Genomic DNA, 115,343 nt, shown 5'->3' with positions numbered 1-115,343 from the left:
GCTGTACAGCGCGCAATAAAACTATTAAGTGATGGTGCAAAAATAATAGATATTGGTGGTGAGTCAACGCGTCCGGGTGCTCAGGCTGTAAGTCTTGATGATGAGCTTGAACGAGTAATTCCCATTATAAAGGCGATACGTGCCCAGAGTGATTGTGTTATTTCTGTCGATACGAGTAAAGCTGAGGTGATGAGGCAAGCTATTTTAGCGGGGGCAGATATGGTAAATGATGTTCGCGCATTACAAGAACCTGACGCACTGAGTGTTGTTGCACAATTTGAAAATATCGCAATTTGCTTAATGCACATGCAGGGTCAGCCCCGAAGTATGCAAACGTCTCCTCAGTATAATGATTTAATGGGCGATATTAATGAGTTTTTTAAAAGTCGCATTAATGCCTGTGAGACAATGGGGATAAAAGCTCAACAGCTTATTCTTGACCCTGGCTTTGGATTTGGAAAAACATTAAGCCATAACTACGAAATTTTAACCAAGTTTAATGACTTCAATAAATTAGGTTTGCCATTATTAGCGGGGTTATCTCGTAAGTCGATGATTGGCAATCTGTTAAACAGAGACACGAGTGAACGAATGGCCGGTAGTTTAGCCGGCGCTCTTATTGCCGCACAAAATGGCGCAAAAATAATTCGTGTTCACGACGTAAAAGAAACTGCAGATGTACTCGGTGTTTACCAAGCGTGCATAAAAGGAATAATAGAATGAAACAAAGAAAATATTTTGGCACAGATGGCGTGCGTGGTTTAGTGGGGACAGCACCTATAAACCCTGAGTTTGCAATGAAGCTAGGTTGGGCTGCAGGACGTGTATTATCAAAAGGTGGAACCAAAAAAGTTATTATTGGTAAAGACACGCGTATTTCAGGTTACATGCTTGAGACGGCACTTGAAGCGGGTTTAATAGCTGCCGGTATTGATGTTGTTCTTCTAGGTCCAATGCCAACGCCAGCCGTTGCTTATTTAGCACAAACATTTAGGGCTGAAGCTGGCATTGTAATAAGCGCTTCACATAACCCCTATTACGACAACGGCATTAAATTTTTTAATGGTCAAGGCTTAAAACTGGATGACGCTGTTGAGCTTGAAATAGAGGCCATGCTTGATGAGCAAATGACCTGTGTGGCTTCAGATAAGTTAGGTAAAGCAACACGTTTGGCTAGTGCTGATGGCCGTTACATTGAGTTTTGTAAGAGTCAATTTCCACAAGGGCTGTCTTTAGAGGGGCTAAAAGTGGTTATAGATTGCGCTAACGGCGCAACATACCATATTGCACCATCAGTTATGCGAGAGCTTGGTGCAGACGTAATTACACATGCTTGTGAGCCAAATGGCGTTAATATAAATCACGAATGTGGTGCAACTCATGTAGACACCTTAAAACGTAAAGTACTTGAACATAAAGCTGATGTAGGCATAGCTTATGATGGTGACGGCGATCGCGTAATGATGGTTGATCATAATGGCCGCGTATTTGATGGCGACGATTTAGTTTATATTATTGCGTGCCAGGCAGCGAACGATCATATATTGGGTGGCGGTGTTGTTGGTACTGTGATGTCAAATATGGGGCTCGAAAATGCATTAAAAGCAAAAGGTATTGAGTTTGCTCGAAGTAAAGTTGGCGATCGTTACGTAATGGAATTACTTCAGCAAAAAGGGTGGAAAATTGGTGGAGAGAGCTCAGGGCATGTACTTAATCTAGACTTAATTTCAACGGGTGATGGTATCATATCAAGCTTGCAAGTGCTGGCTGCTATGGTTGCACAAAATAGAACGCTTCAAGATTTAGGCGCCGGTTTTACAAAATACCCAATGAAAATGATTAACGTGCGTTATACACCGGGTACCGATCCTACAACGGCGCCAAAAGTGCTTGCGGCAGTCGAAGAAGTGGAACAAAGCTTAGGCAATAAAGGCCGCGTTTTACTCCGTAAATCAGGCACTGAACCTGTCGTTCGTGTTATGGTTGAAGCAGAGCAAGAAAAAATAGTATTAGACAGTGCACGTAAGATTGCAGAGATTGTCGAATCTATGAGCAAACAACCTGATTGATAACAATAATCTCTTGTAACTTTGGGCGAGAAAAGTTAATATCTCGCCCGCTTTCTAATGTGGAGTGGAAAATGGCAATACGTAAGGCAATGGTCGCTGGCAATTGGAAAATGAATGGTTCAATAGAGCTAGTCAAAGATATGTCGGATGCTATAAATAGCATTAAATCACCAGAAATAGATGTTATTTTATTTCCTCCATTCCCACTTGTTTCAGCAATGATTGCAAGCGGTGTTAATACAGGTGCTCAAACTGTATCTGAAAACACACCAGGCGCTTTTACTGGTGAAGTTGATGCACAACTATTGAAAGACCTTGGCGTAAATTATGCGCTAGTTGGCCATTCAGAGCGTCGTAGCATTTATAACGAGAGCAGCGATGTTATTGCTGATAAATTTGCTAGAGCACAATCAGCAGGTTTAATACCCGTTCTTTGTGTTGGCGAGAGTGAAACAGAGCAAGAAAGTGGACAAACAGAACATGTAATTGCTGCTCAAATAGATGCGGTAATTAAAAAATTAGGTGTAGCAGCACTGAAAGATTCTGTGATAGCATACGAGCCCGTTTGGGCCATAGGCACAGGTAAGACTGCATCGCCAGAACAGGCACAAGCTGTTCACAAATTTATCCGTGACAAAATTGCGTCTTTAGACAGTGATTTAGCACAAGGGCTTACCATCTTATATGGTGGAAGCGTTAACGAAAAAAACAGCGAATTATTATTTGCACAACCAGATATTGACGGTGGCCTTATTGGAGGTGCCAGTCTAAAAGCAGCATCTTTTGTTGCTATCTGTAACAGTGCAAAAGGGACCGTATAAGATGTACGAAATTTTATTAGTAGTTTATTTAGTTGTAGCTTTAGCTTTAGTTGGTATGGTTTTAATCCAACAAGGTAAAGGTGCTGATATGGGGTCTTCGTTTGGTGCAGGCGCTTCTGGAACTGTATTTGGTTCTTCAGGTGCTGGTAACTTTATGACAAAGACGACAACAAGCTTAGCGACAGTCTTTTTTGTGCTGAGTATTGTTCTAGGTAACTTAACAGCCGGTCAGATAAAACAGACTGATGAATGGGAAAACTTAGAAGCAGCCCCTGCTGTAGAAACAGTGGTACCTGTTGAAGAAGATGTTCCTGTTACTTCTAACGAAGAAAGTAACTCAGACGTACCAAACTAATACAGTTTAATGTTCAGCTATTTGTTAACCTCAAACAAATAAAAAAAGCGAACAAAAATTTAAAATGCGGATGTGGTGGAATTGGTAGACACGCTACCTTGAGGGGGTAGTGCTTTCGGGCGTGGGGGTTCAAGTCCCCCCATCCGCACCAAATTTAAAGCCAGTAGCAGCAATGCTACTGGTTTTTTTATATCTAAAATTTGTTTTGATTGTTTTTTACACTTTAACCGTTTGTGTACCAACAATAATTTAGGTTAAGTTGTTGGTCTTTTCTACGAAAAACACATCGTGTACCCAATAATGTTTATTTTTTTTGTGTTAATTTTAGTTTTTAGCTTAATTAATGATTAAAATGAAAAAAAAACTAGAAATTTTACAAATTTAACTCACACTTATCAGTATTGAGCCGATAATATATTTAGATAACTCAAAAAGGTAAATAGTATGGCTTCAGGCTTCTCTTTTCAAAACCTAAGCATAACTAAAAAAATACATGCAATAACATGTATTGCAGTTGTTGCTTTTATAATTATGGTATTAATTAATTTTCTTGCCATAGATGATAATAGGGCTTCTTTAGATGAAATGGGGAATTCTTCATATAAAGTTGTAAAGTTAACATCAGCGAATGTAGGACTGTTAGAAAAACTAGATGAGCTTTACACACAAGCAGTGACATTTGGTGAACAAGACTTAATAACCAAAGCTGATGACACTTACAAAACAATTGAATCAAATATAAATCTAATTAAGCAGATAAGTAATGGCTACATTAGTAATGATGTAGTTAAAGAATTAGCCGACTACGAAAAAATCTCAGCAACCATTGCTAATGGAATGGTAAATGGCACTGCCGACTTTAGTAAAATCCAACAGCAAGCCCAGTTAAAAACAAGTCTTTATGGTTCTGTTTTAGAGAGCTTTAAAGCAGCGCAACAAAAAGCTGATAATCGTTTTTTTGAATTAGTTGAAAGCACTAACACGCGTTCTGATAATGCACTTACTTTAATGCTTGCTGTGTCTATCGTGTCTTTATTGCTGCTTTTATTTATGGCTATATGGATAGCAAAAAATATTGGCTCTTCAGCAAGTGATGCAGCAAATAATTTAAGTTTATTAGCGAATGGTAAAGGGTCTTTGAGTACTCAGTTAACCGTAAATTCTAAAGACGAAATTGGCCAAGTTTCTATCAACTTTAATTCTTTTATTGCGCTATTGAAAGAAACCGTACTTGAAGTAATTGCTGTATGTGAACCTCTAATGGAAAACTCTACCCGATTAGTACAAGGCATGGAGCAGGCAGAGCGTGCAACAACTAAACAAACAACAGATGCTGAAATTGTTAAGCAATCAATGGAAGAGATGAAGCAAAGTGTGGGTGATATCTCCCAATCTGCAGCAAATGCATCACACGCCGCTGAAACAGCAGAAAAAGAAGTAGAACAAAGCCGTACACAAGTACAAATGTCAGTAAATGCGTCTCGTACATTGAGTGATGAAATTAACCAGGCGGCAACAACAATTAATAAACTTGCGGAAGACACAAAAAACGTATCGCAAATATTGAATGTAATTACTTCAATTGCCGATCAAACCAACTTACTTGCTCTAAACGCAGCTATTGAGGCAGCACGCGCTGGTGAACATGGTCGTGGGTTTGCGGTAGTAGCTGATGAAGTACGTGAGCTTGCTTCACGAACCGCACATTCAACGAATGAAATACGCGAATTGTTAGGTGCGTTAACAACCGCTGCTAATGACTCGGTTACTGCGATGACCTCAGCGCGTGATATGGCAACAGATAATGCAACAGCGGCTGAAAAAACAGGTATATCAATAGAGAAAATAGCTGAGCAAATGTTAGAAATAAACGGTATGAACTCTCAGATTGCAGCCGCGACAGAAGAGCAAACATCGGTTGCAGCCATGGTTGTGGAAAATGTCTCTAATATGCATGTTTCTTTTGAAGACACTATGGACTCATTACTTGCTGTAAGGGATGTAGCTAAAAACCTACATTACTTATCAGATAACCTGCTAGATGCAACAGCCAAATTTAGAATTGAGTGATATATAGGTAAAATTAACACCAATAGAGCCTCCAAGTGTAGGCTTTTTTGTTTTGCAGGCTAGTAGGCATTACCGACCTGCAATAACAGAGCAATTTAAAGTGCAAGACTGGGCGATAACTGTACTATTTACATTGAGGGATTGGATAACAAACTTTTACCTTGCTTATTAACGCGTTTCCCATATTTTTAATAGCTTAGTTAATTAAGCCAATTGATATAACTTTTTACAGGCATAAAAAAACCACCATTTGGTGGTTTTTTAATTTACCGTTTTAAACGGTTAAAAGGTCGCAACTACTTTTACGTTGCCACTCACTTTTGCGCTATCTACGTAGCCGATAGCATCAGCATTAGCTGCTACAAAATCTATGACAGCTTGATCAGAACCTAACTTCTCGGGTGGTGTACCTTTACCTGTAAACACAAGTTTAGACCAGTAAGCATTAAGCTGGCTGCCAGATTTACCTACAACTTTATCGTTAAACTCATCTGCTGCAGCGGTACCATCTTGGTTTACTGGGTTTACCTTAGTACCATCACCAAATGATTTGGCTTTACCAAGGTATATTTTCTTAATAGTATCTGCGTCTAAAGCATTGGCGTTTCCAGCGTTAACTATTACCGCAACTTCTGCAAAAGCATTAATTGAGCACAATGAAAGTGCACTAGCTAAAATTAATTTTTTCATTATTTGCTCCAATTAAAATACAAGGTCAACGCCAACAGCAACAACATCAGTTTCTGTATCAGTTACATCGTCTTCAAAGCGGCTAAAATCGATTTTAAACGCTGCAGAAGGGTGAAAGTCGTAACGCGCGCCGATAGTGTATACATTGCTTTGCGCTTGAACACCTGTCAAGGCACCGTTTATAGCGGCATTAAGGCTTGGTACTGCTGCGATAGGGTCAAAGCGAGATGCATCATGCTTATCGTCATTATCTTCATACGTAAAATGGACTATAACGTCATCCAAGCGGTAACCTACAGATGCATAATATTGTGTTTGCTCAGTTAAAATGCTGTTTTCTACTTCAAATTGTGTATATTCAGCATCAAATAAGAAATTATCATAATCAATTGAGAAGCCAAAGCCGAAGAAGTAACTGTCATCTTCGTTTATTGCAATATCTTCAGCTAACGTGTTTAAGCTGTTTGCGCGAAGTGCAGCTTCTAAGCCATTTAATGCAGCGCCGCTGGGGTCTGTTCCGTCAAGTGCAAATGATGTTTCTGCAACCAAATATGCAGCACGAACGCTGAACCAGTCGTATGCAAGCGTCCAGTTAATGCCAGCAAAATCGTTAAGTTCACCTTGAGTTTTTTCAGTGATTACATCTAATTCGCCATCGTAGCTTCCGTACATTAGCTGAACTGTAGAATCCCAATCACCAAGTTGTGTATTGTGTAATAAGCTTAAACCTTCATAGGTAGAAAAAGGAATGCTATAAACAGACTGAGGCGGGCGTACCCAGCGGTAAGCGTAACCAACATCCAAAAAGTCTGAATAGCGGAAAAATGGAGCGCGCATTTTCCCCGCACTAATTTGTAACTCGTCGCTTAGTTCATAAGTTACGTAAGCCCATTCAAATTCTGCGTCAAAATCATTCTCACCACGAGCAACAATTTGAGCTGTTGCCGTTAGCTTTTCCATAAGGTCAGCTGATAGCTGTAATGCAAAGACACTTTCGTTTTTAAATGAAATGTCATCATCATATCCATATAAGGTACTGTCGCTATCAAGGCTCTTTCCACCGACAATTGATGCAAAGCCATTAATTCGAACTTCGGCGCTAGCATAGTTTGTTGCTAAAGCCGCACATAATGCTACTGCTACAGATAGCTTTTTCATATGTATTTCCTATTAGTTAATTAGATGTTGATTCGAGCATATTATAGAAGTGAAATAGAGCTATATCTAATCAATTTAGCAAGTTAGTGATAAAAACCAATTGATTTAATACTTTGTTATTATTTTTTAAGTGGGTGTGCCTGATATTTTTAATGCAGGTTGCTGATTTTAAGTAAAATATCAAAATAAGTTTCAGCCAATTAAATTTAAGAGCGTATATTTATTGCGAGAGATTTTATGCCGTAATTGCATAAAAAGTAAGTATCGCTGCAACGTGTTAATTTTTTCTCCTATAAGGAACATTTGCATTTTTACCAAAAAATAAATACATAAATTCACAATTGTGTAATATAATGCCCTTCCAGAGGAAAGATGCTACCACGCATCTTTTTTTATGCCCAAAATTTACTGGTTGCACCAGTAAATGCATAATAAATAATTTACGGTATCCTTTGGAGAATATTTTGAAACTACGCAAACTCTCACAGTTAAGCCTAGCAATAGTTGCTGCCTTGACTACCTCAGTAAGTGCTGAAGAAACCAAAACAACTGCAAAACAAGATGCGTTTGAAAAAATCGAAGTTACAGCTCGTAAACGTACAGAGAGCTTGTTTGAATCTCCAACCGCTATCACATCAATTGGTGCTAACTTAATTGATAAAGCCAATATGAGTAACCTTGAAGATATTGGCAAATACGTTCCAAATTTAAACATCACACGTTACGGTGTAGGTAACGCAGCACATGCTTCGGTATTTATTCGTGGTATTGGCTTGCAAGATCACATTATTACAACCGATCCAGGTGTGGGTGTATACCTTGATGGTGTTTATTTAGGCCGTCAAATGGGGTCTAACCTATCATTGCCAAATGTTGAGCGTGTAGAAGTACTGCGCGGTCCACAAGGTACTTTATATGGTCGAAACACGTTAGGTGGTGCGGTAAACGTTATTACCAAACAACCAGGTGATGAAGGTATTTTAACAACGTCTGCAAAATTAGGTAGTCGTGGACGTATTGCTGGCGATATTTACTTCAATAACTCATTAAATGACGAAGTAAGTATGTCTGCAAGCGCGTCATACAAAACACGAGACGGTGTTGGCGAAGCGGTAAACCTAGCGAACCCAGAAAAAGAAATCGGTGAAGAAGAAGAGTTTAGCGGTCGTGTTGCTCTTAAATGGCAAGCAAATTCAGATCTTGCATTTACGTTTTCTTTAGACGGTGTTGATAACGAGTCAGGTCAATCTCCTTACACAATTGAACTGACAGAACCACTTGATGCAAATGATGTATTTAATGGTGACTTCCCATTACTTACACAAGACATGATCCCATCAGACCCAGATGATTTAGGTACTACTGTTGCTGGTATTGAGTCAACGTCATACTCTGGTTGGGGTACGTCTTTAACTGCTGATTGGGCTATTAACGATACATACACAGCTAAATTTATTTCAAGCTATCGTACATCTGAGTATGAAGGTGGCCTCGATGATGATGCATCACCTCTAAACTTATCAGAATTTCCTGAAGAAGGTGGAGCCGATCAGTACTCATTTGAGCTTCAGTTAAATGCAACATTCGACAACATGGATTTTGTTTCTGGTCTTTACTTCTTTAACGAAGATGGCTTCACTCGTTCTGGTCCATTTGTATTTAGTCCGTTCAATACACCAAATGGCTTGTTGAATGATGGCGTTACTCCTTCATTTGGTGGCTACGGCGACTTTGAAATTAATCAAGAAACTAACTCATATGCAGCTTATATTAATGCTAGCTACGATTTAACTGATGATTTAACTGTTGGCGGTGGATTGCGTTATTCTAAAGACGAAAAAGACGCAAACGCGCAGTTCCCAACATTCCCTGTACCTAAGTTTGTAAGTGCTGATTTTGACGCGGTGACATGGGACATTAATGCATCATACCAAATCAGCAATAACATGAATGTGTATGGTCAAATTCAAAAAGGTTATCAAACTGGTGGCTTCCCACCGCGTCCATTTGGTGGACCAGATCAGTTTGTGTCGTTCGACGAAACTAAAGCGGTTAACTACGAAATGGGCTTGAAAGGCCAGGTACACGAAAACGTATCTATGATGTTAGCGGTATTTGTTACTGATTACACTGATTTAGCACTTCCGTTTTCAGATCCAACAGCGGGTGGTGGTTTTGTAACTATTGTTGAAAATGCGGGCCAATCAAAAGCACAAGGTATAGAGCTTGAAACCACCGTTGCTATCACTGACGACTTTACAATAAGAAGTGCGGTAGGTTACCTAGATTCAGAAATTACAGAGGTTGATGCCGGCGTTCAAGGCATTGGTAAAGGTGATTCACCGGCTTTAACACCTCGCTGGACTGTAATGGTTGCCCCATCATACTTTATGGATTTAGACAGCGGTGCGACTGTTGCACTTAATGCTAATTATTCATACCGCAGTGAAATGCAAGGTCAGTCAGTATATAGCCAAAGTGAAACAATTGATTCGCGTGAATTAGTTGGCTTTAACATTTCTTACACTAACGCATATGGCGATATGGAAGTAACACTTTATGGCGAAAACGTTCTGAACGAAGTATACGATGTAGGTCGTTTACAACAATCAGGTTTTGTTGGAGTTATGAGAAGCAACGACCGAAGTGAATTTGGTTTAAAATTCAAAAAAGATTTTGAGTTATAAACTTAAGTTTGCATAAAAATAGAATGTAATTTAAGCATTATATTTTATTTAGCTCAAAAGGCCGGATCAGTTTTTGATTCGGCCTTTTTAGTTTGTGCAAAGGTCTGGTTGTTCGATACAATGGCGCCTCTTAATTGCCAAATGGATTCTGTGATGAAAATTCTTGCCGATCAAAACATGCCTTTAGTTGAGCAGTACTTTTCAGATTTTGGTGAGGTTGAACGGTTTGATGGACGTAACTTAAAACCCGACCAACTTATAGGCGTAGATGTTTTACTCATACGATCAGTTACCAACGTTACCAGCGAATTATTGGCAAAAGCGAATAAGCTAAGTTTTGTTGGCACAGCCACTATTGGAATTGACCATATAGATACACAGCTGCTAAAAGAAAAAAATATCACATTTACTAGTGCGCCTGGTTGTAATGCCATTGCTGTTGCAGAGTATGTTATTAGCAGCTTATTTGCGCTAAGCCAAGAGAATGCCCGCCCACTAAACGGGCAAACTATAGGTATTGTTGGGGTAGGCAACATTGGTAGTTGTTTAGCGCAAAAGTTAAAAGTATTAAATGTAAAATTACTACTATGCGACCCACTTAGGCATGAGCAAGGCTTACTTGACGAACATGTAGAGTTAGATGAGTTACTCGCACAGTCAGATATTGTTACTTTTCATGTGCCACTTATTAAAAGTGGTGCGCATAGAACCTTGCACATGATGGATAAAGTAAGACTCAGTGCTTTAAAACCGGGTACTACGATAATTAATGCCAGCCGGGGCGATGTTATCGACAATTGTGCTTTACTTGATGTAATGCAAGCCGGTGCCAATTTAGATTTAGTGCTTGATGTATGGGAAAATGAGCCCAATATTTTGACCGATTTACTTGAACACGTCCGCTATGCCAGTGTACACATTGCAGGCCATACCCTAGAGGGTAAGGCAAGAGGTACACAAATGCTGTATCAAAAGCTATGCGAACTCAAAGGCGTTGAAGCTATGAAATCGTTAGGCGATTTTTTACCGGTACCAGCTATTACGCAGGCCACTGTTAGTTCAAGTTTCACAGAGCTAGACATAGCACGTTTAGTGCATACAATTTACGATGTACGAAGAGATGATGGGATTTTACTTCGTCATATAGAGTCTCATGGCTTTGATAGTTTACGTAAAAACTATCCTGTAAGAAGAGAATTTAGCACCTTAACCGTTAAAGGTGATGGCCCGCAACTAGCTGTCTTAGGCCAACTTGGTTTTACACTAACCAACTAATTATTAATATAACGGTGTTTTCATATCGTTTAAAGAGGAAAAAATATGTCGCAAAAATATAACGTTGCCGTACTTGGTGCTACTGGTTTAGTAGGGCGTCAAATTATCGAAACATTAGCAGATCGTAAATTTCCGGTTGATCAGCTATTTTTGCTTGCGAGCAGCCGCAGTGCAGGTGAAGATATTAAGTTTCGTGGTGAGACAATCGAAGTACAAGACGTTGAAGGCTTTGATTTTAGCCAAGCGCATATTGGATTGTTTTCTGCCGGTGGCAGTGTCTCAGAAAAATATGCCCCAATTGCAGCAGACGCAGGGTGTATAGTCATCGATAATACTTCACACTTCAGAAATGACTTTGAAATTCCACTTGTCGTACCGGAAGTAAACGCCTCAAGTTTAGCTGATTTTAGAAATCGCAACATTATTGCAAATCCTAATTGCTCAACTATTCAAATGATGTTGGCATTAAAACCAATTTACGATGCGTATGGTATCGACCGCATTAACGTATCGACCTACCAAGCGGTGTCAGGTGCAGGGAAAAAAGCTGTTGATGAGTTAGCAAAGCAAACTGCTAATTTGATGAATGCACGCCCAATGGATAATGAGATATTTCCAAAGCAAATAGCGTTCAATGTTATTCCTCAAATAGATAGTTTTGAAGATAATGGCTATACCCGCGAAGAGATGAAAATGGTAAACGAAACGCACAAAATATTGGGCGACACAACAATTGCCATAAACCCAACATGTGTGCGTGTTCCAGTATTTTTTGGCCATTCTGAATCTATTAATATTGAAACACGTATGCAATATGACTTTGAACACGTTAAACAGCTGCTAAATGATGCGCCTGGTGTTGAGCTAATTGATGACGAAGGTGATTACCCAACCGCAGTATCAGATGCCAGTGGTAACGATACTGTATATGTAGGGCGTTTACGTGCTGATATTTCACACCCTCATGGCTTAAATATGTGGGTTGTTAGTGATAATACTCGCAAAGGCGCGGCAACTAATAGCGTTCAAATAGCTGAAGAATTAATAGCAAACTACATGTAACATTTTTGAATGTTAAATACTCTTTAAAAGCGGTAAGCACAATGTGTTTGCCGTTTTTTGTTTAAGAGGAGCGTCACTTTTTTGCCGCTTTTTGTAATATTTAATAAAGTTACTGATAATACTCAATAAATCAATATTAATAATGTGTTGTTAAGGCATTTCTTTTCAATGTGTTGCAATGGATATTGTGCCTTAAGTGGTTTATAGTTTGTAATTGGAATAGAGCTTGCAACAAAAATAGATTGTAATAACAAATGTGAGTCAGTCATTAGACTGATAAGGCAAGAGTAATCAATGTTTACACACTTAGTTTAGAGTGCTTTGTAACATTTAGACATTAAAGGATCAGCATGCGCGGTTTGGCTATACTTTTAATATTAGCGTCTGCACTAGTAGTAACGCCTGTATATACACAAGATAGTACCCAATTAAAGGGGCCTAAAGGCGTTGACTATGGTGCTCAAGGGCGATCTATTGGTCCGATTAAACCTACCGATACACTTTGGCGTATAGCTGTAAAAGTGCGCCCAGATAATTCAGTAAGTATTTATCAAGTTATGCAGGCCTTGTATAACAAAAACCCCGACTCATTTTTAGATCAAAACCTCAATCATATGCGAAGTGGGGCTTACTTAAAAATACCTACTTTATCTGAAATTAGACGTGTGAATACTCAACTTGCTAGGCAGCGTTCTGAGCAAGATGACGAGTTGTGGGAAAAGAAAAAAAACGGAACACTTACACAGACTGAAATAACGACGGCTCAAACACAAGTTACACAAGCACGTAAAGTTGATGTAGACGACGCAAAAAAAGAATTACAACAAGAAATAAAAGAGATCAAAACAGACCAAACTAATAAGTTAGTTGAGTTACAGCAGCAATTTAAAAGTTCAGTAACAAATGTTGAAGAGATTTTAGTTGAAAATAATAACCTTAAAAAACAACTAACTGGAATTTCTAAAGAGCTCGAAAATGTTCGCCAACAATTAGGTCAAGACAGTGAAATACAGCTGCAGTTAAAAGAATTAATACTTAAACAAAACGAAATAATTGCTCAGCAAAAAGCAAAAGAGGTAGAGCCTGAAAGCGATTTTGACCTGCTTGCGCTTTTATCTAATCCCATAGTTCTTGGGCTATTAATGTTTATTCCTGGCTTATTGATTATTTTTGGTATTGTTATGTTTTTGCGTAAAAAAGCAAATAGCCAAGAAGAGCCTCAAGAAGATGATGAGTTTTTACCGCAAACGCCAACATATTCAAATGATGATGTAGCAGACCCACTTGATGATCCTATTATTCCAGACCCACTTGATGATTTGAGTGTGCAGTTAGACGATCATCTTGAAGACGATATGCTTTCTGATGATGATTTATTAGAGGATGATACAGACGAGCTTGATGAATCTGACAATCTTCTCGATCAAGATGAGTTAGAAAGTTTACTCAGTGACGATATTGTTTTTGACGATGAAAGTGACGAAGACGATGAAGTTGACATTTTTATGCAGCAAGGGTTTGACGACACTGCTGATGATAGCTTAGACGACATTGATTTAGATTTAGACCAAGAACCGTCTGGAACTGATGATATTTTAAGTAATGATGACTTAGACAGTTTATTTGACGAAGATGACAGCCTACCTGAGTTTGACTCACCAACAGAAAAAGAACCAGACAATGACAGTTTAGAATCTAACGATGAAATGGCGGCACTGAGCGAAGAGCTGGCGACCGATGATTTTGATATAGATGATTTACTTGATCAAACTAGCGCCGAAACAGAAGTCACAGCGGATAAAACTCCTGGAGAAGATGACGATTTTGACTTAGATGACATTGACAGCTTAATTGATGAAGCTGGTGATGATTCAACGCAAGAAATTACAGCCGATGCGTTAGTTGAAGAAAGCGATGACTTTGACTTAGACGACATTGATAGCTTAATTGATGACGCTGGCGATGATTCAACGCAAAAGGTCACAGCCGATGCGTTAGTTGAAGAAAGCGATGACTTTGACTTGGACGACATTGATAGCTTAATTGATGAAGCTGGTGATGATTCAACGCAAGAAATTACAGCCGATGCGTTAGTTGAAGAAAGCGATGACTTTGACTTAGACGACATTGATAGCTTAATTGATGACGCTGGCGATGATTCAACGCAAAAGGTCACAGCCGGTGCGTTAGTTGAAGAAAGCGATGACTTTGACTTGGACGACATTGATAGCTTAATTGATGACGCTGGCGGTGATTCTACGCAAGAAATTACAGCCGATGCGTTGGTTGAAGAAAGCGATGATTTTGACTTGGACGACATTGATAGCTTAATTGATGAAGCTGGTGATGATTCAGCGCAAGAAACTACAGCCGATGCGTTGGTTGAAGAAAGTGATGACTTTGATTTAGACGACATTGATAGCTTAATTGATGACGCTGGCGGTGATTCTACGCAAGAAATTACAGCAGATGCGTTAGTCGAAGAAAGCGATGACTTTGATTTAGATGATATTGATAGCTTAATTGATGACGCTGGCGATGATCTAACGGAAGAAATTACAGCAGATGCGTTAGTTGAAGAAAACGATGATTTTGATATTGATACTGCTTTAGCTGATTCCGTTGATGATTTAGCTGAGGCACAAGAAGAGTTAAATGTTGATGATGTTGAGTCTTTAGCAACATCATTAATTGACGAGTCAGAATTAGAGAGCAAGCAAGATCTTTCCGATGCGCCAGAGCTTGATGAAGAGCCAGAGCTTGCAGAAGAACCTGAACTTGAAAAAGAGCCAGAGCTTGCAGAAGAACCTGAACTTGAAAAAGAGCCAGACCTTGTAGAAGAGCCTGAGCTTGCAGAAGAGCCTGAACTTGAAGAAGAGCCTGAACTTGAAGAAGAGCCAGAGCTTGATGAAGAGCCAGAGCTTGCAGAAGAACCTGAACTTGAAAAAGAGCCAGAGCTTGCAGAAGAACCTGAACTTGAAAAAGAGCCTGAGCTTGAAGAAGAGCCAGAGCTTGCAGAAGAGCCTGAACTTGAAGAAGAGCCAGAGCTTGAAGAAGAGCCTGAGCTTGAGGAGGAGCCAGAGCTTGCAGAAGAGCCAGAGCTTGCAGAAGAGCCAGAGCTTGCAGAAGAGCCAGAGCTTGAAGAAGAGCCTGAGCTTGAAGTAGAGCCAGAGCTTGAAGAAGAGCCCGAGCTTGAAGAAGAGCCCGAGCTTGAAGAAGAGCCTGAGCTTGAAGTAGAGCCAGAGCTTAAAGAAGAGCCAGAAATTGCAGAAGAGCCTGAGGTTAAACCAGAGCCTAAACAAGTGCTTGAAGACTTTGGGTCAGATGATTTTACAGACACATCAGACACGCTTTTAGATCCAGAAGATTTACTGGATGAATATAACGATGATGCGTTGCAAAGTGTAGATGAGCTTTTAAATGAATTACAACAACCTGAAGATCCAGAATATATAGAAAGCCCTGATTGGACATTGGGCGATTTAGATAATGAAATCGAAGAAGTCGAGATTGATCTAGGTGATGATCCATTAGCAGAAGACACTGATTCTGATCTATCCCTTGAGGATGAATTACTAGAAACAGAATCAATAACGCCTAGTCAAGAATTAGACGATTACCCTGAGTTAGAAATAGCAGAAGATAAGAGCGCAGAAACAAACACAGAAGCTCTTTTAAATGAGGATGACTCAGAAACACGAGAGTCTACTAACAACAATGGCGAAAATGTTGTTAGTCAAACGGAAAAAGACTTAGCTGAGTCGATTTCTAAGGGCGCGGAGTTGGGTGACCTTAATGAGGAAATTGATGATGAGCCTCATATTAATCCTTATTTTGATGCAACCTCAGTAATTGATGATAATGAACCATTGCAATCAGGCGATGCTGCCGAAGTAGCCTCAACAGAAGAGCATAATGAATTAGATGGTAACGAAGAACTTGCTGACCTCACAGCTAAAGAGGAGGTTTCAGACTTTTCGGATGATGATACTCAAGTCTCGGATGATGAAGAGCTAGAACCAGAGCTATCACTAAGCCAAACAGAGCAAGAGTTATCACAAGCGCTCTCATCAAATATTGATTTAGATAGTTTAGAAGATGACTTTGATGATGAACCATTAATTGATAATGAGTTTGATGAATCACATGTAGAGCTTGAAACTAATGACGAAGATTCATCATTAGACACTGGTTCAGAATTTGATTCAGTTGGTGCTGAAAGTGTTGAAGAACTGATTTCAGACACGCCACAAAGCGACATTGAGAAAGCAGATAATAAAGAACTGGAACAAGACTTAGATGATGAAAGCGCGAGTGCGATTAATCAAGAACTCGATGCTGAGCTTGAACCAAATTTATCATCAAGCCAAACAGAGCAAGAATTATCAGAAGCGCTCTCATCAAATATTGATTTAGACAGTTTAGAAGATGACTTTGATGATGAACCATTAATTGATAATGAATTTGATGAATCCCATTTAGAACTTGAAACTAATGACGAAGCTAACGTTTTAGTACCAGATGGTGTTGAAGAACTGATTTCAGACACGCCACAAAGCGACATTGAGAAAGCAGATAATAAGGAACTGGAACAAGACTTAGATGATGAAAGCGCCAGCGCGATTGATCAGGAGCGCGACGCTGAGCTTGAGCCGAATTTATCACCAAGCCAAACAGAGCAAGAACTATCTCAAGCACTCTCATCAAATATCGATCTGGATAGCTTGGAAAGTGATTTTGATGATGAACCATTAATTGATAATGAGTTTGATGAATTAGATATAGAGCCTGAAACTAATGACGAGTCTAGCTCTTTAGTTACTGACTTGAATGAAGTGCCCGTTTCAGGTGATGCAGTTAATAGCACTGATTTACCTGATAGCGCAGAGTTTGAATCATCTGATTTAGGTATCGAGCCAACCGTTGATAATGAGCTAGATGAACTAGATACAGAGCTTGCAACCAATGACGAGGTTGAAAGTTCAATTGCAGACATTAATGATGAGGTTTCAGCAGAGGAAGAGTTCGCAGAGCCCCAAAACAATATACCTGAATCAAATAACGATTTAGCCCCTGACTCTGTTATGGCCGAATATGGTGAAGAGCTACTTCCTGATATATCGAATAACGACACTGATTTATCAGGTTTAGATGAAGTCGACAGTCAAATAACAAGTGACGAGGCGCTAGTTTCAGAGCTTGAAGCTGAACTATCATCAAATGACACTGATGAAGGGTTTTCTACTGACGTTAATTTAGATAGTTTAGAAAATGACTCTGATAATGAGTTTGATGATTTAGAGCTCGATGCTAATGAAGTTGATAATCAAAATTCTGCTGAAGATAATTTAGATAGCTCGGAAACGGACTTTAATGACGATTTGTTAATTGATGAGTTTAATGAACTGGATACTGAGCTCGACGATTTAAACGATGATACACTCGATGATTTACTCACAGAGTTGAATGACATTGATGAGGATTCTTTAGCGCTTGATAACAACGATGAGCTAAACAATCCAGCATTTACAACTGAATCGAACGATTTAATAAGTGAACAAACCAATGTTGACCGTGAAGCCGAACTAACTCAAGTTGAGTCACAAGACGATACTAATCTTGTATCAGATGAAGCACTTGATGATGAATTCATGGCAGACTTAAGTGAAACCGATTTCGATTCATTGCTTAATGAGTTAGCCGCTCCCGATGAGCTTGATATAGAAGATAGCAGCGAGTTTGATGTTGACTTTGATTCTTTATTAAAAGAAGACTTAGTTGATGAAGAAGTCTTCAATCATGAAGAGCCAGCGCCTGAAGCCGAAGACGCTAGACCGTTAGGTGAAGATGATTTTGTAGATATTGATTCATTACTCGAGCAAAGCGACGATGCTGAACTTGAGCATGAGCCTTACAATGATGTAAATATTGATTTGGGCTTAAGTGAGTTTGATGCGTTGCTTGCAGGTGATAACCCAACAGACGTTGATGCTGAAAGTGGAGGTTACTCTGCTAAGTTAGATTTAGCACGCGCATATATTGAAATTGACGATTTCGACTCAGCGCTTAAAGTAATTGAAGACGTAATAGCTAAAGGACCTCAAGAGGTTCAAGAAGAAGCGCTCAGTTTGCAAGCAAAATTGCAATAATCGCTTTTATGTAAATTTAAATACTATAAACCCATAGTTAGTGATGCTAATTATGGGTTTTTTATTGTTTTTATATGATTACATCACGGTTGCTTTTATTGCGCCGCGAGATAGCATAAAATGCGCCGTTAATTAGTACAGTAGGTAAAGCGATAAATATGCGAGTAGCACTTGGGGTTGAATATAATGGTGCACGTTATAGTGGTTGGCAGCGCCAATCACACGTAAATAGCGTACAGCAAGAAGTAGAAAAGGCATTGTCGAGTATCTGTAACCACCCAGTTGAAATTGTGTGTGCAGGGCGAACTGACGCAGGTGTTCATGGAACAGGTCAAGTTGTTCACTTTGAAACTAGTGCATCTCGTGAAATGGTTGCGTTTACTATGGGTATGAATACGTTACTGCCTAAAGATATTGCTATTCGATTTGCCCAGCCAGTTATAGAAGACTTTCACGCCCGTTTTAGTGCAACTGCAAGAAGGTACCGTTATGTTATTTATAACTATCCATTCCGTGGAGCGGTTATGAATGAGGGGGTCACTCACTTTCATCACAAATTGGACGAAGTTGCCATGCAACAGGCTTGTCAGTACTTAATTGGTGAACATGACTTTACATCGTTTAGAGCTTTACACTGCCAAGCTAATACCGCAACCCGAACTATTCATCATTTATCGGTACAGCGCCAAGGTGATTACGTTGTAATTGATATTAAAGCCAATGCATTTCTTCATCACATGGTACGAAACATAACCGGTTGTTTAATGGATATTGGCCTTCACAAGCATCAGCCTATATGGTTAAAAGAACTTTTAGATTTAAAAGAACGTGCAAAAGCAAGCGCAACCGCAAAAGCCGCGGGCCTTTATTTAGTTGATGTTGATTATCCAGAGCAATTTAATATCCCTAAAACACCCTTAGGGCCATTATTCTTGCCTGATGTTGAAATTTAGTTAGAATTATTAATTGCTTAATTTGAGCGCCTCTAACTACTAAGACCAGTTTTTTATACCGTGTTAGTCTGATTCATGTTTTAATTGAAAAAATCTGTCTGTTAATTGTAATTATCAGGCTCGCGACACAGAACAGCATTAAGAGAGTTGCAAATGAGTTGGTTAGAAAAAATCTTACCTAAAACGACGAAATCATCAGGTCGTAAAGAAATCCCAGAAGGTGTATGGGCTAAATGTACATCGTGTGATTCAATTTTATATAAAGCTGAATTAGAAAAATCTTTAAACGTGTGTCCTAAATGTGACCATCACATGCGTGTAAGTGGCCGTAAACGTCTTGAGCATTTTTTAGATGACGGCGAACGCCAAGAGTTAGGCACTGAACACGAACCTAAAGATGTTCTTAAATTTAAAGATTCTAAAAAATATTCAGATCGTATTAGTGCAGCTCAGAAAGCTAGCGGTGAAAAAGATGCATTAGTTGCAATGAAGGGCCGCTTAAAAGGTATTCCTGTGGCAGCAGTGGCGTTTGAGTTTTCATTTATGGGTGGCTCGATGGCATCGGTTGTAGGCGCACGGTTTGTTGATGCTGTTGACCAATGTTTAGAGCATAATATGCCGCTTATTTGTTTTTCAGCCTCTGGTGGTGCACGCATGCAAGAAGCGCTAATGTCGCTTATGCAAATGGCTAAAACCAGTGCGGCATTAGCAAAAATGACTGAAAAAGGCCTTCCGTTTATTTCAGTGATGACTGACCCAACAATGGGGGGTGTTTCTGCTTCGCTGGCAATGCTTGGTGATATTAATGTTGCTGAACCTAAAGCCTTAATCGGATTTGCGGGCCCTCGTGTTATTGAACAAACCGTTCGTGAAACATTACCAGAAGGTTTTCAGCGTAGTGAATTTTTACTTGAACACGGCGCAATAGACATGATTGTAGACCGCCGTGAAATGCGTGATACCTTGGCACGTATTTTAGCTAAGTTTATGAACTTGCCTTCTACTGAACAAGAGCATAGAGTAGCGTAAATTTAAGCTTTTCTGATTTAACGCTATGACAAAAACAATTCCTAGCCAATCATCAAGCCTTGATGATTGGCTTTTTTATTTAGAAAGTGTTCACCCAGCCAATATTGCAATGGGGCTAGAGCGAGTTGCCGATGTTGCCAATAATATCGGTTTATTAAATACCCCTAGTAAAATAATTCTAATTGGTGGCACAAATGGCAAAGGCACTACTGCCCGTTGTTTAGAGTCGCTACTTTTAGCACAAGGCTTTAGTGTAGGTACTTATGCGTCTCCTCATTTAATCCGTTATAACGAACGCGTGCGTATTAATGGCAGCGAACTTGACGATCAGTTTCATGTAGATGCATTTCATCAGTTAGAGCAAGGTCGTAAAGACACTCAGCTTACTTACTTTGAATATGGTACCTTGGGTGCGCTCGCTATTTTTAAACGCTTTAGTGTAGATTATGTGTTATTAGAAGTTGGTTTAGGCGGACGTTTCGATGCTACAAACATAGTAACTCCATACGCAAGCGTTATTACAACCATTGATTTAGATCACAAAGAATACCTTGGCGATACCCGAGAGCTGGTGGCGTACGATAAAGCAGGGATATTCCGTGAAGGTACCCCGGCCATTATTGGGGATTTAAATATTCCTCATACAATGACAGATTACGGTTATGAAATTAATGCTAAGATGACATTATCAGGCACTGACTTTAGCTTTAAAGAGCATGACACAACGTTTAATTGGCAGTTTGAAACACATAACCTTACGCTTAATAAACCTGCAATACCTGCTCAAAACGTAGCAACGGCATTAACAGCGTTAAGCGTATTAAATTTATTACCGCGTGTTGAGGTAATACGAAGTTGCTTAGCTAAATTAGTGGTTGAAGGGCGTTTTGAACAATTAAGCGCAGAGCCATTGGTATTTACAGACGTAGCTCATAACCCTGAATCAGCCCGTTATTTAGCCAATAAGTTATTAAGTTACAAAGATAAAGGCTTTAAAGTTCACGCATTAGCCGCTATGCTTGCTGATAAAGATAAAGCCGCAGTGCTCAAAGAGCTAAGCCATTTAGTTGATGATTGGTTCCTTGCAAGCTTAGGTGGCCCTCGTGGTGATAGTGCTAATAATTTAAAAGAAGCCCTACAAAGCGTATCTACTCACAACAAGGTACAAAGCTTTGACAGCGTTGCGCAAGCACTTAGTGTTATTTTACCTAAGCAGCAAGGCAATGTTATTTTGATTGTATTTGGTTCATTTTTTACAGTAGCAGATGCTATTCATTATTTTAAAAAATAGAGAGGATATCGGTGAACTCAAGTTTTATTAATCGCTTAGTTGGAACAAGCATAGTGGTGATCGCAGCGATTGTGTTTATCCCAAACATACTTGATGGCGAAAAAGTGCATTACAAGGAAGGCTTTAAAGCGATCCCAGAACGACCTGAGTTCAAAACCATTGACTTGCAAGACTCAATTAATGATCAAGTAGCTATAGCTGAGCCATTAAAGCAAGACAAAATTGAAGATATATCCCCTGATGATGACATTCTAGAACAAGACGATACGATTGCACAAAGCGACTATGCCAGCGAAGAGAAAATTGTTGAAGCGTCAGCCATACCATCAGCTATAGAAACTGAAGTTGTTGAACCGCAAGTTGCTAAAGTGAAAGAAGAGACTAAAGTTTCCGAACAAGTGGTTAAAGTGGCACCGAAGCCTATCGCAACGCGTAAAAGTGATGAAAACCTAACTGATATGGCTTACGTAGTGCAGTTAGGCAGTTTTTCTCATGCTGCAAATGTAAAAGCATTACAGGCAAAGTTGACTTCAAAAGGCTTTAATACGTTTACTAAACCTATAAAAACACCTAACGGAACGCTAACAAAAGTGTTTGTTGGCCCGTCACTTGATAAAACGGAGTTGGAAAAACAATTGCCAGAGCTTAAAAAGCTCACTAAGCTCAATGGTAAAATAACCCAATACGAAGTGACTAACTAAATAAAAAGGCCTTAAATAACAAGGCCTTTTTATTTGATATAACACGATTCCTTGAGCCACTTTATTACCAGCTGCAATGTTAATTAAATGTTTCATGCCCTCAGCGGTTATCTCCCGTTTAAACTTGCATATTTAGGATGTTTGGGTATAGAATGCGCCCCAAAATAGCGACTAATTGGTTATTATGATCTGGGTTGATTACGCCATTCTAGGCATCATTGCACTGTCTACCATCATCGGTTTAATACGCGGTTTTGTAAAAGAAGCCATGTCATTAGCGGTATGGGCAGGCGCCTTTATCATCTCAAGTTTATTTTACCAATATTTAGCTTCCTTCCTAACAAGTATTTCTGAACCCCTTTTAAGAAATGCGGCGGCCATTGCCATACTCTTCTTTGCGACGCTCCTGTTAGGCGGTTTACTAAACTATATTTTAGGTCAGCTTGTACTTCGTACTGGCTTATCGGGTACTGACCGTGTCTTTGGCATAGTGTTTGGTGCTCTACGAGGCGTGTTGGTCGTGAGCGCGTTACTCTTCTTTCTTGATGCTTTTACTGGTGCACCCAACACGCACTGGTGGGGTAATTCTATTTTGATTCCAGAATTTGGCTTTGTTGTTGAATGGTTTTTTTCATACCTTGAAAACAACTCCAGCTTTTTAAATTCAGTAAACCGTTAATCGGCGAGGATAAATTACATGTGTGGTATCGTTGGAATAGTCGGAACGTCTCCTGTGAATCAGGCGATATATGATGGCTTAACTGTTTTGCAGCATCGTGGGCAAGACGCCGCGGGTATAATTACCATTGAAAATAATACGTTTAGCTTACGTAAAGCAAACGGCTTAGTGAAAGATGTATTTCACACACGTCACATGAAGCGACTTCAAGGTACCATTGGTATTGGTCATGTACGTTATCCAACAGCAGGCTCTTCTAGCTCATCTGAGGCGCAGCCTTTTTATGTAAATTCACCATTTGGTATTGCCCTTGCGCACAACGGAAACCTTACAAATGCTGAAGAATTGAAAGAACAGTTATTTTCAGAAGCACGAAGACATGTTAATACCACGTCTGACTCTGAAATATTGTTGAATATTATGGCGCATGAGCTTAGTCGCTCTGATAAATTGCATTTAGACCCTGAAGATGTATTTACAGCTGTTACTGAGGTGAACAAAAAAGTAACGGGCGGTTATGCTGCCATTGCTATGATTATAGGCCATGGCGTTGTTGCGTTTCGTGATCCTAACGGTATTCGCCCACTTGTTTTTGGTAAGCGCGAAACTGAAAAAGGCACCGAATACATGTTTGCTTCAGAAAGTGTGGCACTAAAACCAGATGGTTTTGAGTTTATTCGTGATGTAGCCCCAGGCGAAGCCATTTTTGTAACTGAAGATGGACAATTTCACTCTTTAAACTGTGCTGATAAGGTGTCTTACTCGCCTTGTATTTTTGAATTTGTTTATTTTGCACGCCCTGACTCAACAATAGACAGAATGTCAGTGTATGCAACACGCGTAAACATGGGTACTAAGCTTGGTGAAAAAATAGCACGTGAGTGGGCAGATAAAGACATTGATGTGGTTATTCCTATTCCAGAAACTTCGTGTGATGTCGCGCTTGAAATTGCTCGCGTACTTGATTTACCGTATCGCCAAGGCTTTGTTAAAAACCGTTACATTGGCCGTACGTTTATAATGCCTGGTCAAGAAATGCGTAAAAAGTCAGTACGACAAAAACTAAACGCAATTGATCGTGAATTTAAAGGTAAAAATGTATTACTTGTAGATGATTCAATAGTGCGCGGTACTACATCAGCGCAAATTGTTGAAATGGCACGTGAGTCGGGTGCTAAAAATGTTTACTTTGCATCAGCAGCTCCTGAAATACGCTTTCCAAATGTTTATGGGATAGATATGCCATCTGCGGCTGAACTTATTGCTCATGGCCGTGAAGTTGAAGATATAAATGCAAGTATTGGTTCTGACGGATTGATTTTTCAATCGCTAAAAGATCTAATGGCTGCTGTAAGTCAGGAAAACCCTGAAATAACACAATTCGAAACTTCTGTATTTGATGGGCAATATATCACCGGTGACATAGATCAAAACTACCTAAACCGAATTGATAAACTGAGAAATGATACCGCTAAAAGTACACGCGAAAGCGCCATGTCATCGGGTTTAGAAATACATAACCAAGAAGAAAACGAGACTGATTAATACTTAGTGTAAACAGGCCGCGTATCTTAATTATATAAAAGGAGCTTGTTAGCTCCTTTTTTATTGGTTGAACATACCTTAATTGGCTTGCTTAAAGCATATTATGTAAACATAGGGCTCACAATGCCGTTAGTCCAAAGAATTGCAGTAGCGGCTAAAATAATAACTAACAATATAAGCCCACAAGTCACTACTGAGCTTGCATAAATAAATCCGCGTTCTTGGGGTATGTGCATGAGTATGGGCACGCCTGTATAAAGTAAATACACTGAATACGCGAGCGCAACAATACCAGCACACACAACGAACCAAAGTACCGGCCAAAAAGCGGCAAGCGCAGACATAAACACAGGTGTTGCCGTGTAAGCAGCTAGTTCAAGAGTTTGAGTAAAGGTTGGTTTTGAGCCAAAAGTAACCGCCATCCAATGTGCTAGGTATGCAAGTGCAAATACACCGATGATAAGTGCAACATACATGGCTATCGCAATTAGTAAGGCACTGTCGTGAGTTAAAAATACGAGATCTCCAGTACCAATGCTCCAGCCCAAGTAAACGGATGAGTAATAACCCATTACTGACGGGAATAATGCGATGAGTAAAATATGTGACAAGCTATAGGTTAAACTTTCATGTCGGTTATCAATTGTTTGCCACTCTTCGAGTGGATGAGCATATAAGCCCCATAGGTGGTTTAATATCATAGTGTGTACTCCGTGTAGGAAGATATTACTGTTTTTGTTGTAGTGTGTTTTTTATACAGCTCATCTACAGTTATGAGCTACATAGTTTACAAAGTCAAGTTAACTAATTTTTAACAAATAAATGAAAGAAGGTTTGATTTAATCAACCTATTAATTCGTGTTAAAATATTTGCTCTGTAAATTTATTAGCAATGAGTATTAACCGTGCCATATAGCCAGCTTTTAGAGCCTATTCATAACTTTTTATTGTGTAAAACACCAACTGAGTGGGTAGATAAGGCAGTTGAAAAAGAAAATTTGCCAGTTATTTTGATAGATCACTTAATTTGTGAATTAAAAGCCGCTCAGTCAGCGATGTTTTTAATTCGTAAGTATGCAGTAGATAAAGAAAGCGGTGATGCACTTTTGGCTTGGTTGAAGCCATTTGAAACACTTATTTATAAACGTGAAGGTAATTGGCGCGATTTAGCAGCAAAAAATAGGCTTACAAAATCAATCATTCCTAAGTCTAGCTCGCCTTATGGACAAGACTTAATAGATAAAATGGTGTTGTTAATAAAAGAAGAGCTACATCATTTTTATCAAGTGCTAGAGATAATGGACGAGTATGGGGTTGAGTATCAAAGTATAACGCCATGTCGTTACGCAAAAGGGATGTTACGTAATGTAAAAACATTTGAGCCTAATGCACTCGTTGATAAACTAATTGTCGGGGCTTATATTGAGGCTCGCTCATGTGAGCGATTTGCAAAATTAGCACCGCATGTAGATAAACGTTTAGGTGACTTTTATATTTCATTACTAAGGTCTGAGGCGCGTCACTACCAAGATTATTTAGCCTTAGCCCAAGAAATTGCTGACTTTGATATTACAGAACGAGTAAAAGAATTTGGTGAAATTGAAGCCCAATTAATTTTATCAGCAGATGAAGATTTTAAATTTCACAGTGGTACCCCAGCATAACCCTCCTTATTACACTACTTTCATGGCTGTAATTATACAGTCATGAAGCTTAAAATTAGACGAATTTTAAACCAGCTTCTACTATATATAAAGTACTTTGGTACATACAAAAATATTAACTATATTTATAGAGTTATCAGATGTTTTTTATATAGGCGGTGTAGGATGTCCGACAGCAATAGTTTGTTTGTATTTGATGAAGAGCTGGAAATAGATGGTTCAACTCTCGTAAGAAAAATAAAGGTGCTTACCGTTGAAGACGATCTTAATTATCAGCACGCTTTAACTAATAGCTTAAAAGAAATAAAGCCTGAGGATAACTGTGAAATAGAAATACTTACGGCTAATTCGGTCTCTCAGGCTGCATTAGTGTTGAGCTTGCATCCAGATATAGCACTCACTTTTATAGATGTTGTTATGGAGGATGACGACTCAGGTCTTAGGCTTGTGAGTACCATAAGGGAAGTGATTGGTAACGCAGACATGCGTATTGTTTTGTTGACTGGTCAACCTGGATTTGCACCCGAACAGCAAATAATGAAGTCGCTAGATATAGACGAATACTGGAATAAATCGGACGTTTCGGCCGAAAAATTACAGTCAATTGTGACCAGTAATATTCGTACCTGGAAATACATTACGCAAATTTCTTCAGCCAGAAAAGGCCTTCAATTAGTATTAGATGCCTCAAGAAGCATAAACAGCAAACACGATATGCGGTCTTTTTCCAGAGCTGTTTTAGAAGAAATAAGTAATATTTTAAACGTAACTGAGGGTGGGAGCATTATGTGTTCCACTCAAAGTAATGGCGAGATTATTAAAGCGCATATTTCTACTGCTAACGGATGTTTTGATGGATTTGAAGGGAAGCTTGTTGACGAAAAGATTTTGCTTCCACAAATTTATAGTGATTTTGAACGTGCTTTAGATGAAAAAAGGCATGTTTTTTCTGAACACCACACTGTGTTTTATTTTTGCAATAAAGAGATAGCAGGCGAAAGTTACATAACTATTGTTCAGTCAGATAATGAAATATCTGAACAAAACGAGTATTTATTAAAAGTTTTTAGCGAAAATGTAAGTACGGGCTTTAGTAATATTGCCTTGCTTAATAAACTTACAGAGCTTGCGTATACTGATGTATCGTTAAACATGCATAACCGAAACTGGCTTACGCGTGAAATAAAAAATATGAACCTTCACGAGCAGTATCAAACACGTTTACTCGTTTTTGAAGTCGAACAGTTTGAAGAAAAAGCCTTTACGTTTGGTCACGACTTCTGCCAAAAACTCTTAAAAGAGGTTTACAATAATCTAATTACTATTTTTGATGGTTATTCAGCGCGTATAGCCATTATTAACAACAGTAGCTTTGGCCTACTAGTAAACGCTAATTTTGATATTTCCGACGAAATGATAGCTAGCCTTATTAGGCAAAAGTGTGTAATTACCTCCGTAAAACAATATGCTGATTTGAGAATTCTCGATTTAGCGCTAAGTACTGTTTTAAACATTATACCTGAAAAAATAATAAGCATTGCTGAATCCAGCTTAAACGATAGCCAAAGCGCTTCTTTAAAATATATTAAGCATACCCAAGAAAAAACAGAGGCACTTACCAACCGTTACAGTTTAATGGCTCGATTACGAAGAGTGATAGGGGCAGGCTCTTTGCAAGTAGCCTTACAGCCTAAAATGGACTTAGTGAACTTAACCCCTGTGGGATTTGAAGCGCTAGCACGTTGGCAGCTGGATGACGGCAGTTTTGTAAGCCCAGACATATTTATTGAACTTGCTGAAACAGCGGGATTAATTAGTGAATTAGATAGCGTTATTTTTGATAAAATAATAGATACTATTCATAAGCTCAGTGAGTTAGGCGTAAATTTATCTGTTGCCTTTAATGCATCGGCTTTTGATTTGGTAGACTCTGATTATTGTAAAAGCATTCTTGATAAATTAAATAAAGCGAATATCCCTCCTGAAATGCTTGAACTCGAAATTACAGAAACACAGGCAATCAGTAATTACGATTTAATTAGAGGATCGTTAGATCAGTTTATGGCGCTGGGTATAAAAGTAAGTATTGATGACTTTGGAACGGGTTATTCTTCTATTTCTCACATAACAGAAATACCTGCAAATACTCTTAAAATAGACAAGTGTTTTTTAAGTAATATTAATAGCAATGCCAATAACCAATATATTTTTGAAATGATAGTTAATTTAGCCAAACGATTTGAGTTTTCTATTATTGTAGAAGGTGTTGAAACGTCAGAGCAATGTGATTGGGTTAAAAAAATTGGCTGTGATGTTGCACAAGGGTATTACTTTTCAAAACCACTGTTTTTTGACGACTTAACAACATGGTTAAAGCAATATGGAAAAGTTTGATCATAAAACCTCACCAAGTTTAAATAACAAGCATATTTCTATAAAAGCACTCTTTATAGTGTTTGCCGCTAGCGCAATTGCTGTTTTGGTTTATTGGCAAGTTTACCAAGCTAGGTTAGCAGTGGTTCAAGATAACCACGATGATAAGTTATCTTTAGTGCAAACGGAGTTTGTAAAAGAATTAAGCAGTATAAAAAAATTAACGCAAGTTTTAGCAGACAACAAAAACCTAAAAAGGGGTAATAAACTCAGGTATATGTTTAGAGACCGAGAATCCATACGAAGCATAAATGATTACTTCGTTAATTTTGGGTTATTATCGCCTATTATTTCGCAAATTCGGTGGATTGATATTACCGGCAACGAACGTTTTAGAGTTGACTTTAAAAACGGTGAGGCAAAAGTTGTTGAGCAAAAAGAACTGCAAAATAAAATGTCGCGTTATTACTTTAGGCAAGGAATAGCCATTGAAGCGCCAGATTCCTTTTTATCAAAAATTGATTTAAACATGGAGCATGGTTCAATTGTTGAACCCTATGTACCCACCATGCGAGTAACCTACCGCACTAGCTCAAGTGATTATATTGTAGATGGGCTAATCATAATCAACTTTGATTTATCCGCGCTTTTTCAGCGAATTAGAAGTTACTCCTCTGACAATAATCAGGTAAACATTGTAAACAAAGAGGGGTTTTGGCTTTTTAACAATGATGAGTCTAAACAATGGGGGTTTATGCTCTCAAGGCCTGAACTTACACTGGGTAATAGCAATCCGCAGCTTTGGGAGTTAATGCTGGAGCATAAAGAAATTGCACAAAGGTATTATGATAAAAGTGTTTATACCATAGATACACTCCCGACTATTTTTTTAAAAAAGCACAACGAAACACTCAATGAGGTTATTTATATTTATATAAAAAGTAAAAATACCCTATTAACTAAAATTCAACTAACAGCACTGAGCTACGCTGGGTTGAGTGCTTTTGTACTTTTGGTTATTGGTGGCTTTATTTTGTATAGAGAACATTGCTACGCAAAAGTGCTGAGAAAGTTATTCGATGAGTTACGTGCCGAAAAATTGGAGTTAGACTCGGTTAATAATGAGTTGTCTAACACCATTAGGCAGCAGCAACTTTTACAAGACAGTTTTGTTGAAGCGCAAAAGCTATCTTCACTAGGAATGCTTGTAGCAGGCGTAGCACATGAGATGAATACACCCATTGGAGGCGCTATTATTTCGGTGACGAATGCCGAGTCTGTAATGAGGCGCCTGAATGAAGGTATTAGAACTGGGTTAACAAAATCTTTGCTTGAAAGTAGTGTTTTAAGTTTAGATGATAACTTAGGATTAGCGAAGGTTAACCTTGATAAAGCCGCCGTGCTCGTTAAAAGCTTTAAAAAAATGGCTATTGATAGAAATAATGAAGAGTTTATTGAGTGTAATATTGAGGCAATAATAAAAGAGTTGTTGATAGCCCTGAATTCACGATTAAAAACATCTAAAATTAAAATTATTACTCGGTTTGATGATGATTACACACTAAAAAGCCGACCAGGCATTATTTCACAAGTAGTAGAAAATTTAATAATGAATGCGCTTAACCATGCATTTGAAGAAAGTCAGTCTGGTGAGATTGAGATTAGGGTTTATAAAAGTAAAAAAGGTGACGTGAATATTTCTGTATCTGATACAGGTTGCGGGATTGATAAGCATCAGCAAACTGTTATTTTTGAACCTTTTCATACGTCAGCGCGCGGTAAAGGGAATATAGGGCTTGGGCTTTATATGGTCTCTCAATGGGTAACTCAAATACTGAAAGGGCAGCTGAGTTTAGACTCGGATCCACAGCGAGGTGAAAAATATAAAACGCGATTCACGATTACATTACCGGATAAATAACAAAAAATGGTTTATTACCTATGAAGCGATAAATGTTTATATTTTAAAATTCAAAAAAATTATGCTGTTTTAGTTTACATAAAAGGGGTATGAACTAGCTGTTGTCCATTAGGTGTTACGACGAGGTAAGAGCCTTGTTCGTACCAGTCACCTAAAACAGTGCGTGTAAGCGTTTGACCATTTAAAGAATACGTATGCACTTTAGGTCGGTGTGTATGGCCATGAATCATATTTTTTACATTATGATTGTCAAAGGTTTCAAGTACGGCGCTATCTACCACGTCTAATATTTCTATGGGTTTATCGGCTTGGCTCAGTTTACTTTTTTCTCGTGCGTTGCGTGCTATTTTTTTTCTGTACCATAGCGGCATCGCTAGCATTAATTTTGGCCACCACCAACCGCGGCTTTTTTTACGAAATTTTTGATATTCTACATCTTGGGTGCACATTTCATCACCATGTAAAATAACAGTAGGTGTAGCGTAAAGATCTATAACGGTTTGTTCGTCTAACAATGTCATACCTGCTAACTCTGCATACTGTTCACGAAGAATAAAGTCGCGGTTACCATGAATAAAGTAGACTGGAATGCCTGAATCACTTACCGCCTTAAGCTGTGTAGCTACATTGCGCGCTAGTTCAGTGACGTAGTCATCACCTACCCACACTTCAAAAAAATCACCTAAAATATAAAGCGCATCAACGTTCTGATTTAAAATGTTAGATTCTAAAAATTTAAAAAAAGCAGCGCTAATATCAGGTCTGTTTTCAGTTAAATGTAAATCAGCAATAAAATACGTTTTTTGAGTCATAGAGGTGTCTTTTTGATAAAAATAAAGCGGGCGCATGCATTTTGCATAAACACCCGCTGATTCTCCAACATTACGCGGGTAAACGTACTATTAGCTAACAGTAACGTTTTCGATGATCACGTCTTCAAGAGGCACGTCTTGGTGAAATCCGTTACTCCCTGTAGCTACACCTTTAATTTTTTCTACAATGTCCATGCCTTCAACTACTTCAGCAAACACACAGTAACCCCAGCCTTGTGATGTTTCGCTGCTGTGGTTTAAAAAATCGTTGTTGTTAACGTTAATAAAAAACTGTGCAGTAGCTGAATGAGGATCAGGAGTACGTGCCATTGCTAAAGTACCTACTTTATTAGATAGGCCGTTGTTAGCTTCGTTTTGAATTGGGTCGTTAACGTCTTTTTGTTCCATACCTGAAACAAAGCCACCGCCTTGAACCATAAAGCCATCGATTACACGGTGAAAAATGGTACCGTTGTAAAAACCTGCGTTTGCATACTCTAAAAAGTTTTTTACTGTTTTTGGAGCTTCTTGGTCAAACATTTTAATGGTGATGTCACCAAAATTTGTGTGTAGAACAACCATGTGGTTTCCTATATCTGGTTTAAATAGTCGCACTATTTTATCTTAGTTAGCTAAGATTAACAAAGCGCTAGAGCCCATGCTTTTCAAGTGGTAACATACATTTTCTTGATAATAGTGAAGGACACCAACTAAATGGTACAAATATACAACACACTAACACGACAAAAAGAACAATTTAACCCCATGGTCGATGGTAAAATCGACATGTACGTGTGTGGTATCACCATTTACGATTACTGTCATATTGGTCATGCGCGTACATTTGTTGGGTTTGACGTCATTGTTCGTTACCTTCGTCATATTGGTTACAATTTAAAGTACGTGCGTAATATTACCGACGTAGACGATAAAATTATTAAGCGTGCTAATGAAAATGGCGAGTCAATAAATGATTTAACACTTCGCATGACTAAAGCCATGCATGAAGATTTTGACAGCCTAAACATGCTGCGCCCTGATGTAGAGCCAACAGTAACAGGGCACATGGATGAAATTATTGAAATGGTTGAGCGCTTAATAGCAAAAGGACATGCTTATGTTGCAGCCGATGGGGACGTGTTATTTGATGTATCAACGTTTGAGCAATACGGTGCGCTTTCTCAACAAGATTTAAGTATGCTGCAATCGGGTTCGCGTGTTGAAGTGGCTCAAGATAAAGACGACCCATTGGACTTTGTTTTATGGAAAAAAGCCAAAGCCGGTGAACCATCGTGGTCATCTCCATGGGGAGAAGGACGTCCAGGTTGGCATATTGAATGTTCGGCAATGAGCTCTAAACATTTAGGTGAACATTTTGATATTCATGGTGGGGGTTCTGATTTACAGTTTCCGCACCATGAAAACGAAATTGCTCAATCGTGCTGTGCAAATAATGGTAAATACGTAAATACGTGGATCCACACTGGCATGGTACAAGTAAATAAAGAAAAAATGTCTAAATCGTTAGATAATTTTTTTACTGTTCGCGATGTGCTAAAAGAGTACGACCCTGAGTCGGTTCGCTACTTTTTAATATCAGGTCATTACCGCAGCCAACTTAATTACTCGCAAGAGAACTTAGACCAGGCTCGTTCATCACTTGAACGTATTTATACCGCTTTACGTGACGTTAAACCAATCGAGTGTGAGCTTGAGGGTAATGAGTTTGTTGCCAAATTCAGAAAAGCGATGGACGATGATTTTAATACTCCAGAGGCTTTACCTGTTATGTTTGAGCTGGCAAAAGAGTTAAATCGCGTAAAAGAAAGCGATATCACATATGCAGGTCAACTCGCGTTTATATTACGCACCCTAGGCGAAGTGCTAGGCGTCGCACAACAAGCGCCAGAAGCGTTTTTACAAGGTGGACAAGACGACAATGAGGTTGCAACAATTGAAGCGTTAATTGTAAAACGTAACGATGCCCGTGCCAATAAAAATTGGGCGGCGGCTGATGAAGCCCGTGATGCGCTTAATGCCTTAGGTGTAATACTTGAAGACTCGGCGGGTAAAACAACGTGGCGTAAGGCTTAAGACTACTCGCTTGCAATAAAAAGGGTTGCCTAATGGCAACCCTTTTTTGTTTGAATTATATTTAGCTATGATATTTTTCGCATGCTTCTAATGTATTTTCAATTAAGCTAGCCACCGTCATTGGGCCTACCCCGCCTGGAACAGGAGTAATAAAGTGAGCTTTTTGCTCCGCAACGCTGTATTCAACGTCGCCAACTAGTTTACCTGTATCTAAACGGTTTATGCCTACATCAATAACAATGGCGCCTTCTTTTACCCAATCTCCAGGGATAAACTCAGGCTTACCTACAGCTACTACAAGCAAGTCAGCACGGCGAACATGTGTTTCTAAATCTTGTGTAAATTTATGACATACCGTTGTTGTACAACCTGCTAGTAATAATTCGAGCGACATAGGGCGCCCTACAATATTGGATGCGCCAACCACAACCGCATGCATACCTTTATAACGGACACCGGTAGAATCGAGTAAAGTAATAATCCCTTTTGGCGTACAAGGACGAAGCGCAGGCATACGCTGTGCTAAACGACCTATATTGTAAGGGTGAAAGCCATCAACGTCTTTGTGTGGTGTAATGCGCTCTAAAATTTTCTCTGCGTCTAGCCCGCCAGGTAGAGGTAACTGCACTAAAATACCATCTACTTCTGCGTCATTATTTAGCTCATCAATTAAACTTAAAAGAGCATCTTCTTTTGTGTCTGCAGGTAAATCAAATGATTTTGAAATGAAACCAACTTCTTCACAGGCTTTACGCTTTGAACCAACGTAAACTTGACTTGCTGGATCAAGTCCTACAAGTACTACTGCAAGTCCGGGGGCGCGTAATCCTTTAGAGACGCGTTCACTTACGCGTTGTGCAACTGTACTACGTACTTGTTTTGCGATTGCTTTACCATCAATGATGTTTGCCGTCATGGGTGACCTTTAATTGGGGTTAATTAACTAGATACCGATACTTTAAAAATGAACGCATAATAAAAAGGGGGTATACGCTTATAAAGATAATAATAACTTTATTTTTTCATTTAATATTACCTGCGCTATTTTCGCAGAAAAGCATTGCAGCGCCAAGTTGCTTTTCATCTATATAGTACTAGAGTAATTAAATAGTTTAAATTTCAGTCTTCTATTATAATATTTAGCCATTGTGGGCTAAAAATGACCACTTGATTTGTTTTCTTAAAAAAACGTTTGACCTAACCCCGTCAAATCACTATTATGCACCCCGTTGTCAACGAGGTCACTCTTAGATAATAGTAAGTAACGGCGATTAGCGCAGTTTGGTAGCGCACTTGGTTTGGGTCCAAGGGGTCGCAGGTTCAAATCCTGCATCGCCGACCATTTTTTTATAATTTAATTATAATCGAATAGCTTATTGGTAAACTATGAAGTTTTCGATGCGCCCATAGCTCAGCTGGATAGAGCAACGCCCTTCTAAGGCGTCGGTCGAAGGTTCGAATCCTTCTGGGTGCGCCATTTGAAAACACGTAAATATAGCGGTGATTGTAGCTCAGTTGGTAGAGCCCCGGATTGTGATTCCGGTTGTCGTGGGTTCGAGCCCCATCAGTCACCCCATTTACAAGAATATCGGCGATTAGCGCAGTTTGGTAGCGCACTTGGTTTGGGTCCAAGGGGTCGCAGGTTCAAATCCTGCATCGCCGACCACTTTCTCAAAGTGGTTTTAAACACTCAGTTTAATTGTTCAGTATGAAAAAAGAAGCTTAGCCTTCAATGTCGGCGATTAGCGCAGTTTGGTAGCGCACTTGGTTTGGGTCCAAGGGGTCGCAGGTTCAAATCCTGCATCGCCGACCATTTTCTTATCGATAACTCCTCTATATTTTTTAAAATCTATTTCACTATTACAATAAATAAAACTCACTTAAACATCTGAAAACAATAGTTAGCCTGTTTTTTACTCGGTTAGGTGCTGTAGTACCCAATCTATCCCAAATAATTGCCCCCCATACTCGACTATCATAAATATTAGGTTATAATGCCGCGTCTATTGTTTAACATAGTGCCCTAAGGGCAAAGCAGCAATGGTATCTCATGGTAGCGACGGATGCTTTTAAGTGTGAAAAATCACTTAAACTTTATCAAGACTCATGCAGATCACTTTGTTTGTAAGGAAGGCGAACAGTCGCCAAAATTGAATATTGAGGTAAATCATGCAAGTTTCTGTTGAGACGACCCAAGGCCTTGAGCGCCGTATAACTATCACCGTTCCTGCAGAGAACGTTGAGACCGAAGTAAAAAAACGCCTACAACAACTGTCAAAAACACAGCGTATAGATGGTTTCCGTGCTGGTAAAGTACCTGTATCTGTAATTAACAAGCGTTTTGGCGCTGCAGTTCGTCAAGAAGTTGCTGGCGAAGTAATGCAACGTAACTACATTGAAGCAATCGTTGCTGAAAAAATTAACCCTGCTGGCGCGCCTTCATTCGCTCCTAAATCACTTGAAGCAGGTAAAGATTTAGAATTCTCAGCTACATTTGAAGTTTACCCTGAAGTTGAAGTTCAAGGTTTAGACAAAATTGCTGTTGAAAAACCAGCGGTAACAGTAACTGACGAAGACTTAGCAAACATGCTAGAAACTCTTCGTAAGCAACACGCAGCATGGGCTGAAGTTGACACAGCTGCTGGCGAAAGTGACCGTGTAACAGTTGATTTTGTAGGTACTATCGACGGTGAAGTATTTGAAGGCGGTAAAGCTGATGACTTCCCATTAGAGCTTGGCCAAGGTCGTATGATCCCAGGTTTTGAAGATAATATTGTTGGTAAAAAAGCAGGTGAAGAAGTTGTTGCAGATGTAACATTCCCTGAAGATTACCATGCTGAAAACCTTAAAGGTAAAGCAGCTCAATTCACTATCACAGTGAAAAAAGTTGAAGCACAAGAACTTCCTGAATTAAGCGAAGAGTTTGCAACTAAATTCGGTGTTACCGAAGGCGGCGTAGACGCGCTTAAAGAAGAAGTTAAAAAGAACATGACGCGTGAACTTGACCAAGCGGTTAAAGCTAACGTTAAAGACCAAGCAATTAAAGGTCTTTTAGAAAATAACGAAATTGAAGTGCCAAAAGCACTTGTTGATCAAGAAGTTGACGCACTACGTCAGCAAGCTGCTCAACGTTTTGGTGGCGACGCTAAAAACATGCCTGAGCTTCCTGCTGAATTGTTCCATGAGCAAGCTGTAACGCGTGTTAAAACTGGCCTTTTATTAGGTGAAGTGATCAAAGCTAACGACATCAAAGTTGATGATGCTAAAGTTGAAGCATTAATCGCTACAGTTGCTTCTGCATACGAAGATCCAACTGAAGTAGTAGAATACTACAAAGCAAATGATCAACTTATGCAACAAATGCGTAATGTTGCAATGGAAGAGCAAGCTGTTGAAGCTATTTTAGCTAAAGCAAATGTTTCTGACGTTGAAAAAGCGTTTGATGACATCATGAATCCGCAGCAAGGTGCTTAATAAGTCATTGACTTAAGCTCTCGCTAACGATTAAATGGCTCGTGTTACACTGTTTAAACAGCGTGCCCGGGCCATTTTTAGTTTTTGGCTCTTAATTTGCGAAAAACGATAACTATGCTTCCTTATAATAAGGATAAGTATAAGCGCATAAGGAATTAAATAAGTATGAATACTGGTATTACAGATCCCCTAAATGCATTGGTCCCTATGGTTGTTGAGCAAACACCAAAAGGTGAGCGCTCGTATGATATTTATTCGAGACTTTTAAAAGAGCGTATTATTTTTTTAACAGGCCAAGTTGAAGACAACATGGCAAACCTGATTTTAGCGCAAATGCTGTTTTTAGAATCAGAGAACCCTGATAAAGATATATTTCTATACATAAATTCACCGGGTGGTTCAGTAACTGCAGGTATGGCAATTTACGACACAATGAACTTCATCAAGCCTGATGTAAGCACCATTTGTGTAGGACAAGCAGCAAGCATGGGCGCATTTTTGCTTACAGCTGGCGCTAAAGGTAAACGTTTTTGTTTACCTAACTCACGCGTAATGATTCACCAACCTTTAGGTGGTTTCCAAGGTCAAGCTTCTGACTTTGAAATACATGCTAAAGAAATACTATCTATAAAAGATAAGCTAAATCGCTTAATGGCAGAACATACTGGTCAGCCGTTAGATGTGATTTCAAAAGATACTGATCGTGACAATTTCATGAGCGCGTCAGAAGCGGTAGAGTACGGCTTAGTTGACTCAGTATTTGCAAATCGCGATAAAAAGTAAGCGCTTGATGAGCAGGGGACCTGTTAATCACTTTTAGTTACTATGCGAAAAACAATAAATTTTGTTATAGTTAAGCGTATTGAAATAGCCACCATCAATTTTGGTGGCCAACGTAATAAGATGAGGTAGCTGAATGTCTGACACTCCTACAGACGGCGACAAAAGTAATAAATTGTTATACTGCTCTTTTTGTGGCAAGAGCCAGCACGAAGTACGCAAATTAATTGCAGGCCCTTCAGTATACGTTTGTGATGAATGTGTAGAGTTGTGTAACGATATTATCAGGGAAGAGATCAAAGACATTGCTCCTAAGCATGACTCGTCTGATAAACTACCTGTTCCAAAAGAAATTCGTAAACACCTAGACGACTACGTAATTGGCCAAGACCATGCAAAAAAAGTATTGTCTGTTGCTGTTTATAACCATTATAAACGTTTACGTAATCAATCAACCAAGCAAGATATCGAGCTTAGTAAAAGTAATATTTTGCTAATAGGCCCAACTGGTAGTGGTAAAACATTATTAGCTGAGACGTTAGCTCGTTTACTTGATGTACCATTCACAATGGCTGATGCAACAACACTTACTGAAGCAGGTTACGTAGGTGAGGATGTAGAAAACATTATTCAAAAACTATTGCAAAAATGTGATTACGATGTGGAAAAAGCACAGCGTGGCATTGTGTACATTGATGAAATAGATAAAATTTCTCGTAAGTCAGATAACCCATCAATCACGCGTGATGTATCGGGTGAAGGTGTGCAACAAGCATTACTCAAGCTGATTGAGGGGACGATTGCTTCTGTTCCGCCACAAGGTGGGCGTAAACATCCACAGCAAGAATTTTTGCAAGTAGACACTTCTAAAATATTGTTTATCTGTGGTGGTGCGTTCTCAGGGCTTGATAAAGTAATTGAGCAACGTAGCCATAAAAATACAGGTATTGGCTTTGGTGTTAGTGTTAAAGAGTCTGCAGAGGCACGGTCTTTAAGCGAAACGTTTAAAGACGTAGAACCTGAAGATTTAGTAAAATACGGTTTAATACCTGAATTTATTGGCCGTTTACCAGTAGTAGCTACACTAACAGAGCTAGATGAAGCCGCTTTGGTACAAATTCTAAGTGAGCCTAAAAATGCTATAACTAAGCAGTTCTCAGTATTGTTTGGTATGGAAGATGTAGAGCTTGAGTTCCGTGATGATGCTTTATCTGCGATTGCTCACAAAGCCATGGTACGTAAAACGGGCGCACGTGGTCTGCGTTCAATCGTAGAAGGTATTTTATTGGATACCATGTACGAACTTCCATCTATGGACGATGTGAGTAAAGTGGTGATTGACGAAACGGTAATTAAAGGTGAGTCAGACCCAATCTTGATATATGAAAATAATAATCAAGATAAAGCTGCATCTGAATAGTTTTTAAGCTATTTACATTAAAAAGGAGCCTAAGGCTCCTTTTTTTATAATTAATTTAAACGAGTCGGGGAAAATTGTTGAACTTTAATGTGGTTATCCCCATATACTTGAGTAATCTTTTAAATAAATGAAGTGCGAAGAGAAATATAATGACGCTTGAGAGAACCGACCAAGTCGAAATCCCAGTGCTAGCACTGCGCGATGTTGTGGTGTACCCACACATGGTGATCCCGCTTTTTGTAGGCCGTGAAAAATCAATAAAATGCCTAGAAGCGGCAATGGACAAAGACAAACAAATTTTCTTGGTTGCACAAAAAGATGCAACTGTAGACGAACCAGAGCAGGATGATATTTATCGCATTGGTACTATTGCCACTGTACTTCAATTATTAAAACTTCCTGACGGGACAGTGAAGGTGTTGGTAGAAGGCACCCAGCGCGCTGAGATCAAAGATTTTGTTGATAATGATGATTTTTTTGTTGCCAATGCTCAATTCATTGAATCTGATTTAATTGATGAACAAGAGCAAGATGTATTTATTCGAAGCGCAATTAGCCAATTTGAAGGTTACGTAAAGCTCAATAAAAAAATTCCACCGGAAGTACTCACTTCGGTATCAGGTATTGATGAACCTGCGCGCCTCGCTGATACAATGGCTGCGCACATGCCTTTAAAAGTACCTGAAAAACAAAAGGTGCTAGAAATTTCAAGCGTGACAGAGCGTTTGGAATACTTAATGGCGCTTATGGAAGGTGAAATCGACTTATTACAAGTTGAGAAAAAAATCCGTACCCGCGTTAAAAAGCAGATGGAAAAATCTCAGCGTGAGTATTACCTCAATGAGCAAATGAAAGCTATTCAAAAAGAGCTTGGCGAGCTTGATGATGTTCCTGATGAGTTTGAAGCGCTGAAAAAGCGTATTGAAGAATCGGGCATGTCATCAGAAGCGCAAGAAAAAGCCACGACAGAACTTAATAAACTTAAGATGATGTCGCCAATGTCTGCTGAGGCAACGGTTGTGCGTTCTTACATCGATACATTAATCAATGTGCCATGGAAAAAACGTTCAAAAGTTAAAAAAGATTTGGCTGGTGCACAAAAAATACTAGACAGTGAGCACCATGGCCTCGATAAAGTTAAAGAACGCATTTTAGAGTACCTCGCGGTACAACAACGTACCAACAAGCTTAAAGGTCCTATTCTGTGTTTAGTTGGTCCTCCTGGTGTTGGTAAAACATCACTTGGTCAGTCTATTGCGCGCTCCACTGGACGTAAATATATTCGTATGGCACTTGGTGGTGTTCGTGATGAAGCCGAAATTCGTGGCCACCGTCGAACTTACATTGGTTCTATGCCAGGTAAGTTGATTCAAAATATGACAAAAGTGGGGGTTAAAAACCCATTATTTTTATTAGATGAAATTGACAAAATGTCTTCAGACATGCGCGGCGATCCGGCTTCAGCATTGCTAGAAGTGCTCGATCCTGAACAAAACAGTCATTTTGCTGATCACTACTTAGAGGTCGATTTTGATTTATCGGATGTTATGTTTGTAGCTACTTCAAATAGCTTTAACATCCCGGGTCCTCTTTTAGACCGTATGGAAGTTATTCGTTTGTCAGGTTACACCGAAGATGAAAAGCTTAATATCGCCAAAGAGCACCTGATCACAAAGCAAGTAAAGCGTAACGGCTTAAAAGAGCATGAGATTGAAATAGACGACAGTGCCATTATCGGCATTATTCGTTATTACACCCGTGAAGCCGGTGTGCGTAATCTAGAGCGAGAAATTTCTAAGCTGTGTCGTAAGGCAGTTAAAAATATTTTAATTGAAAAAGACACCAAAACGGTGACCATCAATCAAGATAACTTAGAAGAGTATTTAGGCGTACAACGTTTTGACTATGGTAAAGCAGAAGACGGTGATCGTATTGGTCAAGTTACGGGTCTTGCTTGGACCGAGGTTGGTGGTGATTTGCTAACCATCGAATGTGCTGCCGTGCCAGGTAAAGGTAAACTGACTTACACGGGTTCACTTGGCGATGTAATGCAAGAGTCGATTCAAGCAGCAATGACCGTTGTGCGTAATCGTGCTGATACATTCCGTATTAATAGCGATTTTTACGAAAAACGCGACATACACGTTCACGTACCTGAAGGTGCAACACCAAAAGATGGTCCAAGTGCGGGGGCAGCCATGGTGACTGGTCTGGTGTCGAGCTTAACAGGTAACCCAGTTAAAGCTGATGTTGCTATGACTGGCGAAATAACGCTTCGTGGTGAAGTTTTGCCTATTGGTGGTTTAAAAGAGAAATTACTCGCGGCACACCGTGGTGGAATAAAAACCGTTATTATTCCAAAAATTAACGAGCGTGACTTAAAAGAGATACCTGAGAATGTGCTTGCAGGTCTTGATATTCACCCCGTTACATGGATTGATGAAGTACTGAAGCTTGCTTTAGTGCATCCTGTTGAGAGTTTTTCAGTCGAAACAGAAAAAAAGCAGTAAAAAACGCAAAAAAAGTGCTTTTTAGGGCTTTTCAAATCTAAACGGTATGATAAGTTAAGCACTGGTTTTCAAGCCTAGGCCTTATGTGGCCTAGGCTCAAGAAAAATATAATCATGTGAGCATTACAAGTTTGCTCTAAAATTTTCAAAAAAGTGATGTTAGTTTAAAAAACCATCGCTCTTGATAATAACAATGAAAGAGGATGATATTGTGAATAAATCTCAATTAATCGATCAAATCGCAGCTGACGCTGACATTTCTAAAGCGGCTGCAGGTCGTGCACTTGATTCATTCATCGAATCTGTATCTGGTGCGCTAAAAGACGGCGATTCAGTTGCACTTGTTGGTTTTGGTACTTTCTCAGTGCGTGAACGTGCTGCACGAGCTGGCCGTAACCCACAAACTGGTGAAACTATTCAAATTGCTGCTGCAAACATTCCAGCTTTCAAAGCCGGTAAAGCGCTTAAAGACGCAGTAAACTAATCATTTTTTTAAACAGATTAGTTATGGCGAAAGTAAAGTTACTTAATCAGCCTAACCGTTGAATTGGGTAACTTTACCGCTAGTTACTTCAAGTGAAAAAGCGTATCTGGTAAGATACGCTTTTTTTACATGTGACAAGGTATTAAACCTTGATCAAAAAGAGATAAACAAATGCTTGAGAAAATCAGAGAAGGTTCGCAAGGACCTGTAGCCAAAATAATTTTAGGCGCGGTGATTTTATCTTTTGCTTTAGCAGGGATCGGTAGTTACCTAGGTCAAACCACGGAACAACCTGTTGCTGAAGTAAACGGAGTTAAAATTAGCCAAACGGAATTTAACCGTGCGTATCAAAACGAACGTAATCGATTAGAGCAACAATTTGGTGAGTACTTTACACAAATTGCTGCAGATCCAAATTATATGGCACAAATTCGTCAAGGTGTAATTGACCGCTTAGTACAACAAGAATTGCAATCACAGCTAGCGGCAGAATTAGGCCTTCGCGTAAGCGATGACACAGTTCGTAAAACAATTTTAGAATTACCTTATTTCCAACTTGGTGATAAATTTAATAACGATCGTTATTTACAAGTAATTCGCCAAATGAACTTCCAACCGGATACATTTCGTGAGTATCTTCGCGAAGACATGACGCGTAGCCAACTAGTATCTGCGGTTGCAGGCACAGACTTTGCGCTTGAAAGCGAACTTAAAAGTGCTATTGCTCTTCAACAACAAACTCGTAGCATTGATTATTTAGTAATAAATAAAGAAGCGCTTGCAGCGAGTATTGAAGTATCAGAGCAAGAAGTTTCAGATTACTACGACCTAAACGCATCACAGTTTTTATCACCAGAGCTTATTTCTGTAAATTATGTTGAACTAAAAGCTGAGAACATCACGGTTGCTTCGGTTATGGAAGAAGATGTTAAAGCATACTACGAGCAAAATAAGGCACAATATGTTGAGCCTGAAAAACGCCGTGTATCGCATATTTTAATAGATAACAGTGAAGACGATGATGCTGCAAAAGCAAAAGTCGATGCTCTTTACGCTGAACTTCAACAAGGTGCTGACTTTGCACAGCTAGCAGAATCTTCATCTGATGACATCGTTAGCGCTGAGATGGGCGGCGATCTTGATTGGATTGAACGTGATGTAATGGACCCAGCATTTGAAGACGCAGCATTTTCACTTGAAGCGAAAGGCGACTTTTCAGAAGTGGTTACATCAGAATTTGGTTACCACATCATTAAACTTACTGATATTCAGCCACAGCAAGTTAAAGCATTTGATGACGTGAAAGCTGATCTACGCGCTGAACTAGAGCGTGCCGAGAAAATAGACGCGTTTTACGATAAGCAAACAGAAATGGGTGCAATTGCGTTTGAAATTTCAGACCGTTTAGATGATGCAGCAGAAGTTGCTGAACTAGAAGTTAAGTCAACTCCTCTTTTAGCATTAAACGCCTTACCTGAGCCGCTAAACACTCCAGCTGTAGTTGCAGCTCTTACATCAGTTGATCTACTGGAAGACAAAGTGAACTCTGAGGTTATTGAGTTAGGTGATGAGCACATTGTTATTGTGCGCATAAACGAGCATCAACCAGCGTCAACTAAACCGCTAAGTGAAGTAAGCGAGCAAATTAAAACACGCCTAGTTAATGAAAAGTCGTCTGAGCTTGCAAAAAATAAAGCGCGTAGTTTGTTTGCTGAGCTACAGTCGGGTAAGAGTTTGAACGATATTGCTACTGAACAAAGTTTAACGCTTCGTCAAGAGCCACAACTAAATCGTCAAAGCTTTGCTGTATCGCCTGCGATTGTTACTCAGGCCTTTAAAATGGCTCACCCAGCAGATACTGCAGTGGTTGATGTTGTTGATTTAAATAACGGTGATGCAGCCATTGTTGCACTTAACTCAGTAACAGATGCTGCCGTGACCGCTGACATTGACCCACAAGCTAAACAAAGTATTACAATGGCACAAGCGAACAAAAACTATATGGTATTTATAGAGTCGCTTAAAGCTAAAGCTGAGCTTAATTTACCTGTAGTTGAGCAAGCTGCTGAATAAATTAATTTAAGTTATTTAAAAGGCGCCTTGAGCGCCTTTTTTATTGTTTTGAATTCGGATGTGCTTTTACCATTGCGTAATAATACTCATCATTTTATGGGGCTAGATAGGCCTCGCAATAAATTCAATACGATTACCGCTAGGCTCTCTTATCATCATGTGTTGCGCAGGGCCTTTACCTAAATTCTCTAGTGCAAATTCTATAGTAATATTATTTTTCATTTTTAAGTGTTTGTGCAGCTTGCTTAACTTTTCAATACTTTCAACACTGAGTGCTAAATGGTGTAGGCCTACATTATCTGATCGATTAAACGCTACACGTTTTTTATCATTCTTAACTCGCCACAATGTAACGATTGTTTTTTTATTAGATAAAAAGTAAGCAGGGTAAGTCGCATCATTTCCCATCACTTTAAAACCAAGTACATCAGTAAAAAACACCTTAGATGAATCTAAATCTGAAACTGTTAAACCTAAATGATCGATTCCGCCAACCCAGTTTTTAACTTTGTTAGGGGGATCGGCAATAGCAGAAGCAGATAAGAGCAGTAGGGGAGTAATGCTAAGTAGTGTGTGTTTGAGCATGGAGTGGCCTTGTTAAAAAGCAAAAGTTAATAACAAGACCCTTCTAAAACGCACTTACATTACAAAAACTACATTAACAGCTTAATAGCCGCTGTGTTATTTTTGATTGAGGGTTATTAAATACACTTTCGGTTAAACCATATTCAACCACTTCGCCTTTATCAAGCACAATTACTTGGTCACTAATATGGCGTACTAAACTAAGGTGGTGGGTGATCATGACATACGTTAAACCTGTTTCACGTTGTAACTTAAGTAATAAATTTACTATTTGGGCACGAATAGATGGGTCTAATGATGATACAGCTTCATCAAGTACCATTACTTTAGGGTCTAAAATAAGCGCTCTGGCAAAAGCCACACGTTGTAATTGACCAACGCTGAACATATGCGGGTAATAATGTTGGTGATCAACTAATAACCCCACTTTAGAAAGTGTTGAATTTATTTTTTCTGCCCGTTCTTCTTCATCAAAGTCAGTATTATACTGCAAGCAATCATCAAGCATGTCGCCAATAGTGAGACCAGGGTTTAACGACGCTCCCGAGTCTTGAAAAATCATTCTAATGTGACGACATTGGTTATCTCGAATACCGTTGTCTTCGATTATATTGCCTTCTAATAATATTTGCCCTGAGTTAGCATTATCTGCACCAGCAAGGAGTTTTGCGAGGGTACTTTTACCCGACCCGGTTTCGCCAATTACAGCAATGGTTTCACCTTTGCCAATACAAAATGAAATATTTTTTAGTACTTCAAACTTTTTCCGTTTAAATAAACCTGCTCGCACATCAAATGTTTTAGATAGCGCTTGTACCTTAAGAGTAGGTTGCATTACTTCATCTCCTTTATGAGCGGAAAATGACATGCATAGCTGTGACCACTGTGTTTAGTTAGTGAAGGAGTTACCACACATTCTTTTTGTGCTTGTGGGCAGCGAGGTCCAAGGCGACAACCAATTGGTAAATGTTGTAAGGTTGGGATAGTGCCTTTAAGTGCATAAAAAGGTTCTTTATGTGCCAAACCTTGTTCGTAATCGGGTAAGCTTTTTAACAGGGCCTGGGTATAAGGATGGCGAGGCTGCTTAAATATTTTATGGGTAGGACCTGCCTCAACCATTTGGCCGCAATATAAAACGTGAATACCATGTGACCAATCGGCAATTTCTTCAAGCTCATGTGAAATCATTAAAATAGACATATTTTTTAGCTGATTAAGACTTTTTAATAATCTAAATACTTGTGCCCGAGTTGTACTCTCTAGCGCTGTAGTAGGCTCGTCAGCAATTAAAAGCTTAGGTGTGCGAGCAATCGCCATAGCAATCATTACCTTTTGACACACACCTTCAGAGAGCTCGTGTGGGTAGCTATCAAGTACGGCTTCATGATTTTTTATGCCAACTTTGTGAATAAGCGCCTTAACTCGGTCTTTTCGGTCTCTATTACGTTTTAAAAAGAACCCTTTGCGCGCAACTTCTGGCAGTGTTTCAGCAATTTGATTAAAAATTTTCGCCGTAGGGTCTAGGCACCGGCTTGGATCTTGGTAGATCATCGCAATGTCTTTGCTTACAGTTTGCCTGCGTTGTTCAGGAGTTAGGCGCATTAAGTCAACACCCCGCCAATGGATTCGGTCAGCGGTTATATTCCAGCGTTCATTTAAAACACCAACAATGGCTTTTGCTATAAGGCTTTTACCTGAACCAGATTCACCTACAAGCGCATGTACTTCACCTTCTTTTAAACTAAAGCTGACCCTATCTACCGCTCTTATAACGGTTTCTGAAGTACGCAGTTCAATGGTTAAGTTTCTTACATCAAGTAATTGCATTTAATCGGCCTTACGCTCTTTTAGCACTTGTCTAAGTCCATCGCCTACTAAATTGGTTGATAATACCGCTAAAAATAATAGTACCCCTGGCAAAGCAACCGTCCAAGGAGCCAAATAAATTAAGCCAAGATTTTCTGCCAGAATAGCCCCCCACTCGGTGGTAGGAGGTTGTGCACCGAGCTTTAAAAAACCCAACGCAGAAATATCTAGTATGGCCGTAGACAGTGCCATAGTAAAAATAACCACAATATGTTCGTAAATGTTGGGGAAAATACCACGAGATATAATATGCCAATTTGAAGCGCCGTCGAGCTTAAACGCGGTGATATAGTCTTTGCTCAGCTCTTCTACTATTAGGTTTCTGATTGAATGAATAAACTGGGGTAGTAACGCTAAAATAATTGCCCATACGGTATTCATTAAGCCAGGGCCAAGCACTGCGATAATAATAATAGCTAACAACAATGAGGGTATTGAAAGAGTGATATCAAGTAGGTGATTTAAAAAGCTTGAACGGATACCACGGCTAATGCCTGCAAAAGTACCGACTAATACGCCTATTATAGTCGTTAGTAACGCGGCGACCACGGATAAACCAAAGGTATAAGTTGCGCCGTTCATTAATCGCGACAACACATCACGCCCTAAATCGTCTGTTCCTAAAATAAAGCGCACGTCGCCCATTTCATGCCATGAAGGCGGAATAAGTAGTGCATCACTGTGCTGCTGGTTTACCCCATAAGGCGCTAAAAATGGTGCACTGGCAGCAAGTAAGGCAAATGCTATAAACACCCATAAACCAACAAGGGCAGGGTGGTTGTTTTTAAATTTTCGCCAAAATCGCGCAAGTGGCGATTTATTCGACTCTTCAGAAAATACTTTAAACTTTGCCATGGGCTTGGTTCCGTGAGAGTGGGTCGAATAAACTGTAAAGAAGTTCGGTTACAATGGTGGCTAAAATTACAAACAATGATACAGCCATCAAGCCGCCTTGAATGGCAGGAAAATCTCGTTGGTAAATACTGTCTATTAACCAGCGGCCAATACCAGGCCATGAAAAAATGACCTCGGTGATCATAGCAAGCGTAATCAATGTACTAAATTGCAAACCAATTTTTTTTATGACCGGTAAAAGCGCGTTACGCAGCGCGTGATGCAAAATTAACTGACGTCGGTTCAACCCTTTTGCTCGCGCTGTTTTTATGAAGTTTTGATCCATTATTTTTAACATTGACTCTCGGGTAAAACGCACAAGTACAGTTGTTGGGTACATGGCAAGTACTATGGTTGGTAATGTTAAATGATGTAATGCGTCAGTAAATGCCATGCCTTTATATGGAAAACCTGCTAACGCAATATCAATCAACATAAACCCAGTAGTTGGCGGAATTTCATAAAGAAGCCCCATTCTGCCCGACATTGGAAACCACCCCAATTTGAGAGAAAAAATCATAATTAGTAATAAAGCCAACCAAAATACAGGCATAGAATAGCCCACAATAGTCGTTGAATTAATGAGCTTATCGGGCCAGCGATTGTAATATGCTGAACCTAAAATTCCTGCAGGCACACCAATAAAAATAGACACAATAAGTGCATAAACACTAAGCTCTAGCGTTGCCGGTAATAGATCAAGAATATGCGAGAACACATTGTCGCCAGAGGCAAACGATAAGCCCCAATCGCCTTGAAAAACACGACCCAAAAAAGCGATGTATTGATTGAAGTAATTGCTGTTATATAGATACTTATCTTCTAGTTGAGTATTTTGCGAGAAGTTATTGCTTGGCACACCACTTAAATTACTTAACGGATCTCCAGGGAATAAATAAGCAAGAGAAAACGTAAATATGCTTAGCATTAATAGCATAAAAAGTAATAAACCAAGGCGGCGTAAAATATAATCAAGGATCATTACTTTTTCCTCGCATTGGCTAACGAAATAGCACCAAATGGGCCAAGTGTTATGCCTTCAACATCGGCACTACTTGCTTGAAACCGCAGGCCATGAGCAATTGGTAGTAAGGGTAATTCATCTATAATGAGCGCTTGCACATCGGCATAATATTTTTTTCGCATTAATATATCGGTGGTATCGAGTGCTTGCGCTAATAGTAAATCAAATTTTGGGTTGCACCAATTAGCGGGGTTTTTACCACTAAATGTTGCAGAGCAACTTAATAAAGGGCTAAAAAAATTATCTGGGTCGGGCGTGTCTGCGGCCCAGCCAAGTAACACGCTATCGTGGCGGTGCTCACCAATGCGTTGAATAAACGTATTCCACTCGTACTCTACAATATTTACGTTAACGCCTATTTTGCGCAAATCACTTTGCATTAGCTCAGCCATTTTACGCGCATTTGGATTATAAATACGGCTTACCGGCATAGCCCAAATGTTCATATCAAACCCATCTTTTAAGCCTGCTTCTGCAAGCAAATTTTTGGCAAGATCGGGGTCAAACAATGGCATCGATGTTTGGGCATCAAATGCCCAAGACGTGGGCGGTAACATCGACTCGGCTCGTGTTCCGTTGCCGTAATACACTGCTTGCATTATTTTATCTGTATCGATTGCATGTGCAAGCGCCTTGCGAACTCGAATATCGTCAAAAGGTGGGCGTTCTGTGTTAAAAGCCCAATAACCAACATTAAGGTTCGTTTCTTTTTCAATATTAATATCTTCACGCTGGGCTAAAATACTCAACTGAGCACTACTAGGATGAGCGGCTAAGTCGCACTCTTTAGTAAGTAGTTTTGCGATTCGGGCTGTGCCATTCGGGGTAATATCGTAAACAAGTTGTTCAAGGGCGACGTTGTGTTTCCAATAATCAGGATTACGGTAAAAGCGGACTAAATTATCTCGGCGATATTCACGATAAATATAAGGACCAGTGCCTACAGGGTATTGATCAAATAACCCTTCTTGTTCGGCTGCTTTGCGCTTCATTGCATATTCTGCGGATAAAACTACCGCAAAATCGGTTGCCATATTGGCTAAAAAGCTGCTTTCAGCATTAAATAACTCAAACCTGACTTGGTAGTCAGACACGCGAACAATTTTTCGGATGAGCTGATCAACGCCTACACTTTGAAAATAAGGGTAACTTGCATCACCCACAAAATGATAAGGGTTGTAAACGTCAAATAATCGGCTAAAGGTAAAAATAACGTCATCGGCATTAAATGTGCGTGTAGGAGTAAAGTACGCAGTCGTATGAAACGGCACGTTTTGTCGTAAAGTAAATGTGACAGACTTACCATCTTTACTTACTTTCCAATCTGTAGCGAGTTCACTTTGAAACTCTGCAGTAACCGGATCAATACTTATTAAACGGTCGTAAAGCTGATTTGCAATAATATCAATAGTTGAGCCTGTGGTTGTTACTTGTGGGTTAAACGACACAGGGTTTGCTTCGGCGCAATATACCAAGCCTTGGCTTTTTTCTTCAATAACGCGTTCTTCACTATCTAAGCAGCCAACTAAAGTGACGGCTAGTAAAGTAAGTAAAAATTTATGCACACGCATAACCTCTAACTATTGTTGATCCAACAAATTGTATTTTTTTAGATACCCACGTAATTGATGATACGTTAAACCAAGTACTTCTGCAGTTTTCTTTTGATTAAATTGGCTGTGCTCAAGCGCTTTATTAATCATATTTATTTCAAACTCATTTGAGCGCTCTTTTAAGCTACAAGGAAATTGAATATCAGCGTCTACTTTTTGCTCAGAAATACTTACAGGCGCGGCAACAGAAATAGGCTCAGCACTTACATGCTGTGGAGTTATAGGGGCTTTAATACGCGCTTTTGGCCTAAATGGACTCTCGAATGGGTCTAAAATAATCTGGTGAACGGGAATATGTTCACTGCCATGGCGATACAAACTACGCTCAACCACATTTTTAAGCTCACGAATATTTCCCGGCCAATCATACGATAAAAGTGTTTCTGTTGCGCTTCGGGTAAAGCCACTGAATAACTCCCACTCTAAATCGCGTGCCATGTTCATCGCAAACTGCTCTGCAAGCAGCATAATATCGTCTTGACGTTCACGCAGTGGAGGGAGGGTAATTACATCAAATGCTAATCGGTCCAACAAATCGCTTCTAAATTCACCTTGTTCTGCAAGATATGGTAAGTCTTCATTGGTGGCGCATACTAAGCGGGTGTCAACTTTAACAGTTTGCTTACCGCCAACGCGTTCAAACTCACCGTACTCTATAACGCGAAGAAGCTTTTCTTGTACCATGGCAGATGTATTTGCTAATTCATCCAAAAATAGCGTACCGCTGTTAGCGCGTTCAAAACGGCCTTCGTGGCGTTTACTGGCCCCGGTAAATGCACCGCTTTCATGACCAAATAATTCGCTTTCGAGCAGGTTTTCGTTCAAGGCTGCACAGTTTAGCTTTACGTAGTTTTGATCCCAACGCTTAGATAAAAAATGTAAGCGAGCAGCAATAAGCTCTTTACCTGTGCCTCGTTCGCCAATAATAAGCACCGGCTTATCTAAATTAGCGAGTTGCGATACTTGATCCAACACCGATAAAAAGCTGTCTGATTGGCCTAGTAAATTGTCTTGTTGGCGATATTGGCTCATATTCCCTAAGTCTTGGTCATTTTTACTAACTGTTAGTGTATTTCATAATTATGAATAACTAAAGTAATTTGTATATTTAGTTTAACTTAATGAAAATAAAGTGTATTTTGTTTTTTAAAAAGTTGGCAAGCATATTGATACTAGTTAAAGCAGACTAACTAAGTTTTAATTACAGAGGTAAATGTTATGGGAATTTTTTCACGTTTTGCAGATATTGTTAATTCTAATATCAATGCCATTTTAGATAAAGCAGAAGACCCAGAAAAAATGGTGCGTCTGATTATCCAAGAAATGGAAGATACACTGGTAGAGGTTCGTTCTACGTCAGCTAAAACTTTGGCTGAGAAAAAGGAAATTGTTCGCCGCCTAGATACACTTAAAGTTCAAGTAAGTGACTGGCAAGAAAAAGCTGAGTTAGCACTTAGTAAAGACCGCGAAGATTTAGCACGTTCAGCATTACTCGAAAAGCAAAAGTCGGCAGATGCAGTGAGTGCCGTTGAAGGTGAACTTGAGCATGTAGAGTCTCATATTGAGAAGCTTCAGCAAGAAGTGACCACACTACAAGAAAAGTTAGCTGATGCTAAATCACGTCAAAAGGCAATAATTCTTCGCCAGCGTTCAGCTGAGTCGCGCCTAGAAGTGAAAAAAGCACTTGATAGCTCTAAAGTAGAAGACGCACTTAATCGCTTTGAACGTTACGAAACTAAAATTGATGGACTAGAATCTCAAATAGAGTCTTACGATTTAGGTAAGCAAACGTTAGCAGACGAAATTGCTGATTTACAAAAAAATGAAAAAATTGATGATGAGCTAGCTGAACTTAAAAAGAAGCTTGCTGATAAGTAATTTATACAGGGGCATGTAATGTGCCCCACTGCTTAACATATTTGAACGGATTGTCAGGAGAGGATTATGTTTGATCCAGAGATACTAGTTGCACCATTTATCTTATTTATGATTTTTGTTGCGCCACTGTGGTTAATTTTACACTACCGTAGCAAAAAGCAAGTAAGCCAAGGTTTAAGTGAACATGAACACCGCCAATTACTCGAACTAGCACATAAAGCTGAACGCATGGCTGATAGAGTAGAAACACTTGAAGCATTGCTTGATCAAGAGTCACCACAATGGAGACGCAAAATATGAATGCCAAACGCGAATTATTAAGAGACCCACAGCGCGGTAAAATAGCCGGAGTGTGTGCGGGATTAAGTGACTACTTTAATATGGAGTTATGGTTAGTTCGCATTATATTTGTTAGTGCGGTACTGCTAGCAGGTGGCCCATTATTTGTGGTAGCGTATATTGCAGCGTGGTTTATTTTAGACAAAAAAGAGCCAACGACTGCACATACCAGTAGTTCAACAAAAGCTGACGATCCGTTAGAAGTAAAATTTAAAGTATGGCAAAAGGGTGAGCCACCGCGCCGCGCTTTACAAGATTTGAAAGAGCGTTTAGCACGAGTAGATACACGCCTTCAAGATATGGAACGCCACGTTACCTCTAGCGAGTTTACGGTAAGCCGTGAAATCAATAAACTTTAAAGGATTTAATGGCACTTTATTAGGTGATTAAGCATCAATGAAGTGCTAGCCCATTATGAGTCGTACTTCATTTGCTAAAAAGACCTTTAAAAGTATTAAAGGCAGTGCACAAAAAGCCCTTCACCGAAGTTTAGATCAGCATGTAAAATTGGCTGTTACCGGGTTAAGTGGCAGCGGTAAAACCGCCTTTATTACAGCCTTAGTAAAGCAATTAACGACACAAGCTAACGATAAAAACCTCCCGTTTTTTGACGTAATGCGAGAGCATCGCCATATTGCTACCAAAGTTGTACCACAAGAAGCGCTTAACGTTCCCACTTTTGATTATACGCGTGCGCTTAATTCTCTTTTACCAAGTGACGGCGAACCAAAATGGCCAGCATCAACGGAGCGCATTAATACACTTCGTTTGGCAATAAAATATCAAAGCAATACGGGTTTACGTGGGCATTTTTCACCTCAATCCACGCTGTATTTAGATATTATAGATTATCCCGGCGAGTGGTTACTTGACTTACCCATGCTTGAGCAAAGCTATGGGCTGTGGTGTGAACTTCAATACCCCTTATTACTGCAACACCCGCGCGTAAATACGTCTAATGATTTTTTAAATGCGCTTGAGCAGCTTGACTTAAACGCACCAGTTGATGAGAGCTTGCTTGCACAAATTGCTGAGCTTTACCAACATATGCTGGTGGGTCTTAAAAAAGACACCAAGCTAGCCATGCTACAACCTGGGCGAATGCTTATGCCTGGCGACTTAAAAGGCGCGCCGCTATTATTATTTTTCCCTGTTAATTCTCAGCAGTTTAATAGCGATGATATTATTGCGGGATCTAATTTAGAGCATCTGATTAAGCGCTTTAATGCCTATGTCAAAGAAGTGGTTAAGCCTTTTTACAACGAGCATTTTAAACATTTTGACCGTCAAATAGTGTTAGTCGATGTATTAAGCGCTTTAAACGAAGGCCATGCAACACTCCAAGAGCAAAGTAGCGTAATAAATCAATTACTCACCCACTTTAATTACGGTGAGTCGGGCTTTTTTAAGCGTTTATTTAAACCTAATATCGATAAAATACTGTTTGCTGCAAATAAATCAGATCACATCAGTGCCAAGCACCATAAAGACTTAGCACTACTGCTTGATTCACTGGTGCATGAGCAAAGCAATCACTTAAAATTTGACGGTGTACAAATAGAAACCATGGCAATATCGTCAATTGCTGCAACGCAGCCTCGCCAAGTTGCCGATAAAGGCGAAACGCTTGATTGTATTTATGGTAAACCTTTAAACGAGCAAGACTGGTTAACTTATTTACCGCCACAGCCGCCGAGGCGCATGCTTAGTAAAGCTGAATGGCCCGCACAAGGTTTTGAGTTTTTATCGTTTACGCCCATGCCATGCCCTGATAAACAACTAAAACACATTCGCCTTGATCATGTAATGCAGTACTTGTTAGGAGACAAATTATCATGAATGAGACACAACCGCAGTTTCAAGCTGGTCGCCGAATAGACACACAAGATGTTGAACAAATTGAACCCGCTTTAGTTCCTGCAAAAGTGATTGAACACGGGCAAAGTAATGATAGCGATGACTTTGATGACGAAACACTTGAGCCTGAAATTGACCTAACTCCAGTTTATAAAAAATCAAAATGGCAAACCTTAAAAGGTATTTTTGCGATTAGCTTTATTGTGCTTGTACTTTTAGAGTTTGCGTTTTCGTTAGTATTTACATTTCAGCAATCTATTATTTTAGGCAGTGTTTATTTAACCGCCGTTGTCAGCGGTGTATTATTAATTGGACGAATGTTGTGGCGAGAATATTCAATGTTGCGCAGTTTAAAACGTAACCAGTTGCATAGAGTTGAAGCCGATAGACTTTTAAATAGTGAGCAAGTAGGTGGAGCATTGCCTTGGCTTGAAAAGTTAAATAAACACCAACAGCTTGATAATTTCGACACTTTTAAAAGCCAAGTTGCAGAGCATCACAGCGATAAAGAAATAATGACACTATACGCAAATAGCTTATTGGTCACCCAAGATACTCAAGCGAAAAAGCTTATAAATCGTTTCGCAACCGAGTCCGCATTATTAGTTGCCCTGAGCCCAATTGCGCTAGTGGATATGATGGCAGTATTGTGGCGTGGCACCAAGCTAATAGAGCAAATTGGTAAAATTTATGGCATTGGATTTGGCTATGCTAGTCGAATTAAGCTTTATCGCATGCTGATAAAGCAAGTCATGTTTGTAGGTAGTGCTGAGCTGGTATCTGATTTAGCGGCAACGGCGCTAAGTGCTGAGTTATTGGGTAAACTTTCTGGGCGAGCAGCACAAGGTGTCAGCGCTGGTATTTTTACAGCGCGTATAGGTTACAAAGCTATGGAGCTAAGTCGCCCTTTACCAAGGCTCGAGCACAAGCGGAGCTTGCTAAAAGAGACCGTACAAAGTATTGCAGGTAAAATTATAAAACGAGGAAAAACAGAGCCTACACAATAGCATGGAAATATTTGTGTACAGCTAAGCGGGTAAACTTTGCACAAATAGCCATCTGAGCATCCGGCATGCTTGTGATTTAAACTGTGGTACGCTTTTATCTATGTCACTAACAACACATAATAAAAATGAGCACAAAGATAATGACCAAGCATCATCTTCATACACAATGTATTCATGGCCCGCAAAAAGCAAACGATCCTCATGGCGCATTAACCTCTCCGTTATACCAAACATCAACCTTTCATTTTGAAAATGCAGCACAAGGTGCCGCACGTTTTGCAGGAGACGAACCAGGCTATATTTACACTCGTCTAGGTAACCCAACAACCACCGAGCTTGAACAAAAAATAGCACAGCTAGAAGGCTGTGAAGCGGCTGCGGCAACGGCTACCGGTATGGGCGCTGTGTCTGCATCGGTATTGAGCTTTTTATCACAGGGCGACCACCTAGTGGCCTCAAGTGCATTGTATGGATGTACATTCGCATTTTTTGCACACATGTTACCGCGTTGGGGAATCGAAGTGACGTTTGTTGATATGACCAATGAAGCCGAACTTCGCGCTGCGATTAAACCAAATTCAAAAATGATATTTGTAGAAACACCTATAAACCCAACAATGGCTGTAATTGATCTAGCACTTATTGGCGCTATTGCTAAACAGCACAATTTAATTAGCGTGGTCGACAACACCTTTTTAACGCCGCTGCTGCAATCACCAAAACAATATGGCATTGATATAATTATGCACAGTGCCACCAAATACATAAATGGCCATGGCGACGTAGTGGCAGGACTTGTGTGTGGATCGCTTGAGCATATCACCCTAATTAAAATGACCGTACTAAAAGACATTGGTGCAACCATAAGCCCACACGACGCATGGCTTATAAATCGCGGATTAAAAACCTTAGCCATACGCATGGAGCGTCACTGTCAAAGTGCCCAAACAGTAGCCGAATACTTAGAGGCGCACCCGCAGGTTAATATTGTTTATTACCCAGGGCTTAAATCTCATCCAGGGTATAAATTTATTGGTAATCAAATGAAAGCTGCAGGCGGCGTAATTGCGTTTGAAATAAAAGGCACCTTACAACAAGGCGCCCAATTTATTGATAGCATGAAGCTTTGTACACTTGCTGTCAGTCTCGGCGATGCTGAAACACTCATTCAGCACCCAGCTTCTATGACTCATTCTCCTTATACACCAGAGGAGCGAGCTGCTGCTGGAATAAGTGATGGGCTGATCAGGCTTTCGGTTGGGCTTGAAGATGTTAACGACATTATTAGCGATTTAGACCAATCATTTGCTCAAATAGTTTAGGTGTAATTTTTTATATACATATTAATATAGCCTAAATGCCTTTAAATTTGGGGCTGTACATTAAAAGCACCATCGCTGTAATTTTTAATTTACAGTTTGTGTAATCGTGCCAAGCACAGATGTTAGCCCATCTATTAAACTTTTGTTCACTTTTGCATAGTATGGCTGCATTAGATATTCATTAATCTTGAGTATCACACTGACACACATTTAGGGTACACACCCAAGAAGGTACTTATGGCTAAATCAAGTAAATACACCTCCAAAACACCAGACGAAAATGGCGTCATACACTGGAGCGAAGAAGAAAATAAAATTTGGTCAGAGCTAGTGGCACGTCAACTTGAATGCATTGAAGGCAAGGCCTGCGATGAGTACATGGAGGGGCTTAAAAAAATAAATCTTCCACACGATCGTATACCGCAACTAAGTGAGCTTAATGAGGTACTTCTTGCCACTACTGGCTGGCAGGTTGCGCCAGTGCCAGCACTTATCGATTTTGATGAGTTTTTTAGGTTGTTGGCAAACAAACAATTTCCGGTTGCCACGTTTATTCGTAGCCGTGAAGAGTTTGACTATCTTCAAGAGCCAGATATTTTTCATGAAATATTTGGTCACTGCGCCATGCTAACCAACCCTGACTTTGCCGAATTTACACATAAATATGGCCAATTAGGGTACGCAGCACAGAAAAAAGATCGCGTATACTTAGCTCGTATGTACTGGTTTACCGTTGAGTTTGGTTTAATGCAAACCGAAAACGGCCTGCGGATTTACGGCGGCGGTATTTTATCAAGCCCGGGTGAAACGCAATACGTGTATTCAGATACACCAGATATAACGCCAATGAGCGTCATTGATGTGCTGCGTACGCCGTACCGTATTGATATTATGCAGCCACAGTACTACACCATTAATTCGATTCATGATCTGTTTGATATATCGCAAATGGATATTATGACTTTGGTAGAGCAAGCTAAAGCGCTTGGTTTGCATGACCCGAAATTTCCACCAAAAGAAAAATTAGCCAGTTAACTTTAATTTAAAAAGAAACGCTAAAGTAAGGATTTAAGATGTCTTCATTAAGTGAACAAAAATGCGAAGCTTGCCACGTAGATGCACCAAAAGTGTCTGACGAAGAGCTTGCACAATTAATTACTAAAATCCCAGACTGGGTACCTGAAGTACGCGACGGCATTATGCAGCTTGAACGTGTTTATAAATTTAAAAACTTTAAGCAAGCTATCGCGTTTACCAATAAAGTTGGCGACATGGCAGAAGACGAAGGCCACCACCCAGGTTTATTGACCGAGTGGGGCAAAGTAACTGTTACATGGTGGAGCCATTCAATTAAAGGCCTGCACAAAAACGACTTTATTTGCGCAGCTAAAACAGACGACGTGTTTAACGCACTGTAATAATAAATTAATTGAGCAAACTAAAAGCACTTATTTTTATAAGTGCTTTTTTTATTGACGTTGTTAAATTATCACCCTTTACAATCAAAATTGTTACAAAAAAAGCATATGGATAACAAAACAAATATATACCATGTAGTTATCTTCTAGGTTGATTATTTTGTGTCTGATAATAATATAGTCTGTATAAAAAAGGATGGTTACATGGCAACAAAACTGCAGCTGATTAACCCTGATGGACAGGCTAACTTTGGTTTATTCCCGCAAGGGGTTAAACATATTAATTACTTGGATTTTGACTTAAGAAACTCAATGGATAAGCCATGCGGTATGCTTGCAAAAAAACTTAAGTTTAACCAGTTCCAATTTATAAGCATTACTTGCGAAGAATTAGTCGTTGGGCTTGCGATCGTTGATCTGAAAATTGCCAGTAACTGCTTTGTTTATGTTTATAATTTAAAAACAAATCAGCTAAACGAGTACAGCTTTGTAAATCTATTTTCTAAAGACACACTCATTGAGCCTCAGCCAAATTCAGGCAATAGTTATTTTAAAAAGGGTGATAATAGCGTTTACATTAATACAACAGACAGACCCGGAGAGCGAAAGGTAACAGTTAAAATAAGCACCACACTGTCCCTTGATGCAATAATTAACGAGTCAGATAATTATATCCCTTTGAGTGTATGCGCACGGGCTGGTTATGCAGGTTTTCATTTTACCCAAAAATCAGCAGGGCTAAATTGCCATGGTACGCTTTTGTTAAACAATACCCACTACGATTTTAGCAGTATCAATGCACTTGCCTGTGTAGATTGGAGTGCAGGCTATATGCGTCGTGAAACGTTTTGGAATTGGGCAAGCCTTGCCTGTAAACTACCAAATGGACGCAATTTAGGATTAAACCTTTCAGCAGGTGTAATTGAAACAGGATTTACTGAAAATGCCATTTGGCTTGATGGCAAGCTATACAAAATTGATATGGTTGATTTTAAATTTAACCGTTATGGCAATAAAACTGATTGTGCTAAGTGGGAACTCCACTCAAACGACGGCATGATTAATCTTATTTTTGAACCTGTAAGTCACCGCTTTGATAAAACGAACTTACTAATTGTGGCGACGAATTTCACACAAAAAATTGGTCGTTACTTCGGTGAAATAACTCTTCCAAATGAAGTGATAATACTTAACGGGCAGTGGGGCTTAGTGGAAGATCATTATTCAAAATGGTAGATGTACTTTTTTGGGTATTAACGTAAAGTTAATCATAACTATGAAAAAAAAGATAAGGCTCTAAATTAAAGAGGTTCAGAGCCTTATTTTTTCATCAATAATTTATTCTAATGTTATTAGTTTCTTTTTAATCATCAATTGAGCGAAGTAGGGCGTTTATGCCTACTTTTTCACGTGTTTGTTGATCTACTTTTTTCACGATAATTGCAGCGTATAGGCTGTGTGTGCCATCTTTTGACGGTAGTGCACCTGGCACTACTACTGCGCCTGCTGGTACGCGGCCGTAGTGAATTTCGCCAGTTTCGCGGTCGTAAATACGGGTGCTTTGGCTGATGTAAACGCCCATTGAAATTACAGCGCCTTCTTCGACTACTACGCCTTCAACAATTTCAGAACGTGCGCCAATAAAACAGTTGTCTTCAATAATGGTTGGGTTAGCTTGTAGTGGTTCTAAAACGCCGCCAATGCCAACACCGCCCGATAAATGCACATTCTTACCAATTTGTGCACACGAGCCTACAGTGGCCCATGTATCAACCATGGTACCTTCGTCAACGTAGGCACCAATGTTTACGTACGATGGCATAAGCACGACATTTCTACCTACAAAGCTGCCTTTACGGGCTACTGCGTTTGGTACTACGCGCATGCCGCCTTGCTGAAATTGCTCCGGCGTGTAGTCGCTAAATTTAAGCGGCACTTTGTCGTAAAATTGGTTTACGCCGTCGTTCATTGGTTGATTGTCGCGAATACGAAACGACAATAATACGGCTTTTTTAAGCCATTGGTGTACAACCCATTCGCCTGATATTTTTTCAGCAACGCGGGCAGCACCGCTGTCGAGCAGCTCTAATGCGTCGATAATAGCTTGCTTTACATCGCTTGATACTGTGCTTGGGCTAATGCTGTCGCGGTTGTCCCATGCGTTTTCGATCATTGTTTTTAAATCTGACATGTATGTCCTCTTATTCTGTTTCGGCGTTGAATTTTTTACGCAATGCCTGATGAATTTTTGCTTGCTCTTCATCGGTTAGCGCTTGATATTCGTTATTAGATACAACAAAGAAATCCTCTGCACGTTCACCTACCGTTGTGATTCGGGCTGCGTGAATGTGTAGTAAATGTGCTTGGAAAACTTCGGCTATTTTGGTTAGTAGGCCCGGTATATCAACAGCTTGTATTTCAATTAAGCTGCGATCTTTACGAGCATGAGGGCGAAGCACTATTTTAGGCTTAATGTTAAAGTCTTTAAAACGTTGCGAGCGGCTCTTTTTAAAGCGAATTTTTTTACGTGGGTCGTTAAGTGCTTGCTCAAGGCCGCGTTTAATCGATTGCGAACGGCTGCTTGCGATAGGGTCGCCACTCACTTCAAGAATTACAAAACTAAATAGTACGTAACCATCTTTAGTGGTGAGTACTTGTGCATGTTGGATTTGTGCTTTTTTAGTACCAATTATGTTTACTAAACGGGCGAATAGGGCACCCGAGTAGGGACTATAAACAAAAACTTGTGTGCCACCGTGCATCGGCGCATTTGATACAATTACACTCGGTTGACTTAAATCGGTGCTATTTACTAGATGCTCGGTTTGCCACGATATTTGTTGCTCGCTAAATGCAGTAAAGTAGTTTGCTTTGAAGCGGCTCCAAATTAGATCAATTTTTTCTTCAAGGTACCCTAGGTTAAGTAAGCGCTGTTTTGCTTGGTGCTTTTTATCACGGATTTGGTCGCGTTGGTCCATTGGGTTTTCAAGGCCTAGACGCAATGCACGTTGTGTGTGCAAATAAAGTTCGCGTAGTAGGGTGTTTTTCCAATCGTTCCATAGGTTGTCGTTGGTGGCCCGAATATCTGCCACGGTCAAACAATAGAGGTAGTCGAGTTGACGCTCTGTTTTTACGCGTGTTGCAAAGTCTTTAATTACACCCGGGTCGTTTATATCTTTACGCTGTGCAGTTACCGACATAAGTAAGTGGTTACCAACAAGCCATGCTATAAGCTTGCCATCGGATGATGGGAAGCCATGTAATTTAGCAAATGCAATGGCATCAACAGAGCCAAGCTCTGAATGATCGCCTCCACGGCCTTTTGCAATATCATGAAAAATACCGGCTAAATATAAAAGCTCAGGTTTATCCATACGGGTCACTATTTCACTACAAATTGGAAACTCACTCACGCCCGTTTTATCAAAATATTGGTAAATATTATTGATTAATTTGTGGGTGTGCTCATCTACCGTGTAGGCATGAAATAAGTCAAACTGCATTTGTCCAAATATATTACGCCATTGTGGTAAGTAAGCTGCAAGCATGCCGTGTTTGTGCATAAGTGTGAATGCACGGCCCATACCGTTAGGGTGTTTTACCAAGCGTAAAAAGGCTTCACGACAGGCTGCGTAATCTTGCAGGTCACCCAATAAACGACGGCGCACTTGGCGAATAGTTCGAATGGTGCTTGGGTAAATGTGGGTTATTTCTGGATTTTCTGCAATGTGCTCAAACAGGACAAAAAGCTGGTCGCGTCTAAAAAATACAGATGGGTCTTTTACACGAATTTGATGGCCAACACGCTCAAAGTTTCTGTCGAGTACTTCAACGACTGCTTCGCTGCTCAGTGGTGAAATGCTTTGCTCAAAATACGAAAGCAGCATTTGATTGAGTTCGCGTACACGGCTCATGATACGAAATAAGCGCTTCATCATTCGCTCAACCGACGCTTTACCATCGCTACCAAAGCCAAGTATTTCTGCGGCCAGGGGTTGATGATCAAACAGTAAACGGTTTTCTGAGCGTCCGGCAGCCAAGTGTAGTGCAAAACGAATATTCCACAGGTTTTCTAGGCACTCTGATAGCTCTTGAAACTCTTCATGGGTTAAGTAGCCATGATTTATAAGCTCTTGAAGTGTTTCGGCTCTAAAGTGTTTTTTGGCTACCCAAATAATAGTTTGTAAATCGCGTAGACCACCTGGGTTTTCTTTTATGTTTGGTTCTAGGTTGTAAGCTGTACCATGGCATTTACGGTGACGCAGGTTTTGCTCTTGTACCTTGGCTTCAAAAAAGTCATTAGAGCCCCACACTGGCGTTTCGAGTATAAAGTTTTTAAGCTTTTCGAACTCAATGTGATTACCAAAAATAAGACGACTTTCCAGTAGGCTGGTGGCAAAGGTTACGTCTTCACGTTTTTGCTCTATTGCTTGATCAATAGTGCGCACGCTGTGGCCAATTTCTAAATTGAGATCCCACAGCATAGTCACAAATTGGCCAATTTTTTCACATACGCTTTCACTTGGTTGCTCTGTAACAAGCAACAAAAAGTCGATATCTGAATAAGGATGGAGCTCACCGCGTCCATAACCGCCCACGGCAATCAATGCTAGATCAGGTTCATGAGATAAGTCATAAACATGAAATAACTTGATCAACAGGCGGTCGATAAACTCAGCCCGGGCATTAATTAAATTACCAACCGGTTGCTTTGAAAACTCGTTATGTAACCATTTATAAAAATAGCTAGAACAATCGCGATAGTCACTCAGTTGCTCAGCATCGCTAAGCAACTTTTTTACTTTGTTGGGTAATGCCACGTGGGCTGGCTCCTCATTGAACCTTCCACATTGATAAACGTACTATCAACTGCGTCGGTTTATTAGTGTTCGATAATCCTGTCGATAGTATCATCTGATCGTAGCGTTAAAATTTCAACACCATTTTCAGTCACTAATAACGTGTGTTCCCACTGTGCAGACAAGCTGCGGTCACGTGTAACAACAGTCCAATCGTCTTTAAGTAGTTTACATTGACGTTTACCCGCATTAACCATTGGCTCAATGGTCAAACACATACCGGCTTTTAATGTTTCACCTGTACCGGCTTTACCGTAATGCATTACTTGTGGTTCTTCGTGAAATTCGCTACCAATACCGTGGCCACAGTATTCACGTACGATTGAGTAGTTAAAGCTCTCTGCGTATTTTTGAATTGCTTCGCCAATGTCACCTAAACGTACACCCGGCTTTACCATTTTAATGGCAAGGTATAAGCTCTCTTGGGTGACTTCTGCGAGACGTTTACCTTGAATATTAGGTTTACCTACGTGAAACATTTTAGATGTATCACCGTGATAGCCATCTTTAATAACGGTGATGTCTATATTTACGCTGTCACCTTCTTTTAACGGTTTGTCGTTAGGAATACCATGACAAATTACATGGTTAACAGAGGTGCAAATTGATTTTGGAAAACCGTGATAATTTAACGGGGCAGGAACTGCTTTTTGCTCGTTAACAATATAATCATGACAAAGTGTATTTAGCTCATCAGTGGTGATCCCCGGCACGACATGTGGGCCGATCATTTCAAGTACTTCTGCTGCTAAGCGACCAGCTACGCGCATTTTCTCTATTTCTTCAGGGGTCTTGATAATAGCGCTCATTGAGGCTCCAAAGTTGCGTTTTTAACATTTTATCGCTGCATAATTTTTGCACGCGATGTTGAGTATTTAATTTTAATATGGTATAAAGCGCGCCGTCTTTTTACAAATAAATTCTTAAATGATTTTTTGTATTTAAGGCAAACACAATTTGATTTTAACACACACACGTATCGTCACATACACTTGGGTGCATTAGAAGTTTAAATACTTCGGTGTTGGTGCTATGGGATATGTGGAGGCCTAACCCTAAACAACTATAGAGGATCTATAAAATGGCAAACGTTTCAATGCGCGACATGCTTCAAGCTGGTGTTCACTTTGGTCACCAAGCACGTTACTGGAACCCTAAGATGAAGCCTTTCATCTTCGGCACTCGTAACCGTGTACATATCATCAACCTTGAGCAAACTGTACCAATGTTCAACAACGCACTTAAGTTTTTAACTGGCGCTGCTGCAAACAAAGGTAAAGTTCTTTTCGTTGGTACTAAGCGCGCAGCAAGCGACGCAGTAAAAGAAGCTGCTATCGCGAGCGATCAGTTTTACGTTAACCACCGCTGGTTAGGTGGCATGTTGACTAACTGGAAAACAGTACGTCAATCAATCAAGCGTCTTAAAGACCTTGAAATCCAAAGCCAAGACGGTACTTTCGAGAAATTAACTAAGAAAGAAACGTTAATGCTTAACCGCGAAATGGAAAAGCTTGAAAAGAGCCTTGGTGGTATCAAAAACATGGGCGGTCTTCCAGACGCGATCTTTGTTATCGATGCTGACCACGAGCACATTGCTATCCGTGAAGCTAACAACCTAGGTATTCCTGTTGTTGCAATCGTAGATACTAACTCTAATCCAGACGGCGTTGATTTCATCGTTCCTGGTAACGATGATGCTATCCGTGCTGTAACCCTTTACACTAGCGCTGTTGCAGCTGCTATCACTGAAGGTCGCGAGAATAACATCGTTGCTCAAGCTGAGAATGACGATTTCGTTGAAGCTGAGTAATTAGCTGTCATCAAGTCTTCATCTTATTAGGGTGAAGACTTGCTATTCTTGTAGAGCGGGTAACCCGCTTATCTAAACCAGATTTCAGATTTGAGGATTTACTAATGGCTGTAACTACTGCCCTAGTTAAAGAATTACGCGAGCGTACAGGCGCTGGCATGATGGATTGTAAAAAAGCGTTAACTGAGACTGATGGCGACATCGAGTTAGCGATTGAAAACATGCGTAAGAGCGGTGCTGCAAAGGCTGCTAAAAAAGCAGGTAACATTGCTGCTGAAGGTACTATCATCATCAAGCAAAATGCGGGTGTTGCTGTACTTGTTGAAGTTAACTGTCAAACAGACTTCGTTGCAAAAGACGTAAGCTTCTTAGCATTTGCTAACAAAGTTGCTGACGCTGCAATCGCTGAAACAATCTCTATCGAAGACTTACAAGCTAAGTTTGAAGAAGACCGTGTTGAGCTAGTAACGAAAATTGGCGAAAACATCAACGTACGTCGCCTACAGTACATCGCTGGTGAAAACCTAGTTGAGTACCGTCACGGTGAGCGTATTGGTGTTGTTGTTGCGGGTGTTGCTGATGAAGAAACACTTAAGCACGTTGCAATGCACGTTGCTGCTTCAAGCCCTGAGTACTTAACACCTGCTGATGTTCCTGCAGATGTTGTAGAAAAAGAGAAGCAAGTTCAAATCGATATCGCGATGAACGAAGGCAAGCCTGCTGAAATCGCTGAAAAAATGGTTGTTGGTCGCATGAAGAAGTTTACTGGTGAGGTTTCTCTTACTGGTCAAGCTTTCATCATGGAACCTAAAAAATCTGTTGGCGATGTTCTTAAAGAGAAAAACGCAACAGTTACTGGCTTTGTACGTGTAGAAGTTGGTGAAGGTATCGAGAAGAAAGAAGAAGATTTTGCTGCTGAAGTTGCTGCTCAAATTGCAGCCGCTAAAGGTCAGTAAGATTGACTATTTGTGATGCATAAGGAAATTAGATGCAATTAAAGTACTATTTGGTTTTGCGTCACGCATAGAAATTCTTTAAAATAACCGCGCTTTTATGTTTATCATAAGCGCGGTTATTTTTTATCCATAATTCAATAAAAGTTGGCCCCAATACTATGACTATCAATCGTAAACCTATTTTTAGACGTGTTCTTCTCAAATTAAGTGGTGAAGCTTTAATGGGAGACGAAGGCTTCGGCATCGACCCTAAAGTTTTAGACCGTATGGCACAAGAAATTAAAGAGTTAGTAGAGCTCGACGTAGAAGTGGGTTTAGTTATTGGCGGCGGTAATTTTTTACGCGGTGGGTCATTAGCCGAAGCGGGTATGAACCGAGTTGTTGGTGACCACATGGGTATGCTGGCAACGGTAATGAATGGCCTTGCAATGCGTGATGCGCTGCATCGTGCATTTGTAAATTGTCGTTTAATGTCTGCTATTCCACTTAATGGTGTATGTGATGCGTACAACTGGGCTGAAGCAATCAGCTTATTAAAAACTGGCCGCGTTGTTATTTTTGCAGCGGGTACGGGTAACCCGTTTTTCACTACAGATTCTGCTGCGTGTTTACGTGGTATTGAAATTGAAGCTGATACAGTAATTAAAGCAACGAAGGTTGATGGTGTATTTAGTGACGATCCTGTGAAAAACCCAGAGGCGACGCTTTACCGTCATTTAAGCTACAATGAAATTATTGATAAAGAATTAAAAGTTATGGATTTAGCGGCCTTTACTTTAGCCCGCGATCATAATATGCCATTGAGCGTATTTAACATGAATAAATCAGGCGCGTTAAAACGCGTAATTATGGGTGAAGAAGAAGGAACACTTATCTCTTCACAAGCCTCAGATGAAGTAATCAAATAATTAGGATTGAACCGTGATTAACGATATTCAAAAAGATGCGCAAGCGCGCATGCAAAAGAGTGTAGCAGCACTAGGTAGCCAACTTTCTAAAATTCGTACTGGCCGTGCTCACCCTGCAATTTTAGATGGTATTATGGTGTCTTACTACGGTGCTCCTACACCGTTAAATCAAGTTGCAAATGTAACAATAGAAGATTCACGTACGCTTGCTATTGGTGTTTTTGATAAGTCATTAGCACAAGCCGTGGAAAAAGCGATTATGGCTTCTGACTTAGGTTTAAACCCTATGTCAGCGGGTACAGTTATCCGTGTGCCACTTCCTCCTCTTACGGAAGAGCGTCGTAAAGATTTAATTAAAATTGTACGTGGCGAAGTAGAAGGCGGCCGTGTTGCCGTTCGTAATATTCGTCGTGATGCTAATGGTGACATTAAAACACTATTAAAAGATAAAGATATTTCTGAAGACGAAGCGCGCCAAGGTGAAGATGCAATTCAAAAGTTAACAGATAAATTTATCAAAGAAATGGATACGCAATTAACAGCGAAAGAAGCTGAATTGATGGAAATCTAAACAGCTAATTTTATTAGTTTTGAAACGCCGTCTGGGTTATACTAGGCGGCGTTTTTTTATGGAATACTCGATATTTATGGCTTTAAACGCTGATACAATTTCACAACAATGTTTACCTAAGCATGTTGCTATCATCATGGACGGGAATGGACGTTGGGCGCAAGCTAGAAATAGGCCTCGTGTGTACGGGCATAAAAAAGGCGTGGACGCAGTTCGTCAATCTGTTCAGTTTTGTACTAAATTAGGCGTTCAGTCGTTAACCTTATTTGCATTTAGTAGTGAAAACTGGCGCCGTCCTGAAGACGAAGTAAACACGTTAATGGAGCTATTTTTGTTTGTATTAACAAAAGAGGTTAAAAAGCTTCATAAAAACAATGTAAAACTAACCATCATTGGAGACTTATCTCGATTTTCTGAAGGGTTGCAAAACAAAGTACATAGTGCACAGCAACTGACAGAAAATAACACAGGGTTGTGTTTAAATGTGGCAGCCAATTATGGCGGCCGTTGGGATATGGCAAACGCGGCTAAACAACTTGCAATGCAAGTTGCAAGTGGTGACATTGACGCACAAGATATTACTGAAGAGCGTATTGCGCAGCATATGAGCATGGCCGATCAACCTGAACCCGATTTACTTATTCGAACGGGGGGCGATGTTCGCATTAGTAACTTTTTACTATGGCAGGCAGCTTACGCAGAACTTTATTTTACCGAAACACTTTGGCCTGATTTTAATGAAGCAGCATTTGCTGAGGCCATTGCATGTTACGTTGCCAGAGAGCGACGATTTGGTTGTACGGGCGAACAAATAAAACAATTACTCGCTCAAACCTAAATAGATTAAGGGTCACAATTTTGTTAAAACAACGCATTTTAACCTCACTAGTGTTAGCACCTGCAGCGCTAGCCTTGGTTTTTTATACACCACTGACGTTATTTAGTTACTTTGCAGGCGCCATTGTTTTAATGGGTGCTTGGGAATGGTCTGCTTTTATGGGGCTTTGCGACAAAATCAAAAGAGGCGCTTTTGTTGCGCTCATTGCTGCATTACTGGCGGTGCTTAATTTACATTGGCCGATAGAATCGCTTTGGCAAAACGGCCAGTTAGTGGGTGACGCTAATTATTTATTCACCCTAGCGTTTGCATGGTGGATTGTTGCTAGTTATTTAATTTGGCGTTATCCGGCTATGGCCAAAGCGTGGAATGAAGGGCTCGTAATGCGCGGTATTGCCGGGCTACTAACTTTAGTGCCACTGTGGCTTGCGCTCAATACGCTTCGTAGTGCGCAATATGCTGAGTCGACTCATTTTGGCTCAGTGCTTATTCTGGTGGTGCTAGGCATAGTATGGAGCGCAGATATTGGTGCCTATTTCACTGGTAAAAGCTTCGGCAAACACAAGTTAATGCCAAAAGTAAGCCCAAATAAAACGATTGAAGGCCTTGCTGGTGGCATCGTTGCGTCAATTTTATTTGTTATGGCGTTTTGCCATTTTAGCGATGTTGATTTAGCTGTTTGGCCAATTTATGCCATTATGACTGCATTTATAGCGTTATTTTCGGCAGTTGGCGATTTATTAGAAAGTATGTTTAAACGTGAAGCTGGCCTTAAAGACAGTGGTAAATGTTTACCTGGACATGGCGGTATTTTAGACCGTATTGATAGCTTAACAGCGGCAGCGCCAATGTTTGTAATGTGTTATGCATGGACCTTAAGTTTATGAGTCGTAAGCAGCAGCTAGTTATTTTAGGTGCTACGGGGTCAATTGGTTTAAGTACACTTGATGTTGTAGCAAAAAACAGTGATTTATTTGGTGTATTTGCTTTAACAGCGGGACAAAATGCAAAAAAAATGGCTGAGCTTTGCATAAAGCATTCGCCCCTTTATGCAGTTATGGCAACGCAAACCGCCGCAGAAGAGCTATCACTGCATTTAAAGGGCACAGCGTGTCAAACGCTGATTATGCACTCACAACAGGCAATGAGTGATTTATGTGCGCATCCTGAAGTAGACATCGTTATGTCTGCCATTGTTGGAGCCGCAGGATTGTTACCCACGCTTAGTGCAGTAGAAGCCGGCAAGAAAGTTCTGCTCGCGAACAAAGAGTCGCTGGTTATGTCGGGTCAATTGTTTATTGATAAAGTTATAAAGCACAAAGCCACTTTGCTGCCAATTGATAGCGAACATAACGCTATTTTTCAATGTTTGCCTTACTCAATACAGAATGCGCAAAGCGATAAGAACCTGCAAGATAATGGTGTTAGTAAAATTTTACTTACCGGTTCAGGTGGGCCATTTTTAACGCGTGATATCAATACCTTAAAAGAGGTAACCGTTAGCGAGGCCGTCGCGCACCCTAATTGGTCTATGGGGCAAAAAATCTCAGTAGATTCTGCAACTATGATGAATAAAGGGTTGGAGTTTATTGAAGCCAAGTGGCTATTTAACTGTAACAGCGATGACATTGACGTTGTTATTCATCCTCAAAGCATTATTCACTCAATGGTTCAGTACCATGATGGCTCAATTTTAGCGCAAATGGGTAATCCCGACATGCGCACGCCTATTGCCCATGCATTAGCGTTCCCAAAACGAATTGACGCAGGTGTTAAACCGCTTAACTTTTCAGATATTTGTGATTTTTCGTTCACTAAACCTGATTTTACCCGTTACCCTAACTTGCAGCTTGCTATTGATGCTTGCTCGGCGGGACAGGGCGCTACGACGACCGTTAATGCCGCAAATGAAATGGCTGTCGCTGCATTTTTAAAAGGTGAAATTGGTTTTACAGATATCTATAAAATAAATGCACAAACTCTAGAATCGGCTCAATGCATTAACGTGCAGAGTTTAGATGAAATATTACAATGCGATAAGCTTGCGCGTGCTAGCGCTGCTCAGTTTATAAATAAAGTGGCTCATTAATATGTTTGATTTTATTTGGAATCTTGGATCATTTATTTTAGCTTTGGGTATTTTAGTTACTGTTCATGAGTATGGTCATTTTTGGGTAGCACGAAAAGCGGGGGTTAAAGTACTTCGCTTTTCTATTGGTTTTGGTAAGCCCTTAATCAAATGGCACGACAAATACAACACTGAATATGTCATAGCTGCTATTCCATTAGGTGGTTATGTAAAAATGCTTGATGAGCGTGTGGACGATGTTCCACCAAATCAGCGGCATCTATCTTTTAACTCAAAGTCGGTACAAGCACGAATTGCTATTGTTGCAGCTGGGCCTATGGCAAATTTTTTGTTTGCTATTTTTGCGTTAGCGGTGATGTACATGGTGGGGGTGCAATCGGTTAAACCGGTAGTTGGCAGCATTACTGAGGGAAGCCGGGCAGAGCAAGCCGGCCTTATGCCAAGCCAACACATTATTAAAATTGGTGATGACAATATAACCACGTGGCAAGACGCGACGTTCGCTTTTATGTCGCGATTAGGTGAACAACGCGTAGAAGTTACAGTTCGCGATGAAAACTTACAAACACGCGTTAAAACACTCAACATTGATGGTTGGAAGCTTGATCAACAAGATGTTCCTCCACTAACCTCTTTGGGCATTGTACCATTTCGCCCGCAAGCCACATTAACGGTTGCCGCAGTGACTAAAAATTCGGCAGCGGAACAAGCCAATTTGCAAGTTAACGATACTATTTTGGCTGTAAACGGTGAAACTATAAGCAATTGGCCGCAATTAGTTAATGTAATTACGCAATCGGCTAACAAATCTTTACAATTTAGTGTAAAAAGACAAGATAGTATAAAAACCATAACAGTGACGCCTCAAGGGCGTGTTGGCAACAATGGTATTGAGCAAGGCTTTTTAGGTGTAGCGCCTGTTGTGCAGCAATGGCCAGAGGGGTATGTACAATCCCGAAGTTTTGGACCGCTTGATAGTATTGTTCGCGGTACAAAAGAAACGTGGCGATTAATTACGCTGAGCTTTGACATGATTGGTAATTTAATTACGGGTCAGGTTTCGGTTAAAAATTTAAGTGGTCCTGTTGGTATTGCAGTGGGAGCAGGGACTAGCGTAAGCTATGGTTTAGTTGCCTTTTTAAGCTTTTTAGCCCTAATAAGCGTTAACTTGGGTGTATTTAATTTATTACCCCTGCCAGTGCTTGATGGTGGACACTTAATGTATTACATAATTGAACTTTTTCGTAAAAAGCCGGTCTCTGAAAAGACACAAGAATTTGGTTTTAAAGTGGGGGCGTTACTCCTCATTTTTCTAACATGTTTCGCTTTGTTCAATGATGTATCGCGTTTGTAGTTAACGCGTAACATTTATTAATTAGAACACGATTGTAAAGCACTAGTAATTTAGGTGTTGAGCGGTAATACAGTTGTAAAGGATAAAGATAATAAAATGGCTATAAAAAAACATTTGGCAGTTTCAAGTTTATTGGGTGCAAGCTTTGCCGCCCTAGGCCAAACTTCCTTTATTGTTGAAGACTTGAAAGTTGAAGGCTTACAACGCGTAGCACTGGGTGCTGCATTAACTCATATTCCTATTAACGTAGGCGATAATGTAGATGACTACACAATTTCAAAAACAATAAAGTCACTTTATCGTTCTGGCCACTTCGACAACATCAAAGCATTGCGTGATGGAAACAACGTTATTTTTAAAGTAACCGAGCGTCCAACCATTAGCTTTATTGAGTTTGAAGGTAATAAAGATATTAAAGATGAGCAACTTAATGAGTCGCTTGATCAGCAAGATATCCGCCAAGGTGAACCACTTGATAAAACCGTAATAGACAACATTGAAAAAGGCTTAGTAGAGTTTTTTCATAGTATTGGTAAATACAATGCAACGGTTGATATTAGTGTTACTAAATTGCCACGTAACCGCGTTAAACTTAAATTGGAGTTTGACGAAGGTGATGCTGCGTCTATCCGTCAAATTAACTTAGTGGGTAATGAGCTTTTTTCTAATGAAGAATTACTAAAACTTGCCGAGTCTCAGCAAGATTTACCTTGGTGGCAGTTTATGGGCAGCGATCGCTACCAAAAACAAACTATTGAAGGCGATTTAGAAAAAATCCGCAGCTTTTATTTAGACCGTGGTTATTTACGTTTTAATATCGATTCGACTCAGGTATCGGTAAGTCCAGAGCGTGAGTCTGTATATGTAACGGCTAACCTTACCGAAGGCGTGAAGTATAAGGTTAAAGGCTTTGACTTTATTGGTGACTTACTCGGTCGAGAAGATTTAATTAAAAGCGTTATCCCACTCAGAGCTGGTGAGCTTTACAATGGCTCTGTTGTTACATCGTCAGAAGAGTTCATTAAAAGTTATTTAGCACGTTTTGGTTATGCAAATGCTGAAGTGCGTACAATTCCTGAAATTGACGACGAAAAGCAAGAAGTTCAGTTAACTTTATCTGTTAACCCAGGTAAGCGTGTTTACGTTCGCCGTATAATTGTTGGTGGTAACCAAAACACCGCAGATGAAGTATTGCGCCGTGAAATGACGCAACTAGAAGGTGCATGGTTATCAAATCAAAACCTTGAGCGTTCAAAGCTACAAATTCAACGTTTACCGTACATGGAAACTGTTGATTTTAATGTAGTGCCCGTGCCAGGTGTAGACGACCAAGTTGACGTAGATTTCACTGTGAAAGAACAGTCAGCCGGTAGCTTTAATGCTGGCCTTGCTTATGGTTCATACCTAGGACTGCAATTTAATATTGGTGTAACTGAATCTAACTTTTTAGGTACAGGTAACCAAATTGGCTTAAATTTGAATACGTCTACTGGCTCTGAAAGTCTCAGTTTGTCGTACACAGACCCTTACTTTACGGCTGATGGGGTATCACAAGGCAGCAGTATTTTTTACCGAAACTACGACGCAAGTAAGTTTAGTCTTGTAGATTACAAATCAAAAAGTTATGGTTTAGGTACAAATATTGGTTTTCCGATTGACGCAATAAACCGAGTTAATTTTGGTGTTCGTTGGATAAAAGAAGAGCTGTCAGATATTGCTGAGTACGAGCAAACGCGCGTATTACGTGAGACATTCTTTGACCCTGAAAACCCTGATGCAGGCTTTGATTTTACTAAATATGAGTTAAGTGTTGGTTGGTCACGTATTACGGTTAACCGTGGTTTATTCCCAACAGCAGGTTCGCGCCAAACGTTAAATTTAACGGGGACGACACCAAACTCAGATTTAACTTACTTCAAGCTTAATTACGATTCACGTTTTTACTGGCCAATATCTAACGATCATCGCTGGGTATTCTCGGCTCGTGCGGCGCTTGGTTATGGTAATGGTTATGGGTCAACGAATGGATACGATCAAACGCTTCCATTCCAAGAGTTCTTCCGCATTACTGAAATGGAACTACGTGGCTTTGACCGTAATACAATATTGCCACAAGCTGTAGCACGTCGTGCAACGACTATTCCTGGGACACTAAACCCAGATGGTTCTACTTCAGGTCCTATCAATAGTGCGTCGGAGTTTGATCAGTTAATACCACAAGGTCGAATTGGTGGTAACGCCAAAGCGGTGGCAGGCATGGAGTTAATTGTTCCTACGCCGTTTTTAGATGAAGAAAATACAAGTTCAGTGCGTACCAGTTTCTTTGTTGATGCTGCAAACGTATGGGACACAGAGTTTAGCGTAGACCGCTATCAAAACTTACTCGTAGACCAACGCAATAAGTTGGATGATTATTCAGATCCTATGCGTTTTAGAGTATCGACCGGTTTATCATTACAGTGGATCTCTCCAATGGGTCCTATGCTGATTAGTTTTGCGTATCCATTGCAAAAAGAAGAAGATGACGATACGAAGACCATCAGTTTTAATATTAGTAACACTTTCTAAAGGAGTTTTTTATGACTAAATTATTTAAATCAACGGCAGTAGCTGTTTTAGCAACGTTAATGATGGGTACTTCTGCTAGTGCACTTGCTCACAAAGTAGGTGTTGTAGATATGCAAGAAATCTACAAGCAAATTCCTCAAATGGCTAAAATTGAGCAGTCACTACAAAGTGAGTTTGCTGAGCGTCGTCAAGAGCTTGAAAAGTTACAAGGTGATATTCGCTTTGAAGCAGAAAAATTTAAGCGTGAGAGCACAACGATGAGCCAAGCTCAAAAAGATGCACTACGTGATAAAATTCAAGGTATGCAAAAAAACCTTGCTGAAGTAGGTCGTCCTTTAGAGCAAGAAATCAAAGCACGTCAAAACCAAGAGCTTGCAAAAGTTCAGGGCTTAATTATTAAAACAATTGAAGAGATTGCTAAAGACGGTGACTTTGATGAAGTTAAAGTAAAAGACACAACAATTTACTTTAACCCTAAAGAAGTAACAGACCTTTCATCTAAAGTAGTAACCGCTGTTAGCAAGAAATAATCACTCTATGCAAAATTATACGCTTTCGCAAATTGCGGAACTTCTAGGCGCCGAACTTCAGGGTGATGGCGCTTTAGAAATAACAAAAATAGCGACACTTGCAAATGCCCGTACTGGGCATATTGCATTTTTAGCGAACTCAAAATATCGTGTTCAACTTGAAACGACTCAAGCCAGTGCTGTCATTGTTAACCAAGCCGATGCAGTGCACTTTGATGGTAATAAAGTGATTGTTTCAAATCCGTATGTCAGTTATGCAAAGCTTGCGCAATTTATGGATACAACACCGCGTTCAGCCTCTACGGGCATTCACCCAAGCGCAACGATTCATCCAAGTGCAAATATAAGTAAAAGTGCGGCTATAGGCGCAAATGCTGTTATAGAAGCTGATGCAGTCATTGGTGACAAGGCGCAAATTGGTCCGAACAGTTTTATCGGAGAACGTGTTAAAATAGGTGCCGGTACAAAGCTTTGGCCGAGTGTGACTATTTATCACGATGTTGAAATTGGTGCAGATTGTTTGTTCCAGGCAAATAGTGTTATTGGCAGTGACGGATTTGGTTATGCAAATGAGCGTGGGCAGTGGGTTAAAATTCCTCAGCTAGGCTCTGTGATTATTGGTGACAAAGTTGAAGTGGGCGCAAGTACCACTATTGACCGTGGCGCACTCGATGACACAATTATCCATAGCAATGTGATTATTGATAACCAGTGTCAAATAGCACACAACGTTGAAGTTAACTCAGGCACAGCAATTGCTGGCTGCTCTGTCCTTGCAGGTAGTGTCACCATAGGTAAAAACTGCCAAATTGGTGGTATGACTGCAATTAATGGTCACATGTCAGTATGTGATGGTGTTATAATTACCGGTATGAGCATGGTGACAAAATCAATCACCGAACCCGGTATTTATTCATCAGGTATGCCCCATACAACTAACAAAGAATGGCGTAAATCAATTGCTCACTTGCGCAATCTGTCAGACATGAAGTCTCGTTTGAAAGCGCTTGAAGCACTGGCTAAGTCATAAACGTTGAACACATAAAAGGATGCTATTTTGGCAAACGAATTAAATAGCCTTGATATTCAAGAAATCTTAGCTTTATTACCGCACCGTTACCCGATGCTTTTAATTGATCGTGTTATTGACTTTACCCCGGGTAAGTCATTGCATGCTATTAAAAATGTATCTATAAACGAGCCTATTTTTACTGGGCATTTTCCAAACCAGCCTATTTTCCCTGGTGTGCTAATATTAGAAGCTATGGCACAAGCCACTGGTCTTCTTGGTTTTAAAACAGTTGAAAATCGCAGTGAAGATGAGCTTTACTTATTTGCTGCAGTAGACAACGCACGTTTTAAACAACCGGTTGTTCCTGGTGATACATTGCATTTGCATGTAGAGTTTTTAAAAGAGCGCCGCAATATATGGAAGTTTGCTGCTGAAGCTAAAGTTGACGGCAAAGTAGTATGTAGTGCCGAAATTATGTGTGCGAGAAGAGAGTTTTAATAGTGATCCATTCTACAGCAATAATCGAACCTGGCGCTAAACTAGGCAACAATGTCTCAGTTGGTCCGTATAGTTATATAGGCAATGATGTTGTTATCGGTGATAACTGTATTATTGAGTCTCACGTTGTTGTCAAAGGACCTTCGACCATTGGTTCTGGAAATCATATTTTTCAATTTGCGTCTGTAGGCGAAGCTTGCCAAGACAAAAAATACAACAACGAACCAACGACATTAATCATTGGTGACAACAATGTTATTCGTGAATGTGCGACTATTCACCGTGGAACCATCCAGGACCAAGGTGTAACAAAAATTGGTAGCAACAATTTGTTTATGGCTTACACACACGTAGCACATGACGCAGTGATTGGCGATAATGTGATCTTTGCTAATAATGCCAGCGTTGCAGGCCACGTTCATGTTGCTGATTGGGTTATATTAGGTGGTAATTCCGGTGTTCATCAATTTTGTAAAATTGGCGCGCATGCGTTTATTGGCATGTACTCTGGCGTAAATAAAGATGTACCGCCATTCGTGACCACGATTGGTATGCCAGCAGGTCCTGCTGCAATCAATAAAGAAGGTATGAAACGCCGTGGCTTTGAAAACGATGAAATAATGGCAGTACGCCGTGCTTATAAAGCGTTTTATCGTAAGAGTTTAGGTGTTGACGAAGCAATTGCATCACTAAGTGAAGACGCTGCTAAGTACCCTGCAGTGCAAACCATGATAGATTTTGTTAAAGGCTCTGAGCGCGGCATTGTAAGATAATTACAAGCTTTGCTTTGAGCATTAAAAAGCCACCTAAGAGTAATCGCAGGTGGTTTTTTATTGCCTACAAAATGGCTCTCTTAAATAAATTCAGTACACACTCAGCTAAGCAAGGTTAACCTTTGCGCGAATTTTTATAATTAAAGCGCAGTTATGTCTCTTACTAAGTTAATTTTTATCCTCAGTTTTTTGTCAATTTTAGCTGCGTGTAGCAGTCAGCGTGTAGTTACCTCCGCTGATAGTGAGCGCAGCCAGTTAGGTAAAGCTTCCTATTACGCTAATAAATATCATGGCCGCACAACCGCAAACGGTGAGGTTTTTAGCCAAAAGGCAGAAACAGCTGCGCATTTAGATTTACCCTTTGGTACTAAAGTAAAGGTAACTAACTTGGCAAATAACAAATTTGTAATTGTAAGAATAAACGACAGAGGGCCTTACGTAAGAGGGCGAGTGATTGATTTATCATTAGCTATGTTTAAAAAAATAGCCGACCCTAAGGTCGGCGTTATCGATGTATCAATCAGTGTATTAAAACCGGGTAGTTAGTGCTACATAATCTGGATAAGCGCTACTAAGCTCTTTATGAGAGCCTTGCGCAACCACTTTACCATCTTCTAACCATATAACATTATTCATTTGACTAAGAAGAGCAGGGTCGTGGGTAATTGTAAGTACGCTTACGTTACTCATTACCTGCATAATGGCGTTCATTACGGTTTGCTTAGATTGGTTATCTAGCCCTTCTGTAGGTTCATCAAGTACTAAAATAGCGGGGTTTTGTAATAAAGTCTGAGCTATCGCTATACGCCTTGATTGTCCTTGAGATACATTACGCCCGCCAGTACCTAAACGTGTTTTTAAACCCGCTTTTAAACCATCAAACCAAGGTTTTAACTCTGCAAGTTTAATTGCTTCTAGCATTTCATCTTTTGTAGCATTTGGCGCAGCATAGCGTAAATTTTCACTGAGTGTGCCATCAAAAATATGGTGCTGCTGCGCTAATATATTTATAACGCTTGCGCGGGTGTCATTGCTTAGTGAGTGCAGCTCTTGGGGGTTATTTTGATCACCCAACTTAATGCTGCCTTGCTGAAGTGGCCATAACCCAGTTAGCAAATTAACCAACGTGGTTTTACCACTCCCACTACGACCTACAATGGCCACTTTTTGCTGCGCTTTAAGGATAAAGCTAACGTTAGTTAATGCAGTATGCTCATCGTATTTATAGCTAATGTTATTAAGGGTTAGTGAGGTATTATTTTTATCATATTGAGTATCAATTAAAGCGACTTGATTGTTACTCTGAGCAGATACTTTATCTTGAAGTGTAAATAGTCGCTCTGCGGCTTTTAGTACATTAGGTAACTCTATAAAGGCATTAGGCAGGAGCAATACACTTTCAAAGCTTGCTATTACAAATAGGCTTAGCATGGCAAGCTCTACATTTACCATGGCACCGCTGTATACCAACGGCACAATAGTAACGATGGCGCCTAGCATGGCTAGTTGCACTACCAGTAAGCTTAGGCCATCGCTATTTGCCAGTGCTTTATGGCGATTATAAAGTTGCTGATTGTACTGCTCATTCAATTTATTACATTTTGAAATTTGATCGTCACCTGCTTGGTAAATACTCAGTTCTCTAAGGCCTGTTAGCGTGTCAGAAAGTTCGGCCCTAAGTTGAGCACTTAGCTGTGTTTCTTTATGGCTATTTTTGTTTAACTTAATACTTAATAAAGCCGGTAAAACAACACCAATTAATAAAATGCCAGTAAAACAAATAAGTGCAACGTTAGCATTGTAGGCCGCCATAAACACCATAATAATTGGTACGCTTAATAGCGCTACTAGCATAGGGAGTAAGATGTTTAAGTAAAATTTATCTAGGGCATCAACATCGTTTTGTAAGCGGTTTACTAAATCGGCGCTGCGGCTCATTGCTAAATCTACATTGTTTAGCTTACTTAGTGTTGCAAACATATTTACGCGAATTTCACTCAACAATAAAAAAGTCGCATTATGAGTAACTAAACGCTCAGCATAACGAGAAGCCGTTCTTACAATAGCTAAAAAACGTATTGTGCCGGCGGGTGTAAAATAGTTCATTTGCACGCCAGCAATACCTGCAGCTGCCATAGATGCCAAAAACCAGCCTGAAATAGCCAGTAGGCCAACGTTAGCAAGCACCGTAATTGTTGCTAACAGTGTACCGAGTAACATGGCTTTATAATGAGGGCGGCAGAGCTTTATCAATCTAATAAAGTTATTCATGGGCCACTCCTTGCTTAGTGGCATTTAGCAAATTATAAAACACGCCATGTTGAGTGCGTAGTTTTTCAAAGCGACCTTGCTCAGTGATCTTACCCTGGTCCATTACAATAATATTGTCGGCGTGTTTTACAGTATTTAATCTGTGTGCGATTACCAGTACTAAATTGTTTTTAGCGTACATATTAATGGCGTGTTGAATGTGTTGCTCTGTTTGGCTATCAAGGTGAGCTGTTGGCTCATCAAGCATCAAAATAGGGGCATTTTTTAAAAACGCACGGGCTAGTGCTATGCGTTGTTTTTGACCGCCAGAGAGGCCTTCACCTTGCTCACCTATTAACGTATCGAACCCACGTGGAAGTGAGTTTATAAATTCAAGCGCACCTGCTTGGTGTGCCGCTTGCTTAAGTTCGGGCTGTGTCGCATCAGGTTTAGCTAATAGAATGTTCGCACTAATGCTATCGTAAAATAAGGTCGGATTTTGAGGTATCCACGCAACCTGACTCTGAAGTTGGGTAATATTGTTTGCTGTTAATGGCAATCCGTTAATATAAATGCAGGGCATTACTTGGGCATGAAAGCCTAATAGGCAGTCAAATAAAGTGCTTTTCCCAGAACCACTGTTACCCACAACTGCAACTAACCCTTTTTTTGGTAATGTTAGGGTTATATCGTGTATTCCTTCATTACTGTTTGGGTACGTATAACTAAGCTTTTTAATATCTATAGAATTTAGTTTATCTAGCCTAGAGCCCGTGATTGTATTTACAACAGAATCAGCCTCATTATTTGGTAGAGGCGCATTTAAAATAGTCACCATGTCCGCAGCAGCACTAATACCTTGCAAGCGGGCATGGTAATGGCTCCCCAATTGGCGTAAAGGTAGGTAAAATTCGGGGGCTAAAAGCAGTACTACAAAGCCTGTAGAAAAGTCGAGGGTGCCGAAAAACAGTCTAAAGCCAATAATAACAGCCACCAAGGCTACACTAATGGTAGCTAAAAACTCCAAAGCAAAAGATGATAAAAACGCAATTTTTAATACGCCTAGTGTTGTATGTCTAAAGTCATCAGAAATTTTAGCGATTTGTTTTAATTCGGTTTGCGTTGCGTTAAACAGTTTTAATTGTGTTAATCCCTGAACTCGATCAAAAAAGTAATTACCAAGCACTGCGAGTTGTTGCCAACGTTTTTGATTTAGAGCTTCAGCTTTAGAGCCGACTAAAATCATGAAAAAGGGAATAAGTGGGGCCGTTAATAAAAATATTAATCCCGCTTTATAATCGGTTGGAAAAATAACAATCAATATTGCCAGTGGGATAAGGGCACTGTAAGCAACACCAGGTAGATACTTTGCGTAATAGTCGTGAAGTTCTTCTACACCATTGTGTAATGTATTTAAGGTTGCGCCTTGACCGTGTTGCTCAATGTAACTAGGGCCCAGTAAACTTAATTTAGTTAAAAGTGTTTGGCGCATAGCCGATTTGATTTTAAGTGCAGCCAATGCGCTTAGCCTTTCACTTAGTGCTAAAAAAATTGCTCGTAATAAAATAATGCCTGCAAGTGGCCAAAGTAAATGGGCTACTTGAGCAAGGCTTTCACCTTCAAACATTACATTATGAATAGTTTGAGCAAGTAAATAAGCACCTGTAATCATTAAAATGGCGTTAAAAGTACCTAGCGCAATACTGAGCTTTAACCATAATGAGGTGGGTTTACTTTGTGTTTTTAAAAAAGCGCGCAGTGTTTGCTGCTGCGCGCGATTTGGTCGGGGTTTAGTCGTCATTGTTGGTCGAGTTAGCCTCGTTCAATAAATCATGCATCGGTTGTTCATCATCAGCAATGCTGTTTTTATTTTGATGAAATTCATACCACATTACATTTATAACGCCTAAGGTACAGGCTAAAAGTACACCTAAAATCCAAGCAAAATACCACATAGTTCAGTCTCCTTAGTAGCTGCCATGAGTGTTAGTTTCAATTTCTTCTACGGTTACTCTGCGCCACATTTTCACATAACACCATGTGGTGTAGGTTAAAATTAATGGTACAAAAATGGCCACGGCTACAAGCATAATATTAAGTGTTTTATGGCTCGAAACGGCGTCCCAAATTGTTAAGCTAATATTAGGGTTGTTAATTGATGGCATAATAAACGGGAATAATGAAACGCCCGCAGTCATAATGACACCCACTAGCATAAGTGCTGTTGAAATAAGCCCTAACGCTGGTTTATTGAGCTTAGAAAAAATTAGCGCGCTCAGCGCCATTGCAAACGCCAAAATAGGAAAGGTCATTGTCCATGAGCGTTCTGCATAATTATTTAGCCAAGCCCCTTTTGCTGTTGTAACCACTTTAGCTAGCGGATCAGCATGGCCTTGAGTATCGCCCATAGACACAATTTGGTAGCCATTCAAATTAGCAACCCATGCCCCCGCAGCTGCAAATAAAATAATAAATGCAATTAATGCATAACGTCCATACTGGCCAGAACGCTGTGCAACTGCATCAGCCGTTCTAAGTTGTAACCACATACCAGCATGGGCAATTAACATAGCTACACTAATTAAACCTGCAAGCAGTGCGAATGGGTTTAACAAGCCAAAAAATGAACCTTGGTAACTCACACGTAACAGGTTATCGATATTAAATGGGACACCTAAAAATAAATTACCAAATGCCACACCAAACACGAGTGCTGGAATAGCGCTACCTGCAAACAGGCCCCAATCCCAGTTATTACGCCAGCGTTTAGAGTCAATTTTAGAGCGATAATCAAACCCAAGTGGTCTAAAAAAGAGGGCAAATAGTACAAGCATCATTGCAAAGTAAAAGCCCGAAAAAGCGGCGGCATACACCATGGGCCAAGCAGCAAATAACGCGCCACCGGCGGTAATAAACCATACTTGGTTACCATCCCAGTGCGCACCAATTGTGTTAATGACAGTACGTCGTTCTAAATCTGTTTTACCTACTAGACGAAGGAGCATAGCAACCCCCATATCCATACCGTCGGTAATTGCAAAGCCGATTAAAAGCACCCCAATGATCAACCACCACAACATTTTTAATGTTTCATAATCAAAAATCATGATTATTCTCCTTTTGCTTGTGTGTTGTTTGGCAGCTCAAAATGATATTTACCAGTGTGTAATGAGCTAGGGCCTTTTTTAATAAAGTGAATCATTAACCAGCCTTCAACAATGGCAAGGCCTGTATAGAAAATGATGAAACCTGTTAAGCTAATTAAAATATCGTTGACCGTCAGTGATGACGTTGCTAAAAAAGTCGGTAGTATTTCAGAAATAGCCCAAGGTTGGCGGCCATATTCTGCGACAATCCAGCCAAATTCAATCGCAATCCATGGCAATGGAATACTTAATACAGTGGCCCAAAGCAGCCAGCGTTTTTGTTCAATTATACGGTGTGCGTTGTAATAGAATGCTAATACAAACACTGCAAGCATAGCCACGCCACAGGCAACCATGATCCTAAACGACCAAAACATAGGGCCTACTTTTGGAAACGAATCTTTTACTGCTTTTTGAATTTGCTCATCGGTCGCATCAACAACATCTGATGTATATCGCTTAAGCAATAAGCCATAGCCTAAATCGTCTTTTACTGCGTCAAATTTAGCAATGTTTTCAGGAGTATCTTCGCCATTTCTGAGTTTAGTTAGATAGCCATAAGCAATCATACCGTTACGAATACGTACTTCATGTTTTTTCTCTAAATCAGAGATACCCATTACTTTTTCGTCAAGTGAACGCGTAGCAATAATGCCCAATGCATAGGGTATTTTTACAGCTGCATGGGTTACTTGCTCTTCAGAGTCAGGAAAACCAAATGCAGTAAACGCAGCGGGCGCTTCTTCTGTGTGCCACTCGGCTTCAATAGTTGCTAATTTTACTTTTTGAATTTCGCCTACTTCATAGCCTGATTCATCACCAAGTAAAATAACACATAAAATTGAGGCTAAACCAAACCCTGAAGCCACTGAAAATGAACGTTTAGCAAATGCTAAATCGCGACCTTTTAGTATGTACCAACTACTTATACCTAAAACAAACATAGACGCGGCGACATAGCCTGCAGATACCGTGTGAATAAACTTAACCTGTGCAACAGGGTTAAATACCAGCTCTGCAAAGCTGGTCATTTCCATTCGCATAGTTTGGTAGTTAAATTCAGCACCTACTGGGTTTTGCATCCAACCATTAGCAATTAATATCCATAATGCTGATAAGTTTGTACCCAGTGCCATTAAAAAGGTAGCGCCTAAATGTTGACGTTTAGAAAGTCTATCCCATCCTAAGAAGAACATACCCACAAAAGTTGATTCTAAAAAGAATGCCATTAACCCTTCAATAGCCAGTGGGGCACCAAATACATCACCCACATAATGTGAGTAATAAGACCAGTTAGTGCCAAATTCAAACTCCATAGTGAGGCCTGTGGCAACACCAATGGCAAAGTTAATACCAAATAACTTACCCCAAAACTTAGTCATATCACGATAAATTTCGCGACCAGTCATAACATAAACTGATTCCATAATAACTAAGATCCAAGTCATACCTATTGTTAACGGTACAAATATGAAGTGAAAGAGTGCAGTAATGGCAAACTGCAGTCGCGATAGATCCACAAAGGTTTCATCTATCATTTTATGCTCCTTGAATGTGACGGATTAACTGGACAATGAGGTATTGGCAGAGTTAATTATTAAATGAACTTTCAGTAATTACTGAAAGTTTGCAACATTATTCACGCTTGTTCAATACTTGTCAATATATATTAGTAAAACTTAATATATTATTTGTATGCTACATCAGTATTAAAAATAAACAACAATAGAGATTATATTTATAGATAAAAAACGAGTTGTTTAAAGCGTTTAATCACATACCAAAACGCGGTAAACTAAACTTATGACGCCCGATTTAAATATGAACCAAAAAGCAAATGACTAAAGAAAAAAAACAACTACGAATAGGTATAGTGGCAGGTGAGCTGTCGGGCGATATTCTAGGCGAAGGCCTGATAAAAGCATTAAAAATACATTTTCCAGACGCCACCTTTGAAGGGATTGCAGGGCCAAAAATGCAGGCGCAAGGCTGTAAAACACTTTACGATATGGATGAGCTATCGGTAATGGGGTTGGTTGAAGTATTAGGACGCCTGCCTCGATTACTTAAAATACGCAAACAGCTAGTACAGCACTTTATTGATAACCCACCCGATGTATTTATTGGAATAGACGCCCCCGATTTTAACCTACGCGTTGAAAAACCGTTAAAAGAGGCAGGTATTAAGACCGTTCAATACGTGAGTCCGTCTGTTTGGGCATGGCGCGAAAAACGCATACATACAATAAGCGCTGCTACTAACTTAGTGCTTGCATTATTACCGTTTGAAAAAGAATTTTACGATAAGCACCAAGTACCGTGTACGTTTGTAGGGCACACATTAGCTGACGATATAGCGCTTGAGCACAACGACAGCCAAGCACGTGCAGAACTAGGGTTAAGTCTTGATGACAAAGTACTTGCGTTACTGCCAGGTAGCCGAGGCTCTGAAGTAGGCTTACTAAGCGAAACCTATATAAAGACAGCTGCGCAGTTACAAGCGCAAAACCCCAACCTTAAAATTGTAGTGCCGCTGGTAAACGAAAAGCGCAAAGCGCAGTTTACTGATATTTTAAATGCCACAGCACCTAGCCTTAATATTAGTTTGCTAGATGGGCAATCAAAATTAGCGATGCAAGCGGCAGATGCCATATTACTTGCATCGGGCACTGCCACACTTGAAGGCATGCTCTATAAAAAGCCCATGGTAGTGGGTTATAAAATAAAGCCGATGAGTTATTGGATTTTTAAAACTTTATTTACCTTTAATATTAAGTATTTTTCACTGCCTAACTTATTGGCCGATGAAGAACTCGTGCCTGAATTTTTACAAAGCGAATGTAACGTAGCCAATTTGTCAGGCGCACTTACACCTATGCTAGAGACAGATAACAAACAATTAAAAGCACGGTTTTTAGCAATTCATGAAAAAATTAGATTAAACGCCAGCAAACAAGCAGCGCAAGCTGTAGCGGAGTTAATACATGCAAATTGAACGACCTAATGTAACCTTAATTGCCGGTGTAGATGAAGTAGGGCGCGGCCCGCTTGTAGGTGATGTTGTTACCGCTGCGGTAATACTCGACCCAACTAAACCTATTGCAGGTTTAGCCGACTCTAAAAAGTTAACAGATAAAAAGCGCCAAGCATTGGCTTTAGAAATAAAAGAAAAAGCACTGTGCTATGCCTATGGGCGTTGCAGCCCATCAGAAATTGACGAGTTAAATATTTTACACGCCACCATGCTTGCTATGAGCCGCGCAGTTGAAGGGTTAAGCACACAGCCTGAATTTGTATTTATAGATGGTAATCGTTTACCGAAATTAACAATGCCGGCACAAGCGGTTGTTAAAGGCGATAGCCTAGTAGCTGAAATATCAGCAGCGTCTATTTTAGCTAAAGTAGCGCGTGATGATGAAATGGTTGAACTCGATGCACGCTACCCACAATATGGGTTTGCAGGGCACAAAGGTTACCCAACTAAAGCGCACTTTGCAGCGCTTGAGCAATACGGCGCAATTGACGAACACCGTAAAAGCTTTAAGCCTGTACAACGTGTGCTAATGCAAGCTAAGGGTGAGGCATAAACCATGGCTGCACCAGAGTTTGTACATTTAAGGGTTCACTCAGACTTTTCGATGGTTGATGGCCTAGCTAAAACCAAGCCAATAGTCGCTAAAGCGCAAGAGCTTGAAATGCCTGCGCTTGCTATTACCGATCAAATGAACTTTTGTGGTTTAGTGCGCTTTTATGGCGCCACGCACAATGCGGGTATAAAGCCGATTGTTGGCGCTGATTTTTGGCTGCGTAGCCCTGAATTCCCCGATGAACCATGCCGCATTACAATTTTAGCTAAAGACAATGTAGGTTATAAAAATATAACTTTATTAATTTCTGAAGCGTATCAGCGGGGGCATGTATTTCATCGCCCGGTGATTGATCGTGAATGGCTGGTAAATCACAAAGAAGGGTTAATTATTCTCTCGGGCGCGAAAGATGGTGATTTAGGTAAGGCGCTTTTAAAAAATAACCCTGGCGTTATTGAATCGGTTATTAGCTTTTACAAGCAACACTTTAGCGATCATTACTATTTAGAATTGGTTCGCACAAATCGTCCACTTGAGGAAGACTACTTACACATGGCGGTAGAGCTTGCCGCTAAAGAGCAGTTACCCGTTGTAGCAACCAACGAAGTGGTATTTTTAAAGCCAGAAAATTTTGAAGCGCATGAGATTCGAGTTGCTATTTTTGATGGTTACACCCTTGATGATAAGCGCCGTCCAAAACGTTTCTCAGAAGAACAGTACCTAAAAACGCCTGAGCAAATGGCTGAGCTATTTAGCGATATACCCGAAGCACTGCAAAATACGGTAGAAATAGCCAAACGCTGTAATGTGACTGTAAAGTTAGGCGAATACTTTTTGCCAGATTACCCAACAGGCTCTCTTAATATAGATGAGTTTTTGGTTAAAGTTTCAGAAGACGGCCTTGAAGAACGTCTCCAGTTTTTATTCCCAGACGAAGAAGACCGTAAAGTAAAACGCGTTGAATACGATGAGCGTTTAGCAATTGAGCTTGGCGTAATTAACCAAATGGGTTTTCCGGGTTACTTCTTAATCGTAATGGAGTTTATTCAGTGGAGTAAAGATAACAATATTCCGGTAGGTCCTGGGCGTGGTTCGGGTGCGGGTTCATTAGTAGCATATGCACTTAAAATTACAGACCTCGATCCGCTTGAATTTGACTTACTCTTTGAGAGATTCCTTAACCCTGAACGTGTATCAATGCCCGATTTCGACGTCGATTTTTGTATGGATAGGCGCGATGAAGTAATTGATCACGTATCGGCATTGTATGGCCGTGATGCGGTATCGCAAATTATTACCTTTGGTACCATGGCGGCAAAAGCGGTAATACGCGATGTAGGCCGTGTACTTGGTCACCCTTATGGCTTTGTTGATCGCATTTCGAAGTTGATCCCAGGCGATCCAGGGATGACCCTTGCTAAAGCTTTCGATGTAGAGCCGCGCTTACAAGAAGCCTACGACGGCGACTCTGAGGTAAAAGACTTAATAGACATGTGTCGCATCCTCGAAGGGTGTACACGTAATGCCGGTAAGCATGCCGGTGGTGTTGTAATATCGCCGACCACCATTACCGACTTTGCTGCACTTTATTGTGACGATGAAGGTAAGTTTCCGGTTACCCAGTTTGATAAAAACGACGTAGAAACCGCAGGCCTTGTTAAGTTCGATTTCTTGGGCTTACGTACCTTGACTATTTTGCAGTGGGCTGTGGATATGACCAACGTGCGCATGCAGCGCGAAGGCAAAGATCCTGTTGATATCAACACCATTCCACTGGATGATAAAAAAAGCATAGAGCTATTACTACGCGCCGAAACAACGGCAGTGTTTCAGCTAGAATCGCGCGGTATGAAAGACCTAGTACGCCGCCTTAAGCCCGATTGTTTTGAGGATATGATTGCACTCGTGGCGTTGTTCCGCCCAGGGCCACTGCAATCAGGCATGGTAGATAACTTTATTGACCGAAAACTCGGCCGAGAAGAAATCTCATACCCAGATGCGCAATACCAACACGAAAGCTTAAAACCAATACTTGATCCGACATACGGCATTATTTTGTATCAAGAACAAGTAATGCAAATAGCGCAGGTACTCGCAGGTTATACGTTGGGTGGCGCCGATATGTTACGCCGTGCAATGGGTAAGAAAAAACCCGAAGAAATGGCAAAGCAACGTTCAACGTTTGAAGATGGCGCGCGTAATAATGGTATTGACGGCGAACTAGCCATTAAAATCTTCGACTTGGTAGAAAAGTTCGCAGGTTATGGTTTTAATAAATCTCACTCAGCGGCATACGCATTAGTATCGTATCAAACGCTGTGGATGAAAACGCACCACCCAGCTGAGTTTATGGCTGCGGTAATGTCGGCTGATATGGATAACACCGACAAAATAGTAATTTTGGTAGATGAATGTGAAAACATGAAACTTACCTTATTACCGCCCGATGTAAACGCGGGTGAGTTTAAGTTTACGGTAAATCTGCAAGGTGAAATTGTTTACGGTATTGGCGCTATTAAAGGCGTAGGTGAAGCGCCGGTAGACGCTATTTTAGAAGCGCGCGCAAAAGGCGGCCCGTTTAAAGATTTATTTGATTTTTGTGCTCGCGTTGACTTAAAACGCTTAAATAAACGGGTTACCGAAAAATTAATTTATGCCGGTGCGCTTGATCAATTAGGGCCAGAGAAAACCCAAGCAGGGCGTGCAACGTTACTGGCAAGTTTAAAAGATGCCATGCGCGCAGCCGATCAGCACAACAAGGCAGAGCAACTAGGGCAAAGCGATTTATTTGGTTTATTAGCCACCGAGCCTGATGAAGTTGAGCAAGCCTTTATTAAGGCGACGGGGCTGACCGACAATGAATGGTTAGAGGGTGAAAAAGACACGTTAGGCCTTTATTTAACAGGGCATCCGATAAATCAGTACCGAAAAGAACTTAGGTATTACACCAGCGGAAAGTTGGTGGATTTACAACCAACTAATCGTGATGTACTCTCAACTGCTGCTGGTTTGGTTATTTCTGCTCGCACCTTAATTAATAAAAAAGGGAACCGCTGGGGCTTAATAACTTTAGATGACAAGAGCGCCCGTATTGATGTACGCTTGTTCCCAGAACAGTTTGAAATGTACCAAGAAATGCTGCAAGTTAATAATATCTTGGTAATATCTGGACAGGTCAGCTTTGATAACTTCTCTGGTGGCATTACAATGACCGCCAGAGAAATAAACACCATTGCTCAAGCGCGTGAAAAACGCATTAAAGCGATTAAAATGACGCTGAACATGGTGCAAATCGAGGCAGGTTTCTTCGATAAATTACAAAAAGTACTCGAACCTTATAAAATGGGAACGTGTCCGATCAAGGTTTATTACCAACGCCCCGATGCGTTGGCGCAATTAACCCTAGGGATCGAATGGTGTGTCACGCCGAGCGACGACTTAATTCATAAGTTATCACTCATGGCGGCACAAAATGTAGAACTAGAATTTAACTGATTAGGTAGTTTAGAGCATGAGCCTCAATTATCTTGATTTTGAGCTTCCAATTGCAGAATTAGAAGCAAAAATTGAAGAATTACAAAGCATAAGCCGCGCTGGCGAGTTAGACCTTGAGTTAGAAGAGGAAGTCAGCAAATTAAAAGAAAAAAGTGCTAAACAAAAAGAGGAAATATTCTCAAATTTAGGCGCTTGGCAAGTATCACAGTTAGCACGTCATCCGTTGCGTCCTTACACTCGAGACTATATCGAGCGCATTTTTACGGAATTTGACGAGTTTGCAGGCGATCGTACATTTGCTAATGATCCGGCTATTTTAGGCGGTGTTGCACGTTTAGATGGCGAACCAGTGATGGTTATTGGCCAACAAAAAGGGCGTGACACAGCTGAAAAAATCAAACGCAATTTTGGTATGCCAAAGCCAGAAGGTTACCGTAAAGCATTACGCTTAATGGAAATGGCTGAGCGTTTTAAAATGCCAATTATGACCTTTATCGACACACCAGGTGCCTACCCAGGTGTGGGCGCTGAAGAGCGTGGTCAGTCTGAAGCAATCGCTCGTAACCTTAAAGTAATGGCTGCACTTAAAGTGCCCACTATTTGTACGGTTATTGGCGAAGGTGGTTCAGGTGGTGCATTAGCGATTGGTGTTGGCGACAGAGTTAATATGTTGCAATACAGCACGTACTCGGTAATTTCGCCAGAAGGCTGTGCATCAATTTTATGGAAAAGCGCAGACAAAGCACCACTTGCAGCAGAAGCCATGGGTGTAACGGCAGAGCGCGTTAAAGAGTTAGACTTAATCAATAACTTAGTTGATGAGCCTTTAGGTGGCGCGCACCGCAATTACGATGCAATGGCGCGTAACTTAAAAACGCGTTTAAAGCGTGATTTAGCAGACTTACAAGCGCTTTCGCTTGAAGACATGCTTGATCAACGTTACAAACGTTTAATGTCGTTTGGTTACTGCTAACAGTAATTACTGATATTAAACGTTAAAAAAAGCCGCTTATGCGGCTTTTTTGTTTTAAAATACATTAAATTATAATTTTATAGCGTGTTGTATGCAGTCATCAGCCATTTATCAGCAATTAAAAAAGTCATTAAGTAGCTATATTAAACAGCCTAATAGCGCATTTACTGTTGCGCTTTCAGGTGGGGTAGATTCGGTTGTGTTGCTGCATTTAATGAGTAAGCTAAAAAGTGAAGTTGATACGATTACGCTCAGTGCTGTGTATGTTAATCATGAGTTGAGTAAACATGCTCATGATTGGCAACAGTTTTGTAAACGCTTATGTATAGATCTTGGCGTGTCATTTCAGGCAGTGAGTGTCAACATAGAGGTTCAATCACGAACAAGCTTAGAAGCTCAAGCACGTGATGCTCGCTATAAAGCGCTCGACGAGCTAAGCCCAAAAAACAGTATTATATTGCTAGGGCAACACTTAAACGACCAAATAGAAACTTTTTTACTGCGTTTAAAACGAGGTTCTGGTTTAAAAGGTCTCGGCGCTATGCATCAAAAACGCGTATTAAAAAGTGGCAGAGTGTGTTTTAGGCCACTTTTAGATGTGAAACGAAGTGACATTGAAAGCTTTGCTGCACAATATGGTATTGATCATATTACAGATGACTCCAATACTGATGAGCGCTTCGATCGTAACTTTTTGCGCGCCAGTGTTGTACCCGTACTTGCAGAACGGTTTGATGGCTTTGAGCAGTGTGCAGCTCGCAGTATTGAGTTACTTCAGCAACAACAAGCTCTACTTGATGAATATATTTTTACTGATTTAAATCAAAGCTTAAATGCGCAACAAGCGTTATGTATTAACAACATAAAGTCATACAGTGAGCCGCGTTTAGCTAATGTGGTAAGAGCGTGGCTTGGTTTGTTTACTGAAATAATGCCATCTCAAAAGCAGTTGTCACAAATTATCAACCAGGCAATAAATGCTCAGGCCGACGCACAAATTCAAATTAACTTGGTTGATGGACAAGTTAGACGCCATCAAGGGAATTTATACTTTGTAACTCAAAATAACATTGTGAATGATGATGAGTTAATCACTCATGAACTCACTCTCAATGATGGCCGCATATTAACAAAGCAAAGCGGTGCAGGAATAAGAGCGCCGTATGCTAATGAGCAGGTTTCAGTAAGGTTTAATTGCAATAGCGCTCGTATAAAACCACTAAAAAAGCCAGGAAGCAATACCGTTAAGCACTGGTTTAAAGATGCAAAAATAGCGCCTTGGCTTCGAAGTCATGTGCCGCTTATTTTCTACAACGACGAATTAGTCCAAGTGGTTGGCTATTTTATAAGTGAAAAACATTATGATGAAAATGGTATTTATTGGGAGTGTAAATAAATGAGTAAACAGCCACATGTTGGGTTATCGCTGGTTAATAAAGCCCCATTAGGCATGCTATTTACAGCCCTAATAGCGTTAGTTGCTAATGTATTACTCGATTTGAACATTGTTACTTTAGCCTATGCTATTTCGGGTGGTGCTGTATCAGCGGTTATTTTAATGGCTTACTGGTTAGGTAAAGGCGGTATATTTTTTATACTAGGGGTGAGTTTACCATTAGTTTTAGTGTTATTTACGCCACTGGGTACCGCCACTGCCTTAATTAATTTAGTTAGTGGTTACTTTTTTGGTTTTTGTGTAGCGCTTACTATTTATAAGTTTTTACCCGCAAAGCCTATTAAACAATAGGGTAGCGGTTTGCATAAAAAAGGCCCAGCGGGGGAAGCGAGGCCTTTTTTAATTAAATCGTTAAGTTAATATGCTTTAGCGCAATTTCTACCAGACGCTTTAGCTTTGTACAATCCTTTATCTGCTCGTGAAAATAATTCTATATCGCAGTCTTTACTTGTCGCTAATGTGTAACCAATACTTACCGTTACGCTGTATTTAGACATTAAACTTGAGTGTTTTACAAATTGCATAATGCGTTCAGAAATCACTTTGTTAGTTGTAAACTCAGGGTCTTCAATTAGTATTGCAAATTCATCACCACCAAATCTAAATACAGTATCTGTCGCACGTATACTTGAATTTAATACAGTAGCAAATTCTTTAAGTGTATCGTCACCAATTTTATGACCAAACTGATCATTGACCTGCTTAAAGTTATCAAGGTCTAATAACATTAAGCTGAAAGGGCGTTGATAACGACGACAGTTTTCTAGTTTTTGGGATAAAATGTCATTAAATTGACTACGGTTATTTAAACCTGTTAGGGAGTCTTTTGTTGCCAATTTAAGAACGCGGCTATACATCATCGCATTACGTAGCGGGTAAACCAGCGCTGAGTGAAGCGCCCGTAGCTTGCTTTCAATTGCTTTGCCTAAAGGGTATTTACTAAAGTAAATAAGTTGCCCTAAATGCTCTCTTCCAATTGCTAAATCAAAAATATAGGGTGTACTGTTTGTATCACTTTCAGACGTTTGTGCGGTACCAAGCGTTGATTGAAACTGCAACCCCGTAAAGTTTAAAAGCTTTTTTGTAAATTTTGCATATATGGCTAATACATCTTCAATAACTAAACTAGTTTGTAGCTCAGCGACTAACTCATGTGTTGCCGTTGTTTCGTGATTTGGTGTGTGCTCAGCCGAAAACGGCAAAAAATCGCCGCGACCAGAGACACGTTGCGTCAAAATATGGACATTTTCCATTAAATTCTCCCCCGAGGGTGTTGCTTTGCCATTACTAAGCGATTTCTATGCCATATTTTAAAACTAGCTTAAAAACAATTGCTTGCTATATTTAAACTACATCCCCTAGTTTAATTGACGCCGGAGGCCAAATTTGCAAAGTATTAATGCTCAGTTTTTTGGCTTGCTTGTGGCCGCCGTAATTTTTGTGTGGTTTTTTAAGCGTATTGGTTTGCCGCCAATTTTGGCGTACTTGGCAACAGGTGTTTTAGCTGGCAGCCATGGCGTTGGTTGGTTGGAACATACGCACGAGATAGACTTTGTTGCAGAGCTAGGCATTGTATTTTTGCTTTTTAGTTTGGGGCTTGAGTTTTCAATATCTCGGTTAATGGCAATGCGCAATATTGTATTTGGATTAGGGTCACTGCAGGTGATTGTAACTAGTTTAGTGCTCATTATAACTTTGTATTGTTTAAACTTTAGCTTGCTTACCAGCTTTACTATTGGCTCTATTATGGCGCTGTCTTCAACGGCAGTCGTTGTTAAATTACTAAAAGAAAGTGGAGAACTTAATCAGCGCAGAGGGCAATTAGCAATAGGTGTATTGTTGTTTCAAGATATTGCGGTTGTGCCTTTACTTATTATTCTTCCTTTATTTGCCGCAAGCGATTCACAAACAATAGGATGGGCGTTGGCATTTTCATTGACTAAAGGGGCTTTTGTTTGCGTGCTGCTATGGGCTATTGGTAAGTGGGTACTGCCTAAAGTATTTAACGAAATAGCCTTAGTACGAACCGATGAGCTATTTGTACTGACTACGTTACTCGTTGCCTTATTTGCAGGGCTACTGACTTATATGTTTGGTTTATCAATGGCGTTAGGTGCATTCTTAGCCGGTATGATGCTAGGGGAAAGTCATTACAGACATCAACTTGAAGCAGATATACGACCATTTCGCGATATATTAATGGGGCTATTTTTTGTAACCGTAGGTATGCAGCTCGACTTACTTTATGTGTTAAGTAATGGCGTTATTATCGTTGCTGCCTTATTAGGATTGTTGGTTTTAAAAATAGCTGTGGTTGCTATTAGTGCACAACTAATGGGTGAGCGAAAGCATGACTCATTAGCGTGTGGGATTATGCTGTGGCAAATGGGGGAGTTTGGTTTTGTTTTAATTGCTTTAGGGAGACAGCACCAACTATTAACAAGCGAGTACATTTCATTTTTAATTGCTCTTGGCGTGCTATCAATGGCGTTAACCCCATTTTTAATTGAAAAAACTCCCACCATTTTAAGGCGTTTGGGGTTATTAAATAGCCCAAGCGTAGCATGGGATAGCGAACCACAAGTGAGTATGCTTTATACAAACCATGTAGTGATTTGTGGTTTTTCGAGGGTAGGGCAAACAATAGCGCGCTTTTTAAAACCAGAGGCGATTGAATATGTTGCTGTAGAAAGTAATCCCATACTTGTACAAGAGGGAAAGGCCGCGGGTGAACCAGTAATATATGGCCACGTTAAGCAAAAAGATATTTTAAAGTGTGCCGGTGTAGAGCGCGCGCGATTGGTGATTATTACATTTACTGAATTTGACCAAACACAAATAGTGATAGACGCAATAAAGCAAATAGCACCCGAGGTAAAAATACTGATACGTACACGAGACGACAGCCAGCTTGAAAAACTTCGTGAGCTTGGTGTAACAGAAGTTGTGCCAGAATCACTTGAGGCAAGTTTAATGATAGTCTCGCATGTTTTATCTATGTCGGGTGTCCCCATGAGCCGAATTATTAGGCGTGTTAGTGATGAGCGAAGAAATCGTTATCAGTTTTTACAACGTTTTTTTACAGGTGAGCATATAAACAATGATGAGGGGAATTCAGATAAGTTAGAATATTTACATGTGGTTGCTCTTCCCGATAAAGCACATGCGGTTAATAAAAGCATACACGAGCTTAATTTAGTAAAGCGCAGGGTGTCTATAAAAGCATTGCGACGCCAAGACCGAGAAATAGATGCCCCTTCAGATCAAATTGTCCTGCTAGCAAACGACATACTCGTTTTACAAGGTAAACCACGACGGGTAGAACGAGTAGAGCATTTTTTACTAGGTGGCATTGAATAAGTTAATCGAGCCCTAAAAACGCCCTTATTTCGGGGAGCTTAGCCATACCATCTTGATACCCTATTTCCATTAAATGTTGGGTGTAGCGTTTTTCAAATAATAAGTAACTAGTTAAACTTGATTGAGAATGCTTTTTAACACCAATAATTCGCAACAATACTTTTATCGCCCATGGCATATCGTTGTAATACTGCGCCGCAATGACATTAAAATTTTGTGAGGGATTAATAATAAAGCTATCTATTTGTTTTAGCTCTTGGTGTTTATCTCGTGCAGGTAAAAGACCCAAAGTGCGGTTTATTCTGCCTAAACGTTCTAAATCTGACTGCATGGTGTCGGTAAATACACTATCAAGCAAGTGCCCTGCAACAGCCGAAAGCCCAGGATAATGCGCAGAATACCCCGGTGGATGCGGCTCTTTAGGTTCATCGACACCAATAATAAATATTTTTTCGGCGCCTAAATGTATTGATGGGCTAAGCGGTGACAGTTGATGTATAGAGCCGTCACCAAAGTAATGGTTATGAATATTAACGCTTGGAAACACCATTGGAATAGCACTTGATGCCATTAAATGATCAACATTGATGCGTGTAGAGCGTCCTTCACGCTTAGCTCTTTGCCAAGGTGTTTGCGTATTTGATTGAAAAAAAGCAACCGAGTCACCCGTTGTGTAACTTGAGGCGGTAATAGAAAGAGCCTCTAAATAGTTACGGTGTAAATTACGCTCTATGCGGTGAAGGTCTAAAATCTCGTTAAGTAAGCCACGCAAAGGACGATTATTCAGTAAGCTCGCAGGTGGGTGGTTAATATGTTCGGATTGAAAACTGGTTAAAATATTACGTGCAATGTGGCCAAATACACTCAAAAAATCACTTTTGTAGACCATAGAGGTCGAAAAGTTTTTCCATACAGATTCTAATTTACGCACAGCTAAATGAGCGCAAGAGGCATAACACGCTAAGGCCGCAGAATTTATAGCTCCGGCAGATGTACCATTAATTATTCTAAAAGGAAGAGGTGCGGTACGTGGCATGCTATGAGCTAATGCTTTTAAAACACCTACTTGATACGCAGCTCTAGCACCACCACCGGTAAGTAATAAGGCTGTTTTAGGCTTTTTTGGATCTATTTGCTTAATTTTCATATTGGTGGTTAAACTGTTCAACGTCTTTACTTTATTTATCAACTGTAAGTCTTTAAGCTAGAAGAATCAAAGGATAACTGCTCTTGAAAAAGTGCCTGCTTTTTTATAGCGCAATTTAATGCGCAATTCAGGCCGAATAATTTAAGGTATTAATTTAATAAAAGCTCGAACAGAATGAATTTAATCCACTTAGGCTACTCTAAGTGATATCGCATTTTAATTTTTTATGGAGTTAGTATGTCAGACTCATCAGATGTTCAAAAACGCTCACCAAACAGTAATCTACTTCTTGCCATTATTACGCTAATTGTTGTTGCCTGTGTTGTTGCTTTCGTATTACTCAAACCAAGTGACGAGCCAGAGTCGAGAACAGAGGTAACAAAGCCGATAAAAGCGCAGCCAATAATGGAACTTAAGCCATTAAATGAACCAGATATAATTGAGCCAGAAGAGCCAACAGCCACTGAGCAACCCGCAGAGCTCGAAGTGCCAGCGCAGCGAATAGTTGAACCAGAACCAGAAGTAGCTACGCTACCTGCCTTAAATGATAGTGATACTGTAGTTGTTGCTAAAATTGACGAGTACTTGAGTGACTCTGTTATGAGCCTATTGGTCACTGATGATGTTATTCGCAGAGGTGTTGTTTTTATTGATAACTTAGCCCAAGGTAAAGTTGCTAAAAAACATAACCCTGTTATCAAACCCCAAGAAAGCTTTAGTGTCAGCGAGGGGGATATTTTAACCATTGATCCGAATAGTTATGAGCGTTATACACCTTATGTAAAAGTATTTACGAGTGTGAGTGCCGCGCAAGTGGTCCGATTGTATGAAGAGTACAAGCCACTTATTAATGATGCATACACAGAAATTGGCTACGGCGATGATGAGTTTAATCAAACATTGAACGACGCAATTGATTTACTGCTTGATACACCAGAACCAGAAGGCGCCTTACCACTTCTTCGTGACTCAGTGACTTATCAGTATGCGTTTTCTGAATGGGAGCAACTACCCGCAGCTCAAAAGCAGTTATTACGTATGGGTCCAGACAACATGAAAAAAGTAAAAGCAGCACTACATAATATAAAAGCGCAATTAGAGAGCAAATAACAGACACAAATTAAATTTAAAAGCCGCGATTGTATATGAAATATGCAATCGCACTTTCTTTTTTGATTATCCCTTGAATAACACAGTAAAAGTAGAGATAATCCCCCCGCGCCAACCAAGGCCCTCAATGGTAGTCTTATTGGTCCTCTCGCAACACTAGCAGGCGAACCTGGTCAGGCCCGGAAGGGAGCAGCCACAGTTTGTGACGTGTGTGCCGAGATGTGGCTGGTAAGACTGCCACCCAAATTCCTCATTTGGGTGACAACCTCTTAACTCATTTAAAAAATTATAATTAAATACACAGCCTTTTATTTTCCGTTATTCCCTCTGTCTCTACCTTATAGACAACACTTAGATATTGCGCAATAATGAAATAAAGCGTTAACGTTAACGCTACACATGTTAAATCAGATGCCCAAGGGTTGTTGTAATGTCTCAAAGAAGTAAGTGGGCACTAGCTATTTTATTAGGGTTAATAGGCGGGTTGGTTAACCTTTTACCCCTGTATTTTTTCGATAGTTCTGAATTTTTATTTGGGCAAATTTTTGTTTTATGCAGCTTAGTATTCACTGGGTTGCGCTACTCCTGTCTTACGCTTGCAATTGTTTCGAGCTTCTTACTTTATAGGTGGGGCCACTGTTGGCCCAGTGTAGTGTATTTGCTTGAGCTTTTATGGCTTTATACTTTCTGTTTGAGGCGTTCAAAACCCATTTTACCTTTAGGTGCCGTTTTTTGGTTTTTAGTGGGGCTACCTATTATTTGGGTGATAGGGCAGTTTGTAATGGATTTAGCGTCGCTAACGCTTATTGTTGCAGTGTTTAAATACCTGGTTAACGCATTAATCAGCTTAGCATTGGTTGATTTGATTAGTATATTTGTTCCTTATGCTAGTCGTGCTTATCAAGGACGTCCACTGGCTCGTATTCTTAGTTATGTGGTCAGTGTTATTATTGTATTGGTTGTGCTTGTTACAAGTGTTTTTTTGGTTAACGATCATCATTCGCGTATAGAGTATGAGGTAAATGCGCAGCTTGAGGAAAAAGCAAAATCAATTAGCACACAGTTGAATGACTATTTGCAGTTTCATAAAAACGCGGTGGTAATGAGTAGTGATGCCATTGGGGGTGGGATTGATGTAAAACAGCAGCTCATACAGTTAATGGATTTATACCCGGGTTTTACTACGAGTTTATATGCAATGCCAAATGGGTATGTTGCTAAAAGTATTCCTGAAACATTACTTGCAGGGCTAAGTGAGGAGAAGCGGTTTGTAAACGACCGACCGTATTTTTCACAAGCTCAACAGTATCCCAAAGGTTACAGTAGTGGGGTGTTTCAGGGGCGTGGTCTTGGTAATGAGCCTATAGTTGCCCTTTCTGCACCAATATACAAAAATAACGAGTTTTATGGTGTTGTAGAGGGCTCCTTGAAGCTAGAGCGCTTAGAGCAGTATATTCCAAATTTGTTTAATCAAACTGGTGAGCTAATTATACTCGATGCTGAGCAAAGAATTGTTTTTAGCTCTTTAGCACAATTTAAAATACTGGCTGATTTTAAGACGTTAGATTTTACAATAAGCAACCTGGGCGATAATCAACTTTTTCGTTCTGTTAATAATGAAGTATTTCATACCAATCAGTATGTTGATGCTAGTAGTCAATGGCAAGTTATTACGTTTTACAATCGTAAACACTTAACTAAGGTGGTAGCAACAGCTTGGCTACCAACAATATTGTTTAGTGCAGTGTTGATTTTTTTAGTGGTGTTGTTTATTCATCATTTATCTAATTTATTAGTTCAGCCAATTATTGGTTTGACTAATTTAATGTATGGTTTTAATAAATCAGACAAACAACACTTTAATACAGAGTCTAGCTGGTACGAAGTGCTGCAGCTGCAACAACAATTTAAAATGTTGGGGAATGCGTTAAGGGACTCAATAGAAAGTTTACAAGCGTCTAATATTAAAAATCAGGATTTAAATAAACAGCTAAGCCAATTTAACCAGCAGTTGGAAGTTAAAGTAGCTGAGCAAACAGATGAGCTAACAAAAGCAGTTAAATCAGCTAATGAAGCTAATAAAGCTAAGTCACAGTTTTTGGCCAATATGAGTCATGAACTGCGTACTCCTATGAATGGCATTTTAGGTATGGGAGAGGTATTACTGCGAGATACCACCCTTACAGATGATCAACGCGAGTTGCTTGAAACACAGCAAAAAAGCTCCAAAAATCTACTACAAATATTAAATGATATTTTAGACTTTTCTAAAATTGAAGCAAACGCCATGCAAATTAGCCCGCGAGCAACTTTGGTTGCTCCGTTTATTGAAAATATTCACTCGTTATTTTCGCCTATTATTCATTCCAACGATGTTGAGTTTATTATTCAACAGAGTCCCGACTTACCCGATTGCCTAAATGTAGACGACTTACGTTTAAATCAAATAATTATTAACTTATTGTCTAATGCGCAAAAGTTTACTCAGGTTGGGTTTGTGCGTTTATCGTTTAATTACAGTGATCAGCAACTCACGGTAAGCGTGTCTGATAGCGGTATTGGGATAGAAAAAGAGCAGCAGCTATTACTTTTCAGTGAATTTACTCAAGCAGATGCTAGCGTAGCACGTAAATATGGCGGTACAGGCCTTGGGTTGGCTATTTGCCAAGGTTTGATTAAAAAAATGGGTGGTGAAATAACCTTAAATAGTGTGCCAGGTTTGGGTAGCACTATTAAGTTTTCAATAAATGCCCCTAAAGCGCAAAGTGTCGATTTAGCAAAGCCGGTCCAAGCACAGTCGCTACCAGACTTGCTAAATAAGGATATTTTGCTGGTGGAAGATAACCCTATAAACCGCCAAGTAATTGCAAAAATGTTAGAGCCAACAGCTGTTACTATTACAATGGCAAACGACGGTTTAGAAGCGCTAAAAGCATTAAAAACTAATGTATTTGATTTAATTTTAATGGACTGCCAAATGCCTAATATGGACGGTTATGAATGTACTATACGCATTCGCGAAAATGAAATAGGTGCAGATAAACGGGTTCCAATTATCGCCATTACAGCCAATGCATACGAAGAAGATAAGCAGCGTTGTTTAGATGTAGGTATGGATGACTTTATTTCAAAACCGGTTAACTCTCAGGGGTTATATAGCGTTATTGCTAATAATCTTATAAAGATAAATTAAATATAATTTATAAAGGCCAGACAAAGTATGGCCTTTATTAATGGCGTTTTAATTTCATATAAAATCGAGGGTGAGCAATAACCGTTGCTCGTTTGTAGCCACAGGTGGCGAGCGATGCACTAGCCCTGCACCTTCGTTTTCATCCCAGTACTCGCCTTTAAGCAGGGCAATATCACCTTGCTTGAGTTGATTAATATTATTTAGGCTTTTAAATAAGCCAGACTCTTCATCAGGCTTACCTAAATTACCAGTACCTAGCTTTGAGCGGTTTACATCGCTGTGATTTAACCACTGCGTAGCAACACCTTGATAGGTAGTCACTAGCCGGCACGGAATTTTGTCTACATGAAAACGCGGGCACATGGGTTTATCTAATATTTTTAGCCTTAAACCGGCGCGTTTTAAATCAAACAGGCAGCAAAACATTTCAACCAACAGTGCGATATCTTCACACAGCACTTTAATTTCATCGCGGTTATTATCTTCTGGCTTAAGCGCTTTTATTAATTGATCAAACGCATCATCGGGCGATACCGCAAGTTCTAGTGGCTTTAAAGCATTTGCGCTAATGAGAGTATTAACTGCATTTGTTAATGTTTGCTCAAGGTCTCTTTGCCAAATAACAATGTTAGTGTCGTGGTTATAAATTTGTGGCAATACATTAGCGTCACACTTTTTAGCTGCTTTTCGGTACAGCGGCTCCGCAGGCTTTATTTGCGCAGTTAGTGGGGCTAGGGCATTCATTACTCTTCCTCCCAAATAGGAAACGGGTCGTTATAGGTTCTCCAAAAGTCTTTACCTTTTAGTACAGCATCTTCTGGGAGTAGGCAGTCATCAAGCGCTTTAATCATCGCTTGTTGATTCAAAGATTGACCAATAAACACAAGCTCTTGGCGCATGTCACCAAAGGGTTCTACCCATTTACTGTTTATATCAGCAAGTAGTTCGGGCTCTGTGGGCCAGTCTTTTTTAGGGATGGCTTTAAAAAACATACCAGCAAATCCGTAATGAGCTATACCGCCTGCTTGGCTCCATTGCCCGCAAAATAAAGGGCGTGTTGCTAACCAAAAATACCCTTTTGAGCGAATTAGCTTGCCAAACTGCTCGGTGTTGTGCAAAAAGTGATAAAACTTTTCTGGGTCAAATGGGCGGCGCGCAGTGTAATTAAAGCTGCTAATACCATACTCTTCGGTTTCGGGAATATGTTCACCACGCATTTCTTTAAGCCAGCCCGGCGCTTGTTGGGCACGTTCAAAATTAAATAAACCCGTGTTTAGCACTTCGTTAATATTAATATGGCCGTTTGAAATAGGAATAATGTTAGCGTGAGTATTAAGCGTATTTAAAATGGCAGTGAGTCTATTTAATTCATCGTTTGTAATTAAATCAGTTTTACTAATTAAAATTACATCGGCAAATTCAACTTGATCAACAAGTAGGTCGGCTACGCTTCTTTCGTCGTCTTCTCCTAACGATTCGCCAGTATCTTGTAAATCGTTTGCTTGTTCGTAGTCGTTTAAAAAGTTAACCGCATCAACCACCGTTACCATAGTATCAAGTGTGGCAATATCACCCAGTGATACGCCATTTTCATCGGCAAATGTGAAGGTTTCGGCTACCGGTAATGGCTCAGAAATACCGGTTGATTCAATAACGAGGTAATCAAAACGCCCCTCTTTGGCAAGTTTGCCCACTTCAACAAGTAAGTCTTCTCGTAGGGTGCAGCAGATACAACCGTTGCTCATTTCGACGAGCTTTTCGTTACTGTGATTGAGCGACACATCGTTTTTAATAGTGGCTGCATCGATATTTATATCGCTCATATCGTTAACTATAACAGCCACTTTTTTACCTTGCCTGTTATTAAGAATATGGCTAAGTACAGTGGTTTTACCGGCCCCCAAAAAACCTGATAACACTGTGACGGGCAGTTTATTTATCATTTAATAATCTTACTAAATTACAATTTATCGTATGTTATATTATATCAATTGTGCATTCCAGTAATGCCAATTAATTTTTTTAATAAGAAATACGCAGTAAGTGGCTTTAGTGACCTATAAATTTTAAAGTAAATTAAGCGCGAGCTTATCTCGCGCTTATTTTTTATCGCTATTAAAATTAGCCGCTTCTTGCGATGTATTAATGGCTGTAATAGGGAAGGGGATCACAATACCTTCTTGGTTATAGCGTTTATGGAGCGCTTTGATAAAAGCAGATTTAACCCAAAATCGATTAAAGTACTCTTTTGCGCGCAGCATTACTGTAAAATTAATGCTTGAGTTATCAAAGGTGTGATATACCACAAAAGTATTGTAATCATCAACGCCCTACTCATGGTCAATCAATACTTGGCGCGCAACCTCAAGCGTTACGTGCTCTACAAACTCTAAGTCTGAGCTGTAATGCACGCTTACATCAACAGGTACACTTAGCTCTTTTTCGGGATAAAAGTAATTAATAATACGCGATTTAGAAAGCTGACTATTAGGAATAATAATCATATTATTTGGCAGCATTTTAACCCACGTAGAGCGCCAACCAATTTTTTCTACAAAGCCTTGCTCCTTTGATTCAAGCTCAATGAAATCCCCCACACGTATGGGTTTATCTATAACAAGCTGCACGCCCGAAAAAAAGTTTTCAAGGGTGGGTTGCAAGGCAAGTGCTACAGCTAACGATGTAATACCAAGAGATGCAATAATAGGCGTAATAGAAATACCCAACGTGCCCAATAAAACCAACAATCCCACCGAAAAAAGAGTAACGCGAATAACCCCCTTTATAATACTTTGAGAATTAAAAATAACCGCAGATTGTTTAGCGTAGTGATTAACTGCGCCAATAACAAATTGATTTAAAAAGAATATAAGGGCAAGTAAAGCTAATACAATATTGATACTGTTGAATGGAATTCGCTTTGCTAACTCGGGGTCAATAACGAATGTATCGTGCTCTAAAATGGTGATTAGCACAATAATTGTGCATAGTGTTAGTGGCTTAGATATTGAGTCTAGAAGTAGTGTGTCGAATGTGAAAGTTGTTTTTGACGTCCATTTTTTCAGCCAGTGCATTATAAAAAAACGAATGAAAAACAATAATATAGTTAAAAATAAAAGGTAAGCTACCGTACTCAACCAAGGGGTGTTATTAATAACGTCTAGCGTATTTTTGAGCATAACTTAAACCTATCAAATGTAATTATATTTAATACAGCAAGTTATGTACCTATGTTTGAGGTAAAGAGAAGTGTATTGCCGAGATGAGCTCGGCAATCGTTACTTATATTTTTTTAGCTACCCACATTCCACCCAATACAGAGGCAAAAAACAGCCAAAACTCCATTTTGAGTGACACTAACTGAACTAAGCCGGGTCCAGGGCAAATCCCGCTCAATCCCCATCCCAAACCAAACAAAACAGAGCCCGTAATTAATCTACTATCTACACTTTTTAGGTTGCTTAGACTAAATGCTTCACCAAATAAAGGGCTATCTTTTTTAGAGACCCAAAACCAGGCCAGCATCATTATTCCCATGGCTACCGCCATTACAATAATTAAACTGCCGTCCCACCCTTTACCAAAGGTCAAAAAATTAAGCACTTTATCAGGGTTGGTCATCCCGCTAATAATAAGGCCTAAGCCAAAAATAAAGCCTAAAAACACCGATGTAATTGCTTTCATGTTTTATCCAACTAAGTTAGCAGTTATTACAGCAACAAGCATAAACACACATGTTGAAACCCAAGAACGTGTAGAGAAGCGCGACATACCACATATGCCATGCCCGCTTGTACAGCCATTGGCAAGTGATGTGCCAACACCCACTAAAAGTCCCGCTGCAATAATTAACCAAGAGGGTATATTTAAATCGCCCTCTAATAACTCAGGCGCAATAAGTGAAGTGGCAACGCCCGCAATTAATAAGCCTGTAATAAAGCACACTTTCCACACATTATCGGATTTTAGTGGAGTAAACAAAGATTTAACTAACCCTGAAATACCGGCCACTTTACCAAATAAAACAAGTAATAATGCACATGAAATACCAATTAAAGCACCGCCTAAAGCGGCGGATAAAGGCGTAAATTCAGTTACCATTTTATATTCCCCAAACAATTGATACACCAACACCTGATTGGTCCATTTCGATTGCTAGTTGCTGGTTTGGCGCTAAAAAGTTAGCACCTGATACCTTTTTAGCTGGCGAGTAAAAAGCCATAGCATTTAATTGTACATTGTCGCTAACTTTATGGCTAAAACCCGTTGTAAAATGCCACTCTTGTACACCCGGCGCTAAAATATTAAATAACACCTCAGACGACGGAATAGGCTTTTGAGTGTAAGAAACACCAAAGCGAATTTTTTGTTTCGCAGTAGGCTGCCACTGATAACCTAATTTGTATATATCCATATCTTGCCAGCCAAACCCTGCACCTGTGGTTGCACCCAACGGTGCAGACATTAAGTTACTTATTGGGTTGGCAATGCTTTTAACTTCACTGTAGTTTATTTTTTGCCAATCGAATACAAGTTGGTTATTTGGTGTAATTTTATAGGCGGCACCAATTTGAATCGAGCTTGGTAAGTCAAAGCCACCGTCTTCTGCAAATAACCCTTTATAGCTATCAAATTCTTCCATAGCGACCGATGAGCGATAACTGGCACCCCAACTAAACGATGTGCCTACGGTTTGAGTTACGCCCACTTGCACACCTAAGCCTGTGCTGGTGTCGGTGCCATTATTAGTTAAATTTTCAGGCGATTGCGAAAAAGGCGCAAAGTTTCCCAGGCCTGTCGCTTTAAATTGTTGCACAACATAAATAGGTGAAACCCCCACTTTTGTTTGCTCGTTTAATTTATAGTTAATAGTTGGACTAATAAATAACTGTTTTAAATCAACGCCTGTTGTGCCAGCGTAAAATGTGCCTTCTGGCTCAGAATTGGCGCTGTAGTCGGTGTTCATACCGCCATTGGCGTAAACCAATAGGCCAATATTTATTTTGTCATTTAACTGATGGCCAATAGCAAATTCAGGGATGGCAAATAACGTGTTATCACTTTTTTGGGTTTTTGCTTCAAGATAAAGCGCATTCGGATAAAACGTATCTACAGATGATGCTGTGTATTTTCTATCAGGTGAAAATAGCTCTAATCCCAGTGAAATTTCTGTCCCATTCACAGTAAAACTGGCTGGGTTATTAGCACCAGACATTAACTCTTCAGATAGCGCAACCCCTGCACCTGCCATGCCTTTGTGGGTCATGCCATAACCATGAGTAAAATACCCATTGGTAGCAAATGCGCTAAATGTTCCTAATGTGCATGTTAATGCAAGGCCTGATACTAACTTATTTTTCATTTTGATAGACATACGTAGTGGGAAAACGCGGACAATAGCTAATTTTCTATATTCAAAAAAGGAATTTAAATCGATTACTTATAGTAAAAAAGAATATTGAGCGTGTGTGTTTAACCCAAAGTTTAGCGAGGTAATTACTTAAGCCTTTTATACAACCATTAAATCAATTATTTAGCTAAAAGATACAAAGCGGTGAGAGGATTCACCGCCCTAGATTAATTACATAGACTCAAGTGTTTTACCACGGGTTTCTGTAATGTATTTAGCCACAAAAAATATACTAATAAGTGCCGATAAAGCGTAAAAGCCGTACGCACCTGCAAGGCCAATATTAGCCAGCATAATAGGGAAGGTCATGGTAATGGCAAAATTAGCAATCCACTGCGCGCTTGCAGCAACCGCGAGCGCTGCGCCACGAATACGGTTATTAAACATTTCGCCTAATAACACCCACACAACCGGGCCCCAACTTAAGCCAAAAAATACCACAAACAAGTTAGCCATTATAAGCGCGAACGTCCCCATGTTATCGCTAAGTGCAAGCTTGCCTGCTTCATCAAGGCCTGCGCTGCCAAATATATAAGTAAGCGCACTTAAGCTAATAAACATACCCACACTGCCCACAAGTAAAAGTGGTTTACGGCCAATTTTGTCAACAAGGGCAATGGCAATAAAGGTCGATACAACATTTGTAGTGCCCGCTAATACATTTATAAATAACGATTGTGACTCGTCAAAACCAGCGGCTTGCCAAAGCTCTGAGCCGTAATAAAACACCACGTTAATCCCCACAAATTGCTGAAACACACTCAGCGCAACACCCGCCCAAACAATTGGGTGTACTTTTTTACTGCCATCGATAAATAGATCGCGAATACTCGGCTTTTTATCGCTATGCAAAGAGCCTTTAACATCGCTTATTTGCGCATCAACGTTGTCGTTCGAAATTTTACTAAATACCGTTTTTGCATCGGCTACTTTACCTTGCGCCACTAAATAACGAGGCGACTCAGGAATAAACAATACGCCCACTAAAAACAATATTGCAGGCACAAGCTCAGCCCAAAACATCCAGCGCCAAGCGGCTATATCAAGCATTAAAATATTTTGCGCGCTACCAGCTGCATCAGCAATTAAATAGTTACTTAAAAACGCAGCAAATAAACCCAATACAATAGCGAGTTGCTGTAGTGTAGCTAAACGACCACGAAGGGCTGGTGGTGCAACTTCTGCAATATAAGCTGGCGCCAATACCGATGCAGCACCAATACCTAAACCACCAAATAAGCGGTAAAAAATAAACTCGGCCGAGCTTTCACTAATGCCCGAGCCAAAGGCGCTAATGGCAAAAATAATCGCTGTGATGATCATAATTGCACGGCGGCCAAACTTATCAGCCAGAGGCCCCGCAGCAAGCGCACCTAAAGCACAGCCTAATAATACCGAGGCTACATTAAACCCTGTAGCCACACTGCTTGAATTAAAAGCATTACCGAGTGCCGACACCGTGCCGTTAATAACGCCCGAGTCAAAACCAAATAAAAAGCCACCAATAGCAGCCACTGCCGATATAAAAATTACGTAAAAAAGAGAGCCTGTGCCCAATGTGTGCGCCGAGCTATTAGTGCTCGGCGAAATAGGTGATGTCATAATTGTGTGTCCTAGTTATTATTATGGTGTACTTTGCTATATTGAAACGTGTGGTGTTGCGTATTTTAAACGAATTTTATTTGGGCTTACTCTTTCATAATCAATATTAAAATTATTGTTTAATACTTCCAACAGTCCTTTAATATCGCCCGTTTTAAACATCCCGGCTACTTGTACTGTTTTGAGACGGTCATCTTCTGAAAGCTCAAAATCTATATTTGTATAGCGGCTGATTTCAGCCATAGCTTCAGCAAGTGATTCACCTCTAAATATTAAGCTACCTTTGCGCCATGATAATCTAGCGGCTACATCCATAGCATCAACTTTTTCGACCGCTTTAGCGATTTTACCTTTGAAGCTTAAATCAAGTTTTTCTCCCTTTGACACCGAAGTTGAGCTAGTTGATAAGTATTGACCTTGCTTATTTGTTCCTTGGGAAAGATTGGGTAACGATTTGGCTTTTTGTTCTGCAACAAGGACTTTGCCATCTGTCACAATGAGTTCTATTTGTTTTTTACCCACCTCTACATTGAATGCGGTACCAACAGCTTGAATAACTTTATCACCCGCGATAACGCTTAAAGGGCGCATTTTATCGTGAGCTACATCTATATGAATTTCGCCACGCAGTAGATTTATTACGCGAGAGTGCTCGGTATACCTAACTTGAACAAAGCTATTAGTGTTTAAGGTAATTTTACTTTTGTCAGAAAGCAGTATGTCCTTACTTTCACCTACGTTGGTTTGAAAATTAAGTTGTTTCGCAACCACTGCTGACTGATTAACTGGGTAAAAAAATGAAAAGTTAAATGCTTCTTGAAAAAAGCTAAGTGCAACAGCTAATAAAATAGAGGCAGCTGTCGCACCTAACCACACTGGGAGACGTTTTTGTTTTACCGGTGTTTGTGGAAACAGATCTGACAAACGGCTGAGATCGTCCATCTTGTCCCACAGCTTTGCTACTTCAAGTAACACCTCTACATTTTTATAAGATTGTGCTAACCATTGTTTTAGCGCTTGTTCTTCGGGCTTAGTCAGCCCACGGTCAAGTTTAGCTAGCCATTCACTTGCCTTATCAAGGCGCGCATCGTCGCTAGTGTTTCGCTCGTTTATATGATGAATATTAGTCATTTCCACCTCCTGCATTTAGCTGCGAAGAAGTATTTGGTTGCCCATAAACACTTTTTGTAGATTGACGCATAAATTGCGTACAACGTTTCATGCCTGTTGCTATATGTTTTTCCACGGTACTTTCACGAAGGTTTAATTGAGCAGCAATCTCTCGCTGCGAATAACCATACACTTTTTTTAATACAAACACTTTACGGCACTGCACGGGTAAAAGCCGTATGGCTTCACAAAAATTAGAAAATTCACTATCGGTTAGTGCTTTTTCGTACATTTCGTCTTGCTGGTGCTCTGCTAAGAGTTGCTCTAACGCTTCCATGTTGTCGATCCCATCGACTAGGCGTATATTGGCTTGCTTTTGGTAATCGAGCGCTAAATTCCGCGCCGTTTTGTAAATAAAAGATTTTGGTGAGCTTATGTTTTCAGTGTTTTTAATCTGACAAATTCGCACATAAGTTTCTTGCACTATATCTTCAATTTCATGTGGTGGCACTATGCGTGCAACTACACTTGAGAGACTTTTGCGCGAGGCCAAATAGACCTTATAAAAAAGTGTGTCTTTCGTCATTTAGTGTGTGTCTCGTGTGTGTATTTACGGCAATTATTGTTATTTTATTTGCCAATACAAACTAAGACGAATGGTAAGAAAAAATCCGCCATTAAATTAAAAAATAAATCAGTATTTTATTTTTTAATTTAATGTTCACTGACCGTACGAGGCATAAAGCTTGTAATGTAAAGGCGAAGTGTACTACAGTTTTTGCCATTACAAATACCTTACTAGGTAATGACTATTCACTTTAAAAAATTTAACTTCTTAATTAATAAATAAAAAATTGTAATGTGGGCTGTATTTTTAATTGTTTAAAAATACTGTTAAAAGCGCAAACAATAAAAATAATAAAGGCATAAAAAATTTAGCATGGCTAGTCAAAAAAATAATTTATTAAATAAAAATAAAAAATATTTATGGAGGAAAATAAAAAGTCACTCGTCTTTGTTCTGTGTATGGCCAAAAACTATACACAAGGAATATGTGCATTTGCCGCTTTGTTTACCAATTTATGTACTGGTTTTTAGCTTACTCACCACCGAGGTAAAAGCGAGTACTGTAAACGATAAAGCAGTGTTTAATATTCCCAGACAAAGGGCCGATTTATCGCTAATAAATTTTGCCGAGCAAGCCGATATTACTTTGCTTTTTCCGCTGGATAAAATTCAGCAGTTACAAACAAATACTATTGCTGGCGAGTATTCAATAATAAACGCGTTACAGATTTTACTCGATGGCACAGGTTTGCGACCGCAAGTTAGCGAAGATGGGCAAATATCTATTTTAATAGACCCAAGTTTCGAGAGAAGTGACAACATGGCTAACTATAAAAAAAATGGCGTATCGAGTGCTGTACTAGCTGTACTAAGCACAATGGCAACGCTCCCTGCAATAGCAGAAACAGCAGCACAAGAACCAGAAATAATTGAAGTACGTGGAATTAGAGGCTCGCTTGGCCGAGCTATGGATGCCAAAAGAGAAGCGGGTGGCGTGGTTGACTCCATTTCAGCTGAAGATATTGGTAAATTTCCTGATACAAATTTAGCTGAGTCTTTACAGCGTATTACCGGGGTTTCAATAGACCGTTCAGGCGGTGAAGGGCAGCTCATTACAGTACGTGGTTTTGGCCCTCAGTTTAATACAGTGCTTGTAAATGGACGCCAAATGGCCTCTGAAAATCAAAGCCGTGCGTTTAGTTTTGATACCATTGCATCAGAGCTGGTTAAAAGCTTAGACGTATTTAAAACCTCAACGGCCACAAAGCAGTCAGGCGGTATTGGTTCAACAGTTAATGTAAATACAGCGCGACCATTTGCAATTAGCGGTTTTAAAGTTGCGGGCAGTGTTAAAGGTATTTACGATGAAAATAGTGAAGAAACTACACCTGAGATATCTGGGTTAATCAGCAATACATTTAATGATGACACACTGGGTGTGTTATTTGCTGTTTCTCGCCAAGAGCGCGAAACACGCTTAAACCAGGCGCAGGTAGATGGCTGGTTAGAAAATGTAGGCGTCCCAAACCCGCAAACTCAAAGCGGGCAAGCATATACCGGTAATATTTTTTCGCCGCGTAACTACGATCATAAAGTTACTACAGAAACACGTACACGTACTAATGCAAATTTAGTTATACAGTATGCACCTTCAGATGATTTAGTCATAACAGCTGATGGGCTTTATTCTGATTTTGATGTAGAAGCAGACACCACGTCATACGGGCATTGGTTTACGGCGCCAAACCTAGAAGGCTTTGATGGTGCTGCAGGGCCAACTGTAGATGAAAATGGCACAGTGGTTGATTTATATCAAGAGGTAGGCCTTGCTACCGATATGCACGCTAAAAAGTTTGATCGCTTAACAAGCTCTAGCGCACTAGGCTTAAACTTTGATTGGCATGTAAACGATAACTTAAATATGAAGTTTGATTTGAGCCACTCAAAAGCCGAGCGTGAGGCTAATAACGGCGGTGGCGATCAGTTATCGTTGATTGGCTATGCTAACCGAGTTCGATTTGAAGTGGATGGCGGTATACTGCCTTACGCAAGTGAGTTTGCCTCTGCTAATCCTAATATTTATAGCGGTCAACAAGAACTTGACGGTGTTGCTTATAATCCTTCGGTTGCACCTGATGGCGTATCAAATCATTTAGATACCGCCAATAGTCGAGCACACGTAATGCTACGTCGTGGTTGGGCTGTAGAAGATACTGTGGATCAGTTTCGTTGGGATAGCATTTGGCATAATGATGGCAGCTCAGGCCTAGTTTCGGTCAAATTTGGTGCTATGTATTCAACTGAAACTAAAAACCTAGATCGTTGGGATAACGAAGGTGTTGGTATTCACTGTACTTTTTGTGGTTACCCGGATGACCCAAGCATGGATGGCTTAGCACAATTTGTATTTGATGCAGGTGATGACTTTTTAGGCGATGTAAGCGGCAGCGGTCGTATGCCAACGTCATGGCTTGCACACGATGGCGAGGCAAACTTTGCGTACCTTGAGCAAATAGCTGCGGCGAATGGTCAGCCTATTAGTTTTGATGCAGTTAAACGTAATAAGTCGTTTGAGATAACTGAAGATACGTTCTCGTTTTATACTGAGTTTGATTTTGAAGCTGAACTTGCAGGCATGCCTTTATACGCAACAGCGGGCTTTAGATACGAAAGCACTGATGTAAAAGTAAAGGGCACAGATGAGCCGGTTAGTGCATTAACCATTTTAGATAAAACAGAAATGCTTGCTAACTTTGGCGCTGTAGAAAATATTTCAGCAAGTTCAGATTACGAAGCGATTTTACCTAACTTTAGTGTAAAGCTTGAAATAAGCGATGAGCTAATAGCACGTGCCGCTGTATCGCAAACAATTACACGGCCAACACTCGATAGTATGTCGCCTGTAACAGTCATTGAAACAACTCGCCAAGGCGGCAATTTAACATCGAGTTCTGGTAACCCAGCGCTTGAGCCATTTACCTCTGATAATTTAGATTTATCATTAGAGTGGTATTACGCGGATGCTAGTTATTTATCTGCGGGTTACTTTAGAAAAAACGTTGCTAACTTCATTATTAATACGACCGAAGACTTAACTTTTGAGTTGTCTGGTGGCGGATTGTTAACTGACCCATCTACAGGTAACGATGTAGACAACCCTGATGCTGGCGACTCAACGGCTGTATTTACTAATACATTGCCCAATAATAGCGAATCGGCGATTGTTGATGGCTGGGAAGTCGCCTTACAACATAGTTTTGATAGTGGCTTTGGCTTTATGGTTAATGCAACATTTGTAGACAGCGATGCAGAGTTAGACTCTGCCGATATAACTCAAGTTTTTGCATTAACAGGCTTAAGCGACTCTTATAATGTGGTTGGCTTTTATGAGAATGGCCCATTTCAAGCGCGTTTAGCTTATAACTGGCGCGATAGCTTTGTACAGTCACTAACACAGCTAAATGGCGATGGTGTAACTATTGTAGAAGATTACGCACAACTTGATGCTAGCGGCAGCTATGACATTACCGAAAATGTATCGGTATTTTTTGAAGGTATTAACTTAACCGAAGAATACGTGCACAAGCGTGGTCGTTTTTCTAATCAATTATTGTTGGTTGAAGATAGCGGACGACGTTTTGCGTTAGGTATTCGCGGTAGTTTTTAACTTTAATTAATAAAGTGGCTTTTACAATTTGTAATAGCCACTTTTTCAATATGCCTTTATAGGTAACAAGTATGAACCAGCAAAATAAAAAAATAAAAACAGTGGTTGTCGTTGGTGGAGGTATAGCGGGCTGGCTAACAGCCGGACGATTAGCGGCGCACCATAAAAGTAATACCCCAGATGGCCTTAATGTTGTGCTCGTTGAGTCTCCAAATGTACCAATTATAGGTGTTGGCGAAGGCACTTGGCCTACCATGCGCAGTACATTAATAGCACTCGGTATTAGCGAAACTGATTTTATACGCGAGTGTGAAGCAAGCTTTAAGCAAGGGGCAAAATTCGCCAAATGGGTGGATGGCTCCGATGATGATTTTTACTATCACCCATTAGTTTTGCCACAGGGCTTTTCAAAAACTGATATGGCTGGCCACTGGTTAAATAACACCGCTGAGTCAACGTCTTTTTCAAGTGCAGTGTGTTACCAAGAAGCTATTTGTGAGCAAGGGCTTGCTCCTAAAACAATTCGCACCCCAGAATACGCAGCTATAGCCAATTATGCCTACCATTTAGACTCTGCAAAATTTGCCGTTTTTTTACAAAAGCATTGTACACAACAGCTTGGCGTTAAACATTTTTTAGCTGATGTAACACAGGTTAATAGTGCTAAAAATGGCGATATTGCAAGTGTTACCACAAATCAACAAGGTGAAATTAGCGGTGATTTATTTGTCGATTGTACCGGTTTTTCATCATTGTTATTAGGCGAGCATTACAAGGTTCCTTTTAAGCCGTGTGATGATGTGCTGTTTATCGATACCGCCTTAGCAGTGCAAGTTCCTTATGAGAATGATGATGAGAGCATTGCGTCTCACACAATTTCAACAGCGCAAGAAGCAGGTTGGATATGGGATATAGGGTTACAGCATCGCCGTGGGGTAGGTTATGTGTATTCGAGTAAATACAGTAGCGAAGCTCAAGCTCGAGAAAAGCTTAAAGCGTATGTAGGCGATAAAATAGAGTCGTTAACAGTTAGAAAAATCCCTATTAAAAGTGGCCATCGCTCACACTTTTGGCAAAATAACTGTGTTGCGGTTGGGCTTTCGGCTGGTTTTTTAGAGCCACTTGAAGCTTCTGCATTGGTATTAGTAGAAATGTCAGCACAAATGATCAGCGAACAGCTCCCCCATACCCGAGATATTATGGATATTACCGCCAAACGCTTTAACGAGACGTTTACCTATAGATGGGAAAAAATAATCGACTTTTTAAAACTGCATTATATTTTATCGAACCGTGACGATAACGCATTTTGGCGCGACAACAGAGACCCAAAAACAATTCCTCAAAGCTTACAAGATCTAATGAAGTTATGGCAATACCGCGCTCCTGCTGATCACGACTTTACAAGTAATAATGAGGTGTTTCCAGCGGCGAGTTATCAATATGTTTTATACGGTATGGGCTTTAAAAGTGATTACAGCACAACTGCCTATATGCTTAAAGACACTGTTTTTGCTAAAAGTCAGTTTGATAAAAATAAGAGCATGATAAACCAAGCAGTCACTAACTTACCTAGTAACCGAGAGCTGCTTAATAAAATTAAGCTCCATGGTTTTAGTGCTATTTAGCTTAAAAATTTACACATAAAAACAATAAAGAGACACGCATGGAAAATTTAGTCGCATTAGAGCAAAGTGCTCATCAGCATATAAAAATAGATACACAAAAAGCACAATCATACGCTAAAAATCTTAATATGATCCCCGTAGTTATGGCGGAGCTTAGCCAAATTGCCGTTCAGCAGCCTATAGTTTTTGCAAAAAACTCAGAAACAGGGGAGTTTACACTCAATGCTTTATTAGGCTTTGAGCAACATGAGAACTTGTTTTATCAGCAATCGCAGTGGCTGGGCGTATATTTACCGCTTCAGTTACAGCGTCAGCCATTTTTTGTTGGTGATACGCATGCCCAGCAAACGCAATACCCTGTGTGTATTAATTTGAATAGCCCTGCAGTAGTTGATAACTCTGGGCAAAGCGAAAATAATTTAGAACCAATTTATACCCAAAGCGCTGAAGAAAGTGGCTATTTTAAACAAATAAAGCAGTGTTTAGGGCATTTATTGCAAGGCGAAATAGACAATAAAAAGCTAATTGATACCTTGTTAAAGTATGAACTACTACAGCCATTATCGCTTGAAGTAACGTTTGAAAATAACCAAAAAACAAAGTTAAACGGCCTATACACTATTCATCAAGACAAACTCGCACAACTTAATAGTGAGCAAATTACGCTTTTACATCAAAGTGCTTTATTACCTGCCATTTATACAGTAGTAACCTCACTCGGCCAGATATACCCATTAATAGAGCGTAAAAATGCGGTGCTTAATTTAGCAGATGATTGATTTTACACTTAACAAAAATAAGGCATTACAGGTACACACTGTAGGGGAGGAAAAAACCCCAATTATTGTTATTGATGATTTTGTAAATAATGTAGATGCACTTATTAATTTTGCTGTGTTTTCTCAAAATGCGAGGGAAACATTTTGCACACTAGA

The 115,343-nt window shown here is 40.0% G+C and carries 92 protein-coding genes, 6 tRNA genes, 1 other RNA gene and 1 pseudogene (2 of these 100 cut by a window edge); 68 read left to right on the top strand and 32 right to left on the bottom strand.

Going from position 1 to position 115,343, the window contains the following annotated elements:
* From folP to ATS76_RS16320, 6 genes are all read left to right on the top strand, one after another.
* Nucleotides 1–723, top strand: the 3' portion of a protein-coding gene (folP, locus tag ATS76_RS16345; RefSeq protein WP_058552911.1) for a dihydropteroate synthase. Its footprint begins 126 nt before the window's first position; 723 of the gene's 849 nt are visible here — the last part of the coding sequence; its start codon lies beyond the left edge, outside the window; its stop codon occupies nucleotides 721–723.
* The gene (gene glmM / locus ATS76_RS16340; protein WP_058552910.1) at nucleotides 720–2,069 is read left to right on the top strand and encodes a phosphoglucosamine mutase; all 1,350 of its coding nucleotides are present in this window, start codon (nucleotides 720–722) and stop codon (nucleotides 2,067–2,069) included. Before folP ends, glmM begins: the two co-directional genes overlap by 4 nt.
* A gap of 71 nt (nucleotides 2,070–2,140) precedes the next feature.
* A complete protein-coding gene (tpiA, locus tag ATS76_RS16335) occupies nucleotides 2,141–2,890 on the top strand; it encodes a triose-phosphate isomerase (RefSeq protein WP_058552909.1) in 750 nt (249 codons plus the stop codon).
* A gap of 1 nt (nucleotide 2,891) precedes the next feature.
* Nucleotides 2,892–3,245 (top strand): preprotein translocase subunit SecG, encoded by a 354-nt coding sequence (gene secG, locus ATS76_RS16330; RefSeq protein WP_058552908.1) that lies wholly within the window; start codon nucleotides 2,892–2,894, stop codon nucleotides 3,243–3,245.
* A 66-nt stretch (nucleotides 3,246–3,311) separates the two neighbouring features.
* Nucleotides 3,312–3,396, top strand: a tRNA-Leu gene (locus ATS76_RS16325).
* Between the two features lie 293 nt (nucleotides 3,397–3,689).
* Nucleotides 3,690–5,315: a methyl-accepting chemotaxis protein gene (locus tag ATS76_RS16320; RefSeq protein ID WP_058552907.1), complete on the top strand. Its 1,626-nt coding sequence runs from the start codon at nucleotides 3,690–3,692 to the stop codon at nucleotides 5,313–5,315.
* Between the two features lie 282 nt (nucleotides 5,316–5,597).
* Here ATS76_RS16320 and ATS76_RS16315 read toward each other — a convergent pair whose 3' ends face one another.
* Both ATS76_RS16315 and ATS76_RS16310 read right to left on the bottom strand, forming a co-directional pair.
* Entirely contained in the window at nucleotides 5,598–6,005 is a 408-nt protein-coding gene (locus ATS76_RS16315) for a hypothetical protein (protein WP_058404778.1), read from the bottom strand.
* Between the two features lie 12 nt (nucleotides 6,006–6,017).
* Nucleotides 6,018–7,163 carry a porin gene (locus ATS76_RS16310; protein ID WP_058552906.1) on the bottom strand — a complete coding sequence of 382 codons (1,146 nt, stop codon included), beginning with the start codon at nucleotides 7,161–7,163 and terminating at the stop codon, nucleotides 6,018–6,020.
* Nucleotides 7,164–7,627: 464 nt separating this feature from the next.
* On the opposite strand from ATS76_RS16310, the gene ATS76_RS16305 reads away from it, so the two are divergent.
* From ATS76_RS16305 to purF, 10 genes are all read left to right on the top strand, one after another.
* The gene (locus tag ATS76_RS16305) at nucleotides 7,628–9,850 is read left to right on the top strand and encodes a TonB-dependent receptor (protein WP_058552905.1); all 2,223 of its coding nucleotides are present in this window, start codon (nucleotides 7,628–7,630) and stop codon (nucleotides 9,848–9,850) included.
* A gap of 153 nt (nucleotides 9,851–10,003) precedes the next feature.
* Nucleotides 10,004–11,125: a 4-phosphoerythronate dehydrogenase gene (locus ATS76_RS16300; protein ID WP_058552904.1), complete on the top strand. Its 1,122-nt coding sequence runs from the start codon at nucleotides 10,004–10,006 to the stop codon at nucleotides 11,123–11,125.
* Between the two features lie 45 nt (nucleotides 11,126–11,170).
* Nucleotides 11,171–12,187: an aspartate-semialdehyde dehydrogenase gene (locus ATS76_RS16295; protein ID WP_058552903.1), complete on the top strand. Its 1,017-nt coding sequence runs from the start codon at nucleotides 11,171–11,173 to the stop codon at nucleotides 12,185–12,187.
* 350 nt (nucleotides 12,188–12,537) lie between these two features.
* Nucleotides 12,538–18,336, top strand: coding sequence for a FimV/HubP family polar landmark protein (locus ATS76_RS16290; RefSeq protein ID WP_058552902.1), 5,799 nt, complete (start codon nucleotides 12,538–12,540; stop codon nucleotides 18,334–18,336).
* Between the two features lie 158 nt (nucleotides 18,337–18,494).
* Nucleotides 18,495–19,289 (top strand): tRNA pseudouridine(38-40) synthase TruA, encoded by a 795-nt coding sequence (gene truA / locus ATS76_RS16285; protein ID WP_058552901.1) that lies wholly within the window; start codon nucleotides 18,495–18,497, stop codon nucleotides 19,287–19,289.
* Nucleotides 19,290–19,442: 153 nt separating this feature from the next.
* Nucleotides 19,443–20,318, top strand: a complete 876-nt coding sequence (gene accD, locus ATS76_RS16280; protein WP_058405742.1) for an acetyl-CoA carboxylase, carboxyltransferase subunit beta — start codon at nucleotides 19,443–19,445, stop codon at nucleotides 20,316–20,318.
* 25 nt (nucleotides 20,319–20,343) lie between these two features.
* A complete protein-coding gene (folC, locus tag ATS76_RS16275) occupies nucleotides 20,344–21,609 on the top strand; it encodes a bifunctional tetrahydrofolate synthase/dihydrofolate synthase (RefSeq protein ID WP_058552900.1) in 1,266 nt (421 codons plus the stop codon).
* An 11-nt stretch (nucleotides 21,610–21,620) separates the two neighbouring features.
* Nucleotides 21,621–22,310, top strand: a complete 690-nt coding sequence (locus ATS76_RS16270) for an SPOR domain-containing protein (protein WP_058552899.1) — start codon at nucleotides 21,621–21,623, stop codon at nucleotides 22,308–22,310.
* A 184-nt stretch (nucleotides 22,311–22,494) separates the two neighbouring features.
* On the top strand, nucleotides 22,495–22,989 hold the full coding sequence (locus ATS76_RS16265; protein WP_006793890.1) for a CvpA family protein: 495 nt from the start codon (nucleotides 22,495–22,497) through the stop codon (nucleotides 22,987–22,989).
* A gap of 18 nt (nucleotides 22,990–23,007) precedes the next feature.
* A complete protein-coding gene (gene purF / locus ATS76_RS16260) occupies nucleotides 23,008–24,534 on the top strand; it encodes an amidophosphoribosyltransferase (protein WP_058552898.1) in 1,527 nt (508 codons plus the stop codon).
* Between the two features lie 101 nt (nucleotides 24,535–24,635).
* Here the strand turns inward: purF and ATS76_RS16255 are convergent, their stop codons facing one another.
* The gene (locus ATS76_RS16255; protein ID WP_058405738.1) at nucleotides 24,636–25,235 is read right to left on the bottom strand and encodes a Yip1 family protein; all 600 of its coding nucleotides are present in this window, start codon (nucleotides 25,233–25,235) and stop codon (nucleotides 24,636–24,638) included.
* Between the two features lie 204 nt (nucleotides 25,236–25,439).
* Between ATS76_RS16255 and miaE the strand changes: the two genes are divergently transcribed.
* The 3 genes from miaE (at nucleotide 25,440) to ATS76_RS16240 (ending at nucleotide 30,492) form a co-directional block, all read left to right on the top strand.
* Nucleotides 25,440–26,198 carry a tRNA isopentenyl-2-thiomethyl-A-37 hydroxylase MiaE gene (gene miaE, locus ATS76_RS16250; protein WP_058552897.1) on the top strand — a complete coding sequence of 253 codons (759 nt, stop codon included), beginning with the start codon at nucleotides 25,440–25,442 and terminating at the stop codon, nucleotides 26,196–26,198.
* Between the two features lie 165 nt (nucleotides 26,199–26,363).
* A complete protein-coding gene (locus ATS76_RS16245) occupies nucleotides 26,364–28,592 on the top strand; it encodes an EAL domain-containing protein (RefSeq protein ID WP_058552896.1) in 2,229 nt (742 codons plus the stop codon).
* Nucleotides 28,579–30,492 carry a sensor histidine kinase gene (locus tag ATS76_RS16240; RefSeq protein ID WP_058552895.1) on the top strand — a complete coding sequence of 638 codons (1,914 nt, stop codon included), beginning with the start codon at nucleotides 28,579–28,581 and terminating at the stop codon, nucleotides 30,490–30,492. The genes ATS76_RS16245 and ATS76_RS16240 overlap by 14 nt, the downstream gene beginning before the upstream one ends.
* Before the next feature lie 74 nt (nucleotides 30,493–30,566).
* On the opposite strand, the gene ATS76_RS16235 is transcribed toward ATS76_RS16240, so the two are convergent.
* Together ATS76_RS16235 and ATS76_RS16230 are read right to left on the bottom strand one after the other, a co-directional pair.
* Nucleotides 30,567–31,304 carry a UDP-2,3-diacylglucosamine diphosphatase gene (locus tag ATS76_RS16235; RefSeq protein ID WP_058552944.1) on the bottom strand — a complete coding sequence of 246 codons (738 nt, stop codon included), beginning with the start codon at nucleotides 31,302–31,304 and terminating at the stop codon, nucleotides 30,567–30,569.
* 90 nt (nucleotides 31,305–31,394) lie between these two features.
* On the bottom strand, nucleotides 31,395–31,886 hold the full coding sequence (locus ATS76_RS16230) for a peptidylprolyl isomerase (protein WP_058552894.1): 492 nt from the start codon (nucleotides 31,884–31,886) through the stop codon (nucleotides 31,395–31,397).
* Nucleotides 31,887–32,018: 132 nt separating this feature from the next.
* On the opposite strand from ATS76_RS16230, the gene cysS reads away from it, so the two are divergent.
* The gene (cysS, locus tag ATS76_RS16225) at nucleotides 32,019–33,398 is read left to right on the top strand and encodes a cysteine--tRNA ligase (RefSeq protein WP_058552893.1); all 1,380 of its coding nucleotides are present in this window, start codon (nucleotides 32,019–32,021) and stop codon (nucleotides 33,396–33,398) included.
* Between the two features lie 61 nt (nucleotides 33,399–33,459).
* Here cysS and folD read toward each other — a convergent pair whose 3' ends face one another.
* Entirely contained in the window at nucleotides 33,460–34,314 is an 855-nt protein-coding gene (gene folD / locus ATS76_RS16220) for a bifunctional methylenetetrahydrofolate dehydrogenase/methenyltetrahydrofolate cyclohydrolase FolD (RefSeq protein WP_058552892.1), read from the bottom strand.
* A 349-nt stretch (nucleotides 34,315–34,663) separates the two neighbouring features.
* On the opposite strand from folD, the gene ATS76_RS16215 reads away from it, so the two are divergent.
* The 11 genes from ATS76_RS16215 to ATS76_RS16165 all read left to right on the top strand — a co-directional run bounded on the left by ATS76_RS16215 (nucleotide 34,664) and on the right by ATS76_RS16165 (nucleotide 44,138).
* A tRNA-Pro gene (locus ATS76_RS16215) sits at nucleotides 34,664–34,740 on the top strand.
* A gap of 58 nt (nucleotides 34,741–34,798) precedes the next feature.
* Nucleotides 34,799–34,875, top strand: a tRNA-Arg gene (locus tag ATS76_RS16210).
* 23 nt (nucleotides 34,876–34,898) lie between these two features.
* Nucleotides 34,899–34,974, top strand: a tRNA-His gene (locus tag ATS76_RS16205).
* Between the two features lie 13 nt (nucleotides 34,975–34,987).
* A tRNA-Pro gene (locus tag ATS76_RS16200) sits at nucleotides 34,988–35,064 on the top strand.
* A 70-nt stretch (nucleotides 35,065–35,134) separates the two neighbouring features.
* Nucleotides 35,135–35,211: transfer RNA gene (locus ATS76_RS16195), tRNA-Pro, on the top strand.
* A 356-nt stretch (nucleotides 35,212–35,567) separates the two neighbouring features.
* Nucleotides 35,568–36,872: a trigger factor gene (tig, locus tag ATS76_RS16190; protein WP_058552891.1), complete on the top strand. Its 1,305-nt coding sequence runs from the start codon at nucleotides 35,568–35,570 to the stop codon at nucleotides 36,870–36,872.
* 165 nt (nucleotides 36,873–37,037) lie between these two features.
* Nucleotides 37,038–37,655, top strand: a complete 618-nt coding sequence (clpP, locus tag ATS76_RS16185) for an ATP-dependent Clp endopeptidase proteolytic subunit ClpP (RefSeq protein ID WP_008126622.1) — start codon at nucleotides 37,038–37,040, stop codon at nucleotides 37,653–37,655.
* Between the two features lie 133 nt (nucleotides 37,656–37,788).
* Entirely contained in the window at nucleotides 37,789–39,072 is a 1,284-nt protein-coding gene (gene clpX / locus ATS76_RS16180) for an ATP-dependent protease ATP-binding subunit ClpX (RefSeq protein WP_058405730.1), read from the top strand.
* 149 nt (nucleotides 39,073–39,221) lie between these two features.
* Nucleotides 39,222–41,582 (top strand): endopeptidase La, encoded by a 2,361-nt coding sequence (gene lon, locus ATS76_RS16175; protein WP_058405729.1) that lies wholly within the window; start codon nucleotides 39,222–39,224, stop codon nucleotides 41,580–41,582.
* Nucleotides 41,583–41,774: 192 nt separating this feature from the next.
* Nucleotides 41,775–42,065, top strand: coding sequence for an HU family DNA-binding protein (locus ATS76_RS16170; RefSeq protein WP_157849304.1), 291 nt, complete (start codon nucleotides 41,775–41,777; stop codon nucleotides 42,063–42,065).
* 171 nt (nucleotides 42,066–42,236) lie between these two features.
* Nucleotides 42,237–44,138 (top strand): SurA N-terminal domain-containing protein, encoded by a 1,902-nt coding sequence (locus tag ATS76_RS16165; RefSeq protein ID WP_058552890.1) that lies wholly within the window; start codon nucleotides 42,237–42,239, stop codon nucleotides 44,136–44,138.
* A 102-nt stretch (nucleotides 44,139–44,240) separates the two neighbouring features.
* On the opposite strand, the gene ATS76_RS16160 is transcribed toward ATS76_RS16165, so the two are convergent.
* From ATS76_RS16160 to pspF, 7 genes are all read right to left on the bottom strand, one after another.
* Entirely contained in the window at nucleotides 44,241–44,723 is a 483-nt protein-coding gene (locus ATS76_RS16160; RefSeq protein ID WP_058552889.1) for a VOC family protein, read from the bottom strand.
* A 73-nt stretch (nucleotides 44,724–44,796) separates the two neighbouring features.
* Nucleotides 44,797–45,558, bottom strand: coding sequence for an ATP-binding cassette domain-containing protein (locus tag ATS76_RS16155; protein WP_058552888.1), 762 nt, complete (start codon nucleotides 45,556–45,558; stop codon nucleotides 44,797–44,799).
* Entirely contained in the window at nucleotides 45,558–46,550 is a 993-nt protein-coding gene (locus ATS76_RS16150; protein WP_058552887.1) for a peptide ABC transporter ATP-binding protein, read from the bottom strand. The genes ATS76_RS16155 and ATS76_RS16150 overlap by 1 nt, the downstream gene beginning before the upstream one ends.
* Complete coding sequence (locus ATS76_RS16145) at nucleotides 46,551–47,444, bottom strand: ABC transporter permease subunit (protein ID WP_058405724.1); 894 nt, start codon at nucleotides 47,442–47,444, stop codon at nucleotides 46,551–46,553.
* A complete protein-coding gene (locus ATS76_RS16140) occupies nucleotides 47,431–48,465 on the bottom strand; it encodes an ABC transporter permease (RefSeq protein WP_058552886.1) in 1,035 nt (344 codons plus the stop codon). Before ATS76_RS16140 ends, ATS76_RS16145 begins: the two co-directional genes overlap by 14 nt.
* Nucleotides 48,465–50,072, bottom strand: a complete 1,608-nt coding sequence (locus ATS76_RS16135; RefSeq protein WP_058552943.1) for an ABC transporter substrate-binding protein — start codon at nucleotides 50,070–50,072, stop codon at nucleotides 48,465–48,467. The genes ATS76_RS16140 and ATS76_RS16135 overlap by 1 nt, the downstream gene beginning before the upstream one ends.
* Before the next feature lie 15 nt (nucleotides 50,073–50,087).
* Nucleotides 50,088–51,152: a phage shock protein operon transcriptional activator gene (pspF, locus tag ATS76_RS16130; protein WP_058552885.1), complete on the bottom strand. Its 1,065-nt coding sequence runs from the start codon at nucleotides 51,150–51,152 to the stop codon at nucleotides 50,088–50,090.
* Nucleotides 51,153–51,338: 186 nt separating this feature from the next.
* Between pspF and pspA the strand changes: the two genes are divergently transcribed.
* The 9 genes from pspA to ATS76_RS16085 all read left to right on the top strand — a co-directional run bounded on the left by pspA (nucleotide 51,339) and on the right by ATS76_RS16085 (nucleotide 59,177).
* A complete protein-coding gene (gene pspA, locus ATS76_RS16125; RefSeq protein ID WP_058405721.1) occupies nucleotides 51,339–51,998 on the top strand; it encodes a phage shock protein PspA in 660 nt (219 codons plus the stop codon).
* 66 nt (nucleotides 51,999–52,064) lie between these two features.
* Entirely contained in the window at nucleotides 52,065–52,298 is a 234-nt protein-coding gene (pspB, locus tag ATS76_RS16120) for an envelope stress response membrane protein PspB (RefSeq protein WP_058405720.1), read from the top strand.
* On the top strand, nucleotides 52,295–52,696 hold the full coding sequence (pspC, locus tag ATS76_RS16115) for an envelope stress response membrane protein PspC (protein ID WP_058552884.1): 402 nt from the start codon (nucleotides 52,295–52,297) through the stop codon (nucleotides 52,694–52,696). Before pspB ends, pspC begins: the two co-directional genes overlap by 4 nt.
* A 55-nt stretch (nucleotides 52,697–52,751) precedes the next feature.
* Complete coding sequence (locus ATS76_RS16110) at nucleotides 52,752–54,176, top strand: YcjX family protein (protein ID WP_058552883.1); 1,425 nt, start codon at nucleotides 52,752–52,754, stop codon at nucleotides 54,174–54,176.
* On the top strand, nucleotides 54,173–55,201 hold the full coding sequence (locus tag ATS76_RS16105) for a TIGR01620 family protein (protein WP_058552882.1): 1,029 nt from the start codon (nucleotides 54,173–54,175) through the stop codon (nucleotides 55,199–55,201). Before ATS76_RS16110 ends, ATS76_RS16105 begins: the two co-directional genes overlap by 4 nt.
* A gap of 140 nt (nucleotides 55,202–55,341) precedes the next feature.
* Complete coding sequence (gene megL / locus ATS76_RS16100) at nucleotides 55,342–56,523, top strand: methionine gamma-lyase (RefSeq protein ID WP_058552881.1); 1,182 nt, start codon at nucleotides 55,342–55,344, stop codon at nucleotides 56,521–56,523.
* Between the two features lie 237 nt (nucleotides 56,524–56,760).
* A complete protein-coding gene (gene phhA, locus ATS76_RS16095; RefSeq protein WP_058552880.1) occupies nucleotides 56,761–57,558 on the top strand; it encodes a phenylalanine 4-monooxygenase in 798 nt (265 codons plus the stop codon).
* A gap of 38 nt (nucleotides 57,559–57,596) precedes the next feature.
* Nucleotides 57,597–57,941, top strand: coding sequence for a 4a-hydroxytetrahydrobiopterin dehydratase (locus ATS76_RS16090; protein ID WP_006793641.1), 345 nt, complete (start codon nucleotides 57,597–57,599; stop codon nucleotides 57,939–57,941).
* Between the two features lie 204 nt (nucleotides 57,942–58,145).
* Nucleotides 58,146–59,177: a DUF2804 domain-containing protein gene (locus tag ATS76_RS16085; protein WP_058552879.1), complete on the top strand. Its 1,032-nt coding sequence runs from the start codon at nucleotides 58,146–58,148 to the stop codon at nucleotides 59,175–59,177.
* 127 nt (nucleotides 59,178–59,304) lie between these two features.
* Here ATS76_RS16085 and dapD read toward each other — a convergent pair whose 3' ends face one another.
* The 3 genes from dapD to map all read right to left on the bottom strand — a co-directional run bounded on the left by dapD (nucleotide 59,305) and on the right by map (nucleotide 63,609).
* Nucleotides 59,305–60,132, bottom strand: coding sequence for a 2,3,4,5-tetrahydropyridine-2,6-dicarboxylate N-succinyltransferase (dapD, locus tag ATS76_RS16080; RefSeq protein ID WP_058552878.1), 828 nt, complete (start codon nucleotides 60,130–60,132; stop codon nucleotides 59,305–59,307).
* 10 nt (nucleotides 60,133–60,142) lie between these two features.
* Entirely contained in the window at nucleotides 60,143–62,761 is a 2,619-nt protein-coding gene (gene glnD, locus ATS76_RS16075) for a [protein-PII] uridylyltransferase (protein ID WP_058552877.1), read from the bottom strand.
* Between the two features lie 62 nt (nucleotides 62,762–62,823).
* Nucleotides 62,824–63,609, bottom strand: coding sequence for a type I methionyl aminopeptidase (gene map / locus ATS76_RS16070; RefSeq protein ID WP_058405713.1), 786 nt, complete (start codon nucleotides 63,607–63,609; stop codon nucleotides 62,824–62,826).
* 272 nt (nucleotides 63,610–63,881) lie between these two features.
* Here map and rpsB point away from each other — a divergent pair, with 272 nt between their 5' ends.
* The 14 genes from rpsB (at nucleotide 63,882) to ATS76_RS16000 (ending at nucleotide 77,253) form a co-directional block, all read left to right on the top strand.
* Entirely contained in the window at nucleotides 63,882–64,610 is a 729-nt protein-coding gene (gene rpsB, locus ATS76_RS16065) for a 30S ribosomal protein S2 (protein WP_058405712.1), read from the top strand.
* Nucleotides 64,611–64,714: 104 nt separating this feature from the next.
* Complete coding sequence (gene tsf, locus ATS76_RS16060; RefSeq protein ID WP_058552876.1) at nucleotides 64,715–65,566, top strand: translation elongation factor Ts; 852 nt, start codon at nucleotides 64,715–64,717, stop codon at nucleotides 65,564–65,566.
* Between the two features lie 158 nt (nucleotides 65,567–65,724).
* A complete protein-coding gene (gene pyrH, locus ATS76_RS16055) occupies nucleotides 65,725–66,474 on the top strand; it encodes a UMP kinase (RefSeq protein WP_006793634.1) in 750 nt (249 codons plus the stop codon).
* Between the two features lie 49 nt (nucleotides 66,475–66,523).
* Nucleotides 66,524–67,045 carry a ribosome recycling factor gene (gene frr / locus ATS76_RS16050; RefSeq protein WP_257903597.1) on the top strand — a complete coding sequence of 174 codons (522 nt, stop codon included), beginning with the start codon at nucleotides 66,524–66,526 and terminating at the stop codon, nucleotides 67,043–67,045.
* A 58-nt stretch (nucleotides 67,046–67,103) separates the two neighbouring features.
* The gene (locus ATS76_RS16045) at nucleotides 67,104–67,883 is read left to right on the top strand and encodes an isoprenyl transferase (protein ID WP_008126663.1); all 780 of its coding nucleotides are present in this window, start codon (nucleotides 67,104–67,106) and stop codon (nucleotides 67,881–67,883) included.
* A 20-nt stretch (nucleotides 67,884–67,903) separates the two neighbouring features.
* Nucleotides 67,904–68,770 (top strand): phosphatidate cytidylyltransferase, encoded by an 867-nt coding sequence (locus tag ATS76_RS16040; protein WP_058552875.1) that lies wholly within the window; start codon nucleotides 67,904–67,906, stop codon nucleotides 68,768–68,770.
* A complete protein-coding gene (gene ispC, locus ATS76_RS16035; RefSeq protein WP_058552942.1) occupies nucleotides 68,767–69,972 on the top strand; it encodes a 1-deoxy-D-xylulose-5-phosphate reductoisomerase in 1,206 nt (401 codons plus the stop codon). Before ATS76_RS16040 ends, ispC begins: the two co-directional genes overlap by 4 nt.
* Nucleotide 69,973: 1 nt before the next feature.
* On the top strand, nucleotides 69,974–71,326 hold the full coding sequence (gene rseP, locus ATS76_RS16030) for a sigma E protease regulator RseP (RefSeq protein ID WP_058552874.1): 1,353 nt from the start codon (nucleotides 69,974–69,976) through the stop codon (nucleotides 71,324–71,326).
* 96 nt (nucleotides 71,327–71,422) lie between these two features.
* Nucleotides 71,423–73,894, top strand: a complete 2,472-nt coding sequence (bamA, locus tag ATS76_RS16025) for an outer membrane protein assembly factor BamA (protein ID WP_058552941.1) — start codon at nucleotides 71,423–71,425, stop codon at nucleotides 73,892–73,894.
* Between the two features lie 11 nt (nucleotides 73,895–73,905).
* Nucleotides 73,906–74,424 carry an OmpH family outer membrane protein gene (locus tag ATS76_RS16020; protein WP_006793627.1) on the top strand — a complete coding sequence of 173 codons (519 nt, stop codon included), beginning with the start codon at nucleotides 73,906–73,908 and terminating at the stop codon, nucleotides 74,422–74,424.
* A 7-nt stretch (nucleotides 74,425–74,431) separates the two neighbouring features.
* Nucleotides 74,432–75,454, top strand: coding sequence for a UDP-3-O-(3-hydroxymyristoyl)glucosamine N-acyltransferase (gene lpxD / locus ATS76_RS16015; RefSeq protein WP_058552873.1), 1,023 nt, complete (start codon nucleotides 74,432–74,434; stop codon nucleotides 75,452–75,454).
* 27 nt (nucleotides 75,455–75,481) lie between these two features.
* Complete coding sequence (fabZ, locus tag ATS76_RS16010) at nucleotides 75,482–75,934, top strand: 3-hydroxyacyl-ACP dehydratase FabZ (RefSeq protein WP_058405706.1); 453 nt, start codon at nucleotides 75,482–75,484, stop codon at nucleotides 75,932–75,934.
* A gap of 2 nt (nucleotides 75,935–75,936) precedes the next feature.
* Nucleotides 75,937–76,707, top strand: coding sequence for an acyl-ACP--UDP-N-acetylglucosamine O-acyltransferase (gene lpxA, locus ATS76_RS16005; protein ID WP_058552872.1), 771 nt, complete (start codon nucleotides 75,937–75,939; stop codon nucleotides 76,705–76,707).
* A 153-nt stretch (nucleotides 76,708–76,860) separates the two neighbouring features.
* The gene (locus ATS76_RS16000) at nucleotides 76,861–77,253 is read left to right on the top strand and encodes a septal ring lytic transglycosylase RlpA family protein (protein WP_058552871.1); all 393 of its coding nucleotides are present in this window, start codon (nucleotides 76,861–76,863) and stop codon (nucleotides 77,251–77,253) included.
* On the opposite strand, the gene cydC is transcribed toward ATS76_RS16000, so the two are convergent.
* Genes cydC through ATS76_RS15975 form a run of 5 tightly spaced genes read right to left on the bottom strand, consistent with a single transcriptional unit; the run spans nucleotide 77,236 to nucleotide 83,641 of the window.
* The gene (gene cydC / locus ATS76_RS15995; RefSeq protein WP_058552870.1) at nucleotides 77,236–78,978 is read right to left on the bottom strand and encodes a thiol reductant ABC exporter subunit CydC; all 1,743 of its coding nucleotides are present in this window, start codon (nucleotides 78,976–78,978) and stop codon (nucleotides 77,236–77,238) included. The two genes, ATS76_RS16000 and cydC, sit on opposite strands and share 18 nt — an antisense overlap.
* Nucleotides 78,971–80,758 (bottom strand): thiol reductant ABC exporter subunit CydD, encoded by a 1,788-nt coding sequence (cydD, locus tag ATS76_RS15990; protein ID WP_058552869.1) that lies wholly within the window; start codon nucleotides 80,756–80,758, stop codon nucleotides 78,971–78,973. The genes cydC and cydD overlap by 8 nt, the downstream gene beginning before the upstream one ends.
* The gene (gene cydX / locus ATS76_RS15985; protein WP_006793620.1) at nucleotides 80,748–80,912 is read right to left on the bottom strand and encodes a cytochrome bd-I oxidase subunit CydX; all 165 of its coding nucleotides are present in this window, start codon (nucleotides 80,910–80,912) and stop codon (nucleotides 80,748–80,750) included. Before cydX ends, cydD begins: the two co-directional genes overlap by 11 nt.
* 12 nt (nucleotides 80,913–80,924) lie before the next feature.
* Nucleotides 80,925–82,064, bottom strand: coding sequence for a cytochrome d ubiquinol oxidase subunit II (cydB, locus tag ATS76_RS15980; protein WP_058405701.1), 1,140 nt, complete (start codon nucleotides 82,062–82,064; stop codon nucleotides 80,925–80,927).
* A 2-nt stretch (nucleotides 82,065–82,066) separates the two neighbouring features.
* Nucleotides 82,067–83,641, bottom strand: coding sequence for a cytochrome ubiquinol oxidase subunit I (locus tag ATS76_RS15975; protein WP_058552868.1), 1,575 nt, complete (start codon nucleotides 83,639–83,641; stop codon nucleotides 82,067–82,069).
* Between the two features lie 299 nt (nucleotides 83,642–83,940).
* Between ATS76_RS15975 and lpxB the strand changes: the two genes are divergently transcribed.
* The 6 genes from lpxB (at nucleotide 83,941) to ATS76_RS15945 (ending at nucleotide 91,905) form a co-directional block, all read left to right on the top strand.
* Nucleotides 83,941–85,098, top strand: a complete 1,158-nt coding sequence (lpxB, locus tag ATS76_RS15970; protein WP_058552867.1) for a lipid-A-disaccharide synthase — start codon at nucleotides 83,941–83,943, stop codon at nucleotides 85,096–85,098.
* Nucleotides 85,088–85,690, top strand: a complete 603-nt coding sequence (gene rnhB / locus ATS76_RS15965; RefSeq protein ID WP_058552866.1) for a ribonuclease HII — start codon at nucleotides 85,088–85,090, stop codon at nucleotides 85,688–85,690. The genes lpxB and rnhB overlap by 11 nt, the downstream gene beginning before the upstream one ends.
* A gap of 3 nt (nucleotides 85,691–85,693) precedes the next feature.
* Nucleotides 85,694–89,185, top strand: coding sequence for a DNA polymerase III subunit alpha (dnaE, locus tag ATS76_RS15960; RefSeq protein WP_058552865.1), 3,492 nt, complete (start codon nucleotides 85,694–85,696; stop codon nucleotides 89,183–89,185).
* Nucleotides 89,186–89,201: 16 nt separating this feature from the next.
* On the top strand, nucleotides 89,202–90,158 hold the full coding sequence (gene accA, locus ATS76_RS15955; protein WP_006793614.1) for an acetyl-CoA carboxylase carboxyl transferase subunit alpha: 957 nt from the start codon (nucleotides 89,202–89,204) through the stop codon (nucleotides 90,156–90,158).
* A 91-nt stretch (nucleotides 90,159–90,249) separates the two neighbouring features.
* Nucleotides 90,250–91,554, top strand: a complete 1,305-nt coding sequence (tilS, locus tag ATS76_RS15950; RefSeq protein ID WP_058552864.1) for a tRNA lysidine(34) synthetase TilS — start codon at nucleotides 90,250–90,252, stop codon at nucleotides 91,552–91,554.
* Nucleotides 91,555–91,905, top strand: coding sequence for a hypothetical protein (locus ATS76_RS15945; protein WP_058405695.1), 351 nt, complete (start codon nucleotides 91,555–91,557; stop codon nucleotides 91,903–91,905).
* Nucleotides 91,906–91,970: 65 nt separating this feature from the next.
* Here ATS76_RS15945 and ATS76_RS15940 read toward each other — a convergent pair whose 3' ends face one another.
* The gene (locus ATS76_RS15940) at nucleotides 91,971–92,867 is read right to left on the bottom strand and encodes a GGDEF domain-containing protein (RefSeq protein WP_058552863.1); all 897 of its coding nucleotides are present in this window, start codon (nucleotides 92,865–92,867) and stop codon (nucleotides 91,971–91,973) included.
* A gap of 133 nt (nucleotides 92,868–93,000) precedes the next feature.
* Here ATS76_RS15940 and ATS76_RS15935 point away from each other — a divergent pair, with 133 nt between their 5' ends.
* Nucleotides 93,001–94,974 carry a monovalent cation:proton antiporter-2 (CPA2) family protein gene (locus ATS76_RS15935; RefSeq protein ID WP_058552862.1) on the top strand — a complete coding sequence of 658 codons (1,974 nt, stop codon included), beginning with the start codon at nucleotides 93,001–93,003 and terminating at the stop codon, nucleotides 94,972–94,974.
* Between the two features lies 1 nt (nucleotide 94,975).
* Here ATS76_RS15935 and ATS76_RS15930 read toward each other — a convergent pair whose 3' ends face one another.
* A complete protein-coding gene (locus ATS76_RS15930; RefSeq protein WP_058405749.1) occupies nucleotides 94,976–96,121 on the bottom strand; it encodes a patatin-like phospholipase family protein in 1,146 nt (381 codons plus the stop codon).
* 237 nt (nucleotides 96,122–96,358) lie between these two features.
* Between ATS76_RS15930 and ATS76_RS15925 the strand changes: the two genes are divergently transcribed.
* The 3 genes from ATS76_RS15925 (at nucleotide 96,359) to ATS76_RS15920 (ending at nucleotide 100,424) form a co-directional block, all read left to right on the top strand.
* On the top strand, nucleotides 96,359–97,231 hold the full coding sequence (locus ATS76_RS15925) for a DUF3014 domain-containing protein (protein WP_058552861.1): 873 nt from the start codon (nucleotides 96,359–96,361) through the stop codon (nucleotides 97,229–97,231).
* 137 nt (nucleotides 97,232–97,368) lie between these two features.
* Nucleotides 97,369–97,465: signal recognition particle sRNA small type (ffs, locus tag ATS76_RS19135), an RNA gene on the top strand.
* Between the two features lie 196 nt (nucleotides 97,466–97,661).
* Nucleotides 97,662–100,424 (top strand): hybrid sensor histidine kinase/response regulator, encoded by a 2,763-nt coding sequence (locus ATS76_RS15920; RefSeq protein ID WP_058552860.1) that lies wholly within the window; start codon nucleotides 97,662–97,664, stop codon nucleotides 100,422–100,424.
* Between the two features lie 54 nt (nucleotides 100,425–100,478).
* Here the strand turns inward: ATS76_RS15920 and ATS76_RS15915 are convergent, their stop codons facing one another.
* From ATS76_RS15915 to ATS76_RS15875, 9 genes and pseudogenes are all read right to left on the bottom strand, one after another.
* The gene (locus ATS76_RS15915) at nucleotides 100,479–101,168 is read right to left on the bottom strand and encodes a DUF1826 domain-containing protein (RefSeq protein ID WP_058552859.1); all 690 of its coding nucleotides are present in this window, start codon (nucleotides 101,166–101,168) and stop codon (nucleotides 100,479–100,481) included.
* Nucleotides 101,168–102,367, bottom strand: a complete 1,200-nt coding sequence (zigA, locus tag ATS76_RS15910) for a zinc metallochaperone GTPase ZigA (protein ID WP_058552858.1) — start codon at nucleotides 102,365–102,367, stop codon at nucleotides 101,168–101,170. Before zigA ends, ATS76_RS15915 begins: the two co-directional genes overlap by 1 nt.
* Nucleotides 102,368–102,523: 156 nt before the next feature.
* Nucleotides 102,524–103,603, bottom strand: a pseudogene (locus ATS76_RS15905) (mechanosensitive ion channel family protein).
* Nucleotides 103,604–103,706: 103 nt separating this feature from the next.
* Nucleotides 103,707–104,108, bottom strand: a complete 402-nt coding sequence (locus ATS76_RS15900) for a DUF6691 family protein (protein WP_058552857.1) — start codon at nucleotides 104,106–104,108, stop codon at nucleotides 103,707–103,709.
* A 3-nt stretch (nucleotides 104,109–104,111) separates the two neighbouring features.
* Nucleotides 104,112–104,525, bottom strand: a complete 414-nt coding sequence (locus ATS76_RS15895; RefSeq protein ID WP_058552856.1) for a YeeE/YedE family protein — start codon at nucleotides 104,523–104,525, stop codon at nucleotides 104,112–104,114.
* Between the two features lies 1 nt (nucleotide 104,526).
* On the bottom strand, nucleotides 104,527–105,786 hold the full coding sequence (locus ATS76_RS15890; protein WP_058552855.1) for an OmpP1/FadL family transporter: 1,260 nt from the start codon (nucleotides 105,784–105,786) through the stop codon (nucleotides 104,527–104,529).
* A gap of 219 nt (nucleotides 105,787–106,005) precedes the next feature.
* On the bottom strand, nucleotides 106,006–107,436 hold the full coding sequence (locus tag ATS76_RS15885; protein WP_058552854.1) for a sugar porter family MFS transporter: 1,431 nt from the start codon (nucleotides 107,434–107,436) through the stop codon (nucleotides 106,006–106,008).
* A 36-nt stretch (nucleotides 107,437–107,472) separates the two neighbouring features.
* Entirely contained in the window at nucleotides 107,473–108,567 is a 1,095-nt protein-coding gene (locus ATS76_RS15880; RefSeq protein WP_058552853.1) for a FecR family protein, read from the bottom strand.
* Complete coding sequence (locus ATS76_RS15875) at nucleotides 108,560–109,132, bottom strand: RNA polymerase sigma factor (protein WP_058552852.1); 573 nt, start codon at nucleotides 109,130–109,132, stop codon at nucleotides 108,560–108,562. The genes ATS76_RS15880 and ATS76_RS15875 overlap by 8 nt, the downstream gene beginning before the upstream one ends.
* A 354-nt stretch (nucleotides 109,133–109,486) precedes the next feature.
* On the opposite strand from ATS76_RS15875, the gene ATS76_RS15870 reads away from it, so the two are divergent.
* The 4 genes from ATS76_RS15870 to ATS76_RS15855 form a co-directional block, all read left to right on the top strand.
* A complete protein-coding gene (locus ATS76_RS15870; protein WP_082664362.1) occupies nucleotides 109,487–112,780 on the top strand; it encodes a TonB-dependent receptor in 3,294 nt (1,097 codons plus the stop codon).
* A 71-nt stretch (nucleotides 112,781–112,851) separates the two neighbouring features.
* A complete protein-coding gene (locus ATS76_RS15865; RefSeq protein WP_058552851.1) occupies nucleotides 112,852–114,408 on the top strand; it encodes a tryptophan halogenase family protein in 1,557 nt (518 codons plus the stop codon).
* A gap of 38 nt (nucleotides 114,409–114,446) precedes the next feature.
* The gene (locus tag ATS76_RS15860) at nucleotides 114,447–115,187 is read left to right on the top strand and encodes a SapC family protein (RefSeq protein WP_058552850.1); all 741 of its coding nucleotides are present in this window, start codon (nucleotides 114,447–114,449) and stop codon (nucleotides 115,185–115,187) included.
* Nucleotides 115,180–115,343, top strand: the beginning of a protein-coding gene (locus tag ATS76_RS15855) for a DUF6445 family protein (protein ID WP_058552849.1). It continues 556 nt past the right edge of the window; the window shows 164 of its 720 coding nt (coding positions 1–164); its start codon is at nucleotides 115,180–115,182; its stop codon lies off the right edge, out of view. Before ATS76_RS15860 ends, ATS76_RS15855 begins: the two co-directional genes overlap by 8 nt.

The organism is Pseudoalteromonas sp. 10-33, from assembly GCF_001469195.1.
In the GTDB taxonomy this organism is placed as follows: Bacteria; Pseudomonadota; Gammaproteobacteria; order Enterobacterales; family Alteromonadaceae; genus Pseudoalteromonas.
This window is presented reverse-complemented; position numbering and strand designations above follow the sequence as displayed.

Bases quoted from the DNA above. Each gene is read 5' to 3' on its own strand.
- glmM (WP_058552910.1), top strand. From the start codon at position 720: ATGAAACAAAGAAAATATTTTGGCACAGATGGCGTGCGTGGTTTAGTG.
- tpiA (WP_058552909.1), top strand. From the start codon at position 2,141: ATGGCAATACGTAAGGCAATGGTCGCTGGCAATTGGAAAATGAATGGT.
- secG (WP_058552908.1), top strand. From the start codon at position 2,892: ATGTACGAAATTTTATTAGTAGTTTATTTAGTTGTAGCTTTAGCTTTA.
- ATS76_RS16320 (WP_058552907.1), top strand. From the start codon at position 3,690: ATGGCTTCAGGCTTCTCTTTTCAAAACCTAAGCATAACTAAAAAAATA.
- ATS76_RS16315 (WP_058404778.1), bottom strand. From the start codon at position 6,005: ATGAAAAAATTAATTTTAGCTAGTGCACTTTCATTGTGCTCAATTAAT.
- ATS76_RS16310 (WP_058552906.1), bottom strand. From the start codon at position 7,163: ATGAAAAAGCTATCTGTAGCAGTAGCATTATGTGCGGCTTTAGCAACA.
- ATS76_RS16300 (WP_058552904.1), top strand. From the start codon at position 10,004: ATGAAAATTCTTGCCGATCAAAACATGCCTTTAGTTGAGCAGTACTTT.
- ATS76_RS16295 (WP_058552903.1), top strand. From the start codon at position 11,171: ATGTCGCAAAAATATAACGTTGCCGTACTTGGTGCTACTGGTTTAGTA.
- ATS76_RS16290 (WP_058552902.1), top strand. From the start codon at position 12,538: ATGCGCGGTTTGGCTATACTTTTAATATTAGCGTCTGCACTAGTAGTA.
- truA (WP_058552901.1), top strand. From the start codon at position 18,495: ATGCGAGTAGCACTTGGGGTTGAATATAATGGTGCACGTTATAGTGGT.
- accD (WP_058405742.1), top strand. From the start codon at position 19,443: ATGAGTTGGTTAGAAAAAATCTTACCTAAAACGACGAAATCATCAGGT.
- folC (WP_058552900.1), top strand. From the start codon at position 20,344: ATGACAAAAACAATTCCTAGCCAATCATCAAGCCTTGATGATTGGCTT.
- ATS76_RS16265 (WP_006793890.1), top strand. From the start codon at position 22,495: ATGATCTGGGTTGATTACGCCATTCTAGGCATCATTGCACTGTCTACC.
- purF (WP_058552898.1), top strand. From the start codon at position 23,008: ATGTGTGGTATCGTTGGAATAGTCGGAACGTCTCCTGTGAATCAGGCG.
- ATS76_RS16255 (WP_058405738.1), bottom strand. From the start codon at position 25,235: ATGATATTAAACCACCTATGGGGCTTATATGCTCATCCACTCGAAGAG.
- ATS76_RS16245 (WP_058552896.1), top strand. From the start codon at position 26,364: ATGTCCGACAGCAATAGTTTGTTTGTATTTGATGAAGAGCTGGAAATA.
- ATS76_RS16240 (WP_058552895.1), top strand. From the start codon at position 28,579: ATGGAAAAGTTTGATCATAAAACCTCACCAAGTTTAAATAACAAGCAT.
- ATS76_RS16235 (WP_058552944.1), bottom strand. From the start codon at position 31,304: ATGACTCAAAAAACGTATTTTATTGCTGATTTACATTTAACTGAAAAC.
- ATS76_RS16230 (WP_058552894.1), bottom strand. From the start codon at position 31,886: ATGGTTGTTCTACACACAAATTTTGGTGACATCACCATTAAAATGTTT.
- cysS (WP_058552893.1), top strand. From the start codon at position 32,019: ATGGTACAAATATACAACACACTAACACGACAAAAAGAACAATTTAAC.
- folD (WP_058552892.1), bottom strand. From the start codon at position 34,314: ATGACGGCAAACATCATTGATGGTAAAGCAATCGCAAAACAAGTACGT.
- tig (WP_058552891.1), top strand. From the start codon at position 35,568: ATGCAAGTTTCTGTTGAGACGACCCAAGGCCTTGAGCGCCGTATAACT.
- clpP (WP_008126622.1), top strand. From the start codon at position 37,038: ATGAATACTGGTATTACAGATCCCCTAAATGCATTGGTCCCTATGGTT.
- clpX (WP_058405730.1), top strand. From the start codon at position 37,789: ATGTCTGACACTCCTACAGACGGCGACAAAAGTAATAAATTGTTATAC.
- lon (WP_058405729.1), top strand. From the start codon at position 39,222: ATGACGCTTGAGAGAACCGACCAAGTCGAAATCCCAGTGCTAGCACTG.
- ATS76_RS16170 (WP_157849304.1), top strand. From the start codon at position 41,775: ATGAAAGAGGATGATATTGTGAATAAATCTCAATTAATCGATCAAATC.
- ATS76_RS16165 (WP_058552890.1), top strand. From the start codon at position 42,237: ATGCTTGAGAAAATCAGAGAAGGTTCGCAAGGACCTGTAGCCAAAATA.
- ATS76_RS16160 (WP_058552889.1), bottom strand. From the start codon at position 44,723: ATGCTCAAACACACACTACTTAGCATTACTCCCCTACTGCTCTTATCT.
- ATS76_RS16155 (WP_058552888.1), bottom strand. From the start codon at position 45,558: ATGCAACCTACTCTTAAGGTACAAGCGCTATCTAAAACATTTGATGTG.
- ATS76_RS16150 (WP_058552887.1), bottom strand. From the start codon at position 46,550: ATGCAATTACTTGATGTAAGAAACTTAACCATTGAACTGCGTACTTCA.
- ATS76_RS16145 (WP_058405724.1), bottom strand. From the start codon at position 47,444: ATGGCAAAGTTTAAAGTATTTTCTGAAGAGTCGAATAAATCGCCACTT.
- ATS76_RS16140 (WP_058552886.1), bottom strand. From the start codon at position 48,465: ATGATCCTTGATTATATTTTACGCCGCCTTGGTTTATTACTTTTTATG.
- pspF (WP_058552885.1), bottom strand. From the start codon at position 51,152: ATGAGCCAATATCGCCAACAAGACAATTTACTAGGCCAATCAGACAGC.
- pspA (WP_058405721.1), top strand. From the start codon at position 51,339: ATGGGAATTTTTTCACGTTTTGCAGATATTGTTAATTCTAATATCAAT.
- pspB (WP_058405720.1), top strand. From the start codon at position 52,065: ATGTTTGATCCAGAGATACTAGTTGCACCATTTATCTTATTTATGATT.
- pspC (WP_058552884.1), top strand. From the start codon at position 52,295: ATGAATGCCAAACGCGAATTATTAAGAGACCCACAGCGCGGTAAAATA.
- ATS76_RS16110 (WP_058552883.1), top strand. From the start codon at position 52,752: ATGAGTCGTACTTCATTTGCTAAAAAGACCTTTAAAAGTATTAAAGGC.
- ATS76_RS16105 (WP_058552882.1), top strand. From the start codon at position 54,173: ATGAATGAGACACAACCGCAGTTTCAAGCTGGTCGCCGAATAGACACA.
- megL (WP_058552881.1), top strand. From the start codon at position 55,342: ATGACCAAGCATCATCTTCATACACAATGTATTCATGGCCCGCAAAAA.
- phhA (WP_058552880.1), top strand. From the start codon at position 56,761: ATGGCTAAATCAAGTAAATACACCTCCAAAACACCAGACGAAAATGGC.
- ATS76_RS16090 (WP_006793641.1), top strand. From the start codon at position 57,597: ATGTCTTCATTAAGTGAACAAAAATGCGAAGCTTGCCACGTAGATGCA.
- ATS76_RS16085 (WP_058552879.1), top strand. From the start codon at position 58,146: ATGGCAACAAAACTGCAGCTGATTAACCCTGATGGACAGGCTAACTTT.
- dapD (WP_058552878.1), bottom strand. From the start codon at position 60,132: ATGTCAGATTTAAAAACAATGATCGAAAACGCATGGGACAACCGCGAC.
- map (WP_058405713.1), bottom strand. From the start codon at position 63,609: ATGAGCGCTATTATCAAGACCCCTGAAGAAATAGAGAAAATGCGCGTA.
- rpsB (WP_058405712.1), top strand. From the start codon at position 63,882: ATGGCAAACGTTTCAATGCGCGACATGCTTCAAGCTGGTGTTCACTTT.
- tsf (WP_058552876.1), top strand. From the start codon at position 64,715: ATGGCTGTAACTACTGCCCTAGTTAAAGAATTACGCGAGCGTACAGGC.
- pyrH (WP_006793634.1), top strand. From the start codon at position 65,725: ATGACTATCAATCGTAAACCTATTTTTAGACGTGTTCTTCTCAAATTA.
- frr (WP_257903597.1), top strand. From the start codon at position 66,524: ATGCAAAAGAGTGTAGCAGCACTAGGTAGCCAACTTTCTAAAATTCGT.
- ATS76_RS16045 (WP_008126663.1), top strand. From the start codon at position 67,104: ATGGAATACTCGATATTTATGGCTTTAAACGCTGATACAATTTCACAA.
- ispC (WP_058552942.1), top strand. From the start codon at position 68,767: ATGAGTCGTAAGCAGCAGCTAGTTATTTTAGGTGCTACGGGGTCAATT.
- rseP (WP_058552874.1), top strand. From the start codon at position 69,974: ATGTTTGATTTTATTTGGAATCTTGGATCATTTATTTTAGCTTTGGGT.
- bamA (WP_058552941.1), top strand. From the start codon at position 71,423: ATGGCTATAAAAAAACATTTGGCAGTTTCAAGTTTATTGGGTGCAAGC.
- ATS76_RS16020 (WP_006793627.1), top strand. From the start codon at position 73,906: ATGACTAAATTATTTAAATCAACGGCAGTAGCTGTTTTAGCAACGTTA.
- lpxD (WP_058552873.1), top strand. From the start codon at position 74,432: ATGCAAAATTATACGCTTTCGCAAATTGCGGAACTTCTAGGCGCCGAA.
- ATS76_RS16000 (WP_058552871.1), top strand. From the start codon at position 76,861: ATGTCTCTTACTAAGTTAATTTTTATCCTCAGTTTTTTGTCAATTTTA.
- cydC (WP_058552870.1), bottom strand. From the start codon at position 78,978: ATGAATAACTTTATTAGATTGATAAAGCTCTGCCGCCCTCATTATAAA.
- cydD (WP_058552869.1), bottom strand. From the start codon at position 80,758: ATGACGACTAAACCCCGACCAAATCGCGCGCAGCAGCAAACACTGCGC.
- cydX (WP_006793620.1), bottom strand. From the start codon at position 80,912: ATGTGGTATTTTGCTTGGATTTTAGGTGTACTTTTAGCCTGTACCTTA.
- cydB (WP_058405701.1), bottom strand. From the start codon at position 82,064: ATGATTTTTGATTATGAAACATTAAAAATGTTGTGGTGGTTGATCATT.
- ATS76_RS15975 (WP_058552868.1), bottom strand. From the start codon at position 83,641: ATGATAGATGAAACCTTTGTGGATCTATCGCGACTGCAGTTTGCCATT.
- lpxB (WP_058552867.1), top strand. From the start codon at position 83,941: ATGACTAAAGAAAAAAAACAACTACGAATAGGTATAGTGGCAGGTGAG.
- rnhB (WP_058552866.1), top strand. From the start codon at position 85,088: ATGCAAATTGAACGACCTAATGTAACCTTAATTGCCGGTGTAGATGAA.
- dnaE (WP_058552865.1), top strand. From the start codon at position 85,694: ATGGCTGCACCAGAGTTTGTACATTTAAGGGTTCACTCAGACTTTTCG.
- accA (WP_006793614.1), top strand. From the start codon at position 89,202: ATGAGCCTCAATTATCTTGATTTTGAGCTTCCAATTGCAGAATTAGAA.
- tilS (WP_058552864.1), top strand. From the start codon at position 90,250: ATGCAGTCATCAGCCATTTATCAGCAATTAAAAAAGTCATTAAGTAGC.
- ATS76_RS15945 (WP_058405695.1), top strand. From the start codon at position 91,555: ATGAGTAAACAGCCACATGTTGGGTTATCGCTGGTTAATAAAGCCCCA.
- ATS76_RS15940 (WP_058552863.1), bottom strand. From the start codon at position 92,867: ATGGAAAATGTCCATATTTTGACGCAACGTGTCTCTGGTCGCGGCGAT.
- ATS76_RS15930 (WP_058405749.1), bottom strand. From the start codon at position 96,121: ATGAAAATTAAGCAAATAGATCCAAAAAAGCCTAAAACAGCCTTATTA.
- ATS76_RS15925 (WP_058552861.1), top strand. From the start codon at position 96,359: ATGTCAGACTCATCAGATGTTCAAAAACGCTCACCAAACAGTAATCTA.
- ATS76_RS15920 (WP_058552860.1), top strand. From the start codon at position 97,662: ATGTCTCAAAGAAGTAAGTGGGCACTAGCTATTTTATTAGGGTTAATA.
- ATS76_RS15915 (WP_058552859.1), bottom strand. From the start codon at position 101,168: ATGAATGCCCTAGCCCCACTAACTGCGCAAATAAAGCCTGCGGAGCCG.
- zigA (WP_058552858.1), bottom strand. From the start codon at position 102,367: ATGATAAATAAACTGCCCGTCACAGTGTTATCAGGTTTTTTGGGGGCC.
- ATS76_RS15900 (WP_058552857.1), bottom strand. From the start codon at position 104,108: ATGAAAGCAATTACATCGGTGTTTTTAGGCTTTATTTTTGGCTTAGGC.
- ATS76_RS15895 (WP_058552856.1), bottom strand. From the start codon at position 104,525: ATGGTAACTGAATTTACGCCTTTATCCGCCGCTTTAGGCGGTGCTTTA.
- ATS76_RS15890 (WP_058552855.1), bottom strand. From the start codon at position 105,786: ATGAAAAATAAGTTAGTATCAGGCCTTGCATTAACATGCACATTAGGA.
- ATS76_RS15885 (WP_058552854.1), bottom strand. From the start codon at position 107,436: ATGACATCACCTATTTCGCCGAGCACTAATAGCTCGGCGCACACATTG.
- ATS76_RS15880 (WP_058552853.1), bottom strand. From the start codon at position 108,567: ATGACTAATATTCATCATATAAACGAGCGAAACACTAGCGACGATGCG.
- ATS76_RS15875 (WP_058552852.1), bottom strand. From the start codon at position 109,132: ATGACGAAAGACACACTTTTTTATAAGGTCTATTTGGCCTCGCGCAAA.
- ATS76_RS15870 (WP_082664362.1), top strand. From the start codon at position 109,487: ATGGCTAGTCAAAAAAATAATTTATTAAATAAAAATAAAAAATATTTA.
- ATS76_RS15865 (WP_058552851.1), top strand. From the start codon at position 112,852: ATGAACCAGCAAAATAAAAAAATAAAAACAGTGGTTGTCGTTGGTGGA.
- ATS76_RS15860 (WP_058552850.1), top strand. From the start codon at position 114,447: ATGGAAAATTTAGTCGCATTAGAGCAAAGTGCTCATCAGCATATAAAA.